The sequence below is a fragment of the Paraburkholderia sp. RL17-373-BIF-A genome (assembly GCF_046030175.1).
In the GTDB taxonomy this organism is placed as follows: domain Bacteria; phylum Pseudomonadota; class Gammaproteobacteria; order Burkholderiales; family Burkholderiaceae; genus Paraburkholderia.
This window is the reverse complement of the sequence record NZ_JARESO010000015.1, coordinates 1-112,869: the sequence shown is the minus strand read 5'-3', so window position 1 is coordinate 112,869 and position 112,869 is coordinate 1. Positions and strand designations below refer to the sequence as shown.

Annotated in this window: 110 protein-coding genes and 1 pseudogene; 50 read left to right on the top strand and 61 right to left on the bottom strand. The window is 62.5% G+C overall.

The window, feature by feature from the left end; all coding sequences use genetic code 11:
• The first annotated feature begins 253 nt into the window (after positions 1–253).
• The gene (locus P0D80_RS20155) at positions 254–1,705 is read left to right on the top strand and encodes a hypothetical protein (protein ID WP_408286253.1); all 1,452 of its coding nucleotides are present in this window, start codon (positions 254–256) and stop codon (positions 1,703–1,705) included.
• A gap of 422 nt (positions 1,706–2,127) precedes the next feature.
• Here the strand turns inward: P0D80_RS20155 and P0D80_RS20150 are convergent, their stop codons facing one another.
• Complete coding sequence (locus P0D80_RS20150; RefSeq protein WP_459252073.1) at positions 2,128–2,427, bottom strand: VOC family protein; 300 nt, start codon at positions 2,425–2,427, stop codon at positions 2,128–2,130.
• On the opposite strand from P0D80_RS20150, the gene P0D80_RS51880 reads away from it, so the two are divergent.
• Positions 2,408–2,596: a hypothetical protein gene (locus P0D80_RS51880; RefSeq protein WP_459252760.1), complete on the top strand. Its 189-nt coding sequence runs from the start codon at positions 2,408–2,410 to the stop codon at positions 2,594–2,596. The two genes, P0D80_RS20150 and P0D80_RS51880, sit on opposite strands and share 20 nt — an antisense overlap.
• Before the next feature lie 397 nt (positions 2,597–2,993).
• Here the strand turns inward: P0D80_RS51880 and P0D80_RS20145 are convergent, their stop codons facing one another.
• The 3 genes from P0D80_RS20145 to P0D80_RS20135 all read right to left on the bottom strand — a co-directional run bounded on the left by P0D80_RS20145 (position 2,994) and on the right by P0D80_RS20135 (position 6,302).
• A complete protein-coding gene (locus P0D80_RS20145; RefSeq protein ID WP_408286251.1) occupies positions 2,994–3,296 on the bottom strand; it encodes a hypothetical protein in 303 nt (100 codons plus the stop codon).
• A gap of 219 nt (positions 3,297–3,515) precedes the next feature.
• A complete protein-coding gene (locus P0D80_RS20140; protein WP_408286249.1) occupies positions 3,516–5,774 on the bottom strand; it encodes a xanthine dehydrogenase family protein molybdopterin-binding subunit in 2,259 nt (752 codons plus the stop codon).
• Positions 5,775–6,302: a (2Fe-2S)-binding protein gene (locus tag P0D80_RS20135; protein WP_408286247.1), complete on the bottom strand. Its 528-nt coding sequence runs from the start codon at positions 6,300–6,302 to the stop codon at positions 5,775–5,777.
• A 148-nt stretch (positions 6,303–6,450) separates the two neighbouring features.
• Between P0D80_RS20135 and P0D80_RS20130 the strand changes: the two genes are divergently transcribed.
• Positions 6,451–7,347, top strand: coding sequence for a LysR substrate-binding domain-containing protein (locus P0D80_RS20130; RefSeq protein ID WP_408286245.1), 897 nt, complete (start codon positions 6,451–6,453; stop codon positions 7,345–7,347).
• On the opposite strand, the gene P0D80_RS20125 is transcribed toward P0D80_RS20130, so the two are convergent.
• Positions 7,334–8,221, bottom strand: a complete 888-nt coding sequence (locus P0D80_RS20125; protein WP_408286243.1) for a LysR substrate-binding domain-containing protein — start codon at positions 8,219–8,221, stop codon at positions 7,334–7,336. The genes P0D80_RS20130 and P0D80_RS20125 overlap by 14 nt on opposite strands.
• Before the next feature lie 241 nt (positions 8,222–8,462).
• Between P0D80_RS20125 and P0D80_RS20120 the strand changes: the two genes are divergently transcribed.
• From P0D80_RS20120 to P0D80_RS20085, 8 genes are all read left to right on the top strand, one after another.
• Positions 8,463–9,419, top strand: a complete 957-nt coding sequence (locus P0D80_RS20120; RefSeq protein WP_408286241.1) for an amidohydrolase family protein — start codon at positions 8,463–8,465, stop codon at positions 9,417–9,419.
• Positions 9,419–10,345 (top strand): amidohydrolase family protein, encoded by a 927-nt coding sequence (locus P0D80_RS20115; protein ID WP_012428924.1) that lies wholly within the window; start codon positions 9,419–9,421, stop codon positions 10,343–10,345. Before P0D80_RS20120 ends, P0D80_RS20115 begins: the two co-directional genes overlap by 1 nt.
• Before the next feature lie 75 nt (positions 10,346–10,420).
• Complete coding sequence (locus P0D80_RS20110; RefSeq protein WP_408286239.1) at positions 10,421–11,815, top strand: UbiD family decarboxylase; 1,395 nt, start codon at positions 10,421–10,423, stop codon at positions 11,813–11,815.
• A complete protein-coding gene (locus P0D80_RS20105; protein ID WP_408286238.1) occupies positions 11,812–12,402 on the top strand; it encodes a UbiX family flavin prenyltransferase in 591 nt (196 codons plus the stop codon). The genes P0D80_RS20110 and P0D80_RS20105 overlap by 4 nt, the downstream gene beginning before the upstream one ends.
• A 40-nt stretch (positions 12,403–12,442) precedes the next feature.
• Positions 12,443–13,531 (top strand): CobW family GTP-binding protein, encoded by a 1,089-nt coding sequence (locus P0D80_RS20100; RefSeq protein ID WP_408286236.1) that lies wholly within the window; start codon positions 12,443–12,445, stop codon positions 13,529–13,531.
• 89 nt (positions 13,532–13,620) lie between these two features.
• Positions 13,621–14,961 carry a nucleobase:cation symporter-2 family protein gene (locus P0D80_RS20095; protein ID WP_408286234.1) on the top strand — a complete coding sequence of 447 codons (1,341 nt, stop codon included), beginning with the start codon at positions 13,621–13,623 and terminating at the stop codon, positions 14,959–14,961.
• A gap of 80 nt (positions 14,962–15,041) precedes the next feature.
• Positions 15,042–16,421 carry an isoxanthopterin deaminase gene (locus tag P0D80_RS20090; RefSeq protein ID WP_408286364.1) on the top strand — a complete coding sequence of 460 codons (1,380 nt, stop codon included), beginning with the start codon at positions 15,042–15,044 and terminating at the stop codon, positions 16,419–16,421.
• A 24-nt stretch (positions 16,422–16,445) separates the two neighbouring features.
• Positions 16,446–17,177, top strand: a complete 732-nt coding sequence (locus P0D80_RS20085) for a maleate cis-trans isomerase family protein (RefSeq protein ID WP_408286233.1) — start codon at positions 16,446–16,448, stop codon at positions 17,175–17,177.
• A 264-nt stretch (positions 17,178–17,441) separates the two neighbouring features.
• Here the strand turns inward: P0D80_RS20085 and thrS are convergent, their stop codons facing one another.
• Positions 17,442–18,656 (bottom strand): threonine--tRNA ligase, encoded by a 1,215-nt coding sequence (thrS, locus tag P0D80_RS20080; protein ID WP_408286231.1) that lies wholly within the window; start codon positions 18,654–18,656, stop codon positions 17,442–17,444.
• Between the two features lie 366 nt (positions 18,657–19,022).
• On the opposite strand from thrS, the gene P0D80_RS20075 reads away from it, so the two are divergent.
• Positions 19,023–19,508: a GNAT family N-acetyltransferase gene (locus P0D80_RS20075; protein ID WP_132379138.1), complete on the top strand. Its 486-nt coding sequence runs from the start codon at positions 19,023–19,025 to the stop codon at positions 19,506–19,508.
• Between the two features lie 7 nt (positions 19,509–19,515).
• Positions 19,516–19,602, top strand: a pseudogene (locus tag P0D80_RS20070) (phosphotyrosine protein phosphatase); the annotation flags it as partial.
• Between the two features lie 16 nt (positions 19,603–19,618).
• Here the strand turns inward: P0D80_RS20070 and P0D80_RS20065 are convergent.
• Complete coding sequence (locus P0D80_RS20065; RefSeq protein WP_408286228.1) at positions 19,619–20,206, bottom strand: flavin reductase family protein; 588 nt, start codon at positions 20,204–20,206, stop codon at positions 19,619–19,621.
• Between the two features lie 186 nt (positions 20,207–20,392).
• Between P0D80_RS20065 and P0D80_RS20060 the strand changes: the two genes are divergently transcribed.
• The gene (locus tag P0D80_RS20060) at positions 20,393–21,199 is read left to right on the top strand and encodes an aminoglycoside phosphotransferase family protein (protein ID WP_408286226.1); all 807 of its coding nucleotides are present in this window, start codon (positions 20,393–20,395) and stop codon (positions 21,197–21,199) included.
• Positions 21,200–21,248: 49 nt separating this feature from the next.
• Here the strand turns inward: P0D80_RS20060 and P0D80_RS20055 are convergent, their stop codons facing one another.
• The gene (locus P0D80_RS20055; protein WP_408286362.1) at positions 21,249–21,581 is read right to left on the bottom strand and encodes a hypothetical protein; all 333 of its coding nucleotides are present in this window, start codon (positions 21,579–21,581) and stop codon (positions 21,249–21,251) included.
• Positions 21,582–21,808: 227 nt separating this feature from the next.
• A complete protein-coding gene (pdxR, locus tag P0D80_RS20050; protein ID WP_408286224.1) occupies positions 21,809–23,332 on the bottom strand; it encodes a MocR-like pyridoxine biosynthesis transcription factor PdxR in 1,524 nt (507 codons plus the stop codon).
• Positions 23,333–23,440: 108 nt separating this feature from the next.
• On the opposite strand from pdxR, the gene P0D80_RS20045 reads away from it, so the two are divergent.
• Positions 23,441–24,181, top strand: coding sequence for a GNAT family N-acetyltransferase (locus P0D80_RS20045; RefSeq protein WP_408286222.1), 741 nt, complete (start codon positions 23,441–23,443; stop codon positions 24,179–24,181).
• Between the two features lie 75 nt (positions 24,182–24,256).
• Here the strand turns inward: P0D80_RS20045 and P0D80_RS20040 are convergent, their stop codons facing one another.
• Positions 24,257–24,790 (bottom strand): GNAT family N-acetyltransferase, encoded by a 534-nt coding sequence (locus P0D80_RS20040; RefSeq protein WP_408286360.1) that lies wholly within the window; start codon positions 24,788–24,790, stop codon positions 24,257–24,259.
• A gap of 191 nt (positions 24,791–24,981) precedes the next feature.
• On the opposite strand from P0D80_RS20040, the gene P0D80_RS20035 reads away from it, so the two are divergent.
• Positions 24,982–25,650 (top strand): VC0807 family protein, encoded by a 669-nt coding sequence (locus P0D80_RS20035; protein WP_408286220.1) that lies wholly within the window; start codon positions 24,982–24,984, stop codon positions 25,648–25,650.
• 9 nt (positions 25,651–25,659) lie between these two features.
• Here the strand turns inward: P0D80_RS20035 and P0D80_RS20030 are convergent, their stop codons facing one another.
• Entirely contained in the window at positions 25,660–26,526 is an 867-nt protein-coding gene (locus tag P0D80_RS20030; RefSeq protein WP_132379148.1) for a LysR family transcriptional regulator, read from the bottom strand.
• Between the two features lie 136 nt (positions 26,527–26,662).
• Here P0D80_RS20030 and P0D80_RS20025 point away from each other — a divergent pair, with 136 nt between their 5' ends.
• From P0D80_RS20025 to P0D80_RS20000, 6 genes are all read left to right on the top strand, one after another.
• Positions 26,663–27,607 carry an AEC family transporter gene (locus tag P0D80_RS20025; RefSeq protein ID WP_132379150.1) on the top strand — a complete coding sequence of 315 codons (945 nt, stop codon included), beginning with the start codon at positions 26,663–26,665 and terminating at the stop codon, positions 27,605–27,607.
• Positions 27,608–27,752: 145 nt separating this feature from the next.
• Positions 27,753–28,583, top strand: coding sequence for an AraC family transcriptional regulator (locus P0D80_RS20020; RefSeq protein ID WP_408286216.1), 831 nt, complete (start codon positions 27,753–27,755; stop codon positions 28,581–28,583).
• Between the two features lie 146 nt (positions 28,584–28,729).
• Positions 28,730–29,695 carry a quinone oxidoreductase family protein gene (locus P0D80_RS20015; protein ID WP_408286214.1) on the top strand — a complete coding sequence of 322 codons (966 nt, stop codon included), beginning with the start codon at positions 28,730–28,732 and terminating at the stop codon, positions 29,693–29,695.
• 55 nt (positions 29,696–29,750) lie between these two features.
• Positions 29,751–29,927, top strand: a complete 177-nt coding sequence (locus P0D80_RS20010; RefSeq protein ID WP_408211519.1) for a DUF1427 family protein — start codon at positions 29,751–29,753, stop codon at positions 29,925–29,927.
• 182 nt (positions 29,928–30,109) lie between these two features.
• Positions 30,110–30,688 carry a DUF4337 domain-containing protein gene (locus tag P0D80_RS20005; RefSeq protein WP_132379156.1) on the top strand — a complete coding sequence of 193 codons (579 nt, stop codon included), beginning with the start codon at positions 30,110–30,112 and terminating at the stop codon, positions 30,686–30,688.
• Between the two features lie 39 nt (positions 30,689–30,727).
• On the top strand, positions 30,728–31,345 hold the full coding sequence (locus P0D80_RS20000) for a LysE family translocator (protein ID WP_408286212.1): 618 nt from the start codon (positions 30,728–30,730) through the stop codon (positions 31,343–31,345).
• Positions 31,346–31,370: 25 nt separating this feature from the next.
• Here P0D80_RS20000 and P0D80_RS19995 read toward each other — a convergent pair whose 3' ends face one another.
• The 9 genes from P0D80_RS19995 to P0D80_RS19955 all read right to left on the bottom strand — a co-directional run bounded on the left by P0D80_RS19995 (position 31,371) and on the right by P0D80_RS19955 (position 37,600).
• Positions 31,371–32,645: an RNA polymerase sigma factor gene (locus P0D80_RS19995; RefSeq protein WP_132379158.1), complete on the bottom strand. Its 1,275-nt coding sequence runs from the start codon at positions 32,643–32,645 to the stop codon at positions 31,371–31,373.
• A 4-nt stretch (positions 32,646–32,649) separates the two neighbouring features.
• The gene (locus P0D80_RS19990; protein ID WP_408286210.1) at positions 32,650–33,057 is read right to left on the bottom strand and encodes a VOC family protein; all 408 of its coding nucleotides are present in this window, start codon (positions 33,055–33,057) and stop codon (positions 32,650–32,652) included.
• 93 nt (positions 33,058–33,150) lie between these two features.
• Positions 33,151–33,678 carry an SRPBCC family protein gene (locus P0D80_RS19985; RefSeq protein WP_408286209.1) on the bottom strand — a complete coding sequence of 176 codons (528 nt, stop codon included), beginning with the start codon at positions 33,676–33,678 and terminating at the stop codon, positions 33,151–33,153.
• Positions 33,679–33,722: 44 nt separating this feature from the next.
• Positions 33,723–34,136 (bottom strand): YciI family protein, encoded by a 414-nt coding sequence (locus P0D80_RS19980; protein ID WP_408286207.1) that lies wholly within the window; start codon positions 34,134–34,136, stop codon positions 33,723–33,725.
• 150 nt (positions 34,137–34,286) lie between these two features.
• Positions 34,287–34,640: a YciI family protein gene (locus P0D80_RS19975; RefSeq protein WP_132379166.1), complete on the bottom strand. Its 354-nt coding sequence runs from the start codon at positions 34,638–34,640 to the stop codon at positions 34,287–34,289.
• Between the two features lie 91 nt (positions 34,641–34,731).
• On the bottom strand, positions 34,732–35,229 hold the full coding sequence (locus P0D80_RS19970) for a hypothetical protein (protein WP_408286205.1): 498 nt from the start codon (positions 35,227–35,229) through the stop codon (positions 34,732–34,734).
• A 166-nt stretch (positions 35,230–35,395) separates the two neighbouring features.
• Positions 35,396–35,869 (bottom strand): hypothetical protein, encoded by a 474-nt coding sequence (locus tag P0D80_RS19965; protein ID WP_132379168.1) that lies wholly within the window; start codon positions 35,867–35,869, stop codon positions 35,396–35,398.
• Between the two features lie 1,029 nt (positions 35,870–36,898).
• Entirely contained in the window at positions 36,899–37,171 is a 273-nt protein-coding gene (locus P0D80_RS19960) for a DUF1488 family protein (RefSeq protein WP_095421882.1), read from the bottom strand.
• Between the two features lie 144 nt (positions 37,172–37,315).
• Complete coding sequence (locus P0D80_RS19955; RefSeq protein ID WP_408177434.1) at positions 37,316–37,600, bottom strand: hypothetical protein; 285 nt, start codon at positions 37,598–37,600, stop codon at positions 37,316–37,318.
• Between the two features lie 377 nt (positions 37,601–37,977).
• Here P0D80_RS19955 and P0D80_RS19950 point away from each other — a divergent pair, with 377 nt between their 5' ends.
• Together P0D80_RS19950 and P0D80_RS19945 are read left to right on the top strand one after the other, a co-directional pair.
• Positions 37,978–38,451: a GNAT family N-acetyltransferase gene (locus P0D80_RS19950; protein ID WP_132379170.1), complete on the top strand. Its 474-nt coding sequence runs from the start codon at positions 37,978–37,980 to the stop codon at positions 38,449–38,451.
• Positions 38,452–38,486: 35 nt separating this feature from the next.
• Positions 38,487–38,837: a DOPA 4,5-dioxygenase family protein gene (locus P0D80_RS19945; protein ID WP_408286203.1), complete on the top strand. Its 351-nt coding sequence runs from the start codon at positions 38,487–38,489 to the stop codon at positions 38,835–38,837.
• A gap of 35 nt (positions 38,838–38,872) precedes the next feature.
• Here the strand turns inward: P0D80_RS19945 and P0D80_RS19940 are convergent, their stop codons facing one another.
• The 6 genes from P0D80_RS19940 to P0D80_RS19915 form a co-directional block, all read right to left on the bottom strand.
• Positions 38,873–39,184, bottom strand: coding sequence for a high-potential iron-sulfur protein (locus P0D80_RS19940; RefSeq protein WP_132379174.1), 312 nt, complete (start codon positions 39,182–39,184; stop codon positions 38,873–38,875).
• Positions 39,185–39,234: 50 nt separating this feature from the next.
• A complete protein-coding gene (locus P0D80_RS19935) occupies positions 39,235–39,924 on the bottom strand; it encodes a nitroreductase (RefSeq protein ID WP_408286202.1) in 690 nt (229 codons plus the stop codon).
• A gap of 106 nt (positions 39,925–40,030) precedes the next feature.
• Positions 40,031–44,974, bottom strand: coding sequence for a response regulator (locus P0D80_RS19930; protein ID WP_408286200.1), 4,944 nt, complete (start codon positions 44,972–44,974; stop codon positions 40,031–40,033).
• A gap of 329 nt (positions 44,975–45,303) precedes the next feature.
• A complete protein-coding gene (locus tag P0D80_RS19925; protein WP_408286198.1) occupies positions 45,304–46,026 on the bottom strand; it encodes a PepSY-associated TM helix domain-containing protein in 723 nt (240 codons plus the stop codon).
• Positions 46,023–46,706, bottom strand: coding sequence for a Fe2+-dependent dioxygenase (locus P0D80_RS19920; RefSeq protein ID WP_408177438.1), 684 nt, complete (start codon positions 46,704–46,706; stop codon positions 46,023–46,025). The genes P0D80_RS19925 and P0D80_RS19920 overlap by 4 nt, the downstream gene beginning before the upstream one ends.
• A 67-nt stretch (positions 46,707–46,773) precedes the next feature.
• Positions 46,774–48,975 carry a TonB-dependent receptor gene (locus P0D80_RS19915; protein ID WP_408177439.1) on the bottom strand — a complete coding sequence of 734 codons (2,202 nt, stop codon included), beginning with the start codon at positions 48,973–48,975 and terminating at the stop codon, positions 46,774–46,776.
• A gap of 454 nt (positions 48,976–49,429) precedes the next feature.
• Between P0D80_RS19915 and P0D80_RS19910 the strand changes: the two genes are divergently transcribed.
• Complete coding sequence (locus P0D80_RS19910) at positions 49,430–50,425, top strand: aldo/keto reductase (RefSeq protein ID WP_132379186.1); 996 nt, start codon at positions 49,430–49,432, stop codon at positions 50,423–50,425.
• Between the two features lie 31 nt (positions 50,426–50,456).
• Here P0D80_RS19910 and P0D80_RS19905 read toward each other — a convergent pair whose 3' ends face one another.
• The 5 genes from P0D80_RS19905 to P0D80_RS19885 form a co-directional block, all read right to left on the bottom strand.
• A complete protein-coding gene (locus P0D80_RS19905; protein WP_408177440.1) occupies positions 50,457–51,026 on the bottom strand; it encodes a YbhB/YbcL family Raf kinase inhibitor-like protein in 570 nt (189 codons plus the stop codon).
• A 39-nt stretch (positions 51,027–51,065) separates the two neighbouring features.
• Positions 51,066–51,845, bottom strand: a complete 780-nt coding sequence (locus tag P0D80_RS19900; RefSeq protein ID WP_408286196.1) for an ROK family protein — start codon at positions 51,843–51,845, stop codon at positions 51,066–51,068.
• A 152-nt stretch (positions 51,846–51,997) separates the two neighbouring features.
• Positions 51,998–53,608: a glucose-6-phosphate dehydrogenase gene (gene zwf, locus P0D80_RS19895; protein ID WP_408286195.1), complete on the bottom strand. Its 1,611-nt coding sequence runs from the start codon at positions 53,606–53,608 to the stop codon at positions 51,998–52,000.
• A gap of 149 nt (positions 53,609–53,757) precedes the next feature.
• Positions 53,758–56,565, bottom strand: coding sequence for an MGH1-like glycoside hydrolase domain-containing protein (locus P0D80_RS19890; protein ID WP_408286194.1), 2,808 nt, complete (start codon positions 56,563–56,565; stop codon positions 53,758–53,760).
• Between the two features lie 51 nt (positions 56,566–56,616).
• On the bottom strand, positions 56,617–58,602 hold the full coding sequence (locus P0D80_RS19885; protein WP_408286192.1) for an amylo-alpha-1,6-glucosidase: 1,986 nt from the start codon (positions 58,600–58,602) through the stop codon (positions 56,617–56,619).
• A gap of 45 nt (positions 58,603–58,647) precedes the next feature.
• On the opposite strand from P0D80_RS19885, the gene P0D80_RS19880 reads away from it, so the two are divergent.
• The 3 genes from P0D80_RS19880 (at position 58,648) to P0D80_RS19870 (ending at position 61,776) form a co-directional block, all read left to right on the top strand.
• Positions 58,648–59,127 (top strand): hypothetical protein, encoded by a 480-nt coding sequence (locus tag P0D80_RS19880; protein ID WP_408286191.1) that lies wholly within the window; start codon positions 58,648–58,650, stop codon positions 59,125–59,127.
• Between the two features lie 59 nt (positions 59,128–59,186).
• A complete protein-coding gene (locus P0D80_RS19875) occupies positions 59,187–61,340 on the top strand; it encodes a phosphocholine-specific phospholipase C (protein ID WP_132379198.1) in 2,154 nt (717 codons plus the stop codon).
• A gap of 154 nt (positions 61,341–61,494) precedes the next feature.
• Positions 61,495–61,776, top strand: coding sequence for a cupin domain-containing protein (locus tag P0D80_RS19870; protein ID WP_408286189.1), 282 nt, complete (start codon positions 61,495–61,497; stop codon positions 61,774–61,776).
• A 22-nt stretch (positions 61,777–61,798) separates the two neighbouring features.
• On the opposite strand, the gene P0D80_RS19865 is transcribed toward P0D80_RS19870, so the two are convergent.
• Together P0D80_RS19865 and P0D80_RS19860 are read right to left on the bottom strand one after the other, a co-directional pair.
• Positions 61,799–62,914: a succinylglutamate desuccinylase/aspartoacylase family protein gene (locus tag P0D80_RS19865; protein ID WP_408286187.1), complete on the bottom strand. Its 1,116-nt coding sequence runs from the start codon at positions 62,912–62,914 to the stop codon at positions 61,799–61,801.
• Positions 62,915–62,953: 39 nt separating this feature from the next.
• The gene (locus P0D80_RS19860; protein ID WP_408286185.1) at positions 62,954–63,721 is read right to left on the bottom strand and encodes a transporter substrate-binding domain-containing protein; all 768 of its coding nucleotides are present in this window, start codon (positions 63,719–63,721) and stop codon (positions 62,954–62,956) included.
• A gap of 121 nt (positions 63,722–63,842) precedes the next feature.
• Between P0D80_RS19860 and P0D80_RS19855 the strand changes: the two genes are divergently transcribed.
• Complete coding sequence (locus tag P0D80_RS19855) at positions 63,843–64,763, top strand: LysR substrate-binding domain-containing protein (RefSeq protein ID WP_408286357.1); 921 nt, start codon at positions 63,843–63,845, stop codon at positions 64,761–64,763.
• A gap of 24 nt (positions 64,764–64,787) precedes the next feature.
• Here P0D80_RS19855 and lysA read toward each other — a convergent pair whose 3' ends face one another.
• Positions 64,788–66,071, bottom strand: a complete 1,284-nt coding sequence (gene lysA / locus P0D80_RS19850; RefSeq protein ID WP_408286184.1) for a diaminopimelate decarboxylase — start codon at positions 66,069–66,071, stop codon at positions 64,788–64,790.
• A 70-nt stretch (positions 66,072–66,141) separates the two neighbouring features.
• On the opposite strand from lysA, the gene P0D80_RS19845 reads away from it, so the two are divergent.
• The gene (locus P0D80_RS19845; protein WP_408286182.1) at positions 66,142–67,071 is read left to right on the top strand and encodes a LysR family transcriptional regulator; all 930 of its coding nucleotides are present in this window, start codon (positions 66,142–66,144) and stop codon (positions 67,069–67,071) included.
• Between the two features lie 171 nt (positions 67,072–67,242).
• The gene (locus tag P0D80_RS19840; RefSeq protein ID WP_408286181.1) at positions 67,243–68,097 is read left to right on the top strand and encodes an oxidoreductase; all 855 of its coding nucleotides are present in this window, start codon (positions 67,243–67,245) and stop codon (positions 68,095–68,097) included.
• A 30-nt stretch (positions 68,098–68,127) separates the two neighbouring features.
• Here P0D80_RS19840 and P0D80_RS19835 read toward each other — a convergent pair whose 3' ends face one another.
• The 8 genes from P0D80_RS19835 to P0D80_RS19800 all read right to left on the bottom strand — a co-directional run bounded on the left by P0D80_RS19835 (position 68,128) and on the right by P0D80_RS19800 (position 76,440).
• Entirely contained in the window at positions 68,128–68,541 is a 414-nt protein-coding gene (locus P0D80_RS19835) for a rubredoxin (RefSeq protein ID WP_408286179.1), read from the bottom strand.
• 465 nt (positions 68,542–69,006) lie between these two features.
• Positions 69,007–70,227, bottom strand: a complete 1,221-nt coding sequence (locus P0D80_RS19830; RefSeq protein WP_408177540.1) for a Rieske 2Fe-2S domain-containing protein — start codon at positions 70,225–70,227, stop codon at positions 69,007–69,009.
• A gap of 186 nt (positions 70,228–70,413) precedes the next feature.
• Entirely contained in the window at positions 70,414–71,865 is a 1,452-nt protein-coding gene (locus P0D80_RS19825; protein ID WP_408286176.1) for a glycosyltransferase family 2 protein, read from the bottom strand.
• 49 nt (positions 71,866–71,914) lie between these two features.
• A complete protein-coding gene (locus P0D80_RS19820; protein ID WP_132379221.1) occupies positions 71,915–72,514 on the bottom strand; it encodes a cytochrome b in 600 nt (199 codons plus the stop codon).
• A gap of 179 nt (positions 72,515–72,693) precedes the next feature.
• The gene (locus tag P0D80_RS19815; RefSeq protein WP_408286174.1) at positions 72,694–73,500 is read right to left on the bottom strand and encodes a class I SAM-dependent methyltransferase; all 807 of its coding nucleotides are present in this window, start codon (positions 73,498–73,500) and stop codon (positions 72,694–72,696) included.
• 300 nt (positions 73,501–73,800) lie between these two features.
• Positions 73,801–74,904 (bottom strand): SAM-dependent methyltransferase, encoded by a 1,104-nt coding sequence (locus P0D80_RS19810; RefSeq protein ID WP_408286173.1) that lies wholly within the window; start codon positions 74,902–74,904, stop codon positions 73,801–73,803.
• A 77-nt stretch (positions 74,905–74,981) separates the two neighbouring features.
• Positions 74,982–75,758: a DUF1295 domain-containing protein gene (locus P0D80_RS19805; protein ID WP_408286171.1), complete on the bottom strand. Its 777-nt coding sequence runs from the start codon at positions 75,756–75,758 to the stop codon at positions 74,982–74,984.
• A gap of 70 nt (positions 75,759–75,828) precedes the next feature.
• Entirely contained in the window at positions 75,829–76,440 is a 612-nt protein-coding gene (locus P0D80_RS19800; RefSeq protein WP_408286169.1) for a lipocalin family protein, read from the bottom strand.
• A gap of 163 nt (positions 76,441–76,603) precedes the next feature.
• Here P0D80_RS19800 and P0D80_RS19795 point away from each other — a divergent pair, with 163 nt between their 5' ends.
• The 7 genes from P0D80_RS19795 to P0D80_RS19765 all read left to right on the top strand — a co-directional run bounded on the left by P0D80_RS19795 (position 76,604) and on the right by P0D80_RS19765 (position 84,565).
• Complete coding sequence (locus tag P0D80_RS19795; protein ID WP_408177546.1) at positions 76,604–77,497, top strand: LysR family transcriptional regulator; 894 nt, start codon at positions 76,604–76,606, stop codon at positions 77,495–77,497.
• Positions 77,498–77,568: 71 nt separating this feature from the next.
• Complete coding sequence (locus tag P0D80_RS19790; RefSeq protein ID WP_408286167.1) at positions 77,569–78,633, top strand: DMT family transporter; 1,065 nt, start codon at positions 77,569–77,571, stop codon at positions 78,631–78,633.
• A gap of 176 nt (positions 78,634–78,809) precedes the next feature.
• Positions 78,810–79,013, top strand: coding sequence for a DUF3562 domain-containing protein (locus P0D80_RS19785; RefSeq protein WP_132379526.1), 204 nt, complete (start codon positions 78,810–78,812; stop codon positions 79,011–79,013).
• Between the two features lie 143 nt (positions 79,014–79,156).
• Positions 79,157–80,260 carry an NAD(P)/FAD-dependent oxidoreductase gene (locus P0D80_RS19780; protein ID WP_408177548.1) on the top strand — a complete coding sequence of 368 codons (1,104 nt, stop codon included), beginning with the start codon at positions 79,157–79,159 and terminating at the stop codon, positions 80,258–80,260.
• Positions 80,261–80,380: 120 nt separating this feature from the next.
• Positions 80,381–80,842, top strand: a complete 462-nt coding sequence (locus P0D80_RS19775; protein WP_408177549.1) for a GNAT family N-acetyltransferase — start codon at positions 80,381–80,383, stop codon at positions 80,840–80,842.
• 279 nt (positions 80,843–81,121) lie between these two features.
• The gene (locus tag P0D80_RS19770) at positions 81,122–82,831 is read left to right on the top strand and encodes an Hsp70 family protein (RefSeq protein WP_408286166.1); all 1,710 of its coding nucleotides are present in this window, start codon (positions 81,122–81,124) and stop codon (positions 82,829–82,831) included.
• 6 nt (positions 82,832–82,837) lie between these two features.
• On the top strand, positions 82,838–84,565 hold the full coding sequence (locus tag P0D80_RS19765) for a J domain-containing protein (protein WP_408286165.1): 1,728 nt from the start codon (positions 82,838–82,840) through the stop codon (positions 84,563–84,565).
• A gap of 110 nt (positions 84,566–84,675) precedes the next feature.
• Here the strand turns inward: P0D80_RS19765 and P0D80_RS19760 are convergent, their stop codons facing one another.
• Genes P0D80_RS19760 through P0D80_RS19695 form a run of 14 tightly spaced genes read right to left on the bottom strand, consistent with a single transcriptional unit; the run spans position 84,676 to position 98,096 of the window.
• The gene (locus tag P0D80_RS19760; RefSeq protein WP_132379243.1) at positions 84,676–86,079 is read right to left on the bottom strand and encodes an MFS transporter; all 1,404 of its coding nucleotides are present in this window, start codon (positions 86,077–86,079) and stop codon (positions 84,676–84,678) included.
• 25 nt (positions 86,080–86,104) lie between these two features.
• Positions 86,105–87,370, bottom strand: a complete 1,266-nt coding sequence (locus tag P0D80_RS19755) for an NAD(P)/FAD-dependent oxidoreductase (RefSeq protein WP_408286163.1) — start codon at positions 87,368–87,370, stop codon at positions 86,105–86,107.
• Positions 87,363–88,328, bottom strand: a complete 966-nt coding sequence (locus P0D80_RS19750) for a VOC family protein (RefSeq protein ID WP_408286161.1) — start codon at positions 88,326–88,328, stop codon at positions 87,363–87,365. Before P0D80_RS19750 ends, P0D80_RS19755 begins: the two co-directional genes overlap by 8 nt.
• Before the next feature lie 26 nt (positions 88,329–88,354).
• Positions 88,355–89,845 (bottom strand): aldehyde dehydrogenase, encoded by a 1,491-nt coding sequence (locus P0D80_RS19745; protein ID WP_408286354.1) that lies wholly within the window; start codon positions 89,843–89,845, stop codon positions 88,355–88,357.
• A gap of 39 nt (positions 89,846–89,884) precedes the next feature.
• Complete coding sequence (locus P0D80_RS19740) at positions 89,885–90,715, bottom strand: aspartate dehydrogenase (protein ID WP_106299779.1); 831 nt, start codon at positions 90,713–90,715, stop codon at positions 89,885–89,887.
• A complete protein-coding gene (locus P0D80_RS19735; RefSeq protein WP_408177554.1) occupies positions 90,708–92,366 on the bottom strand; it encodes a thiamine pyrophosphate-binding protein in 1,659 nt (552 codons plus the stop codon). Before P0D80_RS19735 ends, P0D80_RS19740 begins: the two co-directional genes overlap by 8 nt.
• Positions 92,359–93,168 carry an SDR family oxidoreductase gene (locus tag P0D80_RS19730; protein WP_408177555.1) on the bottom strand — a complete coding sequence of 270 codons (810 nt, stop codon included), beginning with the start codon at positions 93,166–93,168 and terminating at the stop codon, positions 92,359–92,361. Before P0D80_RS19730 ends, P0D80_RS19735 begins: the two co-directional genes overlap by 8 nt.
• Positions 93,168–94,073 (bottom strand): IclR family transcriptional regulator, encoded by a 906-nt coding sequence (locus tag P0D80_RS19725; protein ID WP_408286159.1) that lies wholly within the window; start codon positions 94,071–94,073, stop codon positions 93,168–93,170. Before P0D80_RS19725 ends, P0D80_RS19730 begins: the two co-directional genes overlap by 1 nt.
• Positions 94,074–94,973, bottom strand: coding sequence for an alpha/beta fold hydrolase (locus P0D80_RS19720; RefSeq protein WP_408286157.1), 900 nt, complete (start codon positions 94,971–94,973; stop codon positions 94,074–94,076). It abuts the gene before it with no gap.
• Between the two features lie 38 nt (positions 94,974–95,011).
• On the bottom strand, positions 95,012–95,539 hold the full coding sequence (locus P0D80_RS19715) for a cupin domain-containing protein (protein ID WP_408177558.1): 528 nt from the start codon (positions 95,537–95,539) through the stop codon (positions 95,012–95,014).
• Between the two features lie 26 nt (positions 95,540–95,565).
• Complete coding sequence (locus P0D80_RS19710) at positions 95,566–96,333, bottom strand: SDR family oxidoreductase (protein WP_408286155.1); 768 nt, start codon at positions 96,331–96,333, stop codon at positions 95,566–95,568.
• Entirely contained in the window at positions 96,326–97,420 is a 1,095-nt protein-coding gene (locus P0D80_RS19705) for an aromatic ring-hydroxylating dioxygenase subunit alpha (protein WP_132379261.1), read from the bottom strand. The genes P0D80_RS19710 and P0D80_RS19705 overlap by 8 nt, the downstream gene beginning before the upstream one ends.
• 48 nt (positions 97,421–97,468) lie before the next feature.
• The gene (locus tag P0D80_RS19700; RefSeq protein ID WP_408177561.1) at positions 97,469–97,780 is read right to left on the bottom strand and encodes a recombinase-like helix-turn-helix domain-containing protein; all 312 of its coding nucleotides are present in this window, start codon (positions 97,778–97,780) and stop codon (positions 97,469–97,471) included.
• Between the two features lies 1 nt (position 97,781).
• Entirely contained in the window at positions 97,782–98,096 is a 315-nt protein-coding gene (locus P0D80_RS19695) for a non-heme iron oxygenase ferredoxin subunit (RefSeq protein WP_074289216.1), read from the bottom strand.
• A 441-nt stretch (positions 98,097–98,537) separates the two neighbouring features.
• Here P0D80_RS19695 and P0D80_RS19690 point away from each other — a divergent pair, with 441 nt between their 5' ends.
• Positions 98,538–99,611 (top strand): porin, encoded by a 1,074-nt coding sequence (locus P0D80_RS19690; protein ID WP_408177562.1) that lies wholly within the window; start codon positions 98,538–98,540, stop codon positions 99,609–99,611.
• Between the two features lie 90 nt (positions 99,612–99,701).
• Here P0D80_RS19690 and P0D80_RS19685 read toward each other — a convergent pair whose 3' ends face one another.
• Entirely contained in the window at positions 99,702–100,676 is a 975-nt protein-coding gene (locus P0D80_RS19685) for an IclR family transcriptional regulator (protein WP_408286152.1), read from the bottom strand.
• A 326-nt stretch (positions 100,677–101,002) separates the two neighbouring features.
• On the opposite strand from P0D80_RS19685, the gene P0D80_RS19680 reads away from it, so the two are divergent.
• Positions 101,003–101,290, top strand: a complete 288-nt coding sequence (locus P0D80_RS19680) for a hypothetical protein (RefSeq protein ID WP_132379269.1) — start codon at positions 101,003–101,005, stop codon at positions 101,288–101,290.
• A 98-nt stretch (positions 101,291–101,388) separates the two neighbouring features.
• On the top strand, positions 101,389–103,083 hold the full coding sequence (locus P0D80_RS19675; protein ID WP_408177564.1) for an acid phosphatase: 1,695 nt from the start codon (positions 101,389–101,391) through the stop codon (positions 103,081–103,083).
• A 62-nt stretch (positions 103,084–103,145) separates the two neighbouring features.
• Here P0D80_RS19675 and P0D80_RS19670 read toward each other — a convergent pair whose 3' ends face one another.
• Positions 103,146–103,820, bottom strand: a complete 675-nt coding sequence (locus tag P0D80_RS19670; protein ID WP_408286150.1) for a DUF4410 domain-containing protein — start codon at positions 103,818–103,820, stop codon at positions 103,146–103,148.
• Between the two features lie 159 nt (positions 103,821–103,979).
• On the opposite strand from P0D80_RS19670, the gene P0D80_RS19665 reads away from it, so the two are divergent.
• From P0D80_RS19665 to P0D80_RS19640, 6 genes are all read left to right on the top strand, one after another.
• On the top strand, positions 103,980–104,339 hold the full coding sequence (locus P0D80_RS19665; protein ID WP_342960212.1) for a DUF3564 domain-containing protein: 360 nt from the start codon (positions 103,980–103,982) through the stop codon (positions 104,337–104,339).
• A gap of 265 nt (positions 104,340–104,604) precedes the next feature.
• Positions 104,605–105,354, top strand: a complete 750-nt coding sequence (locus P0D80_RS19660; protein WP_408177565.1) for a DNA/RNA non-specific endonuclease — start codon at positions 104,605–104,607, stop codon at positions 105,352–105,354.
• Positions 105,347–105,607, top strand: a complete 261-nt coding sequence (locus P0D80_RS19655; RefSeq protein ID WP_132383314.1) for a hypothetical protein — start codon at positions 105,347–105,349, stop codon at positions 105,605–105,607. Before P0D80_RS19660 ends, P0D80_RS19655 begins: the two co-directional genes overlap by 8 nt.
• 301 nt (positions 105,608–105,908) lie before the next feature.
• Positions 105,909–106,289 carry a hypothetical protein gene (locus tag P0D80_RS19650; protein WP_408286147.1) on the top strand — a complete coding sequence of 127 codons (381 nt, stop codon included), beginning with the start codon at positions 105,909–105,911 and terminating at the stop codon, positions 106,287–106,289.
• A gap of 250 nt (positions 106,290–106,539) precedes the next feature.
• Positions 106,540–106,881, top strand: coding sequence for a hypothetical protein (locus tag P0D80_RS19645; RefSeq protein WP_132383318.1), 342 nt, complete (start codon positions 106,540–106,542; stop codon positions 106,879–106,881).
• A gap of 2 nt (positions 106,882–106,883) precedes the next feature.
• Positions 106,884–107,768, top strand: a complete 885-nt coding sequence (locus P0D80_RS19640; protein WP_408286145.1) for a 4-hydroxy-tetrahydrodipicolinate synthase family protein — start codon at positions 106,884–106,886, stop codon at positions 107,766–107,768.
• A 45-nt stretch (positions 107,769–107,813) separates the two neighbouring features.
• Here the strand turns inward: P0D80_RS19640 and P0D80_RS19635 are convergent, their stop codons facing one another.
• Entirely contained in the window at positions 107,814–108,398 is a 585-nt protein-coding gene (locus P0D80_RS19635; RefSeq protein ID WP_408286144.1) for a lytic transglycosylase domain-containing protein, read from the bottom strand.
• A 246-nt stretch (positions 108,399–108,644) separates the two neighbouring features.
• Here P0D80_RS19635 and P0D80_RS19630 point away from each other — a divergent pair, with 246 nt between their 5' ends.
• Positions 108,645–108,869, top strand: coding sequence for a hypothetical protein (locus P0D80_RS19630; protein ID WP_408177567.1), 225 nt, complete (start codon positions 108,645–108,647; stop codon positions 108,867–108,869).
• A gap of 34 nt (positions 108,870–108,903) precedes the next feature.
• Here the strand turns inward: P0D80_RS19630 and P0D80_RS19625 are convergent, their stop codons facing one another.
• Positions 108,904–109,617 (bottom strand): Crp/Fnr family transcriptional regulator, encoded by a 714-nt coding sequence (locus tag P0D80_RS19625; RefSeq protein WP_408177568.1) that lies wholly within the window; start codon positions 109,615–109,617, stop codon positions 108,904–108,906.
• Between the two features lie 91 nt (positions 109,618–109,708).
• On the opposite strand from P0D80_RS19625, the gene P0D80_RS19620 reads away from it, so the two are divergent.
• Positions 109,709–110,248: an Mpo1 family 2-hydroxy fatty acid dioxygenase gene (locus P0D80_RS19620; RefSeq protein WP_408177569.1), complete on the top strand. Its 540-nt coding sequence runs from the start codon at positions 109,709–109,711 to the stop codon at positions 110,246–110,248.
• A gap of 50 nt (positions 110,249–110,298) precedes the next feature.
• Here P0D80_RS19620 and rarD read toward each other — a convergent pair whose 3' ends face one another.
• Positions 110,299–111,195: an EamA family transporter RarD gene (gene rarD, locus P0D80_RS19615; RefSeq protein WP_408177570.1), complete on the bottom strand. Its 897-nt coding sequence runs from the start codon at positions 111,193–111,195 to the stop codon at positions 110,299–110,301.
• 582 nt (positions 111,196–111,777) lie between these two features.
• Here rarD and egtD point away from each other — a divergent pair.
• The gene (gene egtD / locus P0D80_RS19610; RefSeq protein WP_408286140.1) at positions 111,778–112,758 is read left to right on the top strand and encodes an L-histidine N(alpha)-methyltransferase; all 981 of its coding nucleotides are present in this window, start codon (positions 111,778–111,780) and stop codon (positions 112,756–112,758) included.
• Positions 112,759–112,869 lie beyond the last annotated feature (111 nt).

The window sequence follows — 112,869 nt, the reverse complement described above, 5'->3', positions numbered from 1 at the left end:
CGAGGTCACAACCGTATGCGATGGTCAATGCTTGTAGAGTCGTCGGGTGCTATCGCCTGCCGTCCGCCAGAGGCTTCGGGCGTGAAGCCGATGTCCTCGACTTTGAACTTGAATATTATTTGAAACCCGCGCCACAATACAACCGACCTCGAACAACGCCTTCTCGAAGACATCTTCAGCAGTGCGTTTATTCAAGTGACGAACTCTCTACGGAGCGCACCAGCATCCGTCGTCTTCACCTTATTGGTCTGCCATGATCTTTATCTGTCAAAAAAAACTGATCGCGTCGTTGTTAATGCTCGGTATAAATGCGGCAGTAATGGCACAAACCACACCGAACCCGCTACCAGCCCTCAAGGCCGCCAGATGGCATGAAGCGACACGCGAGATCCTGTTGGAGGCGCGCGAAAATGACCCGAACGAGCCCATGCTCCCGAAGGAGATGGCGTTTGACGGCTTCACGTCGGATGCCCTGGATAGCGCACGGATGCTATGTCGCGCGTGCCAATCCGCTGCCCTTGTCACTGTAGTTTCCGCGCCCTCCAGCATGTCGGTCGAAGAGAAGGAGCATATTCTCAATGAAGCACTTGCAATCTTGCGCAGTGGCTCGCGAGAACCCGTGTGGAGCACCGACACTCTCACCAATGCCGCCTTAATATACTCAGATTTGGGCCTTAAAGCGCAGGCACATTCCATATTTGACGAAGCAATTACCTCGGCAACTTCTGACCCAGCGTCACCTTCCGATTTTGACCGTGCCGCCTTTGCGCTCGCCAACGCGGCTCCCGGCGGCGTTCCGGATTGGATGGTCTCATCGCTTGAAGAGGCTACCCGCAGATGGCCGCCTTCTGCCGACACCGCGTTGGCGTACCGGGATCTGGCGATAATCCGTTTCCAAAAGTCACAGCCGACAGCCGCGCTGGACCTCATGGACAAAGCTTTAGGCGCCTGCAGTTCGATTGCCAACAAAGGTCAAGCGCAGGCGATTCGGGCATCGGTCGGGAGACTTGCACTTGACTCGAATCAGCTCGACTTTGCTCGACATCGGATTCCTGCACCGTTGATAATCGATGCGTATGCGAGTTTTGAAGCGCGTAACGGAAATAAAGATGCGGCTCTAGATTTTCTTCAAGAGTTGCCGGGACCTACGCTTTACGTTGATGTTCGAGATGAGACGTTGAGCCAAATAATCCGTGACGCATCGAATCGCGGAGACTTCTCAACCGCCAAGTTCTTCGCCGGAAAGATAGATCCTCAGAAGACCCATATGCAGATTGAGTTGTGGACATACATCGCTCGGGAGGAACATCTGAAGGGCGACTTGAAGGCGTCTGAGGAGGATTTTCGAAGAATATTGAACATCGTTGATGTTATGCCGATTGAGCAACGTCAGTCATTGATCAGCGAGAAAGGTGTATTGGCTGAGGCGATGGCAAAGTCGGAGATGAGCGCAGAAAGTCTGCGCCTTTCGCGCAGCAACAAGACCTCGGCTCTGATGCTTTCTGAAAGACAGAAAGCAATGAATCTTGATGGCTTGCTCTCGCTCGCCAAGGCGTTTCACGTTGCCGGCGATGAAAGTGAAGCGAAGGAAACTTTAACTATGGCGTATCAAATCGCACATGACTATCAACCGCCCAATCAATATGCAACGACGAAGTCTCAGTTGTTAATGAAGGTCGCATCGACCGCGGCGGCCTTCCAGTAACAGACCGCACTCAGTTGACGTACCGGATAGTTGGAAAAGAAACGAACAGTTGCCTAAATTTGTGTCTATAAGCACGGATATCGATGCAACGTCACGCGCAATATAGAATGCACTGTCCCTAGCCGATCATAGAAACCATGATCTTCGGTGAACGAACAGGCTCAATCTCATCTTGCGTTAAACGATGTCTCCGCTCCCACGCTTCGACCTTTGACGCCAGCCGGTTAGATCCTACTCGAGCACAGTGACACGGAAGTTGATTGTCGACGATTCGCGGCACTTCGCCGAGTGTCCCTTAGTGGCCGCGCGCAGCCCGAGAGCGACCAGGCCGATCGTAACGCTGGAAACCCTTAGCGCTCGAGCAGCGCTCCGAATTTCTCTAGCGGGAAGCAGCGGTCGCTAACGTCCACTCGATGGAAGGGTTAGGCGCCATGCCCAAGCTCTTGAGCGAGCCCGATGAGGATTCCTTCGGGACCCCGGATGTAGCAGAGCCGATACGTGTTTTCGTGCTGAGCCACTTTGCCGACGAGTTCCGCGCCGCGTTTACCGAGACGGGCGAGCGTATCGTCGATGTCCTCCACGGTAAACATGACGCGTAGGTAACCAAGGGCGTTCACCGGGGTGCGACGGTGATCGGCGACCACAGGTGGCGCAAGGAATCGGGACAGCTCGAGCCGGATGTGACCGTCCGGCGTACGCATCATGGCAATTTCGACGCGCATGCCGCGATCCAGAGACGCGATCTGCCCAATCTCCTTCGATTGGGGCGCGCCCCTCGAACTCCAGGCCAAGTTCAACAAAAAACTCAATGGCGGCATCCATGTCTTCAACCACGATGCCGACGTTGTCCATACGCTGCACCGTCATGATGTTTCCCTGGCGCCTGGCTGAAGCAGCCGATCGTAACGCTGCCGACCTGAGCTACCGCTCAAGCTCAGGAGTATCCGCGCGAGTAGCTGCGCGAGAGATTCAGACCACACCAGGGGCACAGGATAGCTGCCATCCGCGATCGTCCGCCCCTAGCCGGACCCGATATGACGTCGCACCGGCGTAGTGCTCCGCCGTTGACCGGTCCCCGGAGGGAGGGCGGTATCCATTCCATCTCGACCTGTTGCAGTCAATTGACCCGCTCGAAACTCGTCACTCAGCGAAACAAGCCCAGCGGCGGATTCCTGAAAGCGAAAACGCGCAGATTTATCTGCGCGTCTCTACGTTATTCGCTCAACAGACCAAGGACGTCTAGGTACCACCCAATCCACGACACAAGGCTGCAATCAATGCGGTCAATTTATGCGCCGCCGAAAAACACGGGCTTCATTCCATCATTCGGGTCCGGGCGAATAGAGCCTTGGATTTTATGTCCCAAGTGGGCGACGGCGGTGCCGAACGAACGCAGTTGATGATGGCTACCCGACGCTGAAGTACCGTCAGCGACGCCGCCAAAATCGGTCGCAGCGCCACTTCCTGGATTCACGCTAGTTTGCGCGGCCTGAACATTGGTCGGAGCGACCGCTCCGTTCGATTGAGCAAAAGATGAGGCAGCCGGAATTGCAAGAGCAGCTACGACGATGAGCGATTGAACGAGTTTCATGATGCTTACCTCCAGACTTCATTTGTCCGCAAACGCCCGTTTGCGTTTCAGTACTTGCAGTCTAGGCTGTGGCCTGCTCGCAATTAAGTACTTGCAGAACAAAACAATGTTGTAGAAATAAGTACAAACCCTTAGAACCAAGCGCCACGCACGCAGCATCGAGCCGGTGCCAAAAAAAGCAGCCCTTGAGATACCACAATGTGACCGCGCACCCGCAGTTCAAGCTTTCCCTTTCCCACCCACCTTCGCGAGATCGAAGGGCGTCTCCCTCAACCGTCGCCCAGCAAGCCTAAACACCGCATTAGCAATCGCCGGCGCCACCGAAGGACTAGACAACTCCCCCACCCCACCAGGCTTCGACGTATCCCCCTGCACAATCAAAATATCAATCTCCGGCATATCACTCATCCGCATCACCCGATACGTATCAAAGTTCTTCTGTTCGACCTGCCCATGCCGAATACCGATGCGATCCGCCGTCGCATGCCCTAACCCCCACATCAACCCGCCATAAAGCTGCTCCTCGACCCCACCCGGCGAAACAGCCAACCCACAATCCGCGACACAGGTCAGCTTCTCGATTACAACACCATCGCCTTTCCGAGCAACACGCGCCACAACAGCAACATAACTGCTATAAGCCTGATTAGTCGCCACGCCCAAAGCAGTCCCAGCAGGCAACGCCTTTCCCCAGCCAGCACGTTTCGCCGCATCCATCAAAACAGCCTTATGCCTAGGGTCCTTCATATGCGCTAACCGAAACTCAACAGGATCCCGACGCCCCGCATGCGCGGCCTCATCCATAAAAGACTCAACCGCAAACACGTTCGGGATATAACTCACCGCCCGATACCATCCAGTTGGCACACCGGTCTCATGCCGAACCCAACCAATATCCACATGCGGCGCCCCATAAGCGAACTCATACTTACTGATCGCTTCAGTCGTGCTGTAATCCATCCGATCCGGCCGATCGAAGTACCCAGGCTCCCATTGTTCCGGCGAAGCAGGCATCACCGCCCGCAACTGCAACGTCGCCAAATTCCCACTCGAATCAAGCACAGCCTTCGCCCGATGAAAACTCGCCGAGTGGTAATAAAGCGCCCGCATTTCATCTTCACGGCTATTCATCAACTTAACCGGCTTCCCAACTTTCAACGCCAGCCAGGTCACTTCAAAAAGCCAGTACTTCGACTCACGCGACCCAAAGCTGCCACCTGAAACAAGCTCATGCAGCACCACACGATTCGCCGGGATACCGCCGATCACCTGAGCCGCCTCCTGCACCGTTGACGGCACTTGCAGCCCACCCCAATACTCAATTGCACCGTCCTTCTTTGCCCACGCAGTCACGTTAATCGGCTCAAGCGGACACTGCGCCTTATAAGGCATCGAATAAGAAGCCTCAATCACCCGCGCCCCGTGCGCAAACGCAGTCTTCAAATCCCCACTCTGAACAGTCGGCACCACCCGCGCCGCAGGATCATCGAGCCACGACGCCTGACGCGCAGCAAGCGTGCTGCTATCAAGAGTCTCCAGCGGACTGTCTTCCCACTCGACATGCAACGCTGCCTGCCCCTTATGCGCCGACCAATAGTCATCCGCCAACACAGCCACGCCGGCCTGATTGCCACCGAGAATGTCGGGCCGCCCAGGAATCTGCAAAACCTGCCGCACGCCCGGCACGGCCAACGCCGCTTTAGCATCCACGCTGCGCACGCGCGCATCGATCACCGGCGCGCGCGTGACGACAGCGACCAACATGTCCGGCAACGACACGTCGATGCTGTACGGAAACGCGCCTCGCGCCTTCTCCGCAGCGCCGCGTTTCTTCCGTAATTTGCCGATGTATTTGAACTGCGACGGATCTTTCAACGCGACATCTTTCGGCGCAGGCAATTGCGCCGCGACCTGCGCAAGCGATCCATAGTTCGCACGCTTACCGCTAGCCTGATTGACCACGAAGCCGTTCTCCGTTGAACACGTCGCCGGCTCCACATTCCATTGTTTCGCCGCAGCAGCAATCAACATCGCGCGCGCCGTCGCGCCCGCACGTCGCAAGCGCTCGTATTCCAGCGACACGCTCGTACTCCCGCCCGTCGAAAACACCTTCCACAATGGATGAATGTAATCGCCGTAAAACGGATTCTCCGGCGTGATCACATCGACGCGAAACAGATCGACGTCCAGTTCTTCCGCGACCATCGCAGCGAGCGCGGTACGCGTGCCCGTGCCGGAATCATGTTTGTGGACGACCAGCTTGATCGTATCGTCCGGCAGCACGCGCACCCATGCATTCGGTTCGAACTCACCGGCCTGCGGTTTGGAATCACCGCTTTTGTTGTCGCCCTTGCCGAAGGCTTCGGGCAACTGGAAGCCGATCGCGAGACCCGAGGCCAACAGCGCCGAACTCTGCTTGATGAAGCGACGGCGAGCAGCGCCGCGATCGCTGGTCAGCGCTTCTTTGCCGTTGCGCATTCAAGCCTCCTCGTTCGTGACGTGAGACGAGCAGGCGGACGCGCAAGCCGGCATCTCCACAGCCGCCAGCGCAGGATCACCCGACGCCGCCCGCTTGATCGCCTTGCGAATCCGCGAGTACGTGCCGCATCGACAGATGTTGCCGGACATCGCCGTCGTGATGGTTTCGTCGTTGACGGTCGGCTTGTCCTTTAGAAACGCGGCCGCCTGCATCAACTGACCGGACTGACAGTAGCCGCATTGCGGCACATCCTCGGCGACCCACGCGAGTTGCAGTGGATGCCGGCCGTCCTTCGACAACCCTTCGATCGTCGTAATGCGTTTGCCGGCCACGGCTACAGCAGGCAGCAAACAGGAGCGCACCGCCTCGCCTTCCAGATGCACCGTGCACGCGCCGCAAAAGCCGCCGCCGCAACCAAATTTCGTGCCGGTCAATTTGAGCCGGTCGCGCAATACCCACAACAGGGGCATGTCTTCCGGTACATTGTCGAGCGAGTGCCGCGTGTCATTGACCACGATCTCGATCATGCGCTGTCTCCTAAATGTCGTTGTGCAGCGCGGCGCATTGCATGAGTGGATGCGTGACAAGGGTCGCGTGCTTGCGGCCATTATTGAAAGCCGTTAAGCACAACGCCAGCGACCATTTCTTCTATCATCCGTAAGTCCGGCTAACACCATGTTGAAGCGCTATCCGTCTATCCAGTCGATGCAGGCCTTCCTGCAAGCAGCGCGCGTCGGCAGTTTTTCGAGCGCCGCACGGCAGTTGTCGCTCACGCATAGCGCGATCAGCCAGCAGATCCGCACGCTCGAAGAGTTCGTCGGCCAGCCGCTCTTCGTGCGCGAAAGCGGCCGCGTGGTATTGACCGATGCGGGCGTGCTGTTCGCGAATCAGTTGGCGGATGGCTTCGAGCAAATCGATCGCGCGTTGTCGTCGGTAAAAGAGCGCACGGCCAAGCAGTCCATCACGCTCGACGTCGATCCCGAACTCGCGCAGAGCTGGCTGGTGGCGCGTTTGCCGGCCTTGCTCGGCGCGTTGAGCGGGACATCGCTCACGGTGCTGTCCACACCGCGTCGTGACCGCAGCGCGTTCGAGCGCGTGGATATTGCGTTGCGATATGGGTATGGAGAATGGGACGGCTTCGAAAACGCGCTGATTTGCGGCGACCGTTTGACTGCTGTGGGCGCGCCCTCGCTGTTGCAGGCACGCGGGCTCAGCGTGCCGCTCACGCCCGAGCAGCTACTGGAGCTGCCATTGCTCGGCTATACGAAGCGTTCGTGGATTCCCTGGCTCGCCGCTGCGGGGCTGCCCGAGGTCGAGCCCGACGCCGTCGCGGTTTTCGACAACGCCGCGGGCTTGATCGCCGCCGCCAGCGCAGGCGTGGGGGCGGGTTTGGCGCGTGGCCTGCTCGCCGCCGACGCCCAACGCAACGGCAATCTGGTCGAACTCACGCAAGTGGAAATTCCGACGCACTACAACCTCTACGCCGTATGGCCGCGCGAGAAAGCGGGGCGTGTGGCGCCGCTGATCCAAGTGATCCGCGACCTTGTCGCGCAAACGGTCAGCTCACACTAGCCGCCACTTCCCGCACGGTTTCGAGAAACAGCGACAACACCGGCGAAGGCGTCTCGGCACGATAGCGCGCGTGCAGCGACACTTCGGGGCGCGGCGCAGCCACCGGCACGAACGCGACACCACCCGTCGACAACTGCCGCGCGGACGAAGGCAGCAACGCCACGCCTAATCCTTCGCGCACGAGACACAACAACGTATGCACCTCGACGACTTCCTGTTCGATCCGCGGTGTAAACCCTGCCTCAACACAACAGTCCTGTAGAAAGCGCGCCAATTGCGACTGCCGCAAACCGAACGACACGAAGCGTTCGGCCTCCAACTCGCGCAACGCAATCTCTCCGCGCGACGCCAGCGCGTGCCCCAACGGCAACGCGACCACCGCCGACTCACGCATCACCACTTCGCTGCGAATCTCCGGGTCTTCATGCGAGACGCGAAAGAAACAGATATCGAGCCGGCGCTCTTTCAACGCGAGAATCTGCGCGGCCGGCGTCATCTCATGCAGCGTCCACCGCACTTGCGGATGCTTCTCCGCGAATACCCGTAGCGCGCGCGGAATGGGCTCGACCATCGCCGAACTGATGATGCCAATCTCGAGGCTCCCCACTTCGCCACGCCCCGCGCAACGCGTCAGATCGATCGCGCGTTCGAACTGCGCGAAGATCAACGGCACCTGTTCTTTAAGTGTTTTCCCTGCCTCGGTGAGTTCGACACGGTGTTGCGAGCGCATGAACAGTGCCGTGCCCATCTCCTCTTCGAGGATGCGAATCTGCTGACTCAGCGGCGGCTGGGAAATGTGCAGCCGCGCGGCTGCCCGGCCGAAATGCAGTTCGTCGGCAAGCACCGCGAAGTAACGCAACAGCCGGATGTCCATATCGCAAACGTATCAAGATCGTGGTTAAAAAATATTGTACAGAGCGTTTTTATCTTGTGAGACTGCATCGCAAGCAGCAGTGCACATCAGTGTGACACTCGATGCCGGCGAGGGGAAGGCGCACGAACACTGCGCCTTGCAAAGGGCCGCATGGGCAAGCCCAACGGGCTGAGTTCCATCGATGCGCCTGCCCGCGATCCGGCAACTGGATACACCAGTTCCTCTCAAGGAGATCGAGTACATGATCATCGACACTAGCTGTTATCCGACCAACCTGGTCGACCTCGCGTGGCGCCATGATGGCGAGCCATTTTCCGGCGAGCGTCTGATCGAGGTGATGGACGGCCCCTACATCATCAACGGCAAGCCTCGCCGCATCGACAAGGCCTTCATTCAGCCGCCGCAAGGCAACACCATCTATACGTGGACCGACGGCGAACGCTCCGGCCGCGAGTCGATCGACGACTACATGGCGTACACCGTGGAATGCGTTCAGAAATACCCGGACCGTCTGCTCGGCTGTTTCGTCTACAACCCGCGTTGCGGTCCGGAGAACGGTGCTGAAGCCATCGAGTTTTACGCGAAGGAACACGGCTTCAAGATGGTCCAGTTGCAGGCCAACATGCATGCATACCGTCCCGACCGCGCGCTCGACTGGCTGCGCCCCGCGTTGCGCAAATGCGCGGACCTCGGCCTGCTCGTGAAGCTGCATACCGGCGACGGCCCGTACAGCATTCCGAGCGAGTGGTATCCGCTGATTCGCGAATTCCCGTCGGTGAATTTCATCATGGCACACTTCGGCGTGCAGACGGGCGGCGTGTATTGCTTCGAGCCGTATCAGATGGCGCTCGACACACCGAACGTGTATTGCGAATCGAGTTGGTGCCTGCAATCGCGAATCGTCGAATTCGCGAAGGTGCTGCCCACGCACAAGATTCTCTACGGTTCCGACACGCCGCCGAACGAGCCGGGCATGTGGCTGCGTTTGCTCGAAGTGTTGTGTCACGAGCCGCCGCAAGGCCTGAATCTCGACGAAGACACGCTCGAAGACTATCTCGGCAACAACCTCGCCCGCATGATCGGCATCGAGCCGAGCGCGCCGCCGAGAAGCGTCGAAGAAGCGCAAGCCTATCTGAAACACCATGCCGGCGCCGCGAAGAAACACGCGGACCAGGCCGACTACGCAGGAGCCCGCTGATGATCATCGATACGCATCTGCATCCCACCAATCTCGTCGACGAAGCGTGGCGCCATACCGGCGAGCCGTTCACCGGCGAACGCCTGCTGAAGATGATGGACGGTCCGTACATCATCAACGGCAAGCCGCGCCGTATCGACATGGGTTTCATTCAGCCGCCCCCGGGCAACACGGGCTATCGCGATGGCAACCGACGCGGCCGTGAAGGCATTCGCGATTACATGTCGTATATCGCCGAACTGACGCAGAAGTACCCGGATCGCTTTATCGGCAACTTCACGTACAACCCGCGTTGGGGCCCGGAGAACGGCGCGGCCGAGCTCGAATTCCACGTGAAGGAGTACGGCTTCAAGATGCTCAAGCTGCACGCGAATATGCACGGCTACCGTCCAGATCGCGCGCTCGACTGGTTGCGTCCCGCGATGAAGAAGTGCGCCGAGCTCGGCGTGGTCGTGCTGATTCACACCGGCGACGGACCGTACACGATTCCGACGCAGTTCTATCCGATCATCCGCGAATTCCCGATGGTGAATTTCATCATCGGTCACTTCGGGATTCAGACGGGCGGCAACTACTCGTTCGAAGCCTTCTGGATGGCGATGGATACGCCGAACGTGTACTGCGAATCGGGTTGGTGCTATCAGTCGCGCATCGTCGAATTCGCTCGCGAACTGCCGCGCAACAAGATAGTGTTCGGCACGGATTCGCCGCCGAACGAGCCGGGCATGTGGCTGCGCGAACTCGAAATGCTGTGTGGTCCCGCGCCGCAAGGCATGAATCTGGATGAGGATGGCCTCGAAGACTACATGGGCAACAACATCGCCCGTCTGGTCGGAATCGAGCCGACCAAGCCGCCGAAGGATCTCGCCGAAGCGGAGAAGCGTTTGAAGGCGACTTATGTGAATGACGTCACGCAGCCGGCCTAACGCTGACTGGCTGATGGTTTAAAGCAAGCGCGGTCAGTGCCGCGCTTGCCTTGGTTGTCTCACACGGAGTTCACTATGGCGGATAACCTTTTCCGCGCCACGCAAGATTTTCATCGCTTTGCGCATGCGTATCGCGAGCACTATCCCGATGATGTATTGACGCTCTCGCAGCCGCTGTCCGCCGATCAGGACGTCACGGCGGTCGTCGCCGAACTCGCCGCACGCGGGCAGCATCCCATGCTGATCTGCGAAAAGGTCGATGGGATCGCAACGCCTCTCGTCACCAATTTCTTTGCTTCACGTACACGCATTGGGCGCCTGTTCGATGTCGATGCGTCCGGCTTATTCGATGCCTATCAACAACGCGCCAACGCGCCTATCGCGCCGGTGTTCTTGGCAAACGGTCACGTGCTGGATCAGGTAATCGAAGGCGATGCCGTCGATCTCGCGCAACTGCCGATGATCCGCCACTTCGAAACCGACCGCGGCCCGTACATTACGAACGCGGTGATCGTCGCCGAAGATCCGGTCACGGGCGTGGCGAACCTCAGCTATCACCGCTCGATGCGACACGCGAAGGACGCTTTGGCCACCAGCCTGCATTCGCGCGGCCACCTCTGGCGCATGTTGCAAGCCGCCCAGGCACGCGGCGACACATTGAAAGTCGCGATGGTGATCGGCGCGCATCCGCTGTTCATGTTGGCCGCCGCCGCGCGCGTCCCGTTCGGCACCGACGAACGCGCGATTGCAGGCGGTCTGTTCGGCGCGCCGCTGGAGCTGGTGCGCACGCCGCGTTATGGCATCGGCGTGCCCGCTTCCGCCGAATTCGTGCTGGAAGGCACGATCGATCCTTCAGCTCACGCCGAAGAAGGCCCGTTCGGCGAATTCACCGGTTATTCATCGGACCGCTCGACCAACAACGTGTTGCGAGTCGACACGATGATGCGCCGTAACGATGCATGGCTCATCGATGTAGTCGGCGGTCCTTACGCAGAACATTTGACTTTAGCCCGCTTGCCGCGCGAAGCGGAGATGAGCGAGAAGCTGAAGGCGCGCTTCCCATCGGTCACCGCGTTGCACTACCCCAACTCCGGTACGCATTTTCACTGCTACGTCGCGTTGAATCAGACGCGCGACGGCGAAGCACGCCAGATCATGCTGGCGCTGCTCGGCTGGGATCCGTACCTCAAGAACGTCGTCGCTGTGGATAGCGACATCGACATCACCAACGACTCGCAGGTGCTGTGGGCCATCGCCACACATTTTCAGCCGCATCAGGACATGTTTATCGTCGATGGCTTGCCGGGCAGTCCGCTCGACCCTTCGTCGTCCGCGGCAGGCACCACGTCGCGTATGGGTATCGACGCGACACGTGGCTCGCATTTCGACGGCATCCGCGCTCGCATAAGCGAACGCGCTGCACAACAGGCCCTCGACATTCTGGCCCACGCCGCCGGAGTACAGCGATGAGCGCGCGGCGACTCGTAATCGGCATCAGCGGCGCATCCGGCTTTACGTATGGCGTGCGTCTGCTGCAATTGCTGCGTCAACTCGATATCGAAACGCATCTGACCGTTTCACGCAGCGCGCTGCTCACGATGACGCACGAGACCGACTACAAGTTCGCCGACGTCAGCGCGCTCGCCAGCGCCACCTATCGTTGCGACGACATGGCCGCAGCGATTTCCAGCGGCTCGTTCCGCTCGCTAGGCATGATCGTCGCGCCTTGCTCGATGAAGACGCTCGCCGAAATTGCCAGCGGCATGTCGTCGAGTCTGATTTCACGCGCCGCCGATGTCACGTTGAAAGAGCGCCGCCCGCTAGTGCTGCTGGCGCGCGAAACGCCGTACACGCTGGCGCATCTGCGCAACATGATTGCAGTAACCGAAATGGGCGCGATCGTCGCGCCACCCGTGCCGGCGTTTTACGCGCGCCCCGCTTCACTCGACCAGATGATCGATCACACGCTAGGCCGCGTGCTCGATCTGTTCGGTCTCGAAGCGGGCACCGTCAAACGCTGGCGAGAAGTCGAAACACAAGAACCGAATATCGCCTGATAGCCGAACCGTAGTACGAACGAAGAAACGGAGACGAGCCATGAATCACATTCACACCACCCACAACGAAGTCGAGAAAATCCCCGTCACGGTGCTGACCGGCTTTCTCGGCGCCGGCAAAACGACGCTGCTCAACTACATCCTGCGCGAGAAGCACGGGCGCAAGATCGCGGTGATCGAAAACGAGTTCGGTGAGATCGGCATCGACGGTGGCCTCGTGCTCGAATCGACCGAAGAGATCTACGAAATGACGAACGGTTGCGTGTGCTGTGTCGGCGCGGTGCGCGAAGATCTGGTGCGAATCGTGCGCATGCTGGTGGAGCGGCCGGACCGGCTCGATCACATCATCGTCGAAACGAGCGGGCTCGCCGATCCGTATCCGGTTGCGCAGACTTTCTTTCTCGATGATCCAATCGCCAAACAAGTGAGCCTCGACGCCGTCGTCACGATGGTGGATGCGAAGCATATCGCCGCGCATCTGGACGATCTGGTGCTCGACGGCAGTGACAACCAGGCCGTCGATCAGATCGTGTGCGCGGACCGTATCGTGATCAACAAGGTCGATCTGGTGGGACCGGACGATATTGCTTCGCTCACGCAACGCATTCGCGGACTCAACGCCACGGCGGAAATCGTCGAGTCGAGCTATGCGCAGATCGATCTCGGCAAGATTCTCGGCGTGGGCGCGAACGAGTTCTCGCAGATTCTCGTCGAGACCGATGGCTTACATGAAGAAGAACACGTGCATGGCCACGAAGAGCATGAACATGAGCACGAACATGCCCATCACGACGACGATCACGCCCACCACCAGCACGATGAAAGCGTGTCCTCTGTCGGTATCGAAGTCGATGCGGATATCGACCTCGACGCGCTGCAAGCGTGGCTCGCCGAGTTGCGCGACTCGGATACCGCGAACCTGTTCCGTATGAAAGGCATTCTCGCCGTGCAAGGCCAGTCCCATCGTTACGTGCTGCAAGGCGTGCACAACGTCATTGAACTGCGCGCGGCGCAAGCGTGGGGCAGTGAGCCGCGTTCGTGCCGAATCGTATTCATCGGACGCGATCTCGATCGCGCCGCGCTGACCGACCGCTTCCATGCCTGTCTTGCCGTGCCGGTTGCGGCCTGACGGGAGATCCGGTCGGCGCGCGAAGTGAGGCCGCACGGCGAAATTCGTGCGGCGCGCTCCGATCGAAAACAATAGTCTGGAGACATGTCATGAACACCGCCATACACCCCGTCGATCGGATTTTGCCGAAGCGCCAGATGATCACGCTCGGTTTGCAGCACATGCTAGTGGCTTACATCGGCGCCATTGCGGTGCCGCTGATCGTCGCGTCGGCACTGAAGATGTCGCCGGCCGACACCACCGTGCTCATCAGCACGGCGCTGTTTTGCTCGGGCATCTCGACGATTCTGCAAACCGTCGGCGTCTGGAAGTTCGGTGTGCGCCTGCCGATTCTGCAAGGCGTCGCATTCAGCAGCGTCGGGCCGGTGATCGCGATCGGCACGAGTCCGGGCGTCGGCTTTGCCGGCGTGTGCGGCGCGGTGATTGGCGCGGGTCTGTTCACCATGTTCGCCGCGCCGCTCGTCGGGCGCTTACGAAGGTTCTTTCCACCTGTGGTGACGGGCTGCATCGTGACCGTGATCGGCTTGCAGTTGTTTCCCGTCGCGTATCAATGGGCCGGTGGCGGCGAGGCCGCGCAACAGCAGTTCGGTGCACTGCCTTTCCTGAGCGTCACGCTGTTCGTCGCGTTGGTGATTCTCGCGATCAACCGATTCGCCAATGCGTTCCTGCGCAATCTGTCGGTGCTGATCGGTTTGATTGCGGGTGGCATTCTGGCGTGTTCGCTCGGCATGGGCAACTTCACGAGCGTGGCGCAAGCGCCGTGGTTCACCATGCCGCTGCCTTTCCACTTCGGTACGCCCGTGTTCTCGCTGGTGCCGGTGCTGACGATGATCGTCGTCATGGTGGTGCAGATGGTCGAATCGATGGGCCTGTTCGTCGCGATCGGCGACATCGTCGATAAAGAAGTGAGCGAGGAGGACGTGGTGCGCGGCATGCGTGCCAACGGTCTCGCGAGCGCGATTGCGGGCATGTTCGCGGCTTTTCCGTTCATCGCGTTCATGGAGAACGTCGGGCTCGTCATCCTGACTGGCGTGCGCAGTCGCTGGGTAGTGGCGATCAGCGGCGTGCTGATGTGCGTGGTGGCGCTGGTGCCGAAGATCGGCGCGGTGGTTGCCTCGACGCCTTCCGCGGCACTCGGCGGGGCAGGTATCGCCATGTTCGGTGTAGTGGTCGCGGCTGGTGTGCAGACGTTGGCGAAAGTGGACTTCGAGCGCAATCGTTACAACGTGCTGATCGTCGGCTTTACGATCGCCACCGCGCTGATTCCGGTCATGGCTCCGCAGGTCTTCAAGCACATGCCTGACTGGACGCAACCGTTCCTGCATAGCGGCGTAGTGCTGGCATGCCTCGTTTCCGTTGTGTTGAACGCGGTGCTCAACGGCGCGCATGAAGAGGACGTGGTGCCGGCGCACAACATGGTCCGCGAATAAGCGGATGTTGCATGACGGGCGCGGCCGTCTTTGCAGAGACGGCCGCTTCGCAGTAACTGAAAGGATAACGAATCGTGAGCATGCAAACTGAAGCGTTGCTGATCAAGAACCCTGTCGCGGTGATGAGCGGAATGAGCGGCGAGCGCGCAAGGCTCGGTCAGGTCGATCTGCGGATTCGCCAAGGACGTATCGCAACCATCGCGCCGAATCTCGAACCTCGGGCCGATGAACGCGTGATCGACGCGCGTTCCTGTGTGGTCTATCCGGGTTGGGTGAATACGCACCATCATCTGTTTCAGAACCTCTTGAAGGCCGTGCCGTCCGGTATCAATGCGGATTTGCAGGAATGGCTGGCCGCCGTGCCGTATCCGCGTCTCGCGCGCTTTACGCCGGATCTGGCGCGCGTTGCCGCTCGCCTGGGTCTTGCCGAGCTGCTCCTCTCCGGCGTGACGACCTGCGCCGATCATCACTATCTCTATCACGCGGACGGCAGCACCGAAACCGGCGATCTGCTATTCGACGAAGCGGCTTCGTTCGGCATGCGCTTCGTGTTGTGCCGTGGCGGCGCATTGCAGGCGGCGGGCGATCATCCGGGTTTTTCCAAAGTCGCGCTCAAGCCCGAGACGCTCGATCAGATGCTCGCCGACATCGAACGTTTGAAGTCGCGCTATCACGATGCCGGCGATGCTTCAATGCGTCGCGTTGTCGTCGCGCCGACCACACCGACGTTCTCCTTGCCGCCCGAGTTACTCCCTGAAGTCGCACGCGCGGCTCGACGGATGGGCTTGCGCTTGCATACGCATCTGTCCGAGACGACCCGTTATGTCGATTTTTGCAAGGAGCGCTTCAACAAACTGCCGGTCGAATTCGTCGCCGATCACGAATGGCTCGGACCGGATGTGTGGTTCGCGCACCTCGTGCATCTGCAAGCGAGCGAGATCGCGATGCTCGCGGAAACCGGCAGTGGTTGTTCGCATTGCCCTGTCAGTAACGCGCGGTTAGGCAGCGGCATCGCACCTGCGCCGCAGATGGCGGCCGCAGGCGTGCCGATGTCGCTGGCCGTGGATGGCGTGGCGTCGAACGAATCGGGCAGCATGACCAACGAAGCGCATTTCGCGTGGCTCGTGCATCGCGCGGCGCAGGGCGCGTCGGCGACCACGGTGGAGGAGACGATCCATTGGGGCAGTGCAGGCGGCGCGGGCGTGCTCGGTCTCGACGCGGTCGGCACACTCGAAGTCGGCATGGCGGCGGACTTCGTGCTCTACGACATCAGCGATCTGCGCTTCAACGGCTTTCACGATGTCGCGGTGGCACCGGTGACGGCGGGCGAGCCGGCGCGTGTTCGCTACAACGTGGTAAATGGCCGCGTGGTGGTGGATAACGGCGTGATTCCGGGTCTCGATCTCGACGCGCTTCGCTATGAAGCCGCCGAGGGCGTGAAGTTGCTGCTGGCCGACTAAGGTAAGAGTAAAGGACGCGCTGCGGTGCAAAGCAAACGAATCCGGCTCGGTATTCTGACGCCGTCGTCGAATACGGCGCTCGAGCCGATTACCGCGGCGATGCTGAGCGAACTGCCGCACGTCAGCGCGCACTTTGCTCGCTTCTCGGTGACGGAGATCGCGTTGTCCGAGCGGGCGCTCGGCCAGTTCGACGCGAGCCGGATTCTGACGGCCGCGCGTCAACTGGCCGATGCGCGGGTGGACGTGATCGGCTGGAGCGGCACGTCGGCGGGTTGGCTGGGGTTCGAGCGCGATCAGGCGTTGTGTCGGCAGATTGCGGAGGCGACAGGCACTCCTGCGACGACTTCTGTGCTGGCGCTCAACGAGATCTTCGAGAAGACCGGCGTGCGGCGATTCGGTCTCGTGTCGCCTTATACCGATGATGTTCAGCAGCGAATCGTCCGTAACTACGAGAAGCTTGGCATTGAATGCGTGGCGGAGCGGCATTTGAGGCTGCAGGATAATTTCAGCTTTGCTGAAGTGCCCGACACCCAGCTCGCGATCATGATGCGCGAGGCCGCGTTCGCGAGACCGGATGCGGTGACGACGTTCTGCACGAATCTGCATGCAGCGCATTTGGTGTGCGCGTTTGAGCTGGCTACGGATATTCCTGCGTATGACACGGTGTCGACGGTGGTTTGGAAGGCGTTGAGGATGGCGGGGGTGGACACGGAGCCGCTGGCGCGGTGGGGGCGGTTATTTGCGGAGGTGCGGTAATCACTATGTTCGAATGGTGACGTATCGTGCCCAAGCGCTCCGTTGCGTTAAAGCGCCCGGAAGCGCAGCTCGATGCACCGTCGGAAGCTATGCGAAAGGCCGACTCATCGGCCGTGAGGTTTGCGTCGGGCGACGTGCGCACATTCAGTACATAGCGGAAGATTCTCGACAGCTCTTCCTCGCCGCTGATGCTACTCAGAAGCAACAGGGGCTCGCCGTCCGGTTCCGCCGGCAGAGCTGGATACGCGAGCCGCACTCACCACATCAGAGCCTCGACACCATTGCAGGCGTCGGCGCCATCAACATCAACCGTTCCACACCTTCCACAAATGAAACCGTCGCGTGCCGCCCATCCCGCATGCGAATACTGATCGTCCGATCCCGCTCATCGCGCGAGCCCACCACGACTAGAAGCGGCACCTGCTTCTCGCGCGCATCGAAGATCTTCTTTTCCAGCCGCTCGGGCCGGCTATCGAGCACCGCCCTGACACCCGCGTCGTCAAGCGCCTGCATAACCTCCTGCGCGTAGCCGATATTTGCGTCGCTGACCGTCGCCACGACGACCTGTTCAGGAGCCAGCCACACCGGCAACCATCCCTCATGATGCTCAAGCAGCATCGCGATGAACCGCTCCATACTGCCAAGCACCGCGTGATGAATCATCACAGGCCGCTCACGCTCATTACGCTCGTTGACGAACTCCGCGTCGAGCCGCTCAGGTAGCACGAAGTCGAGCTGAATCGTGCCGCATTGCCAACTCCGCGCGCGGCTGTCCGTCAGATGAAACTCGAGTTTCGGCCCGTAAAAAGCGCCCTCTCCTTCGAGCACATCGAACTCAAGACCAGCGGCACGCGCAGCCTTCGCCAACGCATCTTCCGCGCGATCCCACGTTTGATCGCTGCCCGCGCGCATGGCCGGCCGCGTCGCTAGCGCGACCTTGAACCCGGAAAAACCAAGGTCCGCATAGACCGTACGCAACAGCGCACAGAAGCGGCCGACTTCCGCTTCGATATGCGCAGGCATACAGAACACATGCGCGTCGTCCTGCACGAAAGCACGCGTGCGCTTCAGTCCTTCGAGCGAACCCGACGGCTCGTCGCGATGACAAGCGCCGAACTCGCTATAACGGACCGGCAACTCTCGATACGACCGCACGCGCTGGTTGAACACCTGCACATGACATGGGCAACTCATCGGCTTCAGACAGAGCGCGCGGCCTTCTTCCGCATCGGTCAACGAGTACATGGCCGCGCCGAACTTCTCCCAATGCCCGCTCTTTTCCCACAGCGATCGCGCCAGCAATTGCGGCGTGCGAATCTCGCGAAATCCTGCGCGACGCATGCGCGCACGCACATAATCTTCGAGTACGCGATACAGTTCCCAGCCCCGCGGGTGCCAGAAAACCATGCCCGCGCCTTCTTCCTGTTGATGAAAGAGGTCGAGTTTATTGCCTAATACACGATGGTCGAGGTCGTTCACAGTCTTGCTCCATTTGATCGGTTGCCACGAATGGATGCCGCAAACGGAGGTCCAGAAACGCCAAAGGCCCCGTCCGTTTCCGGCGGGGCCTTTGGTGGTTTGCCACAGCTTCGTGCTTCTAGCGCGCGCAACCTCCAGACGACCCGCCTGTGAAGGTGGTCGTCGTGGTGGTGACGGCAGCGAAGGGAATCGAGTGGAAGTCCATAGGTCGACAGTAAACGATTTTGTGACGAGGCGTCAATCGCATTCTCGTCGCGCTCTGGTCAGAACAGCACGTTAAACGCTACGATGTATGTCTGATCCGAAGCTGACGCGTCCGCGCGAAACTTCGCTCTGCAACTCAACCGATCAATCGAGCATCGAACCTTGACTATCCATATCCGTCCCGCTCACGCCGCCGACTCGGCGCTGATTCTTCGCTTCATCACCGAACTCGCAGTGTACGAAAAGGCGGCGCACGAAGTCGTCGCGACAGTCGGCGACATCGAAGCAAGCCTGTTTTCCGCCGGCTCCAGCGCGAAGGCGCTGATCTGCGAGATGAACGGCGAGCCCATCGGCTTTTGCGTCTACTTTTTTTCGTATTCCACCTGGCTCGGCAAACAGGGGCTTTATCTGGAAGACCTGTACGTGTCGCCGTCATCGCGCGGCAGCGGCGCAGGCAAACAGATGCTACGCCACCTCGCGCGCATTGCCTGCGATACCGGTTGCGGCCGCTTCGAATGGAGTGTGCTCGACTGGAACGAGCCGGCCATCGGCTTCTATGAATCGATCGGCGCGAGCGCGCAAAGCGAATGGGTGCGGTATCGGTTGGCGGGAGATGCGCTGAAGAAGTTTGCCGAGGGTGACGTATGAGTGGTGCGACATTCCCGACGACTACGCATTCATGCAGCCGGAAATCGTCGCGCTATTGGAATTGAAGGCGGGCAAATTCCTTCGATGCAAATAGCCGCGCGCGCCGAGCATCACTCACTCGCCGCGCCATTCGCCACGGCGTCCACCTCGAACGCATCGCCCGTGGCAAAGAACGTCCCGCCAGCCACGTAGTGGCAGGTGCGCAGATCGGGATCGTCGCCGAAGTGCCAGCGGTTGTTCGAGTACACGCGGCTATCCGCATACGCCGCGACCACTTCCCCGATGATCAGATCGTGACGCTGGCTATCGTCTGGAATGACTTTGCACTCCATCCACGTGATGCAACCCGCGAGCATGGGCACGTCGATCTGTTGCGCGGAGAACGTCTCCAGGTCGAAGGCGGCAAACTTGTCGAGTTCGGTGCCCGCGTTCGAGCCCACCGCCAGCGTTTGCGCAGCGAATCCCCGGCTCGGCAGTTGCAGTCCGAACACGCCACTCGCCTCGATCAGTTGTCGCGTGAGCGTGCGGCTATCCACCACCACGACCACCTTCGGCGGATTGAAGTCGAGCGGCATCGCCCACGACGCCGCCATCACGTTCGAGCGGCCACCGTGCGCGCTGGTGATGATCGTGACCGGTCCATGATTCAGTAGCTGCGTGGCCCGCGGCAAGGCTACGGGTTCTCGGGTGACTTTCATACGTAGGTTCCGCGTCAGATGGATGAGAGTGATTGTAGCGGCGGGGCTCGATGCGCGCTGCGCGCGCCACTGCGTGTCGATTTAGGCGAGAATGAAAAACCGTCGAACTCATTGGAGAGACCGTGCGCATCGCCTGCCTGCATACCCCTGACAGCAACATCGCCCTGCTCGCGAACTGAAGCTCAAATGTTCACCGAGTACATCGTCAAATGGGATCTGCGGCAGGATGGCGAGCCGATTCGCACGCACAGCAGCCGGCTCCTGCCGGTGCGCCGACACGGCATTCCCGCGATGCTAAAAGTCACGCAGGAACTTGAAGAGATATTCGGCGCGCGGCTGATGGTGTGGTGGGACGGCGAAGGCGCGGCCCGCATACTCGCCCACGATGCCGACGCTCTCCTGCTGGAGCGTGCGCAAAGCAGCCACACGCTAGCGGACCTGGCGCGCACCGGCAACAGCGACGCCGACGACCGCGCCATCGACATTCTCTGCGCCACCGCCGCGCGCCTCCACGCGCCGCGAAACAAACCGCTTCCCGAATTGATCGATTTGCCACGCTGGTTCGCGAGCCTCTGGCCGGCCGCGCGAAAATACGGTGGCTGGTTGCAGAACAGCGCCACCGTCGCGCAAGCCTTGCTCGCCGCGCCGCAAGAACTGGTGGTATTGCACGGTGACATCCACCACGGCAACGTGCTGGATTTCGGCCCGCGCGGCTGGCTGGCCATCGACCCGAAAGGCCTCTTCGGCGAACGCGGATTCGACTACGCAAACATTTTCTGCAATCCGGACGCTGAGTCGGCGTTGCGACTGGGATGGTTCGAGCGTCGCGTCGAAAGAGTGGCGCAACATGCCGGGCTCGATCGGCGCCGTTTGCTGCAATGGATATTGGCGTGGTCCGGTTTGTCCGCGGCGTGGATTCTCGAGACGGGCGAGACGCCCGACATCGATACGGAGATCGGCAAGCTGGCTGCCGAAGCGCTCGAGCGCGGGTAAGGTCAGACAGATCGGGGCGGCAACTCGCGAGCCGCCGCCCGGGCGTACATCAGTGCGGCGCTTTGCCGTTGGGCACGGCGTCCAGTGGCTTGTGCTGTTCCTCGCCGAGTCCCGGGAAGAACGCGTTCCACGCGGCGCGCACGCCTTGGGCCGCGGTGGCCTCGGCGGCAATCGATTCGGTCTCGCCTTCGCCGGCTTTTGATGGATCGGAGGACAAGCCACGCCAGTGTGTAAATACCAGCAACGGTTTCTCGGTCCATACGCCGTCGCCAAACTTCGCAAAAGCCGTGTCCCCGCTCGTCAACTGCACCTCGTACCAGCCTTCACGGACGGGCGTGTGGGCCTCAAGCTCAAACCACGGGGTCGGTTCGATTTCCTTCATGTCGTCTCCGGTCGATAGATCGTCATAGATAACCACAACAAAGGCATTCTTCATGCCCGAGCCAACAGCGACCCGGCGAGCGCTTGCGGCACCGCATATCACGCGATGTTGCAGTGCGGCGCGTGCGGCATGAGCTGCGGGCGATCCGTCGATGACGCACACTCCGAAATCGCCGCGCATAAGCGACACGATAGCGCGACATGGGCCACGCGGACAAACGCAAAAAGTTACACGCGCATCTTCGTGGCCGATTGCCTGGCCGGCTGACGCTTCGGCTTGCCGTCCAACTCGGCCACCAGCCCGGCCAGCACACGGATTGCCGGCGCCAGCCGCTCAGCCGGCGTACTGCCGTAGCCGATCACGAGCCCATTCGTCTCCGCGCACGGCTGTAACGCGAAACCGGACAGCGCGCGCGGATTGAGCCCGTGAGCGAGCGCGCGTTCGGCGAGGGTCTGATCGTCGATGCGCGGCGGCAAGCGCAGCGTCAGATGCATGCCGCAATTGCCGCCGAGAATCTGCGACGGTGCGAAATGCGCACTCAGCGCATCGCGCAACGCTTGCTGGCGCTCGCGATACAGACGCCGCATACGCCCGAGATGGCGCCCGAACTCGCCGCTCTCGATGAACTGCGCCAGCGCCAGTTGCTCCAGCCGATGCCCGCCGCGCAGCATCTCCTGCACAGCGACAGCGGTGTGCGCGGCGATCGGACGCGGCAGCACCACGAAGCCGATGCGCAGCGCGGGAAACATCGTTTTGCTGAACGAGCCGACGTACAACACCGGCGCGTCCTCGACCAGCCCTTGCATGCTGGCGATCGGCTCGCCGGTGTGGCGGAACTCGCCGTCGTAATCGTCCTCGATCAGCCACGCGCCGCTGCGCCTCGCCTGCGCGATCAGCTCCAGACGGCGCGCCACCGACAGCACCGAGCCCGTCGGATACTGATGCGCGGGCGACGTGTAGATCAGCGTGGGTGGCTGCGTGCGCCACGCGTCGGATGGCACCGCCATGCCTTCGGTGTCGACGGGGATCGGCAGCGTGGTCAGGTCGCCCAGATTGAACGCGGCTTTCGCGCCGCGATAGCCGGGGTCCTCGACCCATGCGACGTCGCCGGGATTGGTGAAGAGGCGCACGCACAGGTTCAGCGCCTCCTGCGCGCCCTCGGTGATCACCACTTGCGAGCCTTCGCAGCGCACGCCGCGCGCCATTCGCAAGTGCGCGGCGATGGCGTCGCGCAACGCCGGCTCGCCGGCCGGCGTGCCGTAGCCGAGCGCGAGGGGCAGCGCGCGTTCCATCGAGCGTTCAAGTGCGCGCCGCCACGCGGTCACCGGGAAACGGTCCAAGGCGGGCGTGCCGGGCGTCAGAGGCAAAGTGTTGTCGGCGTGGGTGCGCGTGGCCGCGAACTGCCCGACGCGCGCCGCGTAGGCCACCTCCGGCGCGGCAGGGTGCGAGCGCGGCTCGCCGCGGGCGGACGGGCTGGAGAGTGGGCTCACGCGCGTGCCTTTCTTGTCGGCGACCACATAACCGACCGCGGCCAGATGCTCGTACGCGATCACCACCGTGTTGCGCGACACGCCCATTTCCGCAGCCAGCAGGCGCGACGACGGCAGCAGCGATCCCGCCGGCAAACGCCCAGCGAGAATCGCCTGCTGCAAGCGCTCGATTAGTTGTTTTTGCAGCGGCTCGGGCTTTGCGCCGCTGCCGGCGGCCGTCGATGCAGCCGGGCTGGCAAGCGGGCCAATGATCTCGATCATCGCGGCTGGACCTATCAAATGACGTCGGTGTGGATCTTTTGAAGATACCACGTTTGCCGTATCGTTCTCCATCATCGACGATCATTCGTAACCGCCAGGAGAACAGACATGGAACCCAGACGTAACGCGTTCGAGCAGCCGATCGGCGCCCCCGTGCCGGGCTGGAACGGCGCTCAGGCGCCGGACGGCGAGCCGCTGGTGGGCCGCTATTGCCGGATCGAACCCGTGCACGTGGAGCGTCATGCCGAGGATCTATACGACGCGTACAGCTCGGCCGCCGATGGCCGCGACTGGACCTACCTGGCAGTCGGTCCGTTCGAAAGTATCGCCGCCTATCGCGAGCATCTGACGCGCGCCGCCGCGTCCGCCGATCCGCTGCACTACGCGGTGATCGATCTGACGACCGGCAAGGCGGTCGGCACGCTGGCGCTGATGCGGATCGACCGCGCGAACGGTGTGATCGAGGTCGGCCACGTCACGTATTCGCCGCGTCTGAAGCGCACGCGCATCGCCACTGAAGCGATGTTTCTGCTGATGACGCAGGTGTTCGACAAGCTCGGCTATCGGCGCTTCGAATGGAAGTGCGATTCGTTGAACGGACCGTCGCGCACGGCGGCGCTGCGCTACGGCTTCACGTTCGAGGGGATCTTCCGTCAGGCGATCGTGTATCGCGAACGCAATCGCGACACCGCGTGGTTTTCGATCATCGATAGCGAATGGCCTGCGCTGCGTCCGAGCTATGCGCGTTGGCTCGATGCCGGCAACTTCGATGCGCAAGGGCAACAGGTCGAACGGCTGGTGGATCTGATCGCACAGCAGCGGGCAGTAGCGAGCGGCGACGCGCGGTGAGGTGATTGTCGAGCCGGACGGCGCGCACGGCTCGCTCGATGTAACGGGCACAGACGGCGCTCGCCGCGCGTTGGCTCAAACCGCGTGCGCCTGCCGACGCAGCACGATGGTCGGCTTGCCTTTATACGTGGTGCGAAGTTGCTCACGATAGCCGCACTTATGAGCGACGCGCAGCGACGGCAGATTCTCCGGCGCGACGATGCAGGCCGTTTCCCCATCCGGCCACTGCCGGTCGGCCCACTCCAGCGCGGCACGCACGGCCTCGGTTGCGTAGCCACGGCCATGCATGGCCGGATCCAGCGCCCAGCCGACTTCGGGCGCCAACAAGGACGGCTCGATCTCGCGATGGTAGTCGGCAAAGCCGACTTCACCGAGAAACCGGCCGCTCTCCTTTTCCCGCACGACCCAATAGCCATAGCCCAGCATCGCCCAATGACCGGCGTAACGCAGCAGACGCGCCCAGACTTCTTCGCGCGTGAAGGGCTTGCCGCCGATATAGCGGATCACCTCGGGATCGGACCACATCGCATAGCTCTCGAGGAAATCGTCGCGCGTGTGGGGACGCAGGGTGAGGCGGGAGGTGGTGAGGAGCGGGGGAGCAATCGACATCGCGTAAGAGCAGATAGTGGATGAAATGGCTCGGCAATCAGTGCGCTCGATCATCGCAGATTTTCTGCCCGCCATGTGCGTTGCCAAAATCCTGGCCGCCCGCGCCGCAAGCTATGGCATGCGAAGAGACTTCGCCCTACACTCGCCGGATACGTCCGCGCATCGTTGCCACGCTCACCACCGCTCCGTCGATGAAACTTCGCCTGCGCTACCTCACCGCGCTGATCGTGAACGTCGCCTTGCCCTGGCTCGCCTACCGGCTCGCGTTCCCGCACTGGGGCCAGCTCGGCGCGCTGGCCGCGTCGGCGCTGCCGCTGATTGCGTGGATGAGCTGGGACCTGCTGCGCTATCGCCATTTCGACGCGCTCAGCGCGCTCGTGCTGGTCGGCATCGTGCTCTCGCTGTTGGCACTCAGCGTCGGCTTCGGCGGCAACACGCGACTGCGCGAGATCGAAGACCCGATGGTCTCCGGCATGATCGGCGTATCGTTCCTGGTGTCGCTCGCGCTGCCAAAACCGCTAGTGTTTTATCTCGCGCGCTCGACCATGTCGCGCGAGGATCATCGCAGCGTCGAGAGCTTCGAAAAGCATTGGCGCGAGCGTCCCTCGCTCGTCGCGTATATCCGCCTGATGACGCTCGTGTGGGGCATCGGCATGACGGGCGAGAACATCTTGCGCAGTCTGATCGTCTGGCAATGGCCCGACGATCCGCGCTCGGCCATCGCGTCCACCGTGCTGAGGTACGGCGTCTATGCCGGCCTGACGGCCTGGACCTTCTGGTGCCGCCAACTCATCAAGCGAGATGCGCTGCGCTATCCGGACGACTCCGTGGAGCAGACAAACCACCTCGCCAGTTCATAGGCGCTGCCCTCACGCCAACTCGAGAAAGCGCGCCAGACACGGATTGCGATTCGCCGGCGACCATGCCAGCACCTGTTCGATCAGCGGTGCATCGACCAGCGGCCGGAACACCACGCCCGCGAGTTGCGCTTTGCGCATGGAAGCCGGCACCAGCGCCACGCCCACCCCTTCGTCGACGAGACTCAACACCGTCTGCTGCAACTGCACTTCGAACCGTATGTCGGGTTCGAAGCCACCGGAGCGGCAATGCTCGAGGATCGTCGCGCGCAAAGTGGGCGCCACGTCCTCGGATGCAAGCACGAACGGTTCGCCGGCCAGTTGCGCGATTTTCAGACGCCGCGCGCGGGCCCGCGGATGACTGCGCGACAGCGCAACGCACAAGGGCTCGCTGAGAATCGTGCGCGTGGCGAGCCCCTTGTCCGGCACGGTCGGGAACATGATGGCCGCGTCGATCTGGCCGACCAGCACCTGCGCGGCGAGATCGTTGGAGACGACTTCACGCAGGTTCAACGCGACTTCGGGATAGGCCGCGCCGAAAGCCCGCGCATAGCCGGGCACGACGTTGTACGCCGCGCACATCGTGAAGCCGATGGCGAGCTTGCCGGCGTCGCCATGCGCGGCGGCTTGCGCGTTGCTGACCGCTTGCTCCACGGAGGCGAGAATCGCTTTCGCATCGGCATAGAAGCGCTCGCCCGCGGCGGTCAAGGTCACGCTGCGCGGGCTACGCTCGACCAGCGTCACGCCTACGCTCGCCTCCAGCGCCGCCAATTGCCGGCTCAACGGCGGCTGCGACAAATTCAGACGCGCCGCCGCCCGGCCGAAATGGCGCGTCTCGGCAAGCGTCACGAAGTAGCGCAGCGGCTTGATATCGATCACGACGGCTTCATAGGAAATGACTCATGGGAAATGACAATGCAAAAAAGGTATTGTCGAGCACAAAAAACAGTATTGGATTGTATCGCCGCTAGCCACTACGCTGGCGGATCGCCATTTTCCCCACATTTTTGCGCCGATGTTAGCCACCCTCGAAATCCTGCTCCCCGTCTTCGGTCTGATTTTCGCGGGTTTCGCCTGCCGCCGGCGCAATGTACTCGGGCCGAACTCGGCATCGGAACTGAACCGTTTCGTGGTCTGGCTGGCGCTGCCGGCGTTGCTGTTCGACATCATGGCCCACGCCACCTGGCAGCAGCTCTATCAGCCGGCGTTCGTCGCCACATTTTCGATTGCGTGTGTCAGCGTGTTCGTCCTGATTCTGGCGATGCGCTTGATGAGCGGCCGGCATCTCGCCGATGCGAGCGTCGATGCGATTGCGGCCTCGTATCCGAACACCGGCTATATCGGTTTCCCGCTGGGCATGATCGCGTTCGGCTCGGCCAGTCTGACGCCGACCACGATCGCCACGATCCTCGTTGCCTGCGTGCTGTTCGCGGTTGCGATCGTACTGATCGAAGTGGGTCTGCAGACCGAGCGCACGCCGCATAAGCTGGGTTTGAAAGTGCTGCGCTCGCTGGCGCGCAATCCGCTGATCGTGTCGCCGATCGTGGGCGTGCTGTTCGCCAGCCTCCATGTCGCGTTGCCGCCCAGCGCGGAAACCTTTCTGAAACTGCTGGGCGGCGCGGCGAGTCCGTGCGCGCTGGTGAGCCTCGGCTTGTTCCTCGCGGAGAAGCGCCCATCCGAGGCCGGGGCGCGAGGCATTTCCTGGCTGCTGACCGGCGTCAAGCTGCTCGTACAGCCCGCGCTGACATGGTGGCTTGCGGCGCGCGTGTTCGGGCTCTCGTCCACGCTGGTCGAAATGGCGGTCATCCTCGCCGCGTTGCCCACCGGCACCGGCCCCTTCATGCTCGCCGAGTTCTACGAACGTGAAGCCCACATCACCTCGCGGACGATCCTGCTGTCGACCGTGGGCTCGATTGTGACCCTCTCGTTGCTGCTGCTGTTGATGGGCCATCGCACGTAAGCGCACCTAAGCGCCTCCAAGCGCATCTGAGCGCGCCGACCGGCGCGCAACATGCACGGGCCCGCGCCTCGCGCTATGCTTCGCAAACGGATCGACACGGTCCGCGATCTTCATCCGCCATGCGCGAAGCCTGAACCGAGCCGCCGTGCCCAAAGCCCGCCCCCCCGAACTCCACGACGACGCCGACGCCCGTTCGCTCGCCCGGCACTATCCGCGCGGGCTGCGTATCGATCCGCACTCGCACACGTGGGCGCAGGTGCTGTATGCGCTATCGGGCGTGATGTGGGTCGAGGTCGGCCGCGAAGCGCTGGTGGTGCCGCCGCAACGCGCGGTCTGGCTGCCGGCCGGCACGCTGCACTCCATCCACATGATGAGCGAGGTGGAGATGCGCAATCTCTATCTCCACGCGCGCAATGTCGGTCATCTGAGCCGGCGCAGCGACGTGTTCGAGGTGAACGGCCTGCTGCGCGAACTGATCACCTCGATCGCGGAGCATGAAAGCAGCGACTCGCGCGATCAGCCCTATCTCGACGCCGCGTACCGTCTCGCCATGCTGGAACTGGGACATGCGCCGCGCTCGTCGCTGCGCATCGCGCTGCCCGATGCCTCGGACCGGCGGCTCGAGGCGTTATGCCGCGCGGTGATCGACAATCCGTCGATCGCAATCAGCTTCGAGCAGCATGCGGCGTCGGTCGGGGCGAGCGTGCGGACGCTGGCGCGCCTCTTCACACGCGAACTGGGCGTCGGCTTTGCCGAATGGCGCCGCCAGGTGCAACTGGCGGTCGCCGTCTCCTGGCTCGCCGAAGGACGGCCGGTGAGCAGCGTCGCGCGCTCGCTCGGTTTTCAGCCGAGCAGCTTCAGCGACATGTTCCGGCGCGAACTGGGCGCGCCGCCGACCGGCTTCGATCCGAGCGGCACGTTGAGCGAGCCGGCGTCCACGGTCTCGCCCGAACCCGCAAAGAGCCAGCAAAGTTGATCCGCTTCGCAGCGCCACGGGCGTGGGTCGCCAACTGCTTGTCCGAATTTCGAAAGTCTTTGTCTCAACACCTGAGTGCCGGTCACCTAGACTAACGTTCAATCTACTGCGCAACGCAGCCCGGAATCCAATTGGAGCGACATACGATGAAAGCCATCCAGTTCAAATCCTTCGGCAGCCCCGAGGTGCTCGACCACATCGATCTGCCGATGCCGCAAGCGGACGCCGACAATGTCGTCGTGCAGGTCAAGGCGGCCTCGGTGAATCCGAGCGACGTCAAGAACGTCTCCGGGCATTTCGGACATACGGTGCTGCCGCGCACGCCGGGGCGTGACTTTAGCGGCGTGGTGGTGGACGGCCCGCAAGCCTGGCTCGGCGCCGAAGTGTGGGGAACCGGCGGCGACATCGGCTTCACGCGCGACGGCACGCATGCCGAGTTCATCAAGGTGCCGCTCGCGGCACTGTCGCGCAAACCCAAAACGCTGAGCCATGCCGAAGCCTCCGCGATCGGCGTGAACTTCGTGGTCGCCTGGCTCGGCACGGTCGAGTACGCGCAGTTGCAAGCGGGTGAGACCATCGCCGTGATCGGCGCCGGTGGCGGCGTGGGCGGTGCGGTGGTGCAGATCGCCAAGGCGCGCGGCGCCCGTGTGATCGCCGTGGACCGTCATCCGCTCGACGCGGATACGCCGGCGGGCCGCCTGATCGACGAGTACGTGCCGTTCGATGAAAACACCACGGACCGTTTGAGGGCGCTGACCGACGGCGCGGGTGCGGACGTGGTGTACGACACGGTCGGCGGCGTGGCGTTCGAGATGGCATTGAGCCTCGTCAAACGCCGTGGCCGCGTGCTCGAAATCAGCGGTACGGGCAAGCGCCGCGTCGAATTCGATCTGATCGACTTCTATCACAACGAGACGCAGTTGCTCGGTGTGGATAGCGCGAAGCTAGGCGTCGCGGAATCGGCGCCGTTGATGACGGCGCTAGTCGAGGGCTTCGAAACCGGCAAGCTGACCGGACCCGCCATCGCGCAGACATTCCCGCTCGAACGCGCTCGCGACGCCTACGAGGCCGTGGCCGCCGGCACACGCGGCCGGGTCGTCATCACGATGTAATCGCCATTGCGACCCGCGGGCGTGGCAGCCCGTCTCTCATCTGGATAGAACAGTCATGAAAGCGTATTTGATCTCGCTGGCCGCCGGTGTCGTGGTCGGCCTCCTCTACAGCGTGATGGAAGTGAAGTCGCCCGCGCCGCCGACCGTCGCGCTGGTCGGGCTGCTCGGCATGCTTGGCGGCGAACATATGATTCCGTTGGTGCGGACCTGGCTGGCGTCAGGCATTCATTGACTCGCATCTTGCCGCTGCACTTCGCTCGCGTTGAGTTCCGCGTAGCCGTCGAATAAACGCCGACGCGGCCGCATCTCCAAGAGGCACCTTTTCCGTCACCCTGCGTCACACGCTAAGATTGAGCCCGACGGGCTCGTGCGCCGCCCGCATACGACAAGAAAAGCTTTGCCTCGGAGAATCAGATGCCTGAAGAATATGAAGTGCATGGTCCGCACGACCATGCCGTGGAACACGCCGGTCATCACGACGCGGATCCGTTTGCGAGCCGCATGGCCGTGATCACGGCGATCCTCGCGACGATCGGCGCGCTGTGCGCGTACCAAAGCGGCAACAGCGAAAATCTCGCGCTGTACTACAAGAACGAAGCCGCCATCAAAAAGACCGAAGCGTCGAACCAGTGGAACTACTACCAGGCGAAGGGCGAGAAGCAAAATCTCGCCGAACTCGGCGCGGCGCTGTCCACCGGCAACACGGACGCGCATGCGAAATTCCTCGCCGACGTCGACAAATACAAGCAGCAGAAAGAGCCGATCCGCGCGAAGGCCGAAGCGATCGAAAAGGAAGTCGTCGATAACGACGCCCGCAGCGAAGCGTTGCTGCACGGCCATCATCGTTGGGCGCAGGCCACCACGCTGATTCAGGTGGCGATCGCCCTGTGCGCGATCACGTTGCTGACACGCAAGAAGTGGTTGCGCAATCTCTCGTTCGTGGTGGCGGGAGCGGGCGTGATCACCGGCGCGTTGGCGTTTTTCTCGGCTTGATGGGTGAAGCGCCGCGCGGCGCGAAAGAAGGAGTGCAGTGTGATTGACGGGTCCGCGGTTCTGGGCGTTTTCTCTGTGTATGTGGCCGGCGTGGTGATTCCCGGCCCGAACTTCGTCGCGGTCGCGCACAAGGCCGCGTCGGCGACGCGCGGCGACGCGCTCGCGATGGTCGGCGGCATCGTGCTGGTCAATCTGTTCTGGGCAAGCTGCGCGATTCTCGGCGTCGGCATCGTGTTCGCGGCCTTTCCGTGGCTCGCGTTGGCGGTGAAGCTGGCCGGCGCCGGCTATCTGATCTGGTTCGGCGGACGTCTGATCGTCAACGCGTCGGCGGGCAAACCCACCGCCGGTGTGAATGCCGCGGCAGGCGGTTTCCGGCAAGCGTTCGCGCAAGGCTTCGCGACCAACATCGCGAATCCGAAGTCGATGGCGTTCTTCGCCGCCGTGTTCTCTTCCGCCGCGCCCGCGCATGTCAGCGTGGGCACGTTCGCCGCGATGCTCGGCATGGTGTGCGTGGTCGCGAGCAGCTGGTACGGGTTCGTCGCGCTCACCTTGTCGCATGAGCGGATTGCGACCGCGTACCGGCGCTGCAAAGCATGGATCGACCGCGTATGCGGCGGGCTGATCGTCGCGTTGGGCGTGCGTCAGTTGATCCGGTAGCGGTTACAACGCTAAGACTCAAGGCTCAATGCGCGATGCCGTGCGCGCGTTCGAGCAACAACTCGCGCTCGCGTGCATTGCGCGTCATCCCCGCGGCACGTTCGAACTCGGCGCGCGCTTCTTCCACGCGCCCGAGTTTCGCCAGCAGATCGCCCCGCACGCTCGGCAGCCAGTGGTAGTTCGCCAGCGCGGCATCGCTTGCCAGCGCATCGACGATCTCCAGGCCGGCCGCCGGACCGAACGCCATGCCAACCGCCACCGCGCGATTCAACTCGACCACCGGCGACGGCGCCACTTGCGCCAGCGCGTCATACAACGCGACGATCTGGGTCCAGTCGGTATCGCTCGCGCGACGCGCACGAGCGTGACAGGCGGCGAGCGCTGCCTGCAACGCGTACGGGCCGCTGGCGCCGCCCAGCGCATGCGCGCTGTTGAGCGCGGTCAGCCCGCGACGGATCAGAAGCGGATCCCAGCGGCTTCGATCCTGATCGAGCAGCAGCACCGGACGGCCCTGCGCATCCGTGCGCGCATGCGTGCGCGAGGCCTGGATCTCCATCAGCGCGACGAGGCCGTGCACTTCGCTCTCGTCGGGTACGAGACCGCTCAGCACGCGGCCGAGCCGCAGCGCTTCCTCGCAGAGCGCGGGACGCATCCAGTCGTCGCCGGCCGTGGCCGAATAGCCTTCGTTGAAAATCAGATAGATGACCTGCAGCACCGAGGCAAGCCGCGGCGCGCGTGCGTCCGCCTGCGGCACCTCGAACGGTACCTTGGCCGCCGACAGCGTGCGCTTGGCCCGCACGATCCGCTGGGCGACAGTCGGCTCCGGCACGAGAAACGCGCGCGCGATTTCGTCCGTGGTGAGGCCGCCGAGCAGGCGCAGCGTGAGCGCGACGCGCGCATCGGTCGACAACACCGGGTGGCACGCGGTGAACACGAGCCGCAGCAGGTCGTCGCCGATATCGTCGGCGCGGGCGGCATCGAGGGAATCGACGAAATCGGGCACGAGGTGAGCCTCCATCGCGTCGAGATCGTGACCCAGCTCCTGGCGCTTGCGGGCGTGCAGTGCTTCCTGCCGCAAGCGGTCGAGGGCACGGTTCTTTGCGGTCGCCATCAGCCATGCTCCCGGGTTGTCGGGCACGCCGGCGTCGGGCCAATGTTCGAGCGCGGCCACCAGCGCGTCTTGCGCCAGTTCTTCGGCGAGCCCGACGTCGCGCACGATCCGCGCGACGTGGGCGATGACCTTGGCGGATTCGATCCGCCAGACTGCCTCGATGGCACGGTGGGTGGCTGCCGTGGTCACAGCCTCAGCCCGCCGTCTTGGCGTTCGGGTCCATGTGGATGAGCTCCCAGATGTGGCCGTCGATATCCTCGAAGCCGTGCCCATACATGAAACCATAATCCTGCGGCGCGCGCGGCACGGTGCCGCCGGCGGCGAGCGCTTTGGCGACCAGCGCATCGACCTCCGCCCGGCTTTCGCACGACAGCCCCACCAGCGCTTCCGTGCTCTCCTTCGGATCGCACAGCGACTTGCGAGTGAACGACTTGAACAGGTCCTTGACCAGCAGCATCGCGTAGATGTTCTCGCCGAGGATCAGACAGGCCGCCTGTCCGTTCGTGAATTGCGGTTCGAAGCTCAAACCGATCGCGCTGAAGAAGGCTTTCGATCGTTCGAGGTTGTCAACCGCGAGATTGACGTAGATCTGCTTATGCATGATGGAGTCCAGTGATCGGGTTGTGGTTCGGACGGCTTGGGCGCTTCGCGCTCAGTGCGAGCGTTGCGCCGCTCCGGCCGCCACGCACCGTGTTCAACTCGCTTCGGCGAGCGTTTTCAGATTGTTCAGGCCGTCTTCGAAATCCTTGCCGACCATTTTGTCCATGTTGAAGAACACCTGAACCAGCTTCGACATGAACGGCGTGGGTCCGTGCATGGCCCAGGTCACTTCCGTCGCGCCCGCTTCAGGCTTCAACGTGAATTCGGCCATGTTGTGCGCTTCGAACGGCTTCAGAAAATCGAGGTTGAACGTCACGCTCGAGGGCACCGCCGTATCGACGATCTCCATTTGCCCCACGCCGACCTTTTCGCTTTGCCACGCATAACGCGCGCCCTTGCCGTTCGGCGTGCCGCTATAGGTGCCTTGGGCCGCGGGGTCTTTGCGCAGAAACGGATTCCACAAGTTGAATTGGTGGAGATTGTCGATCAGCGCATAAATCCGCTCGGGCGGCGCCTGAATGCGCACGCTGCGTTCAATGCGAAAGGTGTCGGGCCGAGTCGCCGCGTAGACCAACAGCAGGCCCACGGCCGCAACCACGGCAATCAGTATGGTCTTGAGCATGATGAATCCTTCGATAAAGCCGGAGCGGGCTTCGCGTTCCCGCCTTAGCGCTTGCCCGCGTCCAGTTCACGGAACCGGTCCAGCTCGGGGCTCGGTTCGAAGTCGTCGAGTTCGAACAATTGACGCACTTCGATTTCGCCATCCGCTTGCTCGCCGAACGGCGCCGGAAAGCGCCGCGCCCATTCCATGGCTTCTTCACGCGAGCGCACCTGGATCAGCGTGTAGCCCGCAATCAATTCCTTGGTTTCCGGAAACGGACCGTCGACCACGGAGCGCTTGCCGCCGCTGTAGCGAACCCGCCAGCCTTTCGAACTCGGTTGCAGGCCGGTCGCGTCGAGCAGCACGCCGGCCTTGGCGAGCTCTTCGTGGTACGCGCCCATCGCGGCCATCAGGGACGCTTCCGGCATCTCGCCGGCTTCGCTGGCAGCGGTCGCTTTTACGAGGATCATGAATCGCATCGCCGTTACTCCTTTGTCGTTCTGAGAGGGAGCGCCGCGCCCGTGGGCCGGCTTCTTACTCACACGACGAGCAACGCACAGCCGGATCGACACACTCGCCGATCCGCCAGGGAAAACCCCGAGAACACATGCTGCCGATGCGCGAATCGGCTAGAGGAAACAAGGTCCGAGCTTGCGGACTTCGACCGTGCACCACGTTGCCGCCGGGCAGGTCTGCGCTATCGCCACGGCTTCTTCACGGGTTTCGCAATTGAGGAGAAAGAACCCGCCGACCATTTCCTTGGCTTCGGCGAACGGGCCATCGAGCAGTTTCGGCTGGCCGTCGCGCACCTGAACGCGCACGGCGTCGTTCAGCGAAGTGAGCGATTCGACCGCGACCAGTTTGCCGCGCTCTTTCAGGTCGGCGGCGAAACGGACCATCTGGTCATAGACTTCGCGGCCCGCAGCTTCACCGCGTTCAATGCGTTGATCCGGGGGTTCGACGATGAGCAGCATATAAGACATGGCGTCTCCGATTTGATCGCGCCGCAGACGTGAACGCCCTGGAGGCGTATGAAGGCAAAAACGCGCTTGCGGTGAGTTTGCGAGAGGCAGTCTAACAAGCATGAAAGCCTCCGGCAAACCTGACCCGGCGCTGGCGCGGTGGCCAATCGGACGTCTTACGGAGACTCGTAATATCCAAACGGCAGGGGGATTGTTTTTTTACCGTGCGACACGATATCGCCGCATTGAAATATTCCCGCAATGCGCTGAAGACCGCGGCGAAATTGCCGCTCGTTTTACCACGTTGACCCCCGCGAGTAATCGGCCTTCCATCTAACGACGATGCACGGTCCAGATTGTGCGTAATCGGCAGCAAAATCTGCCCGCAAAAAGATGACCGATTCACAAGCAATCGAATGATCAGAGCAGCGGGGAAAATCATGCATCGATCGTTAGTGCGCACCGGCATTGCCGCCATCGTGGCCTTGGCCATTTTCCAGTTCAGCGGGTGCGGCGGTGGTGGCTCCAGTTCCAGCTCGGGTCCCGGATCGGGCTCGTCGAGCACGCCGACGGCCCTGGCGACCGTCCTGACCGGCTTCGGGAGGTTCACGGCTGGTGCAATTGAACGGCGGGCAGGACGGGTTCGCCTTCTACGATTTGACGGCGTACAACGATTAGCACTGTTCCTTAGCACGCGCATGCGGCCGAATAAAAAAAACGCCCCACTGGGGCGTTTCATCTGCACGTATGAGAAAGAAGAAACCCGTGCGTGCGGTTCAGACCGCCGCTTCCGCAATCGCCTGGACCTGCGCGGACCGCATCAATCCTTCGATCATTCTCGCTTCCGCACTAGCAATCTCGCTCAACGATGCCACGGAGAGTTGGCCGTCGAGAATCGCTAACGCCGTGCACAGGCGGGCGTATTCGCCGTCTTGCAGGGCCCACGCGCCTTCGTCGTGTTCGCGCGCGTCGAGCTGAACCATCGCCGCATGCGCGCTTTCGATGTCGGACAACACGTCCTCGCCGAGTCCGAGGCGCGCAAGTTCTTGCGACACCAGCAAATGCCGGCTCAAGGTCATATGCAGATTCCGCGAGCCGTGGCCGTGCCGGAATGCATCGAGGGCGGCGTAGCACTGCAGAAGCATCGCCGACGTAACCGGCTCATGGGCAGTGCGGCTATAGGTCAACGCGCGCAACAACGGGGACATGGCCGACTGGTTGTGCTTGCGGACTCGCGATTTACTCGACATATCGGTTCAACCTCCTTCTCTAACTCTCGGCTTCGCCACCGAATTCTTCTGCTCTCCGGTGGCAAACGCCGCCGATACGCCGGCGGCTTGACAGGCCCTGATGTGAGTCTGTGCAGCCATCATCGCAAGCAACTATTAAGACAGACTTAAACGACTTCAAGTCCGGTTTGTATGAAGCATCTCATACTACGCGGCCGGCCGGCTGTTCGATGCCGCCCAAAAGCGCACCGCGTAGCGCAACGGTGGCATATCGGTTCGAACTTGCCAATTGCAAGTCGCGTCGCGTGTCACGACGAAAAAAAACCCTGTTCCCGCGAGGGAACAGGGTCTGACAGGATGGAACAGTCGTACTCGCGCGTGGATGCTTGCCGACCTATACCCACCGCAAACTAAAAAGCTGTTAGTACTTGAACTACATCTGCTAAAGCTGTGTTGCTCGAACTACCACCGCAAATAAAACCGTGCTGCCTATATTGCTGCTGCAAAAAACATTCGTTACGGAACTGCTCACTGCAATCACAGCCGGGTCCTTTGCCTTCAACATCGCCTGGCTGCAACCCCCTGCTGATTCACGCGCAAATTACATGGATCGCGCGCCGTTTGCATTGCTTCGACTACCTACTGCTTTACTGCCCTGCCGCGTTCGACAACCGCGGCAAACTGCCATCAACGGTACGGTTCAAAACAACGCGGGGGGAAGACCGCGTCGATGGGGCTCGGTGATTTGTCGCTCCATGGAAAACAGTGTATTCCGGCACCTGCGAATGCAATTGGGCGAAGCGAAGGGATTTGGCAGGCCAGTTTGGCGAATCGGCGTAACAGGCCGATTTCCTCAGAGGTGAGCGGCGCGCAGCCTGCGCCGCCACGGCGATACGCGCGGTTATTTACCGCGCCGATACGTAGTCGGCGTCCTCAGCTGGGCGGCCCAAAAGCGCCGATCGGATCGGCAACGACGCGAGCGACGGCACCGTCACCGTCGCTCGCTGAACTTTAAGCATGTGCGCTTGCAAGACGAGCAGCCTAAACTCATCAACCCCGGGCGGCGAAATCGCTGATCGTCAGCAGCACTTTTTCGCCGGGACGCGCCAGCATTTTTCTTTCCGCCACAGCGGTAATGCGTTTGCGCCCGTCCGCGAACGTCTTCAGTACGCGTTCCTCGCCGGCGTCGCGTTGCAACCAGAAATGCTGTTCCAAGGCCTCACGCGTGACGGCGCACTCGAGGTCCCGTCCTCGCGTCGAAAGCTGGAAAATCACCGCGCGTCCGTCTGCCGAGACGCTTGGTTCAAGCTCGATAATCTCCATGGCCCACCTCGCAAAGTTCGTTAAGCCGCTCGCCGTCTTGAACGAACGACACCGAAAAAAACTGAATACAAACGCGAAACCGCGCGTCGAGTTCTTTTGACTGACCAATGCACGCTATCGCGCCACAGCCATGCTCACTGTGCGCTAGACCACCGTCGAGTGGGCGGGAGCATGCGCGCTCAACCAGCGCGGACGTTTCGCGCAGAACTCATGCAGCAGTGCGTTTAATCCTTCCGTCATGGCTTGCGTGCCGCGCCGGGCGCCTCGCGACGCGGACGAAAGCGCGAACCAGGAATGCGGCGGCCGAAGCTCGTGGCATGTGCCGCGCGCATCGACGAAGCGCAGACAACCGGTATCGGGATAAAAGACGAGCGTCATCGCGTCGCCGTCGACCCCGTGCGTGACCGTATGTGGTTTCGTATTCAGCATTTTCGTTGTTATGCCAGGTTGGCGTCGTTCCTCGGCGGCTCGACGTTCGAACCCGCACGCGCCAGCAATTCGCGGATAAGGCAAAAGCAAAGCGCATGCCAATGAGCACCAAACACGTCGCGCGAAACGTCGCGAGCGCACCGCAAGCAGACGACACGACGCCTTCGGCACGCCGCAAACGCCGACCGCGTCTGAAGCGGCGCACGCGGCAGCGCGCGAATCCGTCATAGCGCGGACCATCGGCCGGCGGCATCGGCACGACCGGCGAACAGCAAAGTCGAGAGGCGCAAACATAACCGCGTGGTAAAAAAGCGCTGCTGGCGCGACAATTCACGGCCATTCTTACTAGCCGCCGGCACGCCGGAAACGTTACCAACATGTCCGTTCAAGAGCCTGTCTTCACCCTGCGTCCGGCGCTGGACACGGACGAGGCCTTTCTATTCGAGCTGCGCAAGGCGACCATGACGGAGCACCTGGCACGCGTCGGCGAACCGTCGGACGATACCGAGCATCGCGCGCGTCTGCTGCACCGTTATGACACGGCGCGCGTGATTTGCATCGACGGCGCGCCGGCCGGTTTGCTCAAAGCGCATCGCACCGGCGCCGAGTGGGTCGTCGTGCAATTGCAGATCACGCCGGCGCTTCAAGGGCGCGGCATCGGCGAACGCGCGCTGCATACGGTGCTGCGCGCCGCGCAGGCCGACGCATTGCCGGTCACCCTCAAGGTGCTGAAAGGCAATCCCGCGAGGCGCCTATACGAGCGCCTCGGCTTCGAGATCGTCGGCGAAGATGAGAGACAGTTTCACATGAGGCGCGCGCCGCGCGCGTCGGCGGAAATTGAAGCAGAATGAATGTCGGATAAAGACTGATACACAACGGACCTGTTATGACCTTTCGCGACACCACCGCCATCGCAAGCTGGCACGCCCACGTGTATTTCGATGCGAGCAGCCGCGACGCCGCGTGGACTTTCCGCGAGCAGATCGACGCGCACTGGGGCGACAAATTGCAACTGGGCCGCTTTCACGAGCGCCCGGTGGGACCGCATCCCATGTGGTCGTATCAACTCGCGTTCACGCAGGCGCAATTCGCCGAGCTGGTCGGCTGGCTCACGCTGAATCACGGCACACTGGATATCTTCGTGCACCCCAATACCGGCGACGCGCTACGCGATCACCGCGACGCGGCCGTATGGATCGGCCGATCGCATGAATTGGTGCTGAGCGCGTTGAACTAGGCGCCGCTCGAAGCTCGAGCGGCGACTCTCGCGGTTCACATATTCGAGTACGAACTGCACCAGCCAGGCGCCGCGACCTGCTTGTCGCCGAACAGCGTGCACCCGCCGTATGCGTCGTTGGCTTTGCCCTGGAACAGCGAGCAGTTGGCGCAGGTTTGTCCGGAGGCGTAGCCGGGGAATTTCGCTTTGTCGACCTTGGACGCGTCCTCCTTATAGCCGACGGCTTGCGCCTTTGGATCGGTTTCGCTGAGTTTGTTCGCCGTATCGGCGAAGGCCGCACGGGTGAGCATGAGCGCCGAGCCCGCGCTCACGCCCAGCAGCAGAAAATGGCGACGCGATGTTTTCATATGGGTCCGATGGAAGGTGGGGGAATTGCCTCGATCGCGATCAAGCGCCGTCAATCGAGAAATCGCGTGAACCGTTCGACTGGTTCGCGCTCAGTGCGTAACGTGTTGACCAATGCGTTTTCGTCGGCGAAACCGAGCGACATGCCGCACACCAGTTGCTCTTGCGACGGCAAGCCGAGATGCTCGGCAATTACCCGATGAAACGGCGTAAACGCGGCCTGCGGACACGTATCGAGACCCCGTCCGCGCGCGGCCGTCATGATCGCCTGCAGGAACATGCCGTAGTCGAGCCAGCTGCCGCGCTCCATCACCCGGTCGATGGTGAAGAACAAACCCACCGGTGCGCCGAAGAAGCGGTAGTTCTGCGCATGCTGCTCATGCATGCGCGCCTTGTCGCCCTTCTCGATGCCAAGCAGGCCATACAGATCCCAGCCGATTTTGCGGCGCCGATCGATATACGGCGACACCCATCGATGTGGATAGTACGGATACTCTTCCTGATAGAGCGCGTCGCGTTGCGGGTCGTCGTAAGCGGCAAGCAAGGCTTGCGAGAGACGCGCCAGCGACTCGCCCCTCACCACGTAGACTTTCCACGGCTGCGTATTGGTACCCGAAGGCGCGCGGCTGGCGGCTTCAAGAATGGCTTCGATGTCGGCGCGCGACACCGGCGTGGGCAGAAAGGCGCGAATCGAACGCCGCGTGACGAGCGCGGCGTCGACATCGTTGGCGGGTGTGGTCATCGGCGAATTCCGGCGGAGCCAGCAGTTGTGGCGGTCTGCGAGAATTCTAGCGCGAGCGCCCACTTTCCCGCTGGCGGGCCGGCAACGCCGGCCGTGCGCAGCGGTTTTAGCGCAGCGGCGTTTTCAGTGCATCGATGAGATCGAGCGGATCGTAGGGCTTGCGCAACAGGATCGCGTGCGGCAAGACCGCGCGCTGCTCCGGCGTCAGCACGAGGTCGTAGCCGGTCAGAAAGATCACGCGCAGATCGGGGCGCTCGCGGCACACATCGAGCGCCAGGTCGATGCCCGACTTGCCCGCCAGCCCCACGTCAGTCAACATCACGCTGATCGCGTGCTCGCTGAGAAGCTGCTTGGCGTCATGCTCGCCTTCGGCTTCCAGAATGTCGAAGTCGAACGTGCGCAACAATTCGGCGGTGCTCACGCGAATCAGCTCGTCGTCTTCAACCAGCAGAATCCGCAGCCGCGTCTGAGCGACGAAACTATCGGCGCTGTCCGGCATTACGGGCGGATCGATCTCGAGAAGATGCTGCTCGGCCTCGGCAATTTCCGCGGCCTGCGGATTCTGCGCTTGCAGCACATAGCGGACTTTGCGCGCCAACGCTTCGTGCGTGTAGGGCTTGCTGAGCAATTCGATGCCTTCATCGAGCCGCCCCGAATGCACGATCGCGTTGTCCGTATAGCCTGACGTGAACAGCACCGCGATTGCCGGCAACCGTTCGCGCGCCTTGCGGGCGAGTTCGGTGCTGCGCAGCGGACCGGGCATCACCACATCGGTAAACAGCATGTCGATCGGCACGCCGCTTTCGATGATTGCCAGCGCGCTTTGCGCGTCTTTCGCCTTCAGTACGCGGTAGCCGAGATCGGAGAGCATTTCGACCACGGTCGTGCGTACTTCTTCGTCGTCCTCGACCGCCAGAATGGTTTCCGTGCCGCCCTTGGCAGGACCGGCGTCGATGTTCGTTTCGAGGTCTTCTTCCTGGCGCACTCGCGGCAGATAAATGCGGATCGTCGTGCCGTGGCCTTCCTCGCTATAGATCTTCACATGGCCGCCGGATTGCTTGACGAAGCCATACACCATGCTCAGGCCGAGGCCCGTGCCCTGACCTTCGGGCTTGGTCGTGAAGAACGGCTCGAACACGCGCTCGCGCACTTCCGGCGGCATGCCGGAGCCCGTGTCGGTGACCGCCAGCATCACGTACTGGCCCGGCGTAACGTCTGCGTTGCGCTTGGCGTAGGCGTCATCGAGCGCGGCGTTGCCGGCTTCGATCGTGAGCTTGCCGTGGCCGTTCATGGCGTCGCGCGCGTTGATCGCCAGATTCAGCAGCGCGTTCTCGACCTGGAACGGATCGACCAGCGTATTCCACAAGCCGCCCGACACGATCGTTTCGATTTCGACGCCGTCACCGAGCGCGCGCCTGAGCATGTCGTCGAGGCCGCGCACGAAGCGGCCGAGATTGACGACCTTCGGCGCGAGCGGCTGACGCCGCCCGAACGCGAGTAGTTGCGAGGCGAGGTTCGCGCCGCGCGCCACGCCCGCCAGCGCATTGCGCACGCGCTGCTCGGGTTTCTCCGAACCGGCCACGTCTTTCGCCAGCAATTGCAGATTGCCGCCGATCACTTGCAGCAGGTTGTTGAAGTCGTGTGCGACGCCGCCCGTGAGCTTGCCGATCGCTTCCATTTTCTGCGCCATCCGGAGCGCTTCTTCGGCGTGCCGCAGCGCCTCGGTGGTTTCCTTGTCGGCGGTGACGTCGCGGCCTACGCCGTGAATGCGCGCCGAGTCGGGATCGAGCGCGAGCGTCCACGCGACCCAGCGCCATGTGCCGTCGATCCGCTTGAAACGGTTTTCATAACGCACCGGCACGCCCGTTCTGCGCAATTCGGCCAGATGCGTGCGGACAGTCTCTACGTCATCCGGATGAACCAGATCGACATACGAACGCGACATCAGCCAATGCACGTTATGACCGAGCGCCGTGCTCCACGAAGGACTCACACGCTGCAAGCGGCCTTCGATATCGGCCACCACCAGCAGATCCTCGCTCAACTCCCACAGACGGTCGCGGTCCGCCACCGTCTCGATCACGCGGCGCTCCAACGTTTCGTTCAGATCGCGCAACGCGCTTTGCGCCTTGGTGCGCTCGGCGATTTCGGTTTGCGCCGCCTGATACAAGCGCGCGTTGTCGATGGCAATCGCCGCCTGCGCGGCGATGCCGGCCACGATCCGCTCGGCACGCTCGGTGAACACGCCGGGCTCCGGGTGGCCGAAGAACAAGCCGCCGACCACTTCGCCGCTGCGCGACTGCACCGGCGCGGCCAGATAGCTGCGCACCTTCAGATGGCCCTCCGGCATGCCGCGATGCGGCGCGTTGTGGCCATAGCGCGGATCCTGCGTGATGTCGTCGACGCGGACGATGCCTTCGCCCTGGAACGTGGGCGCGAACACCGCCGTGTTGCGCGGCATAGGAAATCGTTCGAACGCTTCCTTCGGCACGCCGGACAGCGTGTACAGCATGTAGCTGCCGCCCTTCTGGTCGAGCACGTTGTAGAAGAACGAGCCGAATGCCGCGCCGGTCAGTTCGGTGGCCGCGTCGGTCACGATCTGCACCGCGCGGTTCAGATCGAGTTCAGCCGCCACGGTCGAGCCGACGCGATTGAGAATCTCCAGCGTGCGCGATTCCTCGCGCAGCTTCATCTCCGTCTCGCGGCGCAAGCGCGCGAGTTGCAGGTTGCCCGATACGCGAGCCAGCAGTTCGCGCGCAGAGAACGGCTTGGTCAGATAGTCGTCCGCGCCATGCTCGATGCCGTCGACGCGCGCTTCCTCTCCCGCACGCGCGGACAGGATCAGCACCGGCGTGTCGCGCAAGTCCGGATCGGCGCGCAGTGCGCGTAGCAGGCCAAAGCCGTCGAGGCGCGGCATCATCACGTCGGAGAGCACCAGATCGGGCGGTTCCGCGCGCGCGGCTTCCAGCGCGGCCTGGCCGTCGGTGGCGAGCCGCACGTCGTGGCCCGCCGCTCGCAAGATGCGGCTCATGTACTCGCGCAAGTCCGCATTGTCGTCGACGACCAGCAGCCGCGCGGCGGCGACCGGCGCAGCCTCGGGCGATACCTCGCCGGCCGGCGTTGCGCCGATCGACGCGTCGGCGAGAATTTCGTTCTCCGGACTCCAGCGCAACGCGGCATCGACATAGGTGCGCGCGTGCTTGCTCATGGCGGCATGCACGATCGCATCCTCGGGCTGGGACAGCACGGTGCCGCGCGGCAGCGATACGGTAAAGCACGCGCCTTCGCCGAGCACACTGTCGACCCGCACCGTGCCGCCGTGCAGCTTCACCAGTTCCTGCACCATGGCGAGCCCGATGCCGCTGCCTTCGACGGAGCGACCGGGTGCGCCCGCCACGCGATGAAAGCGCTCGAAGAGGCGCGGCACTTCTTCTTCCGCAATGCCGATACCGCTATCGGTCACACTGACCTCGACGCCACCGCCTTCGTCAGCGCGAACCACGACGCGGATCGTGCCGAGGAACGTGAACTTGTATGCGTTCGACAGCAGGTTCATCACGACCTTTTCCCACATCTCGCGGTCGAGTTGCACGACCACGGGCGTGGCCGGAATCTCCACTTCGAGACGCAGGCCGGCCGCCTCGATCGCGGACTGGAACAGCGATGCGAGCTCGGCCGTGAAGGAGGCGATGTCGGTGGGTTCCGTGTGAATCTCGATGCGGCCCGCCTCGATCCGCGAGAAATCCAGCAGTGCGTTGACGAGCTTCAACAGACGCAAGCCGTTGCGATGCGTGATCTCGATCAGCGCGCGGTCGTCGATATCACTGCCCGTCTGTGCGCTGTCACCGCTCGCGGCCTGCTGCGGCTTGGCGAGCAGTTCTTCGAGCGGGCCGAGCATCAGCGTCAACGGCGTGCGGAATTCGTGGCTGATGTTGGAGAAGAACGTGGTTTTCGCGCGGTCGATTTCGGCCAGCGCTTCCGCGCGCCGCCGCTCTTCCTGATACGCCTGCGCGTAGCCGATCGCCGCGCCGATCTGGCCGGCGGCCAGGTTCAGGAAGCTGCGATAGGCGTCGTCAAAAATGCGGCAAGGGTTCAGGCCGGCGATTAGAACCACCGTCTGCGTCGACTCGCTGCCGGGCGACACCGGCAGGATGACCGCCTGCTCCGGCGCGAGATGCCACGGGCCGCTCGGCAACGCGGTGCCGAAGCGCTGCGTCAAGTCACGCACCAGTTGCGGCGCCTGGATCTTGAGCGCGTCGGCGACCGGCCAGAGCGAATCGCCAACACGCATTGTCTGCGGTGCGGCCGGATGGCCCGGCTCGATGCCGCACGCCCCGACCAGCGTGACCGTGTCGCTGCCGGATTCGGCTGCGTATAGCAAAGCGAAGGGCAGGTCTTGCGGATTCGACTGCAACGCGCGCGCGCTGAGTTCGCACGCCTCGCGCCAGTCGCGGCCGTCCGGACTGACCGCCGCCAGTTCCTTCAGCAGCGCCAGTTGCCGTTCGCCGACCACCTGCATGGTGTCGTCGCTGTTGGCGCAGATGATGCCGCCGGGTTCGCCGTTCTCGCCGGGAATGGGGCTGTACGAGAAGGTGTAATACGTCTCCTCGGGAAAGCCGTTGCGCTCCATGATCAACAGCTTCTGTTCGACGAAGATGCCCTCGGCGCCCGCCAGCGCGGTAGCCAGAAGCGGCTCGATGTCGGTCCAGATTTCTCGCCACACCACGTGAGTCGGTTGACCGAGCGCGACCGGATGCTTGCCGCCGATGATCGATTTGTACGGGTCGTTGTAGAAATAGAGCAACTCGTCGCCCCAGCCGATCCAGATCGGTTGACGCGACGTGAGCATGATGCGGATCGCGATCTTCAGACCTTGCGGCCAGGTATCGGGCGCGCCGAGCGCCGTTTGCGTCCAGTCGTAGGCGCGGATCAGCGCGCCCAGCTCGCCGCCGCCGGCAAGAAAGGACGGGGCGGCCAGGCCGGCGGGCGGTGCATCCGACATGAAGCGGTCCGGCTGTTTCAACGCGATCTCCTCGACGCGGCGGGTCATATTCGTGCGGACCGCTATTGCAAAAGCGGTGCCTGATACGACGGATGGCTAACGATCACCACGCAATTGATGTAGCGCGATTCTCGCACGTAGCGGTATGCCGGAGGAAGATGAGACGAGGCGCAAAAGCCCGGCACAGCGGGCTTTTCGCGGCGTGGGACTGCACGTTAAGCAGAGGATTGGGCGGGGTCGACGGGACACCGCGAAATGAAACGGAAATGCAGGTAAAACGTACCTTGATGCAGCGCCTTGGGACAGGCAAATTTCCCGATCGCAATGCCTTCCGCATGCGACCGGTTTTTCTCGCTCACGCAATGCCCGCAGCGTCTTTACAACAAGCCCACACACACCGCGGCGACGATCGATCCCAGCACCAACACCGCGCCGATGGTCTTGCGTTTGTTCAACTCCGTCCAGAGCAGAACGCCGGTGAGCGACAGCAAAATGATGCTGCCTGCGAGCGTATCGATCAGCAGCACCCAGCCGACGCTCAGACCGACGCCCTTGTGCAGGTTCGTCATCATCGCGAGAAACGTGTTCTCGCTGCGCTTGACCGTCACATAGCCGTTGCCCACCCAGTACTCGGCGGACGTGTTCTCATGCGGCGAAGCGAAGTTGAGCTGCCAGTGCTCCGGCTGAACGACGCTGCGCTCGCCCCAGGCCACCGGATGTGCCGGCTCTTTCTGAACGCGTCCTGGCATGCCCGTCAGTTTCAGTTCGTGCTTGAGCCATTTGCCCAACTCGCGCGGCGACTCCGGCGCGGGTTGCGGCAACGGCACCTGCAACACCGCCACTTGCGGCTCGCCGGTCGATACTTTGAGCGGGCCGCCGCGATGGTTTAGCAGGAACCCCGTGGTGCCGAACAACAGACCCAGCGCCGCACCCCACAAGCCAACCCAGCCATGCACCTTGCGCAGCCATTTGACGAAGGTGGCGCGGCGCGAGCGCTGCTGCCGCGCTTTCAATTCGTCGTCATCCAGCCGCCGCGGCTCACGCGTGGCATGGTCGATGCCCACGGGCGATTGAATGTCGATTGCCTCGGGTACGCTCACGTCTCGCTCCAGGTCCGCAACAGATTGTGATAGATGCCGACGAGGCTGCGGCGCGCGGTATCGTCGGCGTTGGTGGCGTTCAGCCGTTGAATCGCCGTGTCCATGTCGAACAGCATCGCGCGCTGCGTATCGCTGCGCACGAGACTTTGCACCCAGAAGAAACTCGCGATCCGCGCGCCGCGCGTGACCGGCGTGACCTGGTGCAAACTCGTCGCCGGATAGACGATCATGTCGCCGGCCGGCAGTTTGACCTGCTGCACGCCGTACGTGTCTTCGATTACGAGCTCGCCGCCGTCGTAGTCGGCGGGGTCGGAAATGAACAGCGTCACCGAGACGTCGGTGCGCAGCTTCACGCCGTTGGGCAGCACGCGCACGGCACCGTCGACGTGACTCCCGAACTGCATGCCGCCTTCGTAACGATTGAACAGCGGCGGATACACCTGGTTCGGCAACACCGCGCTGATGAACAGCGGGTTGCGCTCGATCGACGCGAGAATCACGTCGCCGAGTTCGCGCGCAATCGGCGTGTGCTCGGCGATCTGCTGATTACGCTTGACCGGCGCGCCCTGATAGCCGGCGGTCGCGCGGCCGTCGACCCAGGCGTCGCCCGCCTGATCGAGCCGTTCGCGCACGAGCCGCAACTGCTCGGCACTCAGTACATTCGGAATGTGCAGCAACATGGTGTTTCCTTTGCGTCGGCTTACCGTGTTCGAAAACGGCAAGCCTAACGCATCCGTTCAACGCATATCAAAAGCGGTAGTCGAACGTCGCCAGCAAGGTACGTCCGATACCCGGCACGGAACGGCCGCCGTCCGACGGAATCAGCGCGTCGTAGTAGTACTTGTTGGTCAAGTTCAGCAGGTTCAGGCGGATGTCGTATTTCTTCGCGTGGTACGCAGCGGTCGCATCCCAGCGCGTGTAGCCCGGCACTTGCACGTAGTTCGTATTCGATGCGTAGCGCGGCGACATATAGGTCGGACCGCCGCCGATTTCCCAGTGCGGCGTGAGCGCGTAGGTGGTCCAGAACATCAGCGTGTTGCGCGGCGTGTTGGCCGGCACGTGCCCTTGCGTACCGTCGCGCGCCTTCAGGATGATGGCGTCCATGTAGGTGTAGCCGCCGAACACTTGCCACTTGTCGGTAATGTGGCCCGTCACGCCCGCCTGGAAACCGTCGACGCGGATGTCGCCGTCGAGTTCGTATTCGGTCGGCGAGACCTGCGTGCGCGCGTTGGTCTTTTCTTCGCGGAAGAATGACGACGTCACCGAGAGATTGCCGCCGAGCAGATCCCATTTGCCGCCGACTTCGTACGACTTGGTCGACTCGGGCGCAAGGTTCTGCGTGAGGTTGGTCACCGTCAGCGCTTCGAGCGAGGGATTGAACGACGTGCCGTACGACACGTAGTACGACTGCCAGTCGGTCGGCTGATAGATCACACCGGCGCGCACGCTGGTGAAGAAGTTGGTCTGCGTCGCATAGCTCGGCAGGCTGATCGAGTTGTGGATCTGCGCCTGGAAGCGATCCCAGCGCAAACCGCCGACCACCTTCCACTGCTGGCCGATCGACACGGTGTCGTTCACGTACGCGCCAATTTCGTTCGCGCCGGAATCGGCGTAGTTGCCGACCGTGGTGGTCACACCGGCCGGGTTGGACAGATACGCCGGGTTCACCATCGTCACGACCGGCAAGTTGTTACGGGTGTACGCCTGGTTCGAATAGCTGTCGTGACCGAGATCGACACCGGCGATCAGGTCGTGCTTGATCGGGCCAGTGACGAACTTGTATTGGAGCATCGTGTCGTTGTACAGCGAGTGGTTCTGGATCACACGGTCGTGGCTTTGCAACTTGATGAACAGTTGCGACGGCGAGAGCGTCGTGAAATTGCCGTTGCTCAACGCGGGGCTGGTAGCGAGCGGGCCCGTCAATACCGCTTGCGGCGCGGTTTCGCGCGCGTCGGTCATCGAGTGCGAGAACTGCGTCTGGTTCGTCAGGATCAGGTTGTCCGAGAACTTGTGCTTGATCGCGGCAGTGACGGTCTGCACGTCCTGGATCGTGCGGTCGGTCGTCAGGCCGTAGAACGTGTTCTTAGGCACCGGCGACGGGCGGCCGTTCAACGCCTGCACGCCGTAGTCCGGCATGTCGTAGTTGTGCTGGATCAGCGCGGAGATCGTCACTTCGGTCGGCGTGCCGATCCCGAAGCGCACTTCCGGCGCGATGCCGTAGTCCTTGTTCTTCATCTCGTCGCGCGTCGAACCGAGGCTTTGGCCGAACGCGTTCAGGCGAATCGCCGAGGTATCCGTCAGCTTATGGTTCACGTCGACAGTGCTGCGATATTTGTCGTCGGTGCCGATCATGCCCGTGACTTCGGCCGAGTCATGCAGGTTCGCCTTCTTGCTGACCTGGTTGATCACGCCGCCCGTCGAGCCGCGGCCGAACAGCATCGACGACGGACCGTACAGCACTTCGATTTCGTCGAGGTCGAACGTGTCGCGATAGTACTGGTTACGATCGCGGAAGCCGTCCAGATAGATGTCGTTCTGCGCGGTGAAGCCGCGCAGGTTGATGTTGTTGCCGATCTGGCCGCCTTCAGCCGCGCCGATCGTCACGCCCGGCGCATTGCGCAGCGCGTCCTGGAACGAAGTGGCGCCTTGCGATTGCAGCACGGCCTTGTTGATGACGGTGACGGTCTGCGGAATATCGCGCAGCGCCGTGGGCGTCTTTGCACCCACCGTCGAACGCTCCGCCTGGAAGTCCTGTTGTTCAGCCTGCGCCGCCACGCCGATGGTCGGCAAGGTGCCGCTGTCGGTCGCGGTGGTCGTCGTCGTCGCATTTGCATTCGCGGCCGGTGGCTGCGAAGTGGTTTGCGGAGCAGTCTGCGCGACCGCCGGAGTCGCAAAGGGAACGGCAAAAGCTAACGCTAACGCGGTCGCAAGCGGCGTGTGGTTGAACATGGGAATTCCCGTCGGAGATGCGCTTGCCGGATTCGCATACCTGAGATGGAATCGATGACAAAGTCGCAATTGGCTGGCTGCCGGTCTCGTGCGCAAGGCACAAACGACGGGATGGCTGGCTATTGGTTAAATGAGAATCGCTATCATTCCACACGCATAAAACCGCATCAATCGCGACACGCCTTACCCCTAGCAACAGAATTGTTTCTATTTTTTACGGATGTATGGCATTTGTAATTTTTCGGGCCTTTGCCAGGCCTATATATTACATTTCTGTAATGTCTTATATGTTGAAACGAAAGGCTTTTGAGCTCGAAAGTAAAAAAGACGCTGCCGGAAAGCTTTCAATTTAATAACGTCTGCCAGTGCCCGCTGCCGGCACTAAATCCCGACTCCGTTTATCCTTTTTGCAACACTGCCTATCGAACTGTTCCGTTCATTCCCGGAGTTGACCATGCAATACCGCAAATTCGGCCGCACCGGCCTGACCGTGTCACGCCTGTGTCTCGGCACGATGACCTTTGGCTTGCAGACCGAAGAAGATGTTTCCCATCGCATTCTCGATACGGCGGCGGATGCCGGCGTGAACTTCATCGACACGGCGAATGTGTATCCGCTCGGTGGCGGCGAGAACATTGCCGGCCGCACGGAGGAGATCGTCGGGCGCTGGCTGAAGGGCAAGCGCGAGCACTTCATTCTGGCGACGAAAGCGGTGGGCAAGATGGGACCATCGGCGTGGGACCAAGGCGCGTCGCGCAAACATCTGCTGAATGCAATCGACGCCTCGTTGCAACGTCTCGGCACGGATTACGTGGACCTCTACCAGCTCCACTCCGACGACGCGAATACGCCGCTCGACGAAACGCTCGAGGCGCTGGACGTGATCGTGCGATCAGGCAAGGCGCGCTATATCGGCGTGTCGAACTTTCTCGCTTACCGGCTGGCGCGCGCCTTGGGCCGCGCCGATGTGTTGCGCGCGGCGCGCTTCGTCTCCGTGCAACCTCGTTATAACTTGTTGTTCCGCCAGATCGAGCGCGAACTGTTGCCGCTCGCGGCCGAGGAGCAATTGGCCGTGATGCCGTACAACCCGCTCGCGGGCGGCCTGCTCACAGGCAAGCACCAACTGGATGCCGCGCCGACGTCCGGCCGTTTCACCGAGACCGTCGGCAAGGCCGGCGCGATGTATCAGCAACGGTATTGGCACAAGCGCGAGTTCGAGACGATCGAGCAATTGAAAGCGATCGTGGCGCCGACCGGCGAATCGCTGACGCGCGTTTCGCTCGCCTGGGTGCTGGCGAATCCGCTCGTCACGTCGGCGATTATCGGCGCGAGCCGCGCCGAGCAATTGAGCGACACGCTCGCTGCGTCCGAGCTCGTGCTCGATGAGCAGATCAAGACGCAGCTCGATGAAGCCAGCATTGAATACCGTTGGGGTGACGCGGCGCGATAAGCGTAGTCGTCTGTCGCAACGGCCGCCGCGTTCATCGCCCGTAACGCAGCACCGTGCTCGTCGCCGCAATCACGTGGTCCTTGATTGCGGCGAACAACGCGTCCCGCGTCAAACCGGGCGGCAGCGCATCCGGCGGCAGATCGAGCGCATAGACTTGCGCGACGTAGTGATGCGGGTTGTCCCCCACCGGCGGGCATGGTCCGTAATATCCCGTGCCGCCCGTCCGATTCGTGCCGGCGACGCTGCCGGGCGGCTGGCTGCCGCCCGCGCCGAGCGAGGTCGTCGAGGGCGCGACGCCATATAGCACCCAGTGCACGATTCCCAGACCCTTTCCGCCGTCGGGATCGAACAGGGTCACCGCATAACTCTTCGTGCCGGCTGGCGCATTCCGCCATTGCAGAGCCGGTGACACATTGCCGCCGCCGCAATTGTTCGCGCTCGCCGCGTGGCTCGAATCCAGCGTGCCGCCGTCGGCCAAACCCGGTGACGTCACCACGAAGACTTCTGCCGCTCGGGCATGCACCGCGGCAAGCGCCAGCGCGGCAGACACGCCGACCGATAACAGGCGTCGTGCGACGCTGAAGCGACTGCTGCGAATCATCGTTTGTTACTCCGGCTAGGGTTCAGTGGTGGTCCAACCTCACTTGAAGCGGCCCGTCCGCTCATTCGCTTCCGGCAATTGCCGCGTCTCACGCACGGACCTCGGATGCCATAAACGCGCGCCGCCTTCGATACCCGCATCGTTCGAAACGGTGGCCGTGTTCGCTGGCAGATCGATCGTGAGGCGCGCCGCGTTGCCGCCGCCGATCCACAATTTGTCGTAGTTCACCAGCGCGTCCAGAATCCCGATCACCTTCTGAACGCGCCGGTTCCACCGTTTATTCCCGGCTTTTTCACGTGCCGCGTCGCCGATGTATTCGTCGTACGCCACGCCCTTCTTGCTGACCGGATGATGCGCGAGCTCCAGATGGGGCATCAGCTCGCCGTCGCGAAACATCGCCGTGCCTGCGCCCGTGCCGAGCGTCAGCACGAATTCGAGGCCGTGGCCTTCTATCGCGGCGAAGCCCTGCATCTCGGCGTCGTTGATCATGCGCACCGGCAAGCCGCCCAAGCGCTGCGCCAGCGAATCGGCGAGCGGAATGTCGTGCCAGCCTTCCACGCCGAAGTGCGGCGCGGTCAGGATGCGGCTGTTGCGCACCACGCCCGGAAAGCCAATCGACATCAGCGTAGGCGGCTCCTGTTCGACGAGCGGCGCAACTAGCTTCGCCAGCGCGTCGACGAGTTGATCCGGCGTGCACGGATGTGGCGTCGCCACCCGCAGGCGCTCGGTTTTCATCTTGCCGTCGGCGTCGATGATCGCGGCTTTCAAGCCGGTACCGCCGACGTCGATTGCCAGAATCCGCTCGGTGCTGGTGGTCACTTTCGTCTTACTTGCCGTCTTGCGTGTCGTCCTGCTTGGCGTCTTGCCTGGTGCCTTGCGGGTCGTCTTGCTAGCCGTCTTGCCTGCCGTCTTAGGTGTCGTCTTGCGTGTCACCACGGTGTCCCCCGATTGTGTTGGTGCGACTCGTTGAATTACTTCTTCTGCACAGCATCCCTTTTCAACGGCCGCCATGCGTGACCGTCGCGCGCCAATAGCGCGTCTGCTTCCGCGGGGCCTTCGCTGCCGGCCGCATAACCATGCACCGGCATCGCGCCGCCGGATTTCGGATGCAGCACGTCGTCCACCGCGCACCAGCTCGTTTCGATGCTGTCGGCGCGCTGGAACAGCGTCTCGTCGCCGAGCATGCAGTCGTAGAGCAACGTCTCATAGCCGACGTTGGCGCGTTCCGCGAAGAAGTCGCCATAGTCGAACGACGACTGCACCGCGCCGATCTGCATGACCGGCCCCGGCGTTTTCACGTTGAAGTCGAAGCTCGTGCCGTGAGCCGGATCGATGCGCAAGGTCAGCACGTTCGGCGTGAGCGCATCGACGGGTGTGTCGCGGAACAGGCGGAACGGCACCGGCTTCAGTTGCACCGAGATTTCCGTGCGACGCGCGGCCAACCGTTTGCCGGTGCGCAGATAGAACGGCACCCCGGCCCAGCGCCAGTTCTCGACGAACACGCGCGCCGCGGCGTACGTTTCCGTCGTGCTGTCCGGCGCGACGTCCGGTTCCTCGCGATAGCCGACACCGGCCGGACCCTTTTCGTATTGACCGAACACGACATCGTCCGGCGTCAGCGGCTTGATCGCGTCGGAGATTTCGGCCTTCTTGTCGCGCACGGCTTCGGCGTCGAACGAATTGGGCGGCTCCATGGCGACCATGCCGAGCAGCTGGAACAGATGGTTCGGCAGCATGTCGCGGAACGCGCCGGTCTGTTCGTAGAACTTGCCGCGCCCTTCCACGCCGATGGTTTCCGCCGCTGTGATCTGCACGCTGTCGATATATTCGCGCCGCCACATCGGTTCGAACAGCGCGTTGGCGAAGCGCACTGCGAGAATGCTCTGCACGGTGTCCTTACCGAGAAAGTGATCGATGCGATACACCTGCGTCTCTTTCGCGTACGACAGGATATGCGCGTTCAGATCGCGCGCCGAGGCGAGATCGGTGCCGAACGGTTTCTCGATCACGATGCGGCGGAAACCGCCGCCGCTGTCGCCCTCTTTCAGTAGACCGGCTTTGCCGAGATGCTCGACGATCGGTTTGAAAAAGCGCGCGCTGACCGCGAGATAGAAGATCACGTTGGCGCCGGGCGTCTGCTCGAGCTTTTGCTTGAGCTTCGTGAAGACATCGTCGGTTTCGAATTCGCCGGGCATGTATTCGAGGCGTTGCGCGACCCAGTCCCACGCCTTGTCGTCGAGCTTGCCGGCGTGGAAAGTGCTGGCTTTGTCGGCGGCAAACTGTTCGAGCGACTTGTGCAGATCTTCGCGCCACACGCTAGTCTCGCGCTCGCCATGATTCACGCCGATGATTTTCATGCCGTCGTCGAGCAGGCCATCCACCGCGAGGTTGTACATCGCCGGCATCAGAAGCCGCTTGGTCAGGTCGCCGCCGGCACCGAAGATCACCAGCGTACACGGCGGCGCGGGCCGCTTGCCGGGCGGCGAGGCCGGCGCTTCCTGCGGGCTCGCGCTGACTTTGCAGCTCGGTTGTTGACTGGCGGCCGGGCGATCGGCTGCTGGGGTATTCGATGTAGTCGACATGGGATTCACTTTTGGAAACCAATGGAACGGACGTGGTGGTACATGAAAGACCACGCTTGAACCCACACAGTTCAAAAACAGCCACGCAACCTGTTCACTATGCGACGTTGTATGGCTTGTGCAACCTCACTCGCTTGCGCCGCCGCGCACTACTTCGCCGATGCGTGCGCCGGCTCTGGGACTGACGCGGGCTCCGCCGGGCGCGCAGGCGCTGTGGCCTGCGCCGAAGGTGAAGTCGGAATCGGCGCCTGATCCGGTTCACCCGCCAGCGGCACATTGCCCGACGCGCTCATCGCGCGCGGCTGCAACAGCAACGCGACCAGCCCGGTCCAGCCGGTCTGATGCGAAGCGCCCACGCCGCGTCCGCTATCGCCATGGAAATACTCATGGAACAGGATCAGATCGCGCGAACGCGGGTCGGCCTGCAACAGCGGATAAGCGCCCATGACCGGACGCTCGCCGTCCTTGTTCTTAAGAAACAGCGTAGTGCAGCGGCGCGCCAGTTCGTCGGCGATGTGGCTCAGCGAGAACTTCTCGCCCGAGCCGGTCGGATACTCGACTTTGAAATCCTCACCGTAATAGCGGTGAAATTCGTATAGCGACTCGATCAACAGATAGTTCACCGGCATCCACACCGGACCGCGCCAGTTCGAATTGCCGCCGAACACACGCGTATCGGATTCGGCCGGCAAATACTTCACGGTAAAACTGTCGCCGTTGTGATTGAACACGAACGGATGATCGCGGTGGTACCGCGACAGTGCCCGCACGCCATGATCGGAAAGAAATTCGCTTTCGTCGAGCGCGCGGCGCAACAACGCTTTCATGCGATGCCCGCGCAATAGCGAGAGCAGCAGCGCATTGCCCTTGCCCGGCTCGTTCCAGCGCGAAACCAGCTTCGCCAGATCGGGACGATGTTCGAGGAACCAGACAAGCCGTTCGCGCAAACACGGCAAGCCGCCATGCAGACGCTCTTCGAGCACGTGCACCGCAAATAGCGGAATCAGACCCACGATCGAGCGCAACCGCATAGGAATGCTGCTGCCGTCCGGCAGGTGCAGCTTGTCGTAGAAGAACTCGTCCTCGTTGTCCCACAGGCCCGTTTCGCAGCCGTCGTCGCAACTCACGGCCTCGGCGATATACAGAAAGTGCTCGAAGAACTTCACGCCGATGTCGACGAACACATGATTAGCGTACGCGAGTTCCAGCGCGATACGCATCAGGTCGAGCGCGTACGCGGCCATCCACGCTGTACCGTCGGACTGATCGATGTGGCCGCCGGTCGGCAGCGGCGACGAGCGGTCGAAGATCCCGACGTTATCTAGCCCGAGAAAACCGCCCTGGAAAATATTGTGGCCGTCGGCGTCTTTGCGGTTCACCCACCATGTGAAATTGAGCAACAGCTTATGGAACACGAGTTCCAGAAAATCGCGATCCGCCTTGCCGGTGAGCGCGCGGTCGATTTCATACACGCGCCACGCGGCCCACGCATGCACAGGCGGATTGGCGTCGCCGAGCGCCCATTCATAGGCGGGGATCTGACCGTTCGGATGCTGATAGCGGTCCTTTACCAGCAGTAGCAACTGCCGTTTCGCGAACGCCGGGTCGATCAGCGCGAATGCGGCCGCATGAAACGCCAGGTCCCACGACGCGTACCACGGGTATTCCCACTTATCGGGCATCGACACGATGTCCGCATTGCACAGATGCCGCCAGTCCATATTGCGGCCGCGTTTGCGGCCGGCGGGCGGGGTCGGCTGAAGCGGATCGCCGTCGAGCCAGCGCTGCACGTCGTATTGGTAGTACTGCTTCGACCACAGCATGCCGGCGAGTGCCTGGCGCTGCACGAGCCGCGCATCGGGGTCGGTGATCTCGTGTTGCAGCGCGCCATAAAATTCGTCAGCCTCGGCGATGCGGTGCGCGAAGATCGCGTCGGCATCGAGCTGCACGTCGTCAGGACTCGACTGCGGACGCCAGCGCATGTACACCACGGCGCGTCCATATGGTTCGAGCTCGATCGCCGCATGCGCGCCGGCCTTGGTGCCCGCGTCGCGGCGAATCGCCTGTTCATCGCCGTGCACGAGGTAATCGTTGAAGCCGTCTTTGAACGGGCCCGCGCCGTCCATGTTGAAGAGGCGCTTGACGTTGGTATCGTTCTCGCAGAAGAGCCACGTCAGCTGCGGTGCGTCTTTCGACCAGGCGGTAACGACAATCGGCTCATGGCCATGCTGATGCCCGACCACATGCACCTCGCCATTGTGGTCCGTGCCGGCGACGAGCGAGGGCTTGTCCTTGCTCTCCTTCCACGACCATGAATTGCGCGCCCAGATTTGCGGCAGCACATCCAGCGAGGCCGCCTGATCGCCGCGATTCTCGATGGTCACGCGCATGAGAATGTCGTCCGGCGCGTGTTTGGCGTATTCCACCTGCACGTCGAAGTAGCGCAAATCGTCGAACACGCCCGTGTCGAGAATTTCGTACTCCGGCATGTCGCCGCCACGGCGCCCGTTTTCCTGAACGAGGTCGTCGTACGGAAAGGCGGCTTGCGGATACTTGTAGAGCATGCGCATGTACGAATGCGTCGGCGTGCCGTCGACGTAGAAGTACAGTTCCTTCACGTCCTCGCCATGATTGCCCTGCGCATTCGTGACGCCGAACAGACGCTCCTTCAGGATCGCGTCCTTGCGGTTCCATAGCGCGAGCGAAACGCACCAGCTCAGCTTGTCGTCGCCGAAACCGGCAATGCCGTCCTCACCCCAGCGATACGCGCGGCTGCGCGCATGGTCGTGCGGAAAATAGTCCCAGGCGGTGCCGTCCGGGCTGTAATCCTCGCGCACGGTGCCCCATTGACGCTCGCTGAGATACGGCCCCCAGCGCTGCCAACGCGCACAGTCGGCCGAATGCAGCCGTGAACCTTCAATGGTGGCGAGCAGATTGGCAGCGCGCAGCGGTGGCATGACTACATCCTTGCATCGGGCTTGGCGGTGGGACACACATCGTAGCGCGGTTTAGGCACCCGCGGTCGCCAACCCGGCAAGCAGGTGTTCAATGCGCAGCAACTCTCCCAGCGACCACGCCTGAAACGGCGTGCCGGCGAGTGCGTGCGGCGCATCGCCGTCGGCGATTTCGGAGAGATGGTCGAGACCGGCGTGGTCGAGATGCGCGTAGAGCGGGTCGAGAAAACGCGTTTTCGCCTGCATACGGGCATCCGCCGCGCCGCCGTGGACTCGCAGCCACGCTTCGACGAACGGGCCGAGCAGCCACGGCCACACGGTTCCTTGATGATAGGCGCCATCGCGCTCGAGTGGAGACCCGTTGTAGTGTCCGCGATAGGCAGGATCGGACGGCGCGAGCGTCCGCAGTCCCAGCGGCGTGAGCAACTGTGCTTCCACCTGATCGAGCACCGCGCGCGCCGGTGCGCCCTCCAGCAATGAAAACGGCAGGCCGCCTACGGCAAAGATCTGGTTGGGCCGGATCGCGCGATCTATCGCGCCTTTGACGTGGTCGACGTCCACGTTGTCGAAAAGCGCTTGCGTGGACGGATCGACGAAGCGTTCATGAAACGCTTGCAACGCTCGCTCAGCGGCCGGCTGCCACTGCGGATTCCACGTTGCTGCAATGCGCAATGCGTTGATCCAAAGTGCTTGCACCTCGACCGGCTTGCCGATGCGCGGCGTCACCACCCAGTCGCCGACTTTCGCATCCATCCACGTGAGTTGCACGCCGGGTACGCCGGCGCTCAGCAGGCCATCGTCGGCTGACGCCTGGATGTTGAAGCGCGTGCCTTTCGTGTAGCCCGTGAGGATGGATTCGCTGGCCTGCTGCAGCCGCTGCTGCGTTGCAGCGCTCGCGTGATGCGTCGCCAGATAGTCGTGGACGGCGACGATGAACCACAACGATGCGTCGACGGAGTTGTATTCCGGCGTGTCGCCATAGTCGGGGAAGCGATTCGGCAGCATGCCTTCTGACAACGTACTCGACCATTCAAGCAGGATCGCTTCGGCGTCGTCGAGCCGGCCCGATGCGATCAGCAAGCCACGCATCGCGATGAAGGTGTCGCGGCCCCAGTCGGTGAACCACGGAAAGCCCGCGAGGATCGTGCGGCCTTCGTTGCGCGTCACGACGTAGGCGTCGGCGGAGCGCTGCAGGCGTGAGCCGAGCGCGTCGCGGCGTTGTTGTTCGATGCGTGCGAGTTCTGCTGCGTGGATGGCTGGCGCTTTTGCGTTCGCCGGTTGCGTTCCGCTCGTGGCGCCTGAAGCGCTGAGAATCATCACCGCTTCGCCATCGGCGAGATTGAAGCTGAACACGCCGGGCGTGGCGAGATCCTCGCTGAAGTCGAGGCCGCGTTCCCGCTCGCGAACGTAGCAGAAGTTGCGATACCAATCGGGCGCGTGCGTGTAGACGCCATTCGTCGCGGCGTGGATTACCGGCAGGTCGCCGTAGGGTTGCCAATTTACGCTGGCCTGGTCGTCGCTCGTCTGCGCGTCGAAGTTGAACGCGGCGTTTCCATGGTGCAGCGCATGATAGTCGCGGCCCGACAGCAGCGGCCTGACTTTCAATGTCAGCGTGCTCGCTTGAGAAGCGACTCCAGCACCACCGTCCAGGCGCCAGCGCAAAACAGTTTCGCGCGTCGTCTTGCTGACGAACACATCAGCGGTCACCACTAGTTGCGCAGCGATCTGAAAACGCCACGTTGGCCATGGCTTCGTATCGAACGCGGCAAGACTCGCTGTCAGGTCCGGATAGATCAAGTCGAGCACGTACCGCTGCATGCTCAATGGATAACGCTCGCCGTTCGCTTCGAGCCACGCCTCCACGCCGTTGACCAGCACCACGCGCCCGCCTGGCGCGCGCGTCGCGGTGAGCAGCAGCGCGTGATAGCGGCGCGTGCGCAGCGTGCCCACCGTGCCCGACGCGAAACCGCCGAAGCCGTCCGCTTCCAGCCATTCGTCTTCGAGGCGCGTGATGTCGAAGGGTTGTTCGATGTGTGTCATGAACTTATCGGTTGAGCAAAGCCGTCCATTTTTCAGCGCGCCTGAATGTCAGGCATAAGGCGCCGCGGTGACCATTCTCCTACTTATCACTTTCCACTTTCTTTCGAAAAACCGACTTATCAACGCAAGTTTTACCACTCGCAAACGTTTCACAATTATTTCTTGAAAGGATTAGACACTGCATCCGCTTTCACGAAACCGGATGTAGACATGGGACAAAACAAACGCCTCGCGAGTGCCGTTTTGGTTGCACTTGCAACTTTAGCGTTGAGCGGTTGCGGTGCGGATGATTCCGCGCCGTCGGCAGCATCGACAACGCCGGCCGCTGCGAACAACGACGCCGCGCCGAATGCGGCGGCAGCGCCCGCAACGCCAATCCTCAACGCATCCTCAACGCTCGCAGCAGACCCGGCAGCGGCCTCCGATCCAATCACGCAGAACATGCAAGCCAGTCTCGCCGCGGACAACCAGCAAGTCGCGCCTGTCATGCATTACGCACCCGGCGACAGCGCCAGCAGCAACTGACCTAATTCCACCGGCGCGCGTGGCGCGCTATTCTTCCCCCCCGCAGAAGGTGATATTCGATGACATCAACTAGCCGTCGCCGTTTCCTGCAGACCGTGGCTTCATCCGCCGGCGCTGCTGCCGCGCTGACCGCGCTGCCCGAGTCGATTCGCAATGCGCTCGCCGTTCCCGCGTTTTCGCGCACCGGCACGATCCGCGATGTCGAGCACATCGTCGTGTTCATGCAGGAGAACCGCTCGTTCGACCACTACTTCGGCCATATGCGCGGCGTGCGTGGCTACAACGACCGCTTCCCGATTCCGCTGCCGAACGGCAAGCCGGTGTGGTATCAACCGTCGAAGGAAGATCCGACCCAGCCGGTTCTGCCGTTCCATCTGAACACGGCGACCACCAGCGCGCAATGCGTCGGCGATCTGGATCACTCCTGGTACAAGACTCATGCCGCGATCGACGGCGGCCGCTACGACCAGTGGCCCGCCAACAAGACCGACATGACGATGGGCTATCACCTGCGCAGCGACATTCCGTTCCACTACGCGCTGGCCGATGCGTTCACCATCTGCGACGCGTACTTCTGCTCGCTGCCGGGACCGACGCACCCGAACCGCTCGTATCTGATGACCGGCATGGTCGATCCGAGCGGCACGCTGGGTGGACCGCTGCTCGACAACAACGATTTCGTCGACGGCGACGGTCCGCCGAATTATCAGTTGCTCTCGTGGACCACGTACCCGGAACGTCTGCAATCCGCGGGCATTTCGTGGCAGGTGTACCAGCAGGGGCTGACCGGCGCCGATCCGTTGAACGGCAACTACGGCACCAACATCCTGCAGAACTTCACGAATTTCATCAACGCGCAGCCGGGTTCGCCGTTGTATGAGCGCGCGCAAACCGTGCGCACCATCGACGACCTGAAGGCCGACGTGCTGGCCAACAAGCTGCCGCAAGTGTCGTGGTTGTGCCCGCCGGCCGCGTACTCGGAACACCCGAGCTATACGCCCGCATACGGCGCGGAGTACACCTCGCAGATTCTCGATGCGTTGACGTCGAATCCCGAGGTGTGGAGCAAGACCGTGTTGTTCATCATGTACGACGAGAACGACGGCTTCTTCGATCACCTCGTGCCGCCGCAACCGGCGACGACCGGCGCGCAAGGCAAGTCGACGGTCAGCACCGAAGGCGAAATTCACAACGTGGTGAATCCGCAGCGCGGCGGCAGCTACACCGCCGACGGCCTGCCGTACGGCCTCGGCCCGCGCGTGCCGATGACGATCGTGTCGCCTTGGAGCAAAGGCGGTTTTGTCTGCTCGCAGGTGTTCGACCACACGTCGGTAATTCGCTTCATCGAAGCGCGCTTTGGCGTGTATGAGCCGAACATCACGGCATGGCGCCGCGCGGTGTGCGGCGACTTGACCACGGCCTTCGACTTCCGCACGCCGGACTCGAAAGTGCCGCCGCTGCCGGACACGAGCAACTACAAGAGCATCGCCGACAATCAGTGCGCAACGCAGCCGAAGCCGACCGTGCCCGCGACGCCGGGCGCTATCGATCCGCAGGAAAGCGGCATTCGTTTCGCGCGCGCGTTGCCGTACGAGTTGCATGTGAATGGCCAGGCCAACGAGAAGAAGAACACGTTCGAGATCTCGATCGGCAACACCGGCGATCAAGGCGCGCACTTCTATATGTACGCGACGAATCGCACGGACGGTCCTTGGCGTTACACCGTCGAAGCGGGCAAGTCGATCAATGAGACGTTCGATCTGACGATGACGAACGGCGTATACACCTTCGAAGTGTTCGGCCCGAATGGCTTCGTGCGCAAGTTTGCGGGCAACACGCAGCAGTCGACGGCGCAGAACGCGCAGATCGCCGCCGGCCGCGGCAACAACAAACCGGCGGAACCGGAAGTGAAGGTGCAATACGACGCCGCGAACGGCAACGTGTTCCTGAAGTTCAGCAACAAGGGCAGCGGCATTGCGCGTCTGACGGTGACGGACAACGCGTACGGCGCGCGCCCGCGTCCGGTGCTGGTGCCGGCCGGCGCGCATATCGAAGAAGCGTGGGTGCTGGCGTCGAGCCATCACTGGTACGACTTGACGGTGACGAGTCATGACGACGCCAGCTTCTCGCGCCGTCTTGCGGGTCACGTCGAGAATGGGCGTCCGAGCATTAGCGATCCAGCGGCGGTTGCGCCGGTGTTGGTGGTGAACTAAGGGCCGCTGAAGGTAAAGGGCTCCGGTCAGGCGGCCGCCTCGGCGGCGCGCTTGACCGAAGCTCAGCGCAGGTTGTGGTCGCGCAAGACGTCCTGCACGAAATGGCGGATAGCGTTACATTCAGTCTTCGCCACTTCCTGCTGATGGGCACATCATGGACCGTAACGCATTCATCGAAAGCCTGACGAAAGAAGGCTTCCCTGACGCCGTGGTTGTCACGCGCGAGGCCAACGTCGAGATGGAAATTCACGAGCATGCATTCGAAGCCAAGGCCCTGATCCTGGAAGGCGAAATGAGCATACGCATGGACGACGAAGTGCGGGCGTATCGCGTCGGCGACGTCTTCCACTTGCCGGCGAACAAGCCGCATGCGGAGCGCTTTGGTCCGAATGGTGTGACGTATCTGGTGGGAAGGAAGCAGTCAGGCGCGGCCTGAATGACAGTGCGCGCCTGTAGCGTCAGGCGCCCAGTAAAACCCCTGTCCTGAAGGCCCGCGTACCCGTCACACGCCCGAGCGGCGCGCCGGCCGTCACGAAACGAATCGCGCGCCGCATGTAAAGCACACCTTCGGTTTTGCTGGCGATCGTCGTGGTCTCGTCGGTCAGCGGATCGACGATATCGAACAGCGCCTGGCCGACGCGAATCGTATCGCCGATCTTCGCGCGATGAATCAGAATCCCGCTTACGGGCGCATAGAACTGCTCGCTGCCGGCGAGCGGCGTGGCAGGCGACAGTAGCTCCGGCAAGGGCTTGGCATCGAGCTTGATCGCCTTGCGCCACACCAGATAATCGACAAGCGCGTCGGCATCTTCCTGAGCGACTTCATAGGACACGTCGCGCTGCCCGCGGCATTCCACGGTCACGGCGATCGCACCGTTGGGCACCGGCTTATCGGCCGGCAACTCCTGCTGCAATTTCCACCACAAAAGACTATGCGTTTCATCGAACGATTCGCCGCCTGAATTGGTGGCGAGTAACGACGCCTGTGCGCCGAGATAGCGCGACAACGGCTCGAACTCCGGCCACGCGGCCTCGCTGGTGTAGAGATGCATGGCCGCTTCGAGCGAACAGTGGAGATCGATAATCACATCCGCATCGAACGAGAGTTGCAGCAACGCCAGTTGCAGCGATTCGAACTCGGTCAACGGTTTCTGATCGGCCAGTTCCTCGGCAATCAACTTTCGCACTAGCCGCACGTTCTCGGCTGCATTGGAACCCAGCGTTTCTTTAGCTCGCGCGACCAGCTTCGAGAACTGCAGGAAGTGGCGATTGAAGTTCTTCCCGCTGCCCAGATCGAAGCGGCCAAGAAACTGCCCGAGCACGTATTGCCCGAGCCCGACCGGATTCGCCACGGGCACCAGCACGATTTCCGCGTTCAGCGCGCCTTGCTTTTCCAGTTCGAGCAAACGACGCTTCAACAACACGGTTGTCAGCATCGCGGGCGTTTCATCGGCATGCAGCGACGACTGGATATAAATCTTCTGCCCGCTATTCGCCGGGCCGAAATGAAACGACACCAGTTCGCGGTGCGTGCCGATAGCCGGCGAGAGAAGCGGAATCGATTGCCTGTTCATGAGCGGGAGTCTGTAGAAGAGAAGTCGGAAGTCGAAGAATCAATTGCCGTACGGATCGAAGTCGAAGTACTTCTTCGCGATCTGCGCGTACGTGCCGTCCTTGAGCATCGAGGCGATCGCCGCGTTGATGGAGGCCTGCACCGCGGTCTCGTCCTTGCGCAAGCCGATGCCCACGCCGCGATCGCCCATCGAAAGCGGTTCGCCGACAAACGCAAAGCCCTTGCCCGCCGGGGTACGCAAGAAACCGATGTCCGCTTCCACCGAACCGAGCAACGCGCCGTCCAGTCGCCCGTTCTGCAAGTCGGCGAACACTTCGTCCTGACTCTTGTACGCCACCACATGCGCGCCGAGCGGCGCCCAGTTCTTCAGCGCATAGCCCTCGAACTGCGTGCCCGACTGCACGCCGATCTGCTTGCCCGCCAGCGCATTCGTGCCGCCCGCGAGCGCCGAACCTTGCCGCGCGATCAGCCGCGACTTGAACTGGAAGAGTTTCGACGAAAACAGAATCTGTTGCTCGCGCTTCTCCGTGATCGCCATCGACGAAAGGATCGCGTCGATCTTGCGCGCCTGCAGCGCTGGAATCATCCCTGAAAATTCGAGTTCGACCCACTGGCAGCGCACGTGGATGCGCTTGCAGATTTCATTGCCGAGATCGACGTCGAAACCTTTGAAGCTGCCGTCGGGCGCCTTGGCGTCCATCGGCGGATAGCTCGGGTCGATACCGAGGCGCAGCGTGGTGGGCTCAGCGGCAAACGCGCCACTGCTGAAAACCAGCGCGGCGCTCAAGATCATCAACGGAATTTTCATGGGAGCACGAAGTGTGGGTGGGCGAATGACGACCGAGCTATCCTATGCCGCGTCCGCGCCTCAAAGAAGTCCCATTCGGACTATCATGATCACTTTTACCGATCACTGGACGGCAGCCCTCATGGCGTTGACGATCTCCCAGCTCCGCGCGTTCACCGCCGTGGCCGAGCATGGCAGCATCCGCGCGGCCTCGCGGGCGCTCGGCATCGCGCAGAGCGGCATCACGCAGCAGTTGCAGAATCTCGAATCGATGCTCGGCGCGACCCTGTTCACCCGCACGAATCGTGGCATTGCGCTGACTGCCCTCGGCCAACGGCTGTTGCAGCGCGCCGGCGCGATTATCGGCGAATGCGAACGCGCCGAGCAGGAAGTGCAGCAACTGCGCGGCGACTACGTCGGCGAGGTCACCTTCGGCATGACCACCGAACCGCTGATCGATGCGTTCGCGCCGGTGCTGATGGAATTTCGCACGCGCTTCGAGCGGGTCGCGGTGCATCTGCGAACCGGCACTTCGCGCATGATGATTTCGTGGATTCGCGAAGGCACGCTGGATTTCGCGGTTGCGCTGGTATCGAAGCACACGGATACCGCCGATCTCTCGGTGATGCCGCTGTATCCGTCCGATCCGGTGATCGTCTGCCGCCAAGGGCATCCGAAAGCTGGTGCGACCACGCTGGCCGAACTGGCCGATTGCACGTGGGTGGCCACGCGCTCGCCGAATCTCACGGACGATCCGCAAATCAACCGCCTGAACCATCTGTTCGAAAGCCACGGCCTGCCGCCGCCGAAAATCGTCGCGACGGTGGAAGGCCTGTACGAAACGCTGCATCTGGTGAGCGCGACGGATTGCCTGTCGCTGGAAGCGTCCATCGTGGTGAAGCGCGGGCCGTTTGCGAGTACGCTCACCGCCATTCCGGTGCGCGAGCGCGCGGTGGAACAGAACGTCTGCCTGCTGCAGCGCGCGGCCATTCCGCTCACACCCGCCGCGCAGGAACTCGCGACGATGATCGCTTCGTACACGCGCACGGTGCGGGCGCGTTGATGCAGCATTGAAGTGGCGCTGAAATCAGGCCGACGTTTCGAGCGCGAGCAACTCATCGACAGTTTGCCGCCGGCGGATCAATCGCGGCTTGCCATGCTCGAGCAACACCTCGGGCACAAGCGGCCGGCTGTTGTAGTTCGAGGACATCGACGCGCCGTAGGCGCCTGCATCGTGAAACACCATGAAGTCGCCCACTTCGGGCATCGGTATTGAGCGGTTCGTAATGGCACCGCCTGCGGCTTGTGTGAAGACATCACCGGCTTCGCACAGCGGCCCGGCCACTGCGAACGAATCGACCGGCACTTCGCTCGGCGAGCCGTCGCGCTTCAGCACCGTCATCTCATGATGACTCCCGTAAAACGATGGCCGTACGAGATCGTTGAATCCGGCATCGACCAAAGCAAACTGTTGCGCGGGGCGTCGATTCAACGCGTGAACTTCCGCGACGAGCACGCCCGATTGCGCGACCAGAAAGCGTCCCGGTTCGATCTCCAGCCTCACGCGATGCGCGACATGCGCTTCGATCTGCCGGCGCGCCGCGTCCCAACGCCGGAAGTAGTGCGCGACGTCGATATCGGGCTCGCCTTCGCGATACGGCACTGACAAACCACCGCCCGCGGAAATCGCTTCGATATCGTGGCCCAGGCCCTTCACGGCTTCGACCATCGCATCGCAGACGCGCGACAGATGCCCATAGTCGACGCCCGAACCGATATGCATGTGCAGCCCGACCAGCTTCAGGCGATAGCGCCGGATCAGCTCGACCGCGTGCGGCACATCGTCGAGCCAGATACCGTGCTTGCTATGCTCGCCGCCCGTGTTGGTCTTGTTGCTGTGCCCGTGACCGAAGCCCGGATTGATCCGCAGCCACACGCGATGACCTTCGGGCGTATGCCGTCCTATCCGTTCGAGCATATCGAGCGAGCCCGCATTGACCGTGATGCGATGCTCGATCACGGTGGCGAGCGTCGCATGATCGATCAGGTCCGCCGTGAACACGACGCCTTCGGGATCGCCATCAGGCGTGAAGCCTGCCGCTAGGCTGCGTTTGAGTTCACCCAACGAGACCGCGTCGACCATCGCCCCTTCCTCGCGCATCAGTTTGAGGATATGCAGGTTCGAACACGCTTTCTGCGCATACCGGATTACATCGAAGCTGCGCAATTCGGCAATGCGTTTGCGGATTACGTCAGCGTCGTAGACCCACAGCGGCGTGCCGTGCTCGTGGGCGAGTTCGACGAGTTGTTGCGGATTGAATGGCGTCACGGTTCCCGTCTCTCGATATCGAAATGTTGGTGTGAGCGACATGATGCGGAAAACGCGTCATTCAGTAAAATACCAATTCTTGGTATGCCCATTCACTTTTGATATACCCATCATGGCGCTTACACATCGGCATATCGAAGTCTTCCGCGCGCTGATGACCGCGGGCAGCGTCACCAAAGCGGCCGAGATGCTGTTCACCTCGCAGCCCACGGTGAGCCGCGAACTCGCGCGCATGGAACAGAGCATCGGCTTTGCATTGTTCGAGCGCACGAATGGTCGATTGCGTCCCACCTTGTCCGCACTCACCTTGTTCGACGAGATCAAGCGCGCGTATGTCGGACTCGAACGTGTGGCGTCCACCGCTGCGAGCCTGCGCGAATTCCAGGGCGGCCAGCTTTCCGTCATCGCGTTGCCCGCGTTTTCGCATTCGATCCTGCCGGGCGCGGCGAAGCGCTTTCACGACGCGCAACCGGGCGCAAGTTTGTCGATCGCGACCCAGGAGTCGCCGTTTCTCGAGGAATGGCTGACCGCGCAGCGCTACGATCTGGGCCTGACCGAACACGGCGCGCCGCCGGCGGGCACGCGCCTGACGCCGCTGCTCGAAGTGGATGAAGTGTGCGTGCTGCCCGACGAGCATCCGTTGCTCGGCAAGCGAGTAATCGCATTGAAGGATTTCGCCAATCAGCCGTTCATCAGCCTGTCGTCGAACGATCCGTACCGGATTCAGATCGACGAGGCCTTCGCGCAAGCAGGAATCGCGCGCCGCCAGATCGTCGAGACGCCCACTGCCGTCTCCGTGTGCAGTTTCGTGCGGCAAGGGCTTGGCCTCGCGATCGTCAATCCGCTGACAGCCCTCGATTTCGTGGGTCGCCATCTGCATATCCGGCCGCTCGCCGTGTCGTTGCCGTTTCGCGTGAGCGTGATTCAGCCGGAGCATCGTCCGGGTCATCCGCTGGCCGGCGCGTTCGTTCGAGCGTTGCAAAGCGAAGCCGCCGCGCTGCGGCTACAATTGAAATCCCACACCGGACGCAAGCAGCAGTGAGCGCTTTGTTCGCGAATCAACGCGCGGGCAATCGCCGACCTCCACCGAAAGAATCCGGGCACGCTTCAAGCTAAACACAGCAGCACACCGATTGCGGACGCGAACGACGCACAGCGCCTTCGCGCCGCATGAGTTTTTACATGTCGTAGACCATCAACAGGAGTTTCCCAAATGATGAATCGAGACAATCCCGTCTGGCTGATCACAGGTTGTTCCACCGGCTTCGGCCGCGAGTTGGCGAAGCTGGTGCTGGAGCGAGGTTGGCGCGCGGTGGTGACCGCACGCGACGCGTCGAAAGTGAAAGATATCGCCGAAGCTCACGGCGATCGCGCACTGGTTCTGCCACTCGACGTGACCAACCCCATGCAGATCGACGAAGTTGTAACGCAAGCGAAACAGCGTTTCGGCCGCATCGATGTGCTCGTCAACAACGCGGGTTACGGTTATCTGGCCGCGATCGAGGAAGGCGAGGACGACGAAGTCCGCGCCATGTTCGAAACCAATGTGTTCGGCCTCGTCGACATCACGAAGGCGGTCTTGCCGATCATGCGCGAGCAGCACAGCGGCTTGATCGTCAATGTGTCGTCGATCGGCGGTATCACGAGTTTCGCGGCGACCGGCTATTACCACGCCACCAAATATGCGGTGGAGGGTCTATCCGAATCGCTGGCGACGGAGGTGAAGCCGCTCGGCATCGACGTGTTGATCGTCGAACCGGGACCGTTCCGCACGAACTGGGCGGGCCCGTCGATCAAACAATCGGCCACGGTAATCGACGATTATGCTGCCACGGCCGGTGAGCGCCGCAAGCAGACCGAGGCGCGCAGCGGCAAACAGGCAGGCGACCCGGTGCGCGCCGCGCAGGCCATTATCGACGCCGCGCTGTCGGACACACCGCCGCTGCGGTTGCTGCTCGGCAAGACCGCGCTCGAACTGGCGCGCAAGAAGCTGGACTTCATGCGCGGCGATTTCGATGCGTGGGAAGCCACCACGCTGGGCGCGGATTTTCCGGAAGGAGCGGGCTGAACTTAGGCGTATGTCGTGCGTTGGCCGGGCTTAAAACTCGACCAACGCGAAATCTTCCTTGCCCACGTCGCAAAGCGGGCAGCGCCAGTCGGCCGGCACGTCCGCCCAGCGCGTGCCCGGCGCGATGCCCTCCTCCGGCAAACCTGCGGCTTCGTCGTAGACCCAGCCGCAAATCACGCAGACCCACTGCTTGAAGTCGTCCGCCGAAGCGGCAGGCTCCGCCGCGTGCGGCGCATCAGCCGCGTGCGACGCCGGCGTGTCATCGAGGCTCACCACCAACGGCGCGGCTGTGCCCACGCCGGTTTCCGCGAGGCGCGCCTGCAAGCTTTCCAGCAGCCGCTGCGCTTCAGCCTGCGTCAGATCGATCCAATAGGGATCGCCCGCGCCGTCGTTGAGCCGCTCGGGAGAAAACTGGATTTCTACGGCTACGCCCTTCTTGTACATGGTAAATCGGAATATCGATGAAGCCGGCAGCGCGTCCCAGGAAGAACTTCCTTAGGGACGTGCCGGCATGGGTCGGAAGCGTCGCGCAGAGGCTTCGCGTGGAGATCAGACGAACTGGTTCAACACGATCGCGGCAATCAGGCCGGCGGCGCCGATGAGGCCCAGCAATTGCAGCAGAGTGAGGGATTTACGGGGTGCGGTAGGGATTTGTTGCGTAGTCACGGGCTATTCTTGAAGATCGGAAAAAGCGAAATGGTACACGCGTCCGCGGCCAGCGCATGTCGATTAGCGCAAACCGCCGTGCATTAGCTGCCATTATCGCCGCTCGATCGCCCGGTATTCCCTACCGTCGGGAGATGGATTAATTCCCCTTGAGGGGGAAAGTTTTCGTGCGGATTCCTGGTGCGGACATGCCGGGCAGATCGCCACTCACATCATGCGCCCGGCGTCAAAACGACCCGAGAATCAGCTCTTCGCCAACGGGTTGCCGTGACGAGAATCCCAGAAGCGAATCACAGCCGTGTCGCCCGTGCCGGCACCCACCACCTGATCCGGCGCGCCGTTCTCGCGCAGCAACGCGCGCAGATCGTTGATGACCGGAAACACCTCGTGATTCCAGTCCGCGCCCTGCGAATCGTGGGCGCGCTGTTCGGCTTCGACGATCTCCCGGTCTTCCTTGAAAATGCGCTCGGTGAACCACACCAGCAGCGGCCACGCGAGATTCAACACGCCAGGAACACCGGGTTTGCGAATCGACAGCAGCCCGAACGTGCGGTTGGTGCGCTGCTCGCGATCGAGCGGCACGTAGACGATCCACAGATCCATTACCAGCGTCTGCTCGGACGTGCGGATCTGCAGCGTCTGATACGGATACTCGGTGCGGATCGTCATCACGTCTTTGTCGTTGTCGCCGCCGGTTTTACGGCTCTGGCCGAACACGATCGCTTCGCCGATCGGCTGCTGGCCGGCCATGCGCGCAAACGTGTAATCGACTTCGACCCAGCCCTCGCCGCGCCGCCGGCCGAGCGAACGCGCCCGCATCTGCCCCATCTGCCTGCGATGCAGAAACTGATGGTTCATGTCCATCAGGTTCTCGTGCATGAACGAGTAGTGGCAATTCACCGGACGGCCGAAGCGGCGCGTCTTGTACTTCTTGTCCGAGACCGAGCCGAACGCCGGCAGCGGCCGTTGCTCGGCCAGCGCCGCGTCGCCGGGGAAAACGAAAATCAGGCCTTCGATTTCGCGGCACGGGTAAGAGCGCACGCCGTTCGGCAAACGGTCGCGGCCCAGGTACGGCACGTCGATGCACTTGCCCGAGCAGTCGTAAGTCCAGCCGTGATAGCCGCAGCGGATCGATTCGCCATCCACCACGCCCTGATGCAACGGCACCTGACGATGCGCGCAGCGGTCCTCCAGCGCGAACGCCTTGCCGGACTCCGTGCGCGCCAGCACGATCGGCTCGCCCGCGAACGTCACACCATGCGTCTTGCCCCGCTTCACCTCGTGCGACCACGCCAGCGGATACCAGTAGTCAGGGTGAATACCGACGCGGCGCAGATCGCGCACCGGTGCGTCGTTGGCGGCCTGGCCCGGCATGTGAGCGGGTTTCTGCGATGCGGCCTGGGCAGGCGACGCATCGACGGTTACATCGACGGTGTCTCGTTCTAGCGGGGGAACAGCATGCATAGGTGGGTCTCCGTGCACGGGCGGATAGAAGGTTGCGCCCTGCAAATTGCGGGCGGCATCGTCGCCAGTCTACTAGAACCCGACGCCGTATGGGTTCGGGGACCGTGCAACCACCTACTGCGGCGCCTGCTCGCGCAAGCGCACCGTCCTGCTCCCACTACTCTCCTGAAGAGACGACGCGCCGCGTCAGCTCTCGTCGTGTGCCACCAGCCCCGAGCGGCGCTGCACGCCCCACGACCGTCCGCCGCGCAGGAAATGCAGCCAGCCGAGCGCGGCGCCCACGTGCCGCACCAGCTGAAACGTGAACGGCTCGGCAACCGCCGCCAGCATCGCCATCCACAAACTGGTGCCGGCCCGCTCGCCGGTCCAGCGCCGGTACAAATGGATACTCCACAAATAGAACGCGAGGTCGATCGCCGTTTTCAGGCCGATCACGCTGAAGATCGACACGACGATCGCGCCATGGCCACCGAACACGAAGGCGAGCAGCAGCGCGAACGCGGTCAGGCCGTAGATCGGCTGCATGGTGTCGATCGCCTTGACCGGCAGCATCAGCATGCCGAGCGTGCCGTAGCGCGGATTGCCGGTCATGTCGCGGTTCCAGTACTGCGTCTGCAGGAAGCCCGCGAACCAGCGGCGCCGTTGACGCAGAAAACTGGCGAGATTGTCCGGCGCGTCGGTGCGGGCATGCGCCTCGCCGACCACGCGCACGTCCCAGTCGAGGCCGTGGTCGACCGAATAGCGGCGCAGCCGGTGAATCAGCTCGTAGTCTTCGACGAGGCACTGCGGATCGAAGCCGCCCACGTCGACCAGCGCGTCGCGCTTGAAGGACGCGAAGGCGCCCGAAATCAGCAGCAGACTATCAGCACGCATCCACGCGAAACGGGCGATGAAGTTGCGCATGTACTCGTAGGTCTGGAACCACTGGAACACGCGCCCCGACACCGACTTGCCGCACACCGGCACCAGAATGCCGGCCGCGGCGACCAGCTTCGGTTCGCTCGCGAAAGCGGCGCGCATGGCGTAGGTGGCGTCGTCGTCGAGTAAGGTGTCGGCGTCGACGGTCATGACCGTTTCCGTGGTCATCACGGTGATCGCGGCATTCAGCGCGCGGGCCTTGCCGCCGTGCGGCACACGCAGCCAGAACAGATTCGGATACAGCGCGCTCGGCGCGCTCAGCACGCCGTCTGCGGCCGCGGTAAGGCCGAAGCGCCCGGTGAGCAACTCGCGGGTCGAGTCGGTGGAACCGTCGTCGGCAATGACGATTTGCGCCGGCCCGTGCGTTTGCCGCAGCAGCGCGGCGATCGTGACCGGCAGCACCGTCGCTTCGTTATGCGACGCGACGATCACGCCCATGCTCGGCAAGCTGCGCCGTTCGAACTCGGGCTCGAGCGACGGCGCACGCCGCATCAACGGCAGCGTTTTCCACGTGACAAACGCAAGCAGCAAGGTGTCGTACACCACGTAGGCGATACCCGTCGACCACGCCAGCGCGCCCTGCAGAAAGAAGGCGCGCGCGAACAGCAGCAGCCACAAGACGACCACACTCAGATGAATCAGCGTGCTCAACGGTGTCGTGCGACGCGGCACAATGCGCGGCGAAGCGAGAGCGAGAGCCTGTTCCAGGGTTTTCTTCAAAATGACTGCCGGGTTTGTCAATGTTGCGGTTGATAGGTGAATGCGGCGCTCACGGCACCATGCGCTTCAGAACCGACTTGCGATCGATCCACTGGTGCTTCAACGCGCCGCCGATATGCATCGCCAGCAGCGCATAGAGCGCGTAGCCAAGCCACGTGTGCAAGGCGCCGAAGCGGTCGTGCAAGGTCTCCTTCAGCGCCGGATCGAGATTCATCACATAGCCGATGCGCGGCCACGGAAACAGATTGAACAGATGCATGGGGTGCGTCGCCGCGTCTTTCCATGCGGAATCGTGCAGCCAGCCGGACAGCGGCAGCGCAATCATCAGCAGATACAGCAAAAAATGCGCGACGTGCGCGGCGATCTTTTCCCACGACGGAAACTCGCGCGGCAACGGCGGCGGCTTGTGCGACACACGCCACAAGATGCGCATGAGCGCGAGACCCAGCACCGTGATGCCGATCGACTTGTGGGTGTCGACCACCGGACGCACCCAGTCGTCCGGCAACGAATCCGCGCTCAGCCCGAGCACCACGTTGCCGATCATCAGCAGCGCGATCAGCCAATGCAGAACCATGGCCGTACGTGTGTAGCGCGTCGGCACTGGCGTGCCGGTCGAATCGGTCAAAGAGTCGGCGTGTGTGTTCATGATTGTTCCGTCCGCAGCGGCATGGCTGCGAAAGCTGTTTGAAAATCCGGCGATGCCGTAACACATCAAGGCAAGCCGATGTATAGGCAAACGCCCGAGTGTGCCGCTTTATTCCGCCGGGCGCTTAACTCTATGTTTTCGGATTATTTCGTTGCCGCCGGCTTAGAAGTCATTGCACCTTAACCGTGCGCCGCCTCGCGCCGCGCGATCAGCGCGGCCGACTCGATCCGTTCGTCGAGCCAGCCGTTGGTTGCATACGCATCCAGTAGTTGCCGGATGCGCGCCAGCAGTTCGTCCAGCCGCTCGCCGAGCCGTTCGCGCGACAGACTCGACATCGACAGCGGCCGCGTCACCAGCGATTCGACCGAGACCCGCCGCGTTTCGACGATCGACACGCGTTCGAGCATCGGGAACGGCGACTTCGCCAGCACCGCGTCGTGGCTTTCCCAGCCGTCCGCCTTGCGCTGCATGCGCGCCGGGTCGCCCTCCGAGTAAGCCTCGAGCAGCGCACGGTACGGCGCAAGCCAGGCCATCGGCGAGTCGGTGGCGAACACGGTCGAAAACAGGGCGACCGCGCCTTCCGGTTCGATCAGCGCATCCAGACGCGCGAGCGTGTCGGGCCGGTCCATCCAGTGAAACGCCCGCCCGATGACGGCCAGCCGAAAGCGCCCCAAAGCCGGCGACAAATCGTAAGAACTCCCCTCGCGATACTCGATGTTCGGCGCAATCCCCGCGCCCAGGCTCGCGGCGACGCGCAGCATTTCCGGTTCGGGGTCGAGCGCGAGACCCGAGCCGACCCACGACGAAAACGCCAGTGACAATTGCCCCGGCCCGCAGCCGAGGTCCAGAAGCCGGTGCGAGCCGCCGAGTTCGCAAGACTGCGCGACGCGGCGGATCAATTGCGGCGAATACGGTGGACGGCCCGCCAGGTAGTGCGCGGCGGTGGTCCTGAAGCGGTCGGGGACGAAGGGGATTGGGGTGGTCATCGGCGATTCCATGCGGGTCGGTTGCGGCAATGGCAAACGACGAACGGAACGCCATTGTCGTTGCTGCGGTCCATTGGCGCCGCTGTTGCGAGGCAGCTCGATCAGACAGGGCTTCCCTGCCTCAGAGTGCACCCAAGGTTTGATGCCCGGATGACTGCGCAGTTTCCTGACGATCAGATAAATCGTCCGGAGGCACTCGCAAGACGGTCGCTCGGCAGTAAGCCAAGCGTGAAAACACAATGAAAGCCAGCCGGCGTATCGCGTCACGCCTAGCACTTAAGCGGATCGGCCCACCGCGGTTCAACGCTTCACGAACCGATAATGCCCGACGCCCCACTCTTTTCCATTCGCGTAGCCGAACAGTTCAGCCACCGCCATATAGAACATGCGCCACCGTTGCAGCCACACTGCCGCATCGCGCGGGCCGTAGGTGTCGATCAGCATCGGCATCACCCGATCACGCGCCGCATCGAGCGCGGCGAGCCAATGATTCGCCGTGCGCTCATAATGCGTGCCGCTCACCCACCACTGCCGCTCCATGCGCAGATCGTCCTGGAAATTGAGCAGCAGCGCCTCCGACGGCATCGTGCCGCCGGTGAAAAAGTATTTCGACATCCAGTCGCTGCCGTCTTGCACCTGGAAGTGATAGGCCAGGGTTCGATGCGCGAAGAGATGCACGAACAGCTTCGCGTCGGCGCGCATCCAGCGCGCGATTTTCGCGAGCAGCAAGCCGTAGTTCTTCATATGCTCAAACATCTCGATCGACATCACGCGATCGAAGCCGCCGCCAAGTTGCGCCCCGTCGAATTCGAAATCGACGATGTTGCCCGTCACCACCGAAAGGTTGTGCAAACCAGCCTGCGCCGCGCGCGCTTCGATGAACGCGCGCTGCCCATGCGAGTTCGAAAGCGCGACGACGCGCGAATTCGGATACCGCGCCGCCAGCCATAACGACAGTGAACCCCAGCCGCAGCCGAGATCGAGTATCCGCTGACCGTCGGCGAGTTCCGCACGCTCGGCATAGCGTTCGAGCATGGCCGCTTCGGCTTGCGCGAGCGTTTCGCCACCGGTCGGATACAGGCAGCACGAATACTTCAGATGCGGTCCGAGATGCGCGTGGAAAAACGACGCCGGCACCTCGTAATGCTGCGTGTTGGCCGCTTGCGTTTCGATGGCGACCGGACTCGCGCGCAGATCGTCGAGCAGACGGTTGAACCGTTGCGCGCGCAACTCGCCGTTGTCGACCGCTTCATCGCGTAGGCGCTGACGCATCAACTGACGCATGCCGAAACGGATCACGCCGTCGGGTAGCCAGCCGCGTTCGCAACTTTGAATGAGCCAGCCATCGGCGGAGTCGGCGGGCGACGACGGCGGCATCGTGTGGTCAGTGGTGGAAAGACTCATGAGGCTGACTCCTTGGCGTTTCTTTTGGACTCTTTCGAAGGCGCGCTTGCGCCCGGCTTGCGTCTTCAATGCCGTCTTCAATGCCGCGGCGGCCACGGAATCAGCGCGCTGGTGGTGCGCATGTAGTCGCCGTAACCGGGACGCCGTTTTGCCATGCTTTCTTCGAGCAGCGGAATACCGGAGAGCTTCAGCAACAGAAACGCCATCAGCACCGGCGGCAACAGCGTGAACCAACCCCACGGCGTGCCGATCGACAACGCGATATACGCGAGCCAATGCACGCATTCGAAGAAATAATTCGGATGCCGCGAGTAACGCCACAAGCCGACGCGGCACACGGCGTCGCGATTGGCCTGATCGGCCTTGAAGTTTCGCAACTGGCGGTCGGCCATCGCTTCGCCGGCCACGGAGACGATCCACACCACGACGGCTAGCAGCATCCAGCCGACGGCAGGCGCAGTGCCGCGGTACGACGGCACCAGAAACGCGATCGACAGCAACATCGAAATCACGACTTGCAACTGGAAAAACCAGAACATCCGGCTTGCCGCCTTGTCGCCCCATTCTGCGCGGAAGCGGCGATAGCGCGCATCTTCCGGCTTGCCGGCGTTGCGTTTCCACAGATGCGTGCCGAGCCGCGCGCCCCAGACCAAACCGCCCAGCGCGGTCAGTGCGCGCGCGACGGGGTCGCCGGTGCCGAGCACCGCGTAGAGCACCGCCACGAGGCCCAGCGAATACGCCCAGATGGGATCGACCATGCCGGCGTTTTCGCTCCTCAACTGCCACGCCCAGACGGCGCTGAAAAGCGCGATGAGTCCGATCAGGGCAATCACGGCGGCGGCAAGTGGCGGCATGGTTTCCTCATTCGACGGCGATGCGGGTTATGCGCGGCGACGGTGGTATCGGATGCGTACGATGCGCCCGCTAATCCTTGTCGCCCGGCGACGCAAAGCCCGGCTTGCCCACCTGATCCGGCCGCTGCGGCACGCGTCTGAATCGCGACGTGTCATAGCCCATCGCATCGAGCCGCGCAAGCAAGGCCCGATACGTGTCCTCGCTCATGTCCGGCTCGCGCGAAAAAATCCAGCCGAGGTTTTTGCCCGGATAGCCGAGGATCGTGTAGCGATAGTCTGGGTCGACGTAAAGCGTCAGTTGCGTCACGCGGATGGGCCAGAACAGCTGCACGCTCCACTCGCCGCCGTCCTTGCCGGGCACGGGCGTGTCGAGAAACTGATAGTGCTTTTCCTCGGCGTCGAAGCGCTTCTTGCGGGCGTAGTACGAATCGTCGATCTTGCCGTCCGCGCGCAGTGTCCATTCGGCGCGGCTCGCCACCATGTCGCGTTCGGCGAAATACGGAATGTTCGCGATGACGTACCAGCGGCCCATGTAGCGCGGCAAGTCGACGGGCACGGTGGCGAGCGGTTCGCTCGCGCGCGGGTTGGGATTGGGCGGATCGTTGGAGCAGGCCGTGAGTGATAGCAGCAGAACGCTTGCAGCGCCGGCAGCTGCAGCGCTGACGTAGGCAACTCGGCGCATGGCAAGGGCCTCGAACGTGGCGGCAATACACCTATTACGTTCGACCAGGCCGTCTGGATGCGTGCGCCGCTCTCCGCAAGAAGGCGCATACCGATAACAGAATGAAAGCGGCAAATGATGCTAAATTGGCCCGACTGCAGACTTCAATTCCTGAATCGACCGAATGGAAAACATGAGCGGGATCGTCGCCTTCGTGCAAACGGCCGAAGCGTCCAGCTTCGTCGGCGCGTCGCAGCGGCTCGGCCTGTCGCCCTCCGCCGTCGGCAAAAGCGTCGCGCGGCTCGAACAACACCTCGGCGTGCGGCTGTTGCAGCGAAGCACGCGGCGCGTCAGCCTGACCGACGACGGCGAGCGCTTCTACGAACGCTGCCGGCAGATTCTCGACGCGCTGAGCGAAGCCGAAGCGATGATGCTGCAAGCCAACGCCGCGCCACGCGGGCGCCTGCGCGTGACTTTGCCGACCATCGGCTACCGCTTCCTGCTGCCGATCCTTCCGGAATTCGCCGAGCGCTATCCCGAGATCGACCTCGAACTGGATTTCAACGACCGCATCGTCGACGTGATCGAAGGCGGCTTCGACGCCGCGGTCCGCAGCGGCGATCTGCCCGATTCGCAGTTGATGGCCAAGCGGCTCGGCCCGTTCCGCTTCGTACTGTGCGCGTCGCCGGGTTATCTGCAACGGCACGGCGTGCCGCTCGCGCCGGCCGATCTCGCGCAGCACGCGTGCTTGCGCTTCCGCTTTCCGACCTCGGGCAAATTGCAGCACTGGGCGTTTCGAGGACTTCCTGAAGACGCGACCGCGCGCTTTCCGACCGCGCTGACCTGCAACAACATGGAAGCCCTGCGAGCGGCGGCGGAACTCGGTCTGGGCGTGGCCTACATGCCGGATTTTCTGGCTCGCGACGCGATCCGGGCGGGAACACTGCAAAACGTGCTCGACGACCATCTGGCGCATGCAGGACAGTTTTCCGTGCTCTGGCCATCCAGCCGGCAACTGTCGCCGAAGCTGCGCGCGTTCGTCGATTTTCTGTCGGAGCGCTTGTTTAGCGCAGCTTAGCGACGATACAAGCGGCGTGATCCGGTTAGCGTTATCGTGTCCGCAACGCCCGCTCCCGCGTGAATTCCCTCATGCCTACCCGCTCAAACGCCGCATTCACCGCCTTGCTCGCCGCCGCCCTATTCGGCGCGACGACACCGCTCGCCAAGACGCTGCTCGGCTCGCTCTCGCCGTTCCTGCTGGCTGGGTTGTTCTATCTCGGTAGCGGCTGCGGCCTTGCCGCGGTGATTCTGGCGCGCCGGCTAAAAGGCGGCGGCGCCGGCCAGCCGGTCGGCCACAGCCATTTCCCGTTGCGCGAAGCCCCCTGGTTGGCCGGCGCGATCGCAGCCGGCGGCGTCGCCGGGCCCGCTTTACTGATGCTGGGTCTGCAAACGACGCCGGCCGCCACAGGTTCACTGCTGCTGAATCTGGAAGGCGTATTCACCGCGTTGATCGCGTGGATCGTGTTTCGCGAGAACGTCGACGTGCAGGTGTTCCTCGGCATGGCCGCGATCGTCGCGGGCGGCGTGGCGCTGTCATGGCAGCCGGGCGCGGCGGGACTGCCGCCCGGCACGCTGCTGCTGATCGGCGCCTGCGCGTGCTGGGCCGTGGACAACAATCTCACGCGCAAGGTGTCGGCTCACGATGCAATGTTCATCGCCTGCATAAAAGGACTCGTGGCCGGTTCGGTGAACGTGGCGCTCGCGCTCACCCTCGGCGCCGCATGGCCGAAGCTCTCGACCGTCGCGCTCGCCATGCTCACCGGCTTTGCGGGCTACGGCGTGAGTCTCGTGCTGTTCGTCGTCGCGCTGCGCAATCTCGGCACCGCGCGAACCGGTGCATATTTTTCGGTTGCGCCGCTATTCGGCGTGACTTTATCCTGGCTACTGTGGCCCGAACTGCCGCCGCCGCTTTTCTGGGTCGCTGCAGCGCTGATGACGCTCGGCGTGTGGCTGCACATTCGCGAACGTCATGAGCATCCGCACACGCACGATCCGCTCGAGCACTCGCATCGTCACCGGCACGACGCGCATCACCAGCACGAGCACGACTTCGCGTGGGACGGCGACGAGCCGCATACCCATCCGCACCGCCATGCACCCATGACGCACGCGCATGCGCATTTCCCGGATATCCATCACCGGCACACGCATTGATTTTTCGGCCAGCCGTGCAGCACGGACGCTTGCTGCATCGCAAGACAAAAATCTCTCTGAAAAAAAATCATGCGATAGACCGATTCAATTGGCATCGCCGCGCATCGCATCCTGTAATGAAACTCCTGTTGTCCGCGTGCCATCCGCCCAACCTGTCCGCACCTTTGGAGAGATCCATGTCACAACCCGAGCCTAATGTTGATGAATTAGTGAAAAGCATCGCCGAAGAAACCGACACGCCGGCGGAAACGGTCTCGAAGATGTACGCGGACACCTTGGCCAACTACCGGCACGACGCGCGTGTATTCGATTACGTGCCGCTCTTCGCCGCGAAAAAAGTACGCAACCAGCTTCGCGACAGTTCGAATCGCAAACACTGACACGGCGGCGCGCGGAGACCACCGCCTGCTGAATCGCAATTTTTTTCGCCTCGACCGACTCGCGCAAAAATTCACATAACGCGCACCGATTTTTTTCCCGCTGATAGACTCTCGCCCAGAACCATCGACTCGGGGGAGTTGGCATGCGGGTAACGATCGTAGGCGCGGGCATCGCCGGTTTGAGCACGGCGTGGTCGCTCTCGAAACAGGGACATGACATCACGTTGATCGAGCAGGGCTCGATTCCAAATCCACTCGGCGCGTCGGGCGACCGGCATCGCATGATTCGTCGCGCATATGGCGATGCGGACGGTTATGCCCGAAACATCGAAGAGGCGTTCGATAGCTGGGACCTTCTGTGGAACGATCTCGGCGTGTCGCACTATGCAAATTGCGGCGTGCTCGGCATTTCGCAATTCGCGGGCGATGGCGCCGAACAGTTTCGCAACGGCCTCGACCGCATGGGATTCGAGTACGAAAGGCTCGAACCCCTCGAAGCAGCGGCGCGCTACCCGTTTCTCGACCCAGCCACGTTTCGTTACGCCTACCTCGATCACGACGGCGGCGCACTTTTCAGCGAACGCATTGCACGCGATATGAAAGCGTGGCTCAAGATGCGCGGCGCCGACATTCGCATGCACACCAAGGTGCTCGCGGTCGACCCTCAGACCGCTTCCGTGCGCATCGAAAACGACGTGATCGTGCATGCGGACCGGCTCGTGGTCACCGCGGGCGCATGGACGCCGCAATTGTTTCCCGCGCTTGCCGAAAACCTGATGACGTATCGCAACATCGTCGCCTATCTGGAGCCGCCCGCGGATCTGGAAGACGCGTGGTCGACGGCGCCCGCGATCGTCGATATCGGCGGCGCGAGCGACGGCTATGTGCTGCCGCCGCTCGACGGCATTGGTCTGAAGTTTGGCGCGGGCATCAATAAATCACGCGCGCCGGACCCCGACGCGAATCGCGTTGCCGCGCCCGGTGAAGGCGACCGCTTGCGGCGGCTGTTTGCGCCGCCATTCAGCCGCATCGACGAATATACGGTATCCGAAGTAAAAACCTGCGCGTACACGTTCACGGCGGATAACCGTTTCTTTTCGAAGCGCATCGGCAACACGCTGGTGGTGTCGGCTTGCTCGGGGCACGGCTACAAATTCGGTGCAGCGGTGGGGCGGCGCATCGCGGAAACGCTGGAGACGGACGACGACGCCACGCTCGCGCGTTGGCTCAGAGCCGAGACGGCCTGAACGTTTTCCTCGATTCACAGTTGGTGGCTCCACATTCTGAACGTACTGTGGATCTAACAATAGCGCCGCAAATTTTCTATGCTGGCGGTTCAGCAGTCTTCTTCCGACCAGGAACCGCACATGTCCGATTCGATTCAAATCCGCCCCGTCGTCCCCGGCGACTTCGATGCATGGCTGCCGCTATGGGATGCCTACAACGCGTTCTATGGCCGCTCGGGCGAAACCGCGTTGCCGCGCGAGATCACGCAAATCACGTGGGAACGTTTTTTCGACGGCTACGAGCCGATGCATGCCATGGTGGCTGAACGCAACGGCCAGTTGCTCGGCCTCGTGCACTTCCTGTATCACCGTCACACGACGATGAAAGGACCAATCTGCTATCTGCAAGACCTCTACACGCTAGACTCCGAGCGCGGCAGAGGCGTTGGCCGCGCATTGATTGAAGCCGTGTATGAGCGCGCCAAAGCCGATGGTTCGCAACGCGTCTACTGGCAAACGCAAGAGACGAATCAGACGGCGATGAAGCTTTACGACAAGGTTGCGGACCGTTCGGGCTTCCTGGTCTATCGCAAAGCCTTGTGATGCCGCGCGGCGGGCTCGCCTAGCGCGCTTCCCGCTCGTCTCGCCGTGCCGCGCGCTCTGTGCGGCACACTGCTTTTATCTCCGACCGATCTCGTGGCCACCATGCGCCGCGCATTGTCCGGTCCGATTTCCGCCGCCTTCGTTTCCCGCGCCGCTCAAGTTTGCGTGCGGTCTGCCGTTATCGCCATTGGACGGAGCTACACCCGGCTCCACGCGGTTCATCAGCGAAAACTTGGGCGATCTCCTCATGGAGGGGCGCAAACGAATCGGAAACTGTACATGCCTTCGATCATCGGCATCGATCTTGGAACCACGCATAGTCTTGCGGCAATCTGGCGCGACGACCGCGCCGTGCTCATCCCGAACGCGTTAGGCGAGACGCTCACGCCCTCGTGCGTCTCCATCGACGGCGATGGCTCGATCCTCGTCGGCCGCCCCGCTCATGACCGCCTGCATACGCATCCCGAGCGCACCGCCGCCAACTTCAAACGCTATATGGGCACGAGTCGCACCGTGTCGCTCGGCACGCAGTCGCTGCGTCCCGAGGAGTTGTCCTCGCTGGTGCTCAAGTCGTTGAAGGCCGATGCCGAAGCGTTTCTCCGCGAAACAGTCAGCGACGCCGTGATCGCCGTGCCCGCCTATTTCAGCGACGCACAACGCAAAGCCACGCGCATTGCCGGCGAACTCGCCGGCCTGAACGTGCTGCGCCTCGTCAATGAACCGACCGCGGCCTCGCTCGCGTACGGCGTGCATCAACGCGACAGCGAGCGCAAGTTTCTGATCTTCGATCTGGGCGGCGGCACCTTCGACGTCTCTGTGCTCGATTTCTTCGAAGGCGTGATGGAAGTGCGCGCCAGCACCGGCGACAATTTTCTCGGCGGTGAGGATTTCACCGATGCATTGGTCGAGTTGTTCTGCCAGCGCAACGGACTCAAGGTCCAATCGCTCACGCCGGTTGCCGCGCAACGTCTGCATCAGCAGGCCGAGCGCGCGAAACGTCAGCTCACGCAGAACGGCGTCGACAGCGTCACGCTCGAACTCACGATCGGCGACCACGCGCACACGCTCGAACTCGACGCGGCCGCAGCGGAGCGCACCTGCGAGCATTTGCTGCAACGGCTGCGCAAACCGGTGGAACGTGCATTGCGCGATTCGAAGATTGCCGTCGCCGCGCTCGACGAGATCATCCTCGTCGGCGGCGCGTCGCGCATGCCGATGGTCCGCAAGCTGGTCTCGAAGATGTTCGGCCGCCTACCCGCCGGACATTTGAATCCGGACGAAGTGGTCGCGCTCGGCGCGGCGGTGCAAGCCGGACTCGTCGGACGCGATGCCGGGCTCGACGAAATGGTGCTGACCGATGTCGCGCCCTATAGCCTCGGTATCGACACAGCCATGCAGGTCGGGCCGGCTCAGTTCGTGCCGGGTCACTTTCTGCCGATCATCGAACGCAATACGATCGTGCCGGTGAGCCGTATGCAGCGCATTTTCACGGTGCGCGACCGTCAGCAGATGCTGAGCATCAAAGTGTTTCAGGGCGAAGCGCGTTTGACCACGGACAACGTGGCGCTCGGTGAATTCACGCTCGAAGTGCCGCTCAAGGCAGCGGGCGAAGCAGGCGCGGATGTGCGCTTCACATACGACATCAACGGCGTGCTGGAAGTGGAGGCCACTGCGTTTCCGGGCGGCGTAAAACGCGCGATGGTGATCGAAGAAAATCCCGGCGTGATGACACCGGAAGAAATTCGCGAGCGACTTACCGCGTTGAGCGCATTGAAGATCCACCCTCGCGATCAACTCGAGAACCGGACGCTGCTGACGCGCGCCGACCGTGTCTATGAAGAAACGCTCGGCGATCATCGGCAATATCTGGCCGCGCATATCGCCCGCTTCCAGGCACTGATCGAGCGCCAGAACGCCGATGAAATCGCGCAGGCGCGCGGTGAGCTGAGCGCGCTGCTGGATCGCTTCGATGTACATGTGACTTACTGACCGGCCATGAATACCATCTCGAACAATCAATGGCCTTGGGATGTGCTCGGCATCGAGTCGAATGCCGACGAGCGGGCGGTCCGTCGCGCTTATGCGCGGCTGTTGAAGCAGCAACGTCCAGATCAAGATGCCGAGGCTTTTCAGCGTCTGCGGTACGCGTACGAGTCGGCGTTGCAAATGGCGAGTGGCGCGATCGCGAAAGAAGTAGCCGCGGTACCAACAGCGAACGCGTCTTGCACTGAACCCGAGCGTTTGATCGCAACTACGCGGAAGTCTGCAACCACGCCGGCGACGTCCCACGTTACGGTCAACACTTCGGAAGTCGAGGCCGCCGTCCGCGAACCCGACGCTTTCGAAACCGCCGTCCAGCTCTGGCAAAACTTCATCGCGCAAACGGACGACCTCGAGTCGCGCCGCTCCTTGCAGGATCTGTTCGCCGCCGTCGTCAACATTGCGACGCGCGATGAACTCGAATGGCAGGCGCTGTGTCATTGTCTGAACGAGGACACGCCGGCCATGCTGCGCATGAATTTGAGCGCGGTTCTCGGCTGGCGGGACAACGCGGCACATCTACGACGGCGCAACGCGGCCATTGCCACGCTCGCGCTGAACCGCGTGTTCGCCGACGAGGACTACAACGCGCTGCGCCTGCGCTTCACGAACGCAATGGCATTGCTCGAAGGTCCGTCGCCGCAATTGGCGGCCGGCGCGCGAGCACTGCTTCGTGCCGGCGTGCGCGCAGAGATGGAGCAGTTATTGACCGCGCTTGGTCGCTACCATCCGAATGTCGTGCGGCTGCGGCTCGATGCCGAGAAAGTCGATTTTTGGGGACGTTGCCTCAAATTCCGCATCGGCGCGGGCCGTCTGTTCGGACCGGCGCTCGCCTTGAACGCGTGGTGCGGCTTGCTGTTCGCGGACGCTTCGCTGAAACCCAATAGCAGCCGATGGTTCGATCAATGGTCGCTCGCTCAGTTGGGCATTCTTCTGTCGACGCTGATGCTCGCGCTGGTAACGGTCGCCGCTACGACCGTGCTGCTGTCCGAGCCTCAGCAACAGCGGCTGCGAGCGTTGCGCTCGATCGGTTGGCTGCGTTATGGCTGGATTCCCGTGTGGCTCGGTGCGACAACCGTTGCGCTGTGTGAGGACGGCAGCGGCCGTTCGACATCGATCGCGATGGCCACGCTGAGCGTCTGTACGATCTGGGCCGCGTTGATTCACGGCTGGCCGCCTATCAAGGAGCTCGCGATACTCGCCGCATTCAGCGCGACGGCGTTGGGCTTTGCGGGCCACTGGATCGCGACGGATTCGCATGCGTGGCTGATGCCTTATGCGCATGGTGTGCTGTTCGCGTTCTTCATTTCGTTTTCGCAAGCGGAATGGCGCGGATGGATCGCGCGTCGGCCGCGGTTGTTGTTTTGGGTTTGCGCGCCTTTGTGGTTCGCTGGATTCGCAGCGTTGATCGTATTGCTATTGCAGCGCGAAGTGCGTGCGACGCAGTTCGCGTGGGCGTTGTTTACGGTGATGTCGGCGGCCGGCGGCGTGCTGGCGACGACGCGCTGGAACGATCTGCGCGCAGCGATACCGGCGTTTTTTCGCGGGTATGCGAACCTTGTGTGGATGGCGCTGGCGATTTATAAGCCGGACATCATCGCATGCGTGAGTGCGGGGTTGATGAGTATCTGGGTTATTGAGGGGATTAGGCAGCGGCGAGAAGCGCGCCAGGCGACGCGGTAATCACCCCCCAAAAAAAACGAAGGGGCACACCACCCAGTGCGCCCCTCGTCTCCCAGCTAATCGCGGTACTACGACATCAACCGCCCACCAAACTCAAACAGTAAAAAACCTCAAGCCTCCAGTTGCTCCAGCACCTTCCCCTTGGTTTCAATCCCAAGAAAGTGCACCGCCACCGCCGCAAGAAACGGCACCGCCGCGAGGATATAGAACGCCACCTGCAAATTCCCGCCGATCATCGTCTTCGACACGATAGCCGGCGCGAAGATCGCCGCCACCTTCAGCCACGCGCCGCCGACGCCGCACCCCATCGCACGGATACTCGTCGGATACAGCTCCGGCGTGTACACATAAGCCGTGATGAATCCGCAAGCCAGGAAGCCCAGCGAGAACGCGCAGCACGTCGCCACGACATACACCGACGAATCGTGGAGCACACCCGCCAGCAGCAGCGAAATCGCACACGCCACGAACGACAGATTGATAATCGGCTTACGTCCCACCTTGTCGACCAGCAACGCGCAAGTCAACGAACCCACCACGCCGAGCACCGAAGCCGCCACCGCAAGATTCAACGCAAGTTGCAACGGCGCGTGATAAATCGTGCGGTAAATCGTCGGCAGCCACGTCGAAAGACCGTATTGAATGAAGCCGCAAGTGATCCACAACATCGCCACAGCCAGCGTGCGCTTCAGATACGCGGGACCGAACAGGTCGCCCATGCGGCGCTTCGGATGACGATTGGCCATCGCTTCGAATTCAGCCGACTGCGTGACCGGCGGAAGTGGACCTTTGACCGCGCGTTCGAACGCATGCACCGCCACATCCGCGTCGGCCATCCGCTCACGTTCAGCGAGCCAGCGCGGCGATTCCGGCACGAGCTTGCGCAGCACGAAGAACAGGATCAACGGCATGCCGCCGATAAAGTACATGGCTTGCCAGCCGAAGCGCGGCACGATCCACGCACCCAACGCATTCGAAGCGAGCAGGCCGACCGGGAAAACGATTTCATACAACAGCACGAAACGGCCACGGCCATGCGCACGGCTGATCTCGTTGATGTAAGTCGCGGCCACCGGCAATTCGCCACCAAGCCCAAGCCCCTGAATCACGCGCAACACGACAAACGCCGCGAACGTCGGCGCAAAACCGCACGCAATGCTGGTGATGCCGATGATCCCCGAACTCAGCGCGATCGCCTTCACGCGCCCCTTGCGCTCCGCATACCACGGAAAAACGAACGCGCCGATCAGTTGCCCGACCGAACCGGAGCCGATCAGAAAGCCGATTTCCCACGGCGTCAGATGCCACTTCGCGATTAGGATCGGCAACGTGGCCGCGATCGCGATCACATCGAAGCCGTCGAAGAACGTCGCGAGACCGATCAGTATGCGCGCGCGCACCTGCATCGCATTCTTGGGCAAGCGCTCCAGACGCGCGATGATCGAGCCCCGGGTCACAGGGCCTGAGACACCGGCGCTGCTGCGGTCCCCCATGGTGTTGTCGATGGTTCTCATGCCGTTGTGCCGTCCGTAGATGTGGTTAGGCAAGCGCCGTTGAGGCGTCGGTCAGGGTGGCAAGGTCGATGGTTCGGCCTTGGTTCATCCATTTGCGCGACAGTTTCAGTTCGCGCGGCGTATTGATGGCGATCACACCGCGAATCGCGCTGTCTTCCAGATGGAACAGCGTGGCGCGTTTGCCCCGCAAGTCGCCGCGCACGGCGAGTTGTGCATCGCCTGGAATGTCGCCGAGAATCTGCAGGTTCACGTCATACTGATCGGACCAGAACCACGGAATATCCGCATACGGTTCGAAGGTGCCGAGCAATGCCTTCGCGACGGCAATCGCCTGGTTCTGCGCATTGGCCCACGATTCGAGCCGCACGCGGCGCTTGAGCCACGCGCTCGGATGGTTGGCGACGTCGCCACACGCGAAAATGCGCGGGTCGTCCGTGGCGCCGAAATGATCGACCACGATGCCGTCTTCCACCTTCACGCCCGCGGCTTGCGCCAACGCCGTGTGCGGCGTGAGACCGATGCCGGCCACCGCAAAATCGGCGTCGAGCGTCGAGCCGTCCGCGAACGTGGCGCGAATGCGATTGGCGTCGTGCGGATGATCTTCGAGCGCGGTGAGCGAAGCGTTCAAACACACGTCCACGCCGTTCGAGCGATGCAGGTCGAGCAGGAAACCAGACACCATCGGCGGCAACGAACGTGCGCACAGACGCGGCGCACCTTCCACCACCGTGGCCTCGACGCCGAGCTTGCGCGCCGTGGCCGCGACTTCGAGGCCGATCCAGCCGCCGCCCACCACCAGCACGCGCTTGCTGGCACGCAGGCGTTCACCCAAAGCAACGGCTTCATCGAGCGTACGCAAGTAGGCAATGTGCGAGGTCTTCACAAGCGACTCCGGCAACTTTCGCGCCGCACCGCCCGTCGCGATCACCAGACGGTCGTATTGCATTTCGCGGCCCGACCGCGTGCGCACGATGCGCTGCTCGCGTTCGATCGAAGTCGCGCAATCCGGCTGCCAGGCTTCGACGTTCAGCGCGTCGAAGTCGTCGGGCTTCACGAGCCGCACGGTGTCGATATCCGCTTCGCCCGCCAGCACCGCTTTCGAGAGCGGCGGACGTTCATACGGCAGATGGACTTCGTCGGCGATCATCACGAGGCGACCGTCGAAGCCTTCCTTGCGCAAGGTCTTCACGACCCAACCGGCCGCCTGACCGCCGCCGATCACGACGATCGTGCGCGGGGCTTCGAGTCCGGCATGGGCGGCTTGCGCCTTTGCGGCAGCAGCGTCAGTCATTTTTGCGCTCCGTCATGAACTTGCCTTCCGGCGCCTTCGCGTTTTTCTGGCGCCGTGTATTGCCGTCGATGCCGCCGTCGATCGCCCATTCGGCGAACACGGTCGGGCCCGGTTCGAAATCGCGCGGCTGCCAGTCGGGCGTGAGCTGGTCTTCGTCGGCGTAATACTCGATCAGGCCGCCCGCCGGGTTCTGGAAGTACCAGAAGTAAGCCGACGACACCGGATGACGCCCCGGCCCGAGTTGCGTGTCCCAGCCGCAGCGGCTGATATGCATGCCGCCGCCGAACACTTCGTGGATATCGCGCACGGTGAACGCGACGTGATTCAGGCCGCGCTTACCGTTGGGCAAAGCCAGCAGAAAAATGTCGTGATGGCCGCCGTGCGGCGCGCAGCGCATGAACGCGCCACGGCCCGGATAACGGTCGGACATTTCGAAGCCGAGCAGTTCCTGATAGAACTTTTCCTGTTCGGCGAGACGGTTCGTGAAGAACACCACGTGGCCCACTTCGACCGGCTCGGCGCGCTCGTAAATCGGCGACGGCTGATCGACGCGCAACGTTTGGCCCCACACGTTCGACGGCGAACCGTGAATGTCGAGCGCGCGCTTGCGGGTCACTTCGACGCGAATCGCCATGCCGTTCGGGTCGATGCAGCCGACGGCGTCGTCGGTTTCGAAATGGCCCGGCTGACTTGCGAAGCGCCCGCGCAATTCGTCGAGTTCGGCTTTCGTGGCCACGCCCCACGTTACTTCGCGCAGCGTCGGGCCTTCTTCGAACGCGGGTGGCAACGAGGGATCGTCAGCGTTCACAACGAGAATCGTGCACCCGTTCAGCGTTTCGAAGCGCGCCTGCGTTTCATCGTGCGCGACTTCCTTCAAGCCCCAGTCCGCGAAAAAGCGGCGACAGGTGGCGAGATCTGTCACGCCGTAAATAATCTGTTCAATGCCGAGAATCGTCATAACGTGCCTCTTGCGTATCTTGCGTATTAATTCGCCCACGCCAGCGGCGCGTCGTTCAAGCCCCAGTAGAGGCTCTTCTGTTGCATGTATTCGCGGATGCCGAGCCGGCCTTTCTCGCGTCCCATGCCGCTCTCTTTCCAGCCGCTGAACGGCGTCGAGATCGAGAACAGCTTGTAGGTGTTGATCCAGATGGTGCCGGCTTCCAGTGCGCGTGCGATCCGGTATGCGCGCTTGTAATCGCGCGTCCAGATGCCGGCGGCGAGGCCGAACACACTGTTGTTCGCTTCTTTCAGCAGCGAGGCTTCGTCGTCGAACGGCATCGCCACCAGCACCGGGCCGAAGATTTCTGCCTGGCAGATACGGGCGTTGTTGGTCAGGCCTTCGAGAATCGTCGGCTGGAAGTAGGTGCCTGCTTCGCGGCCATCGCCGACCGGGCGTTCGCCGCCGCACAGCAGGCGGCCGCCCTCTTCCAGGCCCAGCGCGACATAACGTTCGACGGTTTCGCGATGCGCCGCCGTAATCAGCGGACCCATCTGCGTTTGCTCACGCGACGGATCGCCGACACGCAGTTTGCGCGCGCCTTCCGCGAGACGCTTCATGAACGCGTCGTAGATCGAGCGCTGCACGAACAGGCGCGAACCCGCGATGCACGCTTCGCCCGACGAACTGAAAATGCCGTACAGCACGCCGTTGACCGCATGATCGAGATCGGCGTCGTCGAAGACGATGGTCGGCGACTTGCCGCCAAGCTCCAGAGACACCGGCATCAACTTGTCCGCCGCGATGCGCGCGATGCCGCGGCCCACTTCGGTGCCGCCCGTGAACGACACCTTCTTCACCAGCGGATGACGCACCAGCACGTCGCCGATTACGGAGCCTTTTCCGGGCAACACGCTCAGAACGCCCTTCGGCACACCGGCTTCTTCGCAAATGCGCGCCAATGCCAATGACACTAAAGGCGTCACTTCAGCCGGCTTCAACACGACTGCGTTGCCGCCCGCGAGTGCCGGCGCGAGCTTCTGCGCGTCCGATGCAATCGGCGAATTCCACGGCGTAATCGCGGCGATCACGCCGATCGGTTCGTAGATGCTCATCGTCAGATAGTCGCCGCGCGAGGGCGTGACTTCTTCGTCGAGCGTTTCGAGGCACGCCGCGAAATAGCGGAACGTGTTCGCGGCGCTCGCCACCAGCACGCGCGTTTCGCCAATCGGCTTGCCGTTGTCGCGGCGCTGCAGTTGCGCGAGCGCTTCGTGACGCGCCATGATCAGATCGGCGATGCGGTACAGAATCAGCGCGCGTTGATGCGGCTTCAAACCCGACCAGTCCGCGCGGCGCCATGCGATATCCGCCGCTTCCACGGCGTCGCGGGCGTCGTCGGCATTAGCCGTCGAGATTTCCATGTTGACCGACTGATCCGCCGGATACAGGCTTTTGTACGGGTTGCCGCGCCCTTGCCGCCATTCGCCGCCGATGAAAATATCGCCGGTGGGCACGAGGCTGGTATCGAAGTGAGTCATGTCGGTCATTCCGGTTTGCTTCAGCTAATCAACTGGGGCTTAAATCACGCAGCGCGCCGCGCGATTGCGTAGCGCACGCATCGCGCTGTACGCGGTCAGTGCGGACGTCTTGGGGTTATCCGGCAGCGGCTTGCCGCACATTTCCAACGACATCTCGCCGAATGCGCCGCGTGCCACGATGCGGTGCACGTTGCGCGTCACGTTCGGATCGGCGATCAGTCGAACCGTGGTGTGGTCGAGACCGAGGCCGGCTAGCGCGATCGTCGCGGCCACGTTGGCGTTCTTCGGATAGAGCCGGGCCGCTTCGCGCGCGCTGCCTTCGAAGATCACCTTCTCTTCATTCAGCGTGTGCAGATCGCAGAGCTGTTCCGCCGGCGTGCCGAGCCAACCCGTGGGCGGCTTGCGGCCGGTGTACAGCACTTCGTCGAGACCGCCGAGCTTGGCCGCGGCTAGCGCATCCACGCCGCCGATCGCGCCGGAGAGCAGCGTCAACGTGGCGTCGCCTTCATCGGCGGCTGCCGAGAGTGCGTCGAGCAGCAGCATGTCGGACAGCGCGCCGATGGATGCGACCGCGCAGTCCGTGCCGGCCTTCAGCAACGGAACCACGTGATCGACCAGTGCGCTATGTCCCGCGCATTCCAGCGCGAAATGCGGCTGGCTGCTCAACGCGGACACGGAGGCCACGACATCCACCGAGTCGCCCACTACTTCACGCACCGAAGCCATGTGGCGCTCCGGCACGATCACGTGCGACACGCGCACCGTCGGATCGGCGGCGACCGAGCGATACACCGCCTGGCCAATCGCGCCGAAGCCGATCATCGCGACGTCGACGGGTGCGTGATGCCCCGCGTAGCCCGCGTCACGCATGTTCCGGCTCCTGTTCCTTGACCGGCGGCCCCGCGAACGCGGTGGCGAACGAGCCGACCGACAGCATGTCCACTTCGACCAGCACCGGACCCGTTTTCGCCATACCTTCGCGAATGATCGCGTCGGCCTGGTCGAGCGATTTGATGCGGTAGTGCGTGAGCTTCAGGCTTTCGCAGAACTGCGCGAAATCCGGCTGATGCAGATCGACGTAGCAGCGGCGGCCACCGTATTGCGCGTCCTGAATGTTGCGGATCACGCCGTAGCACTGGTCGTTCATCAGCACGATCATCACGTTGGCGTTTTCCTGCACGGCCGTCGCGAGTTCGCCCACGTTGACCATCAGGCCGCCGTCGCCGACGAGGCACACGGTCTTCGCCGCGCTACCCGCGAGCGCCGCGCCGATGCCCATCTGCATGCCTTGGCCGATGCCGCCGCCGAGCGCGTGAACACCTGCACGCGGCGAGAAAATCTTCAGCATGCGGTTGCCCCACGTGCTGTTCGAGATCGTGACGTCGCGCACCCAGTTGTAGTCGCGGCCCACCGCCGACTGCAGCGCGTCGACGAGACGCTTGTACGGGCCGAGGCCCTTGCCCACATCGGCGACGGCGCTTTCGCGCGCGGCAGCGAGATCCTGCGCGAAAGTCGGGTCGACCTTCAGACGACCTTCGAGCAGCGTTGCAAGTTCTTCGAGTACCGAAGATGCATCGCCGTGAATGAACATCTCGTTGCGATAGCCGCGGTTATCGGCGAGCGCGTCGGCGTCGATGCGATACAACGGTTGCGGCAACGCGAGCTTGTACTTCAGCGTTTCATTGCCACGCAGACGCGAACCGACCACCACCAGCGCGTCGCAGGTCTTGTAGAAGCTCTCGACCGCCGTGTGCACATTGAACGCGCCGAGCGTGGCCGGATGATCTTCCGGCAGCACGCCACGGCCTTGCACGCTGGTCACGACGCCGAAGCCCAGCGCCACCAGACGCTCGACCGCCTGGGTCGCGTGACGCGTGCCGCCGCCCAGCCACAGCAACGGGCGCTTGGCCGTCGCCAATGAATCGGCGAGTTGCGCGACGCGCTGCTTGCAATGCGTGAGCGTCGTGATGTGCGGCGCGGCCAGATCGGCGGGCCATTCGACTTCGGCGGCCTGAATGTCGATCGGAATCTCGACGCTCACCGGACCGCTCGGCGCGGTTTGCGCGACACGCACGGCTTCGCGGATAGTCGGCAGCGCGGTTTCAACGGAACGCACGCGAAACGCGGCCTTCGAGATCGACGACAGCATCGACAGTTGGTCCGGTGCTTCGTGGATATACGCGAGGTCCTGATCGAGGTATTCGGTTTCGATCTGGCCCGTGACGTGCAGCAGCGCGGTGCCGGCGGTCAATGCTTCGACCATCGCGCCCGCTGCGTTGCCCGCCGCGGTGCCCGTGCTGGTGAATGCAACGCCGAGGCCGCCGGAGACGCGCGCGAGGCCATCAGCCATGTTCACCGCGCCGGCTTCGCCGCGCGCGCCGACATAGCGGATCTTGCCGCGGTTATGGATCGCGTCGAGGATCGGCATGTTGTGGATCGAGATCACGCCGAATGCGGTTTGAACGCCGCATTGCTCGAGAAAGGCGGCGATCAGTTCGCCAATGGTGGTTTTGTTAGACATGTCGTGCAACGCCTCCAGAAACATCGATATGACTGCCCGTCGTATAGGACGACAGCGTCGTAGCCAGATAAAAGAGCGCTTGAGCGGCTTCTTCGGGGCGACCGAAGCGGCCTAGCGGAATGTTTTTCTTGCGCGCCAGCTCGGCCGTCCAGTCTTCCCAGCTCTGGCCCGGCTGCGCTTCTTTTGCGTAACGGCGGCGCCATTGACCCGATTCGACGATGCCGATCAGAATCGAATTGACGCGGATGCGCTGCGGCGCGAGTTCCACCGCGAGCGACTTGAGCAGGTTCTGCACGCCGGCGCGCGCCGACGAAGTCGCCACCATGTGCGGCTCGGGTTGCAACGCCAGCAGCGAGTTGACGCAGACCACTGAAGCGCTTCTGCTCACCCCAGCCGAGTCGCGCAGCATCGGCAGAAATGCGCGGGTCGGGCGAATCACGCTGAAGTACTTCAGGTCGAGTTCTTCGCGCCAGGCGTCGTCGGTGGTGTCGGCAAAAGTGGACACGCGGCCCTGGCCAGCGTTGTTCACCAGCATGTCGGTGCGGCCGAAGCGCGTCTGCACCGCTTCTGCGAAAGCCTTCACGTCGTCGGCGTCGAGTACGTCGCAGCGGCGGGCAAGCAACTGCGCGTTCGGAAACTGCGCGTTCAGCGCGGCTTCCGCTTGCGCGAGACGTTCGGTGTCGCGGCCGCAGATCGCGACCGAGGCACCCGCCCGCAGAAACAGTTCGGCGGTCGCGAGGCCGATGCCGGACGAACCGCCCGTCACCACCGCTACCTGTCCGGTCAAGTCGATTTGGATCATCAGAGTCCCAATGCTTTCATGTAATTGCTGCCCGCCTTCGGGCCACCCTTCGGCCGATAGTTGAGCCGCTGCGAAAGTTCGTCGGCCGCGCGGCGGACCTTGTCGATCAGGCCGCTATCGAGCAGCGACGCATCGATCTCGTGGCGCGGAATCGTCGTCGTGATCACGGCGACGATGCGGCCCGTGTCGTTGCGCACCGGCGCGCTCACCACCGAAATGCCGCGCTCGAACGACGACTCGCTGATCGCGAATCCGCGCATCGCATCGTCGCGAATCCGTTCGTACAGATCGTCTACGGTGACCGGCGTCTGCTTCGTGTAGCGCTCGAGTTCCGGCTCGGGATAGAGCTTCTTCAGCTCGTCGAGCGTCATGTCGCCCATCAGCACCTGGCCATGTGTTGTGGCATAGGCCGGCAGACGCGTGCCCACGTTGACCTTCACCGAGCTGAAAATCGGCGCATGGCTTTGTGCCTTGGCGACGAACACGACGTCACGTCCATCGCGAATCACGATGTGACTCGTGAGGCCGGTTTCCGTACGCAGCGCCTCGATAATCGGCAGACCGAGGTCGGTCAATTCGAGCGAGCTCAGATACTCGAAACCGAGCCGCAGCACCGCGACGCCGAGGCGATAGTTGCGGTCCTTGTCGGCACGCTCGAGAAAGCCGAGCGATTCGAGCGTTTGCAGCAGACGGAACACTGTCGTGCGAGGAATCTTCAGGCGCTTGGATAATTCCGGTGCGCCGAGAACCGGTTCGCGCGGCGAGAACTCCGTGAGAATCTTCAGACCGCGTTCGAGACCCGGCACCCGGTAGGCGGTGTCGCCGTTGGTGTCGTTGCCGGGGTCATTGCGGACTTCGTCCGCGTCGCGCTCGGCGTTAATTGTGTCGGGCGTGTCGGGCGTCATTCATTGGCTCCGTTGTCCGTCGCTCGAGCGACAGAACGTGTCGATGATCGCGGTGTACGCGGCGGGTGCTTCGATATAGCCGGCGTGCCCCGCGCGCGGCACGACCTGCAATTGGGTGCCCGCGGCCAGTGCGAGTCGCTCGCAGGCTTCGGGCGTCGTAATGGTGTCGTCGGCGCCGGCGGCCACGTTGATGCGGCCTGTGTAGCGCGCGAGGTCGCCGGCGAGATCGGCGTTGGCGAGCAGATGCGTCGCCTGCGCATAGCCGTGCGGGATCACGCGCGACATGTTCCAGCGCACCCATGCGCGCGCTTCGCCGCTTGCGTGAGCGGACAACATATTGGCGCTGCGTTTTTCGGCGAGGCCTTGCGGACCGAGTTCATTCAGCATCGCAAGACGCTGATCGCGCTTCGTATTGCGTACATCCGCCGACGCTGCGCCGTAGCCACCAGCGGGCGACAACAGCAGCAAACCAGCCACACGCTGCGGATGCGTCACGGCAAACGCGCCGGCGATAATCGCGCCGAGCGAATGGCCAAGCAGCACGCACCGTTCGATGCCGAGCGCGTCAAGCCACTCGTTCAATATGCCTGCGTAATCACTCGCCACCGGCGATTCAGCCGCGACCGGCGTGGATGCGCCATAACCCGGCGCATCCCACGCCAGCACGCGGCGCGTCGCGCCGAGTCCTTCGAACTGCTGCACCCACGAAGCCGCGCCCGAACCGATACCGTGCAGCAACACGAGCGGCAGCGCGCTGTTGTCGGCGCTATCCACTTCGCGATAGCTCACCGCGCGTTGCGAGGCCAGCCAGATCTGTTGCGCCGGAAAGCGCGCGAGGCGGGCTTCGAGCGTGGCGTGCTGATCGGCGCTATCGGTGATAGAGGACGGGACTGCGGACATGATTTCCTTCGCGGGTGTTTTGAAACCGGTACGACGGCTTAGCGCTTGAGCTTGGCCAGCGGCGAATCCGGCGGATACGTCGGCGTAATGGGCTTCGGCGAACCGAGCATCACGCACATCAACGCGTCTTCTTCGCCGACGTTGATTTCCGTGCGATACACGCCCGGCGGCACCGAAATCAGATCACGCTCGCCGAGGACCGCTTCCCACGTTTCGCCGTCTTTCTCGCAGATCACTTTCATCTTGCCGCGCAGCACGAAGAAGATTTCTTCGACATCCATATGAATATGACTCGGGCCGATGTTGCCGGCCGGGATCACCATCGTCGAGAACGTGAAGCCGCCTGCGGGCACCGTGTTCATGTCTTTCGCGACGCCCGTGCCGCCAGTGCCGACATAGCGCATTTGCGCACGGCGATACTTCGGGTCGTAGTCGGCCTGGAACTTCAACGCGTCCCAGTCATAGCGACGCGTTTCCAGGCGCGCGACGCGAGTGTCCAGCCATTGGGCAAAGCTCGCGTCCGCGGGTTGGTCCCACGATTTGCGTTCGATATCGGCGTCCGCCATCTCTTTCTCCTTTCGATTCGACAAGATCAATTCATCACGAAGCCGCCGTTGACCGGCAGCAATTGGCCGGTCACGAAGCGAGCGGCATCGGATAACAGGAACAGCACCGGCCCGGTGACGTCGTCGGGCACTTGTGCGCGCGTGAGCGCGCGGCCTTGCAAGTAATACTCGTGACGCTCGGCGGGCACGTACGCGGTCGCCTCGACTTCGGTCAGCCCCGGCGCGATCGCGTTGACCGTCACCTGATGCGCGCCGAATTCACGCGCCAGTGAGCGGGTCATCGAAATCACCGCGCCCTTGCTGGCGACATAAGCGAGCAGCTTCGGCGCGCCCCACATCGCCGTGTCCGAGGCGATGTTGACGATGCTGCCGCGGCCCGAGTCGCGCAGATACGGCAGCGCGGCAGTGCTCATCAGCCAGGTGCCGCGCACGTTGACGTTCATCACGGCGTCCCACGTATCGACAGACAACTCGTCGGCAAACTTGCCGCCTGAGTTGGTGATCGCCGCGTTGTTGATCAGGGCGTCGAGACCGCCGAGCTGCGCCGCGCCTTGCTCCGCGAATTGCTTGATGCTCGCGGGATCGGCGAGATCGAGCGGTACGTATGTGACCGCGTGGCCTTGCTCGGCGAGCGATGCGGCGAGCGCCTTGGCTTCTTCGTGCAGCACGTCGCCGAACACGACGCGCGCGCCGGCCTGCACGAGCGAGCGGACGAATGCCGCGCCGAGACCACGCGCGCCGCCCGTCACGAGGACGCGCCGGCCGTTGAGCACTGCGGACGCGTCGTTATGCATGGCTGTGGCCTGCATCTGCCGTTTGCGCGGCGCCTGACTTCGCGGCTTCAGCGCGATGTGCTTCCAGCGCGGCGAAGTCCTGCTGTGCACGCTGACGCAACATGCGGCGCACACGCGTCATGCCGACGTCGTGCTGATACAGGAACTCGTGATTGCGCGCGTTCGGCGCCATGCTTTCCAGCACGTAGCGGTCTTGCTCCAGCACGGCCCAATGCAGACCTTCCAGGCGGTTGCGGTACAGGAAGCGCCAGGCGTCGCGTTGCCAGCCCGACACCTTGCGGGTGCGCCAGAAGTACACCTGACAGTTGTCGCCGTCGACCGGCGTCGCAAAGCCGATGATCCCGAAGTTGCCGCCCGGGCCGAACTTCTTCTTGTAGGGAATCGCGAGGCGCATCCACAGCGTGCCGGTTTCGCCGAGTTCCACCCAGTCGAAATTCACGTCGCGCTGGCCGACCTTTTCGAACATCAGACCGGTTTCAGTCTTGCGCACGCGCATGTCGGCCTGCTTGTCGCCTTCGGCCATCGAGTGCGAGGTCGCGTGCAGATACGCGCCGTGCATCGGGTCCATCACGTTGTCGATCGCGTACTGGTAATTGCACTTCCAGTTCGACATGCACAGGAAGCTCGCGTATTCCTCGCCAACCAGCTCTTCCGGCAACACCAGCGGCGTCGGTTCCTTATGCGCTTCGTCGCCGAACCACAGAAAGATCGCGCCGGCATGCTCTTCGACCGGATATGACTTGACGCATTTCTGGCCTTCCAGCGGGCAGTTCGACACGGCCGGCACTTTGGTGACTTCGCCGCTGCCATCGATTTCAATGCCGTGATACCAGCACGCGACACTGCCGCCGAGGTTCCAGCCGAGCGACAGACGCGCGCCGCGGTGCGGGCAGCGGTCTTCGAGCGCGTGGACTTTGCCTTCCTTGTCGCGCCACAGCACGATCTGGTCGCCGAGGCGCGTGATGCCGACTGGCGCGTCGCCGACTTGCCAGCTCGGCGCAACGGGATACCAGTAGTTACGCAGGCCTTTGTCCAGATACGACTGGATCGGGTCAGCCGCGCCTTGAGTTGTATTGGGGGACGTCATGAAGAGACTCCGGATACGGATGCGATGAACGTGTTCGGGAAAGCGCGCTTATTCGGCGAGCAGGCGGAATTCAGCGGCGAGGCGGTCGGCGTTCCACGTGCTGCCTTCCGGGGTGCGGAAGCCGACGCGGTTCAAACCGTCGACCACTTCCTGCAACTCCACCGCGCCCGCTTCGAAAACTTTCTCGAGCGCATCGCCAAAGTCGTTTTCGTATTGCGTCGGCTCGGCCTTACGCGTCTGCCAGATGAAGTTCTCGGTCTCGCCCGGCTTTTCGATCACCCCCTTGCCGGCGACGTTGTTCGGCTGCGGCGCGAGCCACGGCTTCAGGAAGGGATTGAAATTCACGATTTGCTCTCGCATGTCATTCCACCTTGATCTGGATTTCTTCGCCGGCGAGACGCACCGAGTACATCTTCAGGTCGCGGCCACCGGGCTCTTTCAAGCATTTGCCGGTCGGGATATGGAACACGGCCTCGTGCAGCGGGCACTCGACGGTGTCGCCGTCGACAAAGCCCTGCGTCAGCAACGCGTACGCATGGGGGCAGACGTTTTCCAGCGCGTACAGCGCATCGCCCACCTTGTAGATGCCGATCTCCGTGCCGTCGAGTTTGAACTCGAGCGGCGCGTCATCGGACAGGTCGCCGGCATGGCCGGCGCAGCGCCATTGTTCAGTCATTTCTCGCCTTCTCCTGAAGCCTTATGTTCCATACAAGGAACATCAGTTCGTGTATGGATAATTATAGGAGCGGCTTCGACCAGAGAAAATAAAAATCTGGACTGGTAGGGGAAAACACCGAGTGTGGCGCTCTCAACACAGCATCGCGCGAGGCGGCGCGAATGGCTACGGCACTCGCCGAGCAGTGCAGGGCTTGGGTTTGAGCCAAATTTTCCGATGAATCCGGCCACCCTTATGCGGGTTTGTACGGGGTCCGAAAATTTATTTTGACTACTCTCAGACTCACTATAATTTTCCATAGGCGATACAGACGCCCATAGGTGGAACATAAAGCGGAGCAGTTTTGGCGCATAAACCCCAGAGCTGCATTCAACCCAAAGCAAGGATCAGGGACGACGAATCCGGCGAGAGCTATCCGTCGTGTGATCAGGAGAACCAACGGTGAAGCACATCATTGCGGCCGGCTTGACGGCAATCTGCGCAACGACAGGCGCATGGGCGCAGAGCAGTGTGACGCTATACGGCAGCCTGGATGCCGGTGTCGCGTATATCAGCAATGTAGGCGGCCATTCGAAGTGGATGGAAGAACAGGGCAACATGCAGCCTGACCGCTGGGGCCTGAAGGGGGTGGAAGATCTGGGCGGCGGCCTGAAAGCAGTCTTCCAGTTGGAAAACGGCTTCTATACGAACACCGGCGCGTTCGCTAAACCCGGCGTGCTGTTCAATCGCCAGGCGTTTGTCGGCCTGAGTTCGGACACGATCGGCACGGTGACGCTCGGTCATCAGACGCCGTTCAGCTTCGACGTGTTGGGTCCGCTGAGCACGGCCTATCTGGCGGCCAGCTGGTACGCGTTCCACCCGGGCAATATCGACGAGCTCGCTGACACGGGCGTGGTGCCGTTCGACAATTCGGTGAAATTCCGCTCGGCGAGTTTCAGCGGCTTCCAGGTTGGCGCGATGATGGGTCTCGGCAACACGACCAACTTCTCGACCGGCAAGACCTTGAGCTTTGCGCTTAGCTATGCGAACGGTCCGTTCAAGGCCGGTGCGACGTATGCGAACGAGCACAATCGCACACCGTCGATCGTCACGACGGGCATCACCAACTTCCAGGGCGTGCCTGCGGCCAACTACACCGCGGACAAGGTCGAAAACATGGGCGCGGGCGCGTCATACCAGTTCGGCAAGCTGCTGGTGCACGGTCTGTACACGCGCGTGAAGCTGGAGTCGGGCGGACACTCGGACACGTATCAAAGCTACGACGTCGGCGCGAATTATCAGTTCACGCCGTTCAACAGCGTGGCCGGCGGCGCTGCCACGACGACATTGGCGGGGCATCGCTGGACGCAGTTCGAGATCGGCGATATCTACGCGCTGTCGAAGTCGACGCAGTTGTATGTGAATGCGCTGTACGAGCGCGCCGGCTCGAATACGGATGCGGCGTTCTTTACGGCGGGTGTGTCGAGTGGACGGAACCAGACGATCATTCTGACCGGCATCCATCACTCGTTCTGAGGTTCTGCTGAAACCGCGATGTGGAGCATGCAGTCCGGCCGCAATCGCAGCCGGACTAGCGCTGAAGTGAATGCGGAAGTAGAGGCGGAATCAACCGGCCGCCACCGACTTGCGGCGAGCCTGAACCGCGGTCGGATCATCCGGGCGCGGCCGGTAGCTGAGTCGCTCGGACAGTTCGAGCGCCGCCTGGCAAACCGCGATGATGAGCGGCTCGCGCTCTTCGGCTTCGCCGATATCCGAACGCGGAATCGTCACGGTCAACGCCGCTGCGATCTTGCCGCTCTGCTCGCGCACCGGCGCGCTCACCACCGAAATACCTCGCTCGAACGACGCTTCGCTCACCGCATAACCGAGCGCCGCGCTCTCGCGCACTCTTTCGTACAGTTCTTCGACGGTGGCCGGCGTGCGTTCGGTGAAACGTTCCAGTTGCGGCTCCGGATACAACTGACGCAACTCCTCGAAGCTCAGATCGCCCATCAATACCTGACCGTGGACCGTCGCATGCGCCGGCAAACGCGTGCCGACATGCACCTTCACCGAACTGAACATCGGCGCATGGGTTTGCGCCTTGGCAACGAACACCACGTCGCGCTGATCACGGATCAGCAGATGTGTGCTCAGACCCGTGGCGTCGCGCAGGCGCTCGAGAATCGGCGTGCCGACATCGGTCAATTCGAGCGAACTCAGATATTCGAAGCCGAGCCTCAACACCGCGACGCTCAGGCGGAAATAGCGGTCGCCGTTGACGCGCTCGAGAAAGCCGAGCGCTTCGAGCGTCTGCAATAAACGGAACGTGGTGGTGCGCGGAATGCCAATGCGCTTCGACAATTCGGGCGCGCCAAGCACCGGCTCACGCGCGCTGAATTCCGCCAGAATGCGCAGGCCGCGCTCGAGGCCCGGCACGAGATAAGTCGATCCGCCGGCGCTCTCTTCGTCGGTGGAATCCGGGGACTCGGCGTCGTTCGCCTGGGCCGGCGGCAACGCGCCGTCCTGCGAAATCGAGGCGGCCGCACCGCGTGGCTTTGCGTGCTTGCGTCCCACTCCTGTCTGCTCTTCTTTTGCCATCTTGGCTGCCGTTTCTGCTGTTCATCAAGGTCAGATCAGCATGATAGCGCGTGGCGCGCGCCGCCCTCACCGCCTTCGCTATTTCTTGCACGACGCCGTGGCCGCAAGCCGTGCGATCGTCGACCAACGCGACACGCGCGCGCTATGCCGGGTCGTGCGCCGGGTCGTGCGCCGGGTCGTGCGCCGGGTCGTGCGCCGGGTCGTGGTTAACCATGCCATTTGCTGCACCGCCACCATTTCGTGCGGTGCTATGCTTTGAAGCGGTCCATTGCGCGAGGTCTCGCTGCCGCGCATTCGCTCCGCCCAGGCGTCCGGAGGCCATGCTCATGTCCGATTCCATTCAGATTCAGGTTGCCGACTCGCACCTTTATCCGGGCTGCGCGGTGCGCATCGCGCACTTGCCCGAGCCGGCCCGGGGGGCAGCCGCCGTCGTCGAATTCGCGGATGGTTCCGGCGCCAACGCCACGTGCCACCGCCGAGCGCTCGACGAACTCGAATTGATGGTCGATCGCTATGCCACGCAAAAGCGTCACCCAGTCGATACGCGGCATTGGCTTCTGCTTGCCGTCGACGCCACGCATAACAGTTGGCGCGTGAAGCGCCGGCTGCCTTAGTCTGCATCTCTCGCCGCTTCGAATCCGCAACCGGTGCCGCGCGCACGCCGCTCCGAGCGGCGCTCTAGTGCCCGTCACAGCCACTTCGGAACCTACCGATGACCGACCACGACTCCACTCTGCCGCCGAACGCCGACAACGCCGATAACGCCCCCGACGACCCCGACCGCCGCCGAGTCCTGACCGGCCTGGCAGCGGTCGGTATCGGACTGGCGCTGACGGGCTGCAAAACCGACCAAAGCATGTCGAGCACTGGCGCGCCGCGCAGCGCTGCCGACTTGCGGCTCGACGCCGCGCTTCACGATCAGGTCAAGCACATCGTAGTGATCTACGCGGAGAACCGCAGCTTCGCGAACCTGTACGGCAATTTCCCCGGCGTCCAGCATCCGCTCGATGCCGTGAGCGCCGAGCGCTATCTGCAACTCGACCGCGACGGCAAAACGCCGCTGCCGCGCTTGCCGGCCATCTGGGGCGGCCTCGTGCCGCAAGCCCAGGAAGTGGACGGCAAGCGCTACATGATCGGCCAGAAGGATATCGTCAACCTGCATAACCGCCCGTTCCATATTGCCGACGCGCAGGGCGCGCCGCTGCCGACCGGCGTGATCACACGCGATCTGGTGCATCGCTTCTATCAGAACCAGATGCAGATCAATGCCGGCCGCAACAACCAGTTCGCCGCATGGGGAGATTCCGGCGGCCTGGTGATGGGGCACTACCGCAATTCCGCCGACACGCTGCGTCTGTGGAATCTCGCGCAGCAGTACACGGTGTGCGACAACTTCTTCATGGCCGCCTTCGGCGGCTCGTGGCTGAACCACATCTTTCTGATCTCGGCGCAGGCGCCGTTCTATCCCGACATCCAGAACAGCCCGGCGAAGAAGATGGTGTCGGTGGTCGACGGCGACGATCCGACCGGTACGCGGTTGAAGCAGTCGGAAGAGTCGCCCGCCTCCGCACTCGACGGCCCGCCGAAATTCGTCAACGACGGCGCGTTCACCGCCGACGGCTACGCCGTCAACACCATGGCGCCGCCGTATCAGCCGAGCAACGTGCGGCCGGCCGAAGGCGGCAATCCGGCCTTCGCGGACCTGTCGAATCCGCGCGTGCTGCCGCCGCAGAATTACGCGACGATCGGCGACCGTCTAACGGACAAGGGTGTCGACTGGGCGTGGTACAGCGGCGCCTGGCAGTACGCGTTGGAGCATCAGGATACGGGCGCGGTGCCCGACTTCCAGTATCACCACCAGCCGTTCAACTACTTCACCAACTACGCGCCGGGCACGGCGGCACGGCGCAAGTATCTCCGCGATGGTGGCCTCGGCAACGACGCGTCGACCAACCATCTGATCGCGGATATCGATGCAGGACGCTTACCGGCAGTCGCGTTCTACAAGCCGCAAGGCGATCTGAACATGCACGCGGGTTACGCGGACGTCGAGTCGGGCGACCGCCACATCGCGACGGTGATCGAGCATATCCAACGCGGGCCGCAGTGGGCGAACACGGTCGTGATCGTCACCGTCGACGAGAACGGCGGCTGGTGGGACCACGTGTCGCCGCCGAAGGGCGATCGCTGGGGTCCGGGCTCGCGGATTCCCGCGCTGGTGATATCGCCGCTGGCGAAGAAGGGTTACGTCGATCACACGGTGTACGACACCAATTCGATTCTTCGACTGATCAGCCGTGTGCACGGCCTCGCGCCGCTCGACGGTGTGGTGGCGCGCGATCGCGCATTCGCGAGCAATGGGCTCGCGCCGCTGGGCGATTTGACAGCGCCGTTGGATCTGGCTTGAAGGTTCGAGAGTTCGTGAGAGTTGAAACGCCTGCGGCCGCGCCGCCGGCGTTTCAGCACAAACTACTGCGCGACGCCATGCAGCTTGGCGATCACCGCATCTGAAATCTGCTGCGCCGTCTTCTTGATCGTCTTCTTCTCGTCGCCGCTCGCCATCACGAACTTGGCGGCGATCACGTACGGATTCAGTTTGATGACCGCGCCCGGCATGCCCTTGCTGTCGGCTTCGTCGACGGCCTGATACAACGGCGGCAAATCAGGCGCCCCGAGACTGTCGCACGACACCGCCACCTGGATGTCGTTCTGGCCCGCGCCGAAACCCACCATGGCACGCCGGAGGCGATTGCCATCATCGACACTCAGAAACACGCCGCGCACTTGCCAACCGACAGCCGGCAACGGCTGACCCGGCGCACTGCGGCGCGCATCGACACCAGCCTTCTTCAGATCGTCCGTCAGCGCGTCCGCCATTTCGTCCACGATGTGTTTGGCGTGGTCCTGAGGATTTTTGTCCTGCCCCATCGGTCCCGGTCCGCTCGGCAGCAAACCGCGCAGGCGGCGCGCGCGTTGGCCCGGTCCGCTGTCCGGCGTCACGTTCGCCACGTCCAGATCGAAGTCGGCTACATAGACGATCGGCACCGGCGCGGCGAACGGTGCGCTGTCCGCCGCGGCGCTGACGGCGGCCACCGCGCTCAGGCATCCCGCGATCACCGCGCATTGCAGAAATCGACTCAGCATGGCATGCCTCCGCGAACGTCAACAGGACGCGGCTATCGTACAGCCGTACGCATCGGGCGTCCGTTTTTTCGTGCCTGATCGTCATACGTTTTGCCTTGCATAACACGCTTTGCGGCGTAGACTGGTAAAGCCAACTTCGCACTTTGTACGGAACCCGCCATGCGACTGACCATCCTCATCAACGGTTCCGATCCCACCGTCAGCCATGACTACGCTGTGCTATGGCTCGATACCGACGAACACCGGTGGTCGAGAGAAGCACATCAAGGGATCGATCTGCCCCCCTGGGGCGAGTTACACGACGATAACGGTGTGACGACCCTCTGTGCGCCCAGCACGGATGCGCCGTTGTGCACGCTGCGCGGATTGCACGTGGACCGCAAGCAGCGCGTGAGCGCCGCGCAAGGCGCCGCAGCATGGACTGCCCTGCCGACGCGCGCGACGACCAGCGGCTTCTGGCGTCTGCAAGCAGTGGACCGCCAACAGGTCCGCGCTGAACACAGCGTATTCGGCAATTAAGTTTCCACACCCTTTTTTATCGGTCGAATTTTCCGTGCGCGAGCGGCGCTTCGCTAGCGCATGGGTACATTCGTATGCGCGTTCGTGCGCACTTTTTTTCGATTGCCGCTTTCGTCTCCTGCGCATTTAAGCTCGCCTTAAGTTTGCGTGCGTAGAGTTGGAAGTCCACGCATTAGGGTCGCTGCAAGGCGGCCCGTTTTTTTTGGTGCGGCGCGATGTGGTCGCAACGCTATACTTGCGCCCCCATCCCTCGACTGACTGACACATGAAGAAGTGGTTTGCCTGTCTGTTGTTCGCCGTTGCCGCTCACGCTAGCGCAGCGCCTTCCTGCACCCAATTCACACCGAATGCGCAATGGCCGGTTCTGAGCAATCAGAAGATGGCCCCGAAAACGCGCATGCTTTGCTATAGCGATTTCGCGGTTTTGCATTCGGGCATCACGCACGGTCCGCTGTGGTCCGCCGAGCATCTGACGCGCGACCATATCGAAGCCGCCAAAGACATGGTGCGCACCAACAAGTTCTTCGAAGACGCGCGTCTGCCGGACGGCGAAGGCGCCACGCTCGCGGACTACAAGCGCAGCGGGTTCGATCGCGGTCATATGAGCCCGGCGGGTAATCGCTGGAATCAAGAGGCGATGGCACAATCGTTCTCACTGGCCAACGTCGTGCCACAAAACCGCGAGAACAACCAGCGTCTGTGGGCGCGCATTGAAACCTCGGTGCGCAAGATCGCCGTGTCGTACGACGATACCTATGTCGTCACCGGCCCGATCTTCAACGGCCAGCAGTTGCAGACCATTGGACCAACGCGCGTGTTCGTGCCGACGCAGTTGTTCAAGGTGGTCTACGTGCCGTCGCGGAAGCTGGCGTTCGCCGTGGTGGTGGACAACGTCTCGACCAACCGTTACGACATCAAGACAATTCACGAACTCGAAGCAGCATCGGGCATCCGTTTTCCGGGCATTCCGGAGAACCTCAAAGATCAGCGACCGGGAGGACTGAAAGGTGTTTAAACCCTATTCGAACGACGACGATGTGCTGAACATTCAGGGCGATGCGTTGACCGTGAGTAACGGTACGACGCGCATCGTGCTGAATGGCACGCTGGAACTGACGCAGGATCAGCGCGGATTGAAGGCGGCGCTGGCACTCAAGGAAGCAGTGGATGCGATCGTGACCAGCTTGCAGGCGCAGAGCAATTTGCCCGCGAAAGTGAAGGATGAACCGGATGCGAAACCGGGGGTCGTCCAGAACCCGTTTCAATGACGCGCTAACTTAGCGCAGTCATGCGGAGGCGCGAAGACGTTCGCCGCCTTCGCCTTTCGCACGCGGTCTCACGTTTCGGAATACCCCTGCTAGCGCATCGTCGTATCCGGCACCGTTCACCGCCGTGGGCCGCGTAGCTGAAACTGCTTCGGGATCCCCAATATGTTTCAGCGGTTACGTTTTGTCACCACACCGTCGTCAACTCCTGTCTCCCCGCCAACGTTAAACCGGCAGCGCTGAAACATTTCAGCCGCGATACAAGAATCAACCAGGAATCAACCGGTTAACCAGGAGTTAAACCATGAAGACGCTTTTCGCCGCTCTCGCTTCCGCTCTGCTCGTGTCGACCGCTTTCGCTCAAACGGCCGCACCGTCCACCACACAAGCCGCCCAGCCCGCGCAGACGCAGCCCGCTGGCCAGGCGAACCTGAAGGCGAGCACCGCCGTGCAAACGGGCGCCACGGACGAAGGCGCCGCGGCAACGAAAGCGCCGGCCAAAGCCGCCACCAAAGCGCAAGTGAAGAAGACTTCCGCCCATCACACGGCAAAAGCCCACAAGACCACCAAGAAAGCCGCGGCAGAAACGAGCGCCGCCAAGACTAAAACGGAGAGCGCGAAAGAGGCCAGCAATGCCCCGGTGAAAACCGACGGCGCAAAGACCGACACGACGAAAACGCAATAACACGTGATCGGTTCCGGCACGCACCGGCCAGGCATGTGTAGGTAATCGAAGCCGAATGTGCCGTTCAGGGAGGGCGAGTCATATGACTCGCCTTTTTTCATGCGCGTTTCGGATCGCGTCGAGTTCTTGCACGTTAAGGGAGCCGTATGATTTTTCCAACGAACACCCCAATTTTTGCACCGCGTTTACCCGCAGACGTCTAATCTGAAGCTGTCTTGATCAACCATGGCGTCGACGAACGCCGCATCACATGGCTCTCACACAATCAATCGACAGTTTTGCCACTCAGCCGCTCAACGAGCCGCACGTTCAACGCAACAACGTCATTCCCTTTCCCGCGACGCGCGTCCGCTTGCAGGTAACCCTGCCGCACCGATCGTACGAACTTCCCGGCACCCAGCTTCGCGTCCTGCTTCATTCTCCTCTCGGTGTCTACGTCGTCTCCACAGAAGCGGTCCGCCAGGAAATCCGCGTGCAACTCGACATTGCCCCCGACGACCTCGACTTCACGCTGCACACGCTGATCTCGACGCTTCCCGCTGCGACGATCGGGCCATTGAAGCGCCGCAGCGCGGCCGCAAAGGCGCGCTAATCATGTTCTCAGGTATCTGGTTGCCCATCGTTACGCCGCTGCGTAACGGCGAAGTCGATATCGACTCATTGCAGCGCCTCGCGGAATACTACTTGCGCACGGAGATCAGCGGCATCGTCGCGTTGAGCACGACGGGCGAAGCCGCCTTGTTACAGGAAGCCGAGCGCCTCACCGTATTGCAGGCGCTGACCGAAGTGACCGGCTCCCGTCTGCCGATGCTGATCGGCGTCGGCGGGTCGAACACACGCGACGTCCTGCACGATATTCAGCGCTATGAGCGCTGGGAGTGCGCGGGCTATCTGGTCTCCGCGCCGTCATACGTGTGTCCGGATCAGGCCGGCGTGCAGTGGCACTTCGAGCAGGCCGCGCTCGCCACCGAGCGCCCCATCGTCCTGTACGACGTGCCGCACCGAACCGGCGTGACGATCGCGCCGGATACCGTCGCGCGCCTCATCGAGTGCGGCAACATCGTCGCGATCAAGGAGTGCGTGAAGGAGCATTTCGACAAGTTGAGCGCCCTGCCGATCAACGTCCTGTGCGGCACGGACGAAGCCTTGGACGATTGTCTGCATCACGGCGGAACAGGCGGCATTCTGGCCAGCGCGCACGTCTGCGCGGATCTGCTAGTCGCGTACCAGGACCTGCTCGGGGCTGAACGCGAGGTGGACGCGCGCAATCTGTTCGCCAGCTTGCTGCCCGTCTTGCGGCTCCTGTTCGCCGCGCCGAATCCGTCCGCAATCAAAGCCATGCTGGCCTTCGATCATGCGCTCAGCGACGAAACACGCATGCCGATCTCGCGCGCTTCGGCGCAGCTCGTCGATCGTCTGAGCACCGCGCGCGACAGGCTGCAGGATTTGCGTGCCGAGTTTGCCGGCGTGATGAGCTAGCGCACTCCCATTCGATCTATCCTCACTGCGCCGCGAATGAGTACTTCATTCGCGGCGCAAGCTTGCGTCGAAACGCTGCATATTCAGCACGACGCGGCGCGCATAGCCACGCCCGCCGCCGCTGTAGCGAAACAACGCGGCATCGATATCGCCGTCGCTCTCGTCGAGATAGCGGCGCAGAATGGTCGAGCCGATCCGCACATTGATTGCCGGATCGGACAGATCGGTTGCGCCCGCGATCAATTGCGGATGTGCGGCGGGCAGGATCTGCATGAGCCCTCGCGCGCCCGCGACGCTGACCGCATGGCGATCGAAGCTCGATTCAACCGCCATCACCGCAAGCAGCAAGACGGGCGAGATCGCGTGGCGATCGGATTCGATCAGCACGGCGCGCGCGATCTTCAGCGATTCCATTGGCGCCACGCGAAATTGCGCGCGCAGCACGGCGGTGATATCGCTGAGAGCCGGCAAGCTGGTTTCTGAAGTCGCCTCGCTCGCAACGATGGGTGCCTGTGCAACCGGCTGAGCGTCAGCGGCATGCGCGGCAGTGGCGCATGAGACGAAGATCGCCACAAGCATGATCGTCAAGCCGGATACCGGATAGCGGCCGACTTTTCGTTGTACTGGCACACCATCCAGAACACCATTTCCATGCATATTTTCGCTTCCTGACCGGGGTGTCTCGACCTTACCGGGCTGGATGTAGCGAATCGCAAAAGAAACAGGGGCGTGCCGTAAAAAGCTTATAAAGATTTCAGCGTCGCGTAGTGGATTGCGGCGGCCGTATACATCTCTTTTGCGCCGGGCAACGCGTTATTGAGCCGTTCGATATGGCGGAAATGTCAGACTCCAATGATCGATCATCGGAAAGTCATCATGTCCAGTCTGAACATCCGCCAGCACGCCGCCGTTTCGCTAGATGACACCAGCGACACGCCGCAACGCGCATCGCTCGCCGGGCGGAAGACGGCTCGTCAGCGCACGCTTGCGCTGACCGTCGCGAGCAGCGCCATCGCGGCCATCGCTATCGCGGTGGGCTTGCCGTCGATGGGTATCGCGGTCTATCTGGCCGCCACGCTGCCGTTTGCCTTCTTCTCGTGAGCAAGGCGAAAGAAAAAAAGCAAAAGCACAGCAATCAATCCGCAGCGGGATTCAACTCCGCCAGCGCGCCAAGTTTTTGCACATCGGTGATTTCGATTTCCGCATAGCCGAGTTTCAGTGCGCCTTGTGTTTCGAACTGCTTCAACACCTGGTTGATCGTTTGCCGGGAGAGCGCCAGCATCATCGCGAGATCTTCTTGCGGGACTTTGAGCACGCGCCGCAATGCACCGGGCTCGCCGTAGCCGCCTGCCATCAATAACAAGCGGCGCGCCACGCGTTGCGCGGCGGGCAGCAATGCGGCCTCTTCGATCGCGTCGAACGCAAGACGCAGCTTTTGCGTCAACAGCAAACCGAATAGATGCCAATAGGCGGGCGTGCGTTCGAGCAGCGCGGCGAGTGCGGCGCGCGGCACATGAAACAGCTCGGAATCGCGTTCGGCATACGCGTCATGGGTTCGCGGCCGGTTGTCGAACAGCGCGATCTCGCCGAACCAGTTCCCCGGATCGATGACGGCAAGCAAGGCCTCCTTGCCCGCCGAACTGGCCGCGCCGATTCTCATCAGGCCATCGAGCACACAATAGAGGCCATCATCGGAATCGCCGCGCGTGAAAAGTCGCTGACCGGCAGCGAGACGTTCGACACGCCCCGCTTCGATCAACTGCGCCTGCATCGCGGGCGGCGCCGAGCGAAACCACGCGCTGCGCCCAAGCAACGCGGCAAGCTCATTCGATGGAAAACTCGCTGTCATAGAACGGCACTCATGCCCGATTGTCGGCTACCCGATGGTTTCAAATTCCGCTGCCCGCGATTATGCTGACTTTGAAGGAGGAGCGGCATCCATGAGAACGCTGACGCAACAGCTTACGCAATACGCGGCCTACCATCGTGACCGGCGCAATATCGCCACGCACTTCGTCGGCATTCCGATGATCGTGCTGGCCTTGGCGGTGTTATTGAGCCGGCCTGCTTTCGCTGTCGGCGCGTGGCCGCTGACCTTGTCGCCGGCGTGGGTGTTATTCGTCGCGGCAACGCTGTATTACCTCGTGCTCGACGTGCCGCTCGGCGTGATGATGGCGTTCGTGTCCGCACTCTGCGTCGCGTTCGGCCAGTGGACAGCCACGCAATCCACGTTCGCGTGGCTCGTGATCGGCGTCGGGCTCTTTCTGGTCGGCTGGGTGTTTCAGTTCATCGGCCACGTTGCCTACGAACATCGCAAGCCGGCCTTTGTCGATGATGTGATCGGCCTGCTGATCGGACCGCTGTTCGTGCTGGCCGAAGCGTTGTTCGGCTTCGGCTGGCGGCCCGCGCTACGCGAAGCGATCGAAGCGCAAGTCGCTCCGACGCGTATCAATGCTGACCGTACCGCGGCACATCGCTGAAGCGCGCCGCCCGCTTCATCGACTGCACGGTCGATCCGAATCAACCCAACTCAGTTCGGCGCGAAGCGAACGAGGCGCACGCTATGCAATGCCGTCAACGCGACCGCGATCCAGATGGGAATGTAGGTGGCCAACTGTCCCGCGCTCAACGTTTCACCGAGCAACGTGATCGAGATCAGCACCAGCAGCACCGGCTCGACGTAGCCGAGAATGCCGAACAACGCGACCGGCAACAACCGGCTCGCCTTGAGATACGACGCCAGCGCAATGGTGCTCAGTGCGCCGAGGCCAGGCAACAATAGACACCACATGTCAAGACGGCCGGAGATCATCGGCAGCGAGCCACCGCTGATCACGAACACGATTGCCGGCGGCAACAGCAGCACCATCTCCACGGTGAACATGGCGAGCGAATCGTGATTGATTTTGCGGCGCAACACGAAATATGGCGGATAGCCGAGCGCGACGAGCAAGGTCGGCCACGAAAACGCGCCCGTGATCCACAGCTCATGTGCGACGCCTGCCGCCGCGAACGCAACGGCCCACCACTGCAATCCGTCGAGGCGCTCGTGGTAGTAGAAACGCCCGACGAGCACCATCACCAGCGGCAGCAGGAAATAGCCGAGCGAGACGTCGAGCATCCGGCCGTGCAGCGGCGCCCATAGAAAGACCCACAGTTGCGCGCCGAGCAAGGCCGCGCTTACGATCATCGCGGCGCCGAGTGTCGGCTCGGTCACCATGCGGTAAAGAAGTTGCCGGAGAATCGGCAGGCGCTTTCGCAACGCCACCAGCAGTAGCGCGCCCGGCACAGTCCAGACGATGCGCCACGCGAAAATATCGAGGCCGTTCAGCGGCGCGAGCAGTGTGGCGTAAGCGGACAGTAAAGCAAACATCGTCGATGCGCAGACCGACAACGCGATGCCGCGCTTTGGGTCATACTGGTTCATCGAGCGCCCCGTTGGGCAAGCGCGTCGACGTGCAAGACAGGCGCGTGTGCAGGCAGATATGTTTGTAGCGCAGCATTCAATCGCGCAGCGTTCGTTGTTGTCATTAGAAGTGAGGTCTCACAAGCGGGCAGTGCGTATCCGGCACTGCGTTTTTTTGTCTTCGATAAGCGACGCAAAGGCGGCATTCTAGACGGGTTATCCGTTCGCGACTCCGCATGGTTTCGTCGGCGGGCTGAAATTATTCCGTGCGCATCGCGCGTCGATGGACTAGAACATAACTTCACGTGCGGCCAACAACGCCGGGCTTTTCACCGGCAACGCCGCACATCATCTCGCGCCAAGCGGCTCAAGCGCGAATCTTGCTACTTAGTCTTGCGACGCTGTTTGCATCACCGTTCGCAACGCCCTGCAGGAAGTCCCCTTGGGGGACGGCATGTGCAGCATCCATGAGCCGGGCCGGCGATGGCAGTCCTATGGACCGAGCCCGCCCTTCTTCTCCGCGGCACGCCTCAACTGCGTTTCATCACGCGTGCCGCCGCCCGGCAGCAATCCCGCTCATCGAATGTGACTACTGGAGCCAGCATGACCCAGCCAGCCCTATCGCACGACGCATCGCCCGACCTACGCTCCGCCTTTGCCGCCGACGTTCGCGCAGGCCTCACCCATACGCCGCAGAAAGAGCTGCCGTCGAAGTATCTGTATGACGAAGTGGGCTCCGCGCTGTTCGAAGTGATTACCGTGTTGCCGGAATACGGCGTGACGCGCGCCGAGGAACGTCTGCTGACCAAGCACGCCGCGGATATCGTCGCGCATCTGCCGCACGACGTGACGGTCGCGGAACTCGGCAGCGGCAGCGGCCGTAAAACACGGCGGATTCTGGAAGCGCTGTGTAAAAAACGCCCCACTTCTTACTGCCCAATTGAAATTTCGCGCAGCGCATTGCAGTTGTGCAGGCGCGAACTCGGCGACATCGAGCGCATTTCGATTGTCGGCTACGAACGCGATTACCTGGCCGGCCTCGCTGAAGTGAGCAAGCAACGCGCGGCGGACGAGCGGTTACTCGTACTGTTCCTTGGCAGTACGATCGGTAATTTCGGCAGACTCGCGGCGACGCGTTTCCTGCGCGATATCCGCAACATGCTCGCTCCCGGCGACGCTTTGCTGCTCGGCACGGACCTGATCAAGCCGACGCCCGTCCTGGTGGCCGCTTACGACGACTCGATCGGCGTCACTGCATCGTTCAATCTGAACCTGCTGGCGCGCATCAATCGCGAGCTCGACGGCGACTTTCCGCTGGAGGCGTTCGAGCACGTCGCGCGCTTCAACCCGGACGCGCGCAGCATCGAAATGCATCTGCGGGCGAAGCGCGATATCACCGCGCGTGTGGGCGCGGCGCAATTGACGGTGTCGCTCAAGGCGGGCGAAACGATCTGGACCGAGAGCAGCCACAAATATCGCGCGGAAGAAATGCCCGCGATTGCCGACGACGCCGGCTTCGTGTGCAGCCATCAATGGATCGAAGACGAATGGGGTTTTGCGGAGAGCCTGCTGGTGGCGCGTTGAGCGCGGCCGGCCGCTGACTGGGCCGCTGACTGAAGCACGGTCACGCAAACAAGGCGGCGCGCCATCGTGCATGATTGGGGGGCGGCGGTTTTTTTTTTGGGGGGTTGGGGT

Excerpts from the sequence above, each read along its gene's own strand:
- P0D80_RS20060 (WP_408286226.1), top strand. The coding sequence starts at position 20,393 with ATGTTCACCGAGTACATCGTCAAATGGGATCTGCGGCAGGATGGCGAG.
- P0D80_RS19820 (WP_132379221.1), bottom strand. The coding sequence starts at position 72,514 with ATGAACACACACGCCGACTCTTTGACCGATTCGACCGGCACGCCAGTG.
- P0D80_RS19965 (WP_132379168.1), bottom strand. The coding sequence starts at position 35,869 with ATGTCGAGTAAATCGCGAGTCCGCAAGCACAACCAGTCGGCCATGTCC.
- P0D80_RS19775 (WP_408177549.1), top strand. The coding sequence starts at position 80,381 with ATGTCCGATTCGATTCAAATCCGCCCCGTCGTCCCCGGCGACTTCGAT.
- P0D80_RS19710 (WP_408286155.1), bottom strand. The coding sequence starts at position 96,333 with ATGCATAACGACGCGTCCGCAGTGCTCAACGGCCGGCGCGTCCTCGTG.
- P0D80_RS19875 (WP_132379198.1), top strand. The coding sequence starts at position 59,187 with ATGACATCAACTAGCCGTCGCCGTTTCCTGCAGACCGTGGCTTCATCC.
- P0D80_RS20135 (WP_408286247.1), bottom strand. The coding sequence starts at position 6,302 with ATGATCGAGATCGTGGTCAATGACACGCGGCACTCGCTCGACAATGTA.
- P0D80_RS19745 (WP_408286354.1), bottom strand. The coding sequence starts at position 89,845 with ATGACTCACTTCGATACCAGCCTCGTGCCCACCGGCGATATTTTCATC.
- P0D80_RS20025 (WP_132379150.1), top strand. The coding sequence starts at position 26,663 with ATGTTAGCCACCCTCGAAATCCTGCTCCCCGTCTTCGGTCTGATTTTC.
- P0D80_RS20015 (WP_408286214.1), top strand. The coding sequence starts at position 28,730 with ATGAAAGCCATCCAGTTCAAATCCTTCGGCAGCCCCGAGGTGCTCGAC.
- P0D80_RS19980 (WP_408286207.1), bottom strand. The coding sequence starts at position 34,136 with ATGCGATTCATGATCCTCGTAAAAGCGACCGCTGCCAGCGAAGCCGGC.
- P0D80_RS19640 (WP_408286145.1), top strand. The coding sequence starts at position 106,884 with ATGTTCTCAGGTATCTGGTTGCCCATCGTTACGCCGCTGCGTAACGGC.
- P0D80_RS20155 (WP_408286253.1), top strand. The coding sequence starts at position 254 with ATGATCTTTATCTGTCAAAAAAAACTGATCGCGTCGTTGTTAATGCTC.
- rarD (WP_408177570.1), bottom strand. The coding sequence starts at position 111,195 with ATGAACCAGTATGACCCAAAGCGCGGCATCGCGTTGTCGGTCTGCGCA.
- P0D80_RS19650 (WP_408286147.1), top strand. The coding sequence starts at position 105,909 with ATGAAGACGCTTTTCGCCGCTCTCGCTTCCGCTCTGCTCGTGTCGACC.
- P0D80_RS20120 (WP_408286241.1), top strand. The coding sequence starts at position 8,463 with ATGATCATCGACACTAGCTGTTATCCGACCAACCTGGTCGACCTCGCG.
- P0D80_RS19860 (WP_408286185.1), bottom strand. The coding sequence starts at position 63,721 with ATGAAAATTCCGTTGATGATCTTGAGCGCCGCGCTGGTTTTCAGCAGT.
- P0D80_RS19720 (WP_408286157.1), bottom strand. The coding sequence starts at position 94,973 with ATGTCCGCAGTCCCGTCCTCTATCACCGATAGCGCCGATCAGCACGCC.
- P0D80_RS20105 (WP_408286238.1), top strand. The coding sequence starts at position 11,812 with ATGAGCGCGCGGCGACTCGTAATCGGCATCAGCGGCGCATCCGGCTTT.
- P0D80_RS19785 (WP_132379526.1), top strand. The coding sequence starts at position 78,810 with ATGTCACAACCCGAGCCTAATGTTGATGAATTAGTGAAAAGCATCGCC.
- P0D80_RS19985 (WP_408286209.1), bottom strand. The coding sequence starts at position 33,678 with ATGCTCAAGACCATACTGATTGCCGTGGTTGCGGCCGTGGGCCTGCTG.
- P0D80_RS19945 (WP_408286203.1), top strand. The coding sequence starts at position 38,487 with ATGACCTTTCGCGACACCACCGCCATCGCAAGCTGGCACGCCCACGTG.
- P0D80_RS20040 (WP_408286360.1), bottom strand. The coding sequence starts at position 24,790 with ATGTCGATTGCTCCCCCGCTCCTCACCACCTCCCGCCTCACCCTGCGT.
- P0D80_RS20100 (WP_408286236.1), top strand. The coding sequence starts at position 12,443 with ATGAATCACATTCACACCACCCACAACGAAGTCGAGAAAATCCCCGTC.
- P0D80_RS19770 (WP_408286166.1), top strand. The coding sequence starts at position 81,122 with ATGCCTTCGATCATCGGCATCGATCTTGGAACCACGCATAGTCTTGCG.
- P0D80_RS19810 (WP_408286173.1), bottom strand. The coding sequence starts at position 74,904 with ATGAGTCTTTCCACCACTGACCACACGATGCCGCCGTCGTCGCCCGCC.
- P0D80_RS19855 (WP_408286357.1), top strand. The coding sequence starts at position 63,843 with ATGGCGTTGACGATCTCCCAGCTCCGCGCGTTCACCGCCGTGGCCGAG.
- P0D80_RS20045 (WP_408286222.1), top strand. The coding sequence starts at position 23,441 with ATGGAACCCAGACGTAACGCGTTCGAGCAGCCGATCGGCGCCCCCGTG.
- P0D80_RS19645 (WP_132383318.1), top strand. The coding sequence starts at position 106,540 with ATGGCTCTCACACAATCAATCGACAGTTTTGCCACTCAGCCGCTCAAC.
- P0D80_RS20055 (WP_408286362.1), bottom strand. The coding sequence starts at position 21,581 with ATGAAGGAAATCGAACCGACCCCGTGGTTTGAGCTTGAGGCCCACACG.
- P0D80_RS20125 (WP_408286243.1), bottom strand. The coding sequence starts at position 8,221 with ATGGACATCCGGCTGTTGCGTTACTTCGCGGTGCTTGCCGACGAACTG.
- pdxR (WP_408286224.1), bottom strand. The coding sequence starts at position 23,332 with ATGATCGAGATCATTGGCCCGCTTGCCAGCCCGGCTGCATCGACGGCC.
- P0D80_RS19915 (WP_408177439.1), bottom strand. The coding sequence starts at position 48,975 with ATGTTCAACCACACGCCGCTTGCGACCGCGTTAGCGTTAGCTTTTGCC.
- P0D80_RS19730 (WP_408177555.1), bottom strand. The coding sequence starts at position 93,168 with ATGATCCAAATCGACTTGACCGGACAGGTAGCGGTGGTGACGGGCGGT.
- P0D80_RS20150 (WP_459252073.1), bottom strand. The coding sequence starts at position 2,427 with ATGCGCGTCGAAATTGCCATGATGCGTACGCCGGACGGTCACATCCGG.
- P0D80_RS19800 (WP_408286169.1), bottom strand. The coding sequence starts at position 76,440 with ATGCGCCGAGTTGCCTACGTCAGCGCTGCAGCTGCCGGCGCTGCAAGC.
- P0D80_RS20095 (WP_408286234.1), top strand. The coding sequence starts at position 13,621 with ATGAACACCGCCATACACCCCGTCGATCGGATTTTGCCGAAGCGCCAG.
- P0D80_RS19665 (WP_342960212.1), top strand. The coding sequence starts at position 103,980 with ATGCGACTGACCATCCTCATCAACGGTTCCGATCCCACCGTCAGCCAT.
- P0D80_RS19840 (WP_408286181.1), top strand. The coding sequence starts at position 67,243 with ATGATGAATCGAGACAATCCCGTCTGGCTGATCACAGGTTGTTCCACC.
- P0D80_RS19695 (WP_074289216.1), bottom strand. The coding sequence starts at position 98,096 with ATGACTGAACAATGGCGCTGCGCCGGCCATGCCGGCGACCTGTCCGAT.
- P0D80_RS20140 (WP_408286249.1), bottom strand. The coding sequence starts at position 5,774 with ATGCGCAACGGCAAAGAAGCGCTGACCAGCGATCGCGGCGCTGCTCGC.
- P0D80_RS19870 (WP_408286189.1), top strand. The coding sequence starts at position 61,495 with ATGGACCGTAACGCATTCATCGAAAGCCTGACGAAAGAAGGCTTCCCT.
- lysA (WP_408286184.1), bottom strand. The coding sequence starts at position 66,071 with ATGTCGCTCACACCAACATTTCGATATCGAGAGACGGGAACCGTGACG.
- P0D80_RS19930 (WP_408286200.1), bottom strand. The coding sequence starts at position 44,974 with ATGACCCGCCGCGTCGAGGAGATCGCGTTGAAACAGCCGGACCGCTTC.
- P0D80_RS19620 (WP_408177569.1), top strand. The coding sequence starts at position 109,709 with ATGAGAACGCTGACGCAACAGCTTACGCAATACGCGGCCTACCATCGT.
- P0D80_RS19885 (WP_408286192.1), bottom strand. The coding sequence starts at position 58,602 with ATGACACACATCGAACAACCCTTCGACATCACGCGCCTCGAAGACGAA.
- P0D80_RS20035 (WP_408286220.1), top strand. The coding sequence starts at position 24,982 with ATGAAACTTCGCCTGCGCTACCTCACCGCGCTGATCGTGAACGTCGCC.
- P0D80_RS19920 (WP_408177438.1), bottom strand. The coding sequence starts at position 46,706 with ATGTTGCTGCACATTCCGAATGTACTGAGTGCCGAGCAGTTGCGGCTC.
- P0D80_RS19680 (WP_132379269.1), top strand. The coding sequence starts at position 101,003 with ATGTCCGATTCCATTCAGATTCAGGTTGCCGACTCGCACCTTTATCCG.
- P0D80_RS19725 (WP_408286159.1), bottom strand. The coding sequence starts at position 94,073 with ATGACGCCCGACACGCCCGACACAATTAACGCCGAGCGCGACGCGGAC.
- P0D80_RS19950 (WP_132379170.1), top strand. The coding sequence starts at position 37,978 with ATGTCCGTTCAAGAGCCTGTCTTCACCCTGCGTCCGGCGCTGGACACG.
- zwf (WP_408286195.1), bottom strand. The coding sequence starts at position 53,608 with ATGTCGACTACATCGAATACCCCAGCAGCCGATCGCCCGGCCGCCAGT.
- P0D80_RS19865 (WP_408286187.1), bottom strand. The coding sequence starts at position 62,914 with ATGAACAGGCAATCGATTCCGCTTCTCTCGCCGGCTATCGGCACGCAC.
- P0D80_RS19905 (WP_408177440.1), bottom strand. The coding sequence starts at position 51,026 with ATGATTCGCAGCAGTCGCTTCAGCGTCGCACGACGCCTGTTATCGGTC.
- P0D80_RS19830 (WP_408177540.1), bottom strand. The coding sequence starts at position 70,227 with ATGCATGCTGTTCCCCCGCTAGAACGAGACACCGTCGATGTAACCGTC.
- P0D80_RS19670 (WP_408286150.1), bottom strand. The coding sequence starts at position 103,820 with ATGCTGAGTCGATTTCTGCAATGCGCGGTGATCGCGGGATGCCTGAGC.
- P0D80_RS19890 (WP_408286194.1), bottom strand. The coding sequence starts at position 56,565 with ATGCCACCGCTGCGCGCTGCCAATCTGCTCGCCACCATTGAAGGTTCA.
- P0D80_RS19700 (WP_408177561.1), bottom strand. The coding sequence starts at position 97,780 with ATGCGAGAGCAAATCGTGAATTTCAATCCCTTCCTGAAGCCGTGGCTC.
- P0D80_RS19715 (WP_408177558.1), bottom strand. The coding sequence starts at position 95,539 with ATGGCGGACGCCGATATCGAACGCAAATCGTGGGACCAACCCGCGGAC.
- P0D80_RS20130 (WP_408286245.1), top strand. The coding sequence starts at position 6,451 with ATGTTGAAGCGCTATCCGTCTATCCAGTCGATGCAGGCCTTCCTGCAA.
- P0D80_RS19880 (WP_408286191.1), top strand. The coding sequence starts at position 58,648 with ATGTCAGGCATAAGGCGCCGCGGTGACCATTCTCCTACTTATCACTTT.
- P0D80_RS19780 (WP_408177548.1), top strand. The coding sequence starts at position 79,157 with ATGCGGGTAACGATCGTAGGCGCGGGCATCGCCGGTTTGAGCACGGCG.
- P0D80_RS19910 (WP_132379186.1), top strand. The coding sequence starts at position 49,430 with ATGCAATACCGCAAATTCGGCCGCACCGGCCTGACCGTGTCACGCCTG.
- P0D80_RS19940 (WP_132379174.1), bottom strand. The coding sequence starts at position 39,184 with ATGAAAACATCGCGTCGCCATTTTCTGCTGCTGGGCGTGAGCGCGGGC.
- P0D80_RS19765 (WP_408286165.1), top strand. The coding sequence starts at position 82,838 with ATGAATACCATCTCGAACAATCAATGGCCTTGGGATGTGCTCGGCATC.
- P0D80_RS19625 (WP_408177568.1), bottom strand. The coding sequence starts at position 109,617 with ATGACAGCGAGTTTTCCATCGAATGAGCTTGCCGCGTTGCTTGGGCGC.
- P0D80_RS19990 (WP_408286210.1), bottom strand. The coding sequence starts at position 33,057 with ATGCATAAGCAGATCTACGTCAATCTCGCGGTTGACAACCTCGAACGA.
- P0D80_RS19685 (WP_408286152.1), bottom strand. The coding sequence starts at position 100,676 with ATGGCAAAAGAAGAGCAGACAGGAGTGGGACGCAAGCACGCAAAGCCA.
- P0D80_RS19675 (WP_408177564.1), top strand. The coding sequence starts at position 101,389 with ATGACCGACCACGACTCCACTCTGCCGCCGAACGCCGACAACGCCGAT.
- P0D80_RS19935 (WP_408286202.1), bottom strand. The coding sequence starts at position 39,924 with ATGACCACACCCGCCAACGATGTCGACGCCGCGCTCGTCACGCGGCGT.
- P0D80_RS19760 (WP_132379243.1), bottom strand. The coding sequence starts at position 86,079 with ATGAGAACCATCGACAACACCATGGGGGACCGCAGCAGCGCCGGTGTC.
- P0D80_RS19815 (WP_408286174.1), bottom strand. The coding sequence starts at position 73,500 with ATGACCACCCCAATCCCCTTCGTCCCCGACCGCTTCAGGACCACCGCC.
- P0D80_RS20110 (WP_408286239.1), top strand. The coding sequence starts at position 10,421 with ATGGCGGATAACCTTTTCCGCGCCACGCAAGATTTTCATCGCTTTGCG.
- P0D80_RS19845 (WP_408286182.1), top strand. The coding sequence starts at position 66,142 with ATGGCGCTTACACATCGGCATATCGAAGTCTTCCGCGCGCTGATGACC.
- P0D80_RS19960 (WP_095421882.1), bottom strand. The coding sequence starts at position 37,171 with ATGGAGATTATCGAGCTTGAACCAAGCGTCTCGGCAGACGGACGCGCG.
- P0D80_RS19750 (WP_408286161.1), bottom strand. The coding sequence starts at position 88,328 with ATGACGATTCTCGGCATTGAACAGATTATTTACGGCGTGACAGATCTC.
- P0D80_RS19660 (WP_408177565.1), top strand. The coding sequence starts at position 104,605 with ATGAAGAAGTGGTTTGCCTGTCTGTTGTTCGCCGTTGCCGCTCACGCT.
- P0D80_RS19740 (WP_106299779.1), bottom strand. The coding sequence starts at position 90,715 with ATGCGTGACGCGGGCTACGCGGGGCATCACGCACCCGTCGACGTCGCG.
- P0D80_RS20090 (WP_408286364.1), top strand. The coding sequence starts at position 15,042 with ATGCAAACTGAAGCGTTGCTGATCAAGAACCCTGTCGCGGTGATGAGC.
- P0D80_RS19790 (WP_408286167.1), top strand. The coding sequence starts at position 77,569 with ATGCCTACCCGCTCAAACGCCGCATTCACCGCCTTGCTCGCCGCCGCC.
- P0D80_RS19705 (WP_132379261.1), bottom strand. The coding sequence starts at position 97,420 with ATGACGTCCCCCAATACAACTCAAGGCGCGGCTGACCCGATCCAGTCG.
- P0D80_RS19795 (WP_408177546.1), top strand. The coding sequence starts at position 76,604 with ATGGAAAACATGAGCGGGATCGTCGCCTTCGTGCAAACGGCCGAAGCG.
- P0D80_RS20115 (WP_012428924.1), top strand. The coding sequence starts at position 9,419 with ATGATCATCGATACGCATCTGCATCCCACCAATCTCGTCGACGAAGCG.
- P0D80_RS51880 (WP_459252760.1), top strand. The coding sequence starts at position 2,408 with ATGGCAATTTCGACGCGCATGCCGCGATCCAGAGACGCGATCTGCCCA.
- P0D80_RS19975 (WP_132379166.1), bottom strand. The coding sequence starts at position 34,640 with ATGTCTTATATGCTGCTCATCGTCGAACCCCCGGATCAACGCATTGAA.
- P0D80_RS19835 (WP_408286179.1), bottom strand. The coding sequence starts at position 68,541 with ATGTACAAGAAGGGCGTAGCCGTAGAAATCCAGTTTTCTCCCGAGCGG.
- P0D80_RS20145 (WP_408286251.1), bottom strand. The coding sequence starts at position 3,296 with ATGAAACTCGTTCAATCGCTCATCGTCGTAGCTGCTCTTGCAATTCCG.
- P0D80_RS19630 (WP_408177567.1), top strand. The coding sequence starts at position 108,645 with ATGTCCAGTCTGAACATCCGCCAGCACGCCGCCGTTTCGCTAGATGAC.
- P0D80_RS19955 (WP_408177434.1), bottom strand. The coding sequence starts at position 37,600 with ATGCTGAATACGAAACCACATACGGTCACGCACGGGGTCGACGGCGAC.
- P0D80_RS20005 (WP_132379156.1), top strand. The coding sequence starts at position 30,110 with ATGCCTGAAGAATATGAAGTGCATGGTCCGCACGACCATGCCGTGGAA.
- P0D80_RS19755 (WP_408286163.1), bottom strand. The coding sequence starts at position 87,370 with ATGACTGACGCTGCTGCCGCAAAGGCGCAAGCCGCCCATGCCGGACTC.
- P0D80_RS19735 (WP_408177554.1), bottom strand. The coding sequence starts at position 92,366 with ATGTCTAACAAAACCACCATTGGCGAACTGATCGCCGCCTTTCTCGAG.
- P0D80_RS19805 (WP_408286171.1), bottom strand. The coding sequence starts at position 75,758 with ATGCCGCCACTTGCCGCCGCCGTGATTGCCCTGATCGGACTCATCGCG.
- P0D80_RS20065 (WP_408286228.1), bottom strand. The coding sequence starts at position 20,206 with ATGAAAGTCACCCGAGAACCCGTAGCCTTGCCGCGGGCCACGCAGCTA.
- P0D80_RS20010 (WP_408211519.1), top strand. The coding sequence starts at position 29,751 with ATGAAAGCGTATTTGATCTCGCTGGCCGCCGGTGTCGTGGTCGGCCTC.
- egtD (WP_408286140.1), top strand. The coding sequence starts at position 111,778 with ATGACCCAGCCAGCCCTATCGCACGACGCATCGCCCGACCTACGCTCC.